Origin of the sequence: Staphylococcus durrellii (genome assembly GCF_015594545.1) — a bacterium.
Lineage (GTDB): Bacteria > Bacillota > Bacilli > Staphylococcales > Staphylococcaceae > Staphylococcus > Staphylococcus durrellii.
In genome coordinates this window covers 1038087-1153429 of record NZ_JADIIO010000001.1, presented here as the reverse complement: position 1 = coordinate 1153429, position 115343 = coordinate 1038087, and the positions used below count along the sequence as shown (strand labels likewise).

Sequence of the window (115343 nt, the reverse complement as noted above, 5' to 3'; positions counted from 1 at the left end):
TTTTTTTGTTGCACGATAGCGTAAATAATAATTTAATAGCGGCGCAATTAAAAAGAGAATGAAGAAAATTCTGAAGATGTGATAACTTGAAATCATTGGCACATCTGCACCAGTTTCAATAGCTACTAGAACAATTTGATTCATTCCTCCTGGTGCAGCACCTAGAAATAAATCATTAATTGTATTATTAGTAAATAGTGAAATAACGTAAACCATTACTAGTGCTAACAGAATGAGCAAGACATTTTGTACAGCTATTGCGACAGCAATTCTACCTTTCATTTGATCTAATAATCTTGATATTTGACTACCGATTCTAATCATATATATTATTTGTGCACCAGCTATAATGTAATTATCTAAAGTAAATGTTAAACCAGTGATTAAATTCCATACTATTAATACAACTATTGGTGCCAACATCTGCTTCGTTGGAAAATTAATTTTACCCATAACAAAATAAACTAAAATAATTAAAATAATGAGCGTTAATATATTGGGTAACGACAATGCTTGTGTTAAATTATGATGCGCTTCTGTACTACTAGAATGACTACTACTTGGTGCTTTAAAGAAATAAGAGATAAACGGTACTAATACTACTACGAATATAATGCGTGATGTCTGAGTTAAACTCACTACCATAATATTTGCATTTTTATCTTCTTCTGCCATAACTAACATTTGGCTTAATGCCCCTGGAACGACACTTAAAATAGCTGTTTCGGTATTAACTTGTGCTATTCTTTTAAATAACAAAGCAATGATTAATGATAAGATTAATAATAATATGGTTACAAGTACTATTGAAAACCAATCGTCTTTAATATCATAAATGACATTTTTAGTAAAAGTTGACCCTATTTGCACCCCTAATAATATTAATCCTAACTCACTAAGCCAAGATGGCCATTTTATTTCTAAATGTAATACTTTAGTAGCTATAATAGTTGCTATAATTGGTCCAAACATAAAAGGTAGTAAAATATGTGCTGCCTGTAATAACAAACTAATTAAAATAGCTAAAATCAAAACAATGATATTATTACGAAAATACTTTGTCATATCTAAACTCAACTTTCATTATAATAGCTTTACTTTAGCTGAAATTCACACTATTTAAATTGATTGTATCATATTATTATTAACGTTTTATAACTCATTACAATTAATTTTTATATGATAAAAGCATCTTCTAAACGAAAACTAAAGATAAGTTTTTATTTTTTGTTTGAGATACATGTGTGTTGTTATTATTAAACATTACACTTAAATAGTTCAATTAGTCCATTTTGTGATGATGAGCCTAAACATAATTTAAACAACTCATGAGCTTCAGCCGCATCAACGGCATCTAACATAGCTAAATTCGTTCCTTATTTAATTTTATATAATGCAATTAAATATATGTTTAATTTGTATAATAAAAAAGTAGTTACATTAAGTAACTACTTTTTAAACTAACAAAATTTATTTATGATTAAACAATTCTACTTAATGCAGTATCGAATGCTTGTATTGTTTTATTAATATCTTCTTCAGTATGCGCAAGAGATAAGAATGTTCCTTCAAACTGTGAAGGCGGTAAGAATACACCTTCTTTAGCCATTTCTCTATACATTTCACCAAATAAATTTAAATCACTTGTATTAGCTTCGTCAAAATTAGTAACAGGGCCTTCATTTAGGAAGTAACCTATCATAGAACCTGCACGGTTTATTGTAATCGGAACATTGTGTTTCGCAAAGACTTCTTTAAGACCATTTTCTAATATATCACCTAGATGATTAAAATAATCATAAGATTCTGGAGTTAACTGACTAAGCGTTTCATAGCCACTTGTCATCGCTAACGGGTTACCAGATAATGTACCGGCTTGATAAATATCGCCTGCAGGAGCAATTTGATCCATAATTTCTTTTTTACCACCAAATGCTCCAACTGGTAGGCCCCCACCAATAACTTTACCTAGACACGTTAAATCAGGCGTTACATTAAAGTAGCCTTGGGCACAGTTATAACCAACTCTGAAACCAGTCATGACTTCATCAAAAATTAACAGCGAACTATATTCAGTGGTAATGTCTCTTAAACCTTGTAAAAAGCCATTTTTTGGAGGCACTACACCCATGTTACCTGCGACGGGTTCTACAATAACACCTGCAATATCATCACCAAATTGTTCGAAAGCTGTACGAATTGCATCTAAATCATTATAAGGTACAGTAATTGTATTTTTAGCGATGCCTTCTGGTACTCCTGGTGAATCTGGTAGACCTAAAGTAGCAACACCAGAACCAGCTTTTATAAGTAAGGAATCACTGTGCCCATGATAACAGCCTTCAAATTTAACTATTTTATTACGACCTGTATAGCCACGCGCTAATCTTAAAGTATCCAATGTCGCTTCAGTTCCTGAAGATACCATTCTAACTTTTTCAATAGAAGGAACTCTATCGATTACAATTTGCGCTAAATCATTTTCTTTAATCGTTGATGCACCAAAGCTCGTACCATTATCTACGGCTTCATGTAATTTTTCGATAACTTGCTTATTTTTATGACCTAAAATTAAAGGTCCCCAGCTTAATACGTAATCAATATATTCATTACCATCTATATCGTAGATTTTTGAGCCTTCACCATGGTCCATAAAGATGGCAGGTGTATCTACAGATTTAAATGCTCTAACTGGACTGTTTACTCCACCTGGCATTAAATCTTTGGCGACTTCCATCTGTTGTACTGATTTTTCGTAACGCATTAAAAATTCCTCCTTATTGTTCGTCTAAATAACGACAAATATCTTTTGCAAAATAAGTGACGATTAGGTCAGCACCAGCACGTTTCATAGAAATCATTTGTTCCATTACGACTGCTTTTTCATCAATCCAACCATTTAGAGCAGCAGCTTTTGTCATACTATACTCACCACTTACGTTGTAGGCAACAACTGGTACATTTGTAGTGTTACGTACATCACGAATAATATCTAAAAAGCTTAACGCAGGTTTCACTATCATCATGTCAGCACCTTCAGCTAGATCACTATCTAGTTCTCTTAGGGCTTCCCGTCTGTTAGCTGGGTCCATTTGATAAGTTTTACGATCACCGAATTGTGGTGTAGATTCTGCAGCATCACGGAATGGTCCGAAAAAGCTTGAAGCATATTTAATACCATAACTCATAATCGGTACATTTTCATAACCAGCATCATCAAGACCGTGTCTAATCGCAGTAACAAAACCATCCATCATATTGCTTGGTGCAATAATGTCAGCACCAGCTTCTACTTGTGAAATTGCTGTTTTGACAAGTAAAGGAAGTGATTGATCGTTATCAACATCGTGTGTATGTTCATTTATAACACCGCAATGACCGTGATCAGTATATTCACATAAACAAGTATCAGCAACAATTAATAAGTCGCTATAAAGTGCTTTAGCTTTTCTAGTAGCCTGCTGCACTATACCGTTATGGTCATATGCTCCTGTGCCTTCTGCATCTTTTTCGTCAGGGACACCGAAAAACATAATTGCTCTGACACCTAAGTCATAAGCTTCTTTAATTTCTTCATCTAAAATGTTCAAACTAAGTTGGTAAACGCCTGGCATTGATTTAATTTCTTCTTTAACGTTATCACGTTCAACGACGAATATCGGGTAAATTAAATCTTCTTTGTGTACATGTGTCTCACTAACTAAATTTCTTAATGTTTTTGATGTGCGTAATCTTCTATGTCTATCAAATTCCATTTTACTCCCTACTTTCTAATACTTTTTCTACTAATGCATCTAATGTCTGTATGTCTGCTATGGGCGCGTTGATATCAAACTGTTTAATGGTGTTAAATGTTTGTTGACCTATAACGTAACATTTAATTTGTTCTTTATTAACATTTGCTTCATTAAAAAAATACCTTATTGCAGAGGAACTCGCAAATGTTACGCCATCAATTTGGTTATCATTAACTAACTGTTGTAATTTATATATGTTTTCATTAAATGGCACTGGTTGATATAAATCAATTTTAACAACATTCGCCCCTCTATGACTTAGTTCATCTTGCAAATTAGGTCGTGCTTGGGCGCTTGAAGGTATTAAGATAGATTGGTTAGTTATATTTTGAAAATAATTTAGTAACCCTTCTTGTGAATAATCACTGGGACAATAATCTACTTTAATACCTAAGTAATTGCAATAAGCTTTTGTTTTTTCTCCAATTACTGCAATATTTTCAACATGTACATCCTTTAAATACATATAAAAATTAGCCACAGCATTTTTGGACGAAAAAATAAGCCAGTCAAAATGTGATTCAAGTAATGATTTATCAAAAGATAATGGTTCAATTTTAATCATTGGTAAATGAATAATCGTCACCTTATCATTTGTATAATTACTCGTTTGCGTCATCACAATAACTGGTTTCATTTTTTCACCTCAAACGGTTAGTTTTCTTCATTTAGTGCTTTAATAATTTCATATGCCCCTTGTTCATTAAGCACGTCACTTACTTTTTTACCTAAGGCGACAGGATCTTTACCATGCACTGTATGTTCATATCTTTCAGAGCCATCTGGACTCATGATTAACCCAGTAAATTCAATAGTGCCCTCATTATCAATAGTAGCATAACCACCGATAGGTACTTGGCAACTGCCATTCATCTCTTTTAAGAAGGTGCGTTCTGCTGCTACGCAATGAGCTACTTCTTCGTTATGAACTTGAGATAATAAATCTAGCAATTCAGTATCATCTGCACGACATTCGATACCTAAAGCGCCCTGACCAATCGCTGGAACTAAAGTATCTTTATCTAAATAAGTAGTTACAATATCGTCAGACCAACCCATACGTTTGAGCCCTGCAGCTGCCAAAATTATAGCGTCATAATCTTCATTGTATAATTTATTTAAGCGGGTATCTATGTTGCCTCTAATCCATTTTATCTCTAAATTAGGGTGTTTAGCCAAAATTTGAGCTCCACGTCTTAATGAACTCGTTCCAATAATGCTACCATCTGGCAAATCTTCTAAAGTAACATGATTTTTGGCAATATAAGCATCAAATGGAATTTCTCTATCAGGGATACAACCTAGCGTTAATCCATCTGGTATTACGCTAGGCACATCTTTTAATGAATGAATTGCCATATCTATGTCATGATTAAATAATTCTTGTTGAATCTCTTTAACAAATAATCCTTTGCCGCCAACTTTCGAAAGCTGTCTATCGACAATTTGATCGCCTTTTGTAACTATCTCTTTAATCTCAATTTCTAAGTCAGGATTTACCGATTTAAGTTTATCTATAAATTGCTGACTTTGTGTTAAAGCCAATTTACTTCTACGTGAACCGACGACTAATTTTCGCATTTTTTATTTGTTCCACCTTTTCTTTACAAACATGTAATCTTCAATGTATTTATTAGTGAAAACTTGAAATACTTGAACCGAATAATAGATTTATCATGCATAAACAGAATAAGATAATATTGAAATATATAAGTTTATGTTTTGTTTGGTATTGTTTAACTCTAAATAGTATATATACTGCATATAGTATGGCGATAATAAATGAAAAAATAACTTTTTTGTCAACTAAGGTAGTAATACCTATTGTATTCATTCCCCATTGAGCGCCTAAAATCAGACTTAAGATTAATAAAATAAAGCCTACTAAAGAACTATAAAAAACAATTTGTTCTAATGTAGCGACACTACCTAATCTAAAATATTTTTGAGTAAATCGCTTTTGTTTCAAATTATTATACTGTATTAAATATAATATACAATTCACGAAAGCTAAAGTGAAGAGCGCATAACTCATTGTTGCAAAACTAATATGAACAATCAGTAGTTCATTAATAACTGTTACCTGTTGACCTTTTTCAAAATAATTCATAGGTTGGAAAGTGTTTAATGCAATTAACACAAAGCCGACCAAATTCAACAAAAATATAGAAAAATCGATAGGTTTAATCACACTAATGACTATTGAAATCGAAATAATCAACCAAGTTATTATAAATAAGATATCAAAAATATTACTTAGCGGCACAGACCTTGTTTGATTTATAAATAAAGACAAAGAGATTGTTTGTAACACCCAAACAATCCCTAAAGAAATAAACCCTAAACGTCTTATCTTAAAATTTTTCCTGAAAAAATCATAAAAATAACAAGAAATACTAACAAAATAAATAAATAAAATAATTTCATGGAATCTTATAAATAGACCATCTTGCATAGCATCACCATTTAACGGGCTTATTCAAAACTTAAAATGCGACTTAATTTATCCTCAGTTTTAGTTTTTTTACTTTTTTCTGGATATGAATGTTCAGCCTCAATGTCAAAAATATTTTGAAATAGCTCTAATTTTTCGTTACTTCTTTTATCATTACTTAACTCTTTCGCTTGTTTAATTGGATCTTTTAACATTTGATTAATTATGCTTTTCGTATGCTTGGACACGATTTTTCGCTCATGTTCAGTTAAATTTGGTAGTTTTCTATCAATACTATCCATAGTATCTGATTGAATCGTCATTGCTTTTTCTCTTAAAGCTCTAATGACTGGTACAACTCCTAACATATTAACCCATTCATTGTGACTAGCAATTTCATTTGGAATATTTTGTGCAATTGAATCTGCAGCCATTTGTCTTTCTTTTAAGTTTGCATCTACTAAACCTTTTAAATCATCTACATCATAACTAAATACATCTGTAAAATGACCGACCTCAGGATCAATGTCTCTAGGAACTGCAATATCAATCAATACGAGTGAGTCAACCTTTCTGTGTCCAGTTATGCGAGTCATCATATCGTTAGTAATCATATACTCTTCGGAACTCGTTGAACTAATCACAATATCTGCTTGTGTTAATAATTCTGGTAATTGCTCGACCATAGCATAATTTACATCATGCTTATTTGCTAGTAATTCGGCATTTTTAGTCGTTCTATTAACAATAGTAATATCATTAACATTAGAACCTAATAAATTTAACAGTGACAGTTCGCTCATCTCTCCTGCACCTACAACAACAGCCTTTTTATTAACTAATTTACCAAATACTTTTTTAGCGAGTTCTACAGCAGCGTAAGATACACTAACTGCGTTATCTGCTATATCAGTTTCATTATGTGATTTTTTAGCAAAAGTTATTGCTTGTTTAAATAAATGATTAAATATAGTACCTGTTGTTGCTTCCTGTTGGGCAATAAAGAACGCGTTTCTAACTTGACCAAGAATTTGTGTTTCTCCTAAAACGATAGAGTCTAAACCTGAAGCCACACGCATTAAATGATTAACTGCGTCGTCCCCAATGTGTACTTCAGTCATTTCTTTGATTTCTTCGACATCAAAACCAAATGAACGCGCTAAAAATCTTTGAATATAATAGCGACCAGTGTGTATTTGATCTACAATTGCGTATACTTCTGTACGGTTACATGTGGATACTATTACATTTTCTAAAATAGACTTCGTCTCAAATAAGTCAACATTAGCTACGTGTATGGCATTGTCTTTGAAAGCAACTTTTTCTCTTAATGCTACATCTGCTGTGCGATGATTTATACTAATCGCAATAAAATGCATTTATAACGCCCTCCATACATATTACAATAATTAAATTATAACATAACTGTTTCATGAGTTAAGCAAGTTGCCCATGTAAATTAGAAGAATTATTATTAAATTCAAATATTTGTCAAAATTAAGCATTTTATTCTTATGATTTCGAATAATAATTATTAATTAATAATTATTATAGATAATTTTCTATAGTTTGCCAAATTAATTTTTGCTTATTATTTTTTACTGAAGAATAACTAATTATGTTGTCAGAAGGCTCCATTTGTAATTTTTGTTGGATATTATCAAGGTGTTTTTGAACCTTACCTTTAGCAATTTTGTCTTCTTTTGTTGCAATAACTAGTGTTGGCAATTCATAATACTTTAAAAAATCGTACATTAATATATCGTCTTCTGTGGGATTGTGTCTTAAATCTACAAGTTGTATGACGAGCTTAAGAGAAGATCTTTGCGTAATGTATTGTTCAATCATTTTGCCAAATGCTGCACGTTGTTTTTTACTCACTTTAGCATAACCATAGCCAGGTACATCAACGAACACAAGTTGATTATCAATATTATAAAAATTTAACGTTTGTGTTTTACCAGGTTGTTGAGACGTACGTGCCATATTTTTTCTACCTATCATACTGTTGATAAATGAAGATTTACCTACATTAGAACGCCCACTCAAGGCTACTTCACTTAAACCTGTTTCAGGGTATTGTGATTGGTTAACTGCACTTATTATTATTTCAATTTCATTAGGATTAATATTCATTATTGACCCACTTTCTACTTGTTTAACTCATTCATTATAGTATACAATGCTTTATTTTGCGATGCGTTTAAGTAAATTTAAATATTTATGTAAAAAAAAGCTGAGACAATATCATGTCTCAGCTTGCTAATCTATATAATTACGCAGAAGTTTGTTCATTGTTAACTAAATTGCCATCTTTATCATACAATTCAGGGTTTTTCTCTTCATTAATAGTGTCTTCAGTAATTACTACTTTGACAACACCGTCAGAAGATGGCACGTCGTACATGATATCAATTAGTGCTTCTTCAATAATTGAACGTAAACCACGTGCACCCGTTTTTCTTTCGATTGCTTTATCACTAATCGCTGCTAATGCACCTTCAGTAAACTCTAATTCGACATCGTCTAGTTCTAGCATTTTAACATATTGCTTAACCAACGCATTTTTTGGTTGTGTTAAAATATTTTTTAATGCTTCAACGTCTAATGTTTCTAAGTTAGCTACGATAGGTACACGACCAATAAATTCAGGAATTAAACCATATGATTGTAAATCTTCAGGTCTAATTTGCTCTAAAATAGCATCTTCATCATATTTAGAAGCTTCACTACTAGAGAAACCAATTACTTTTTCACCAAGTCTTCTCTTGATAACCTCATCAATACCGTCAAAGGCACCACCTAAAACGAATAAAATGTTTGAAGTATCAATTTGAATTAATTCTTGGTTCGGATGTTTACGTCCACCTTGAGGAGGTACGCTTGCAGTAGTTCCTTCTAATATTTTAAGCAATGCTTGTTGAACACCTTCACCAGAAACATCTCTAGTAATAGAAGTATTCTCTGATTTACGTGCAATCTTATCGATTTCATCGACATAAATAATACCTTTTTCAGCTTTATCTATATCGAAATCAGCTGCTTGAATTAAACGTAATAAGATGTTTTCTACATCGTCACCTACATAACCAGCTTCGGTCAAGCTAGTTGCGTCTGCAATAGCAAATGGCACATTTAATGTTTTGGCTAATGTTTGTGCTAATAATGTTTTACCACTACCGGTTGGACCGATCAGCGCTATATTACTTTTTTGTAATTCAACTTCATCTTCATTAGGTCCCAATTGTTGAATACGTTTGTAATGATTATATACAGCCACAGCTAAAGATTTTTTAGCTTTTTCTTGTCCAATAACATAATCGTTTAATTGATCCATAATTTCTCTTGGTGTAGGTAACTCTGTTAAACCTTCTGGTTCAGCCTGAGCTAATTCTTCTTCGACAATTTCTGAACATAATTCTATACACTCGTTACATATATATACGCCACTACCAGCGACTAATTTCTTTACTTGATCTTGATCTTTACCACAGAAAGAACATTTTAAATTTTCTTCATCTTCATTGAACTTGAACATTCTATTTACACCCCTATTCCATAAAGACTATACTAGATAGCATTTTAATATGCAAATAGTTCATTTTACAAAATATTTGCATAAAAATAGTGAAGCAGATACATCAATGATTAATGCATCTGCCACTCAATATTTTTATATTATACAGCTTTACATTCGAAACCAAAAACAATTTGCTCAGATATTAACCTTATGCTTCTTCGTCTTCTTTAGCAGGTTCTACTAATTTTGCTTCGTCAACAAGTAAGTCGATAACTTTTTGGATACGTACATCATTTTTAACAATGTCAGTGCTTCCTAAAGTTTGTTTAATATCTTCAACTGAGATATTAAATTGACCACTCATTTTTTCTAATTCTTTATCGATATCTTCATCAGAAACTTCAACGTTTTCTGCATCAGCGATAGCAGTTAATGTTAAATTTGTTTTAACACGTTCTTCTGCGTCGTCTTTCATTTGTTCTCTCAATTGAGATTCATCTTGACCAGAAATTTGGTAGTAAGTTTCTAAATTTAAACCTTGTTGTTGCATACGTTGACCAAATTCTTGAACCATACGGTCTAATTCAGTGTTAACCATTGCTTCTGGAATATCGATATTAGCATTGTTAGCAGCTTTGTTGATTGCTTCTTCTTTTTGAGCATTTTCTGCATCAGTTTCTTTTTGTTCAGCTAAACGTTTACGTGTATTCTCTTTAAACTCATCAACTGAGTTTGCTTCTGAATCTAATTCGTTAGCAATTTCGTCAGTTAATTCAGGTACTTCTTTAGCTTTAATTTCGTTTACTTTAGTTTTGAATGTAGCTTCTTTACCAGCTAATTCTTCTGCATGATACTCTTCTGGGAAAGTAACTGTTACGTCTTTCTCCTCCCCAGTCTTGACACCAATTAATTGTTCTTCGAATCCAGGGATAAACGTACCTGAACCAATTTCTAAGTCGTAACCATCAGCTTGGCCACCTTCGAATTGTTCTCCATCAACATAACCATCGAAGTCAATGTTTACTGAATCGCCATCTTCAACAGCACCGTCTTCTTTAACAACCATTTCAGCTAAATGACCTAATTGATGATCGATAGATTCTTGAACTTCTTCATCAGTTAATTCAGCATTTTGTTTTTCGATTTCAAGACCTTTATAGTCTCCTAATTGAACTTCAGGTTCAACTACAACTGTAGCATCAAATTTAAAATCTTTACCTTTTTCAATTTGTTGAACATCGATTTCAGGTTGATCCACTGGTTTAATACCAGTTTCATCTATAGCTTCACCATATGCCTCTGGCAATAAAATATCAGCCGCATCTTGATAAAGTGCTTCTACACCAAAACGTTGTTCGAATATTTGACGTGGTACTTTACCTTTACGGAAACCAGGCACATTAATTTGTTTTACTACTTTTTTGAATGCTTGATCTAATGCTTTGTCTAATTTTTCTGCTGGAACTGTAACGGATAATATTCCTTCGTTACCTTCCTTTTTTTCCCAAGTTGCTGTCATGTATAAAAACCTCCATGATTATCCTATTTTAATTTTTCAACTTCATTAGTATACCATACGACAAGTGGGTACACAAACCCAGATGTTTTATAGGTGAAATAAATGATTACTTATTCATACTATGTTTATTTGTATACCCACATTATAATTTAATAATTATGTTAAATTATCCATTTTTAAAATTAAGTTTTTAATTTCATTATGTTCCTGTCCTTGTGCAATCCCTAGCATCGATTTGAAATAATGTTCATAAGTCATGACCCATTCCTCAGAAGAAGCTATGTCATGAATATCGAGCGGATATAATAGTATCGCGTGATTATTCATAACATGTGCTGCTTCATTTATTAACTGTGTTGCATCTTCTTCCATTAATTGAATCACATTTGGAATAATTTGTTGTTTAAGTTGTGTATGTTCTAGACCAACTAAATTACTTGGTATCACGTTAATATCGTAACCAAATTTAGAAATTTGAATATTAGAGTCGTACTGTGCAAACCTTAAATACTCTAACATGATGCTAACAACATTCGGTTGCAAGTTTAAATTATTTATTAAATTAACGACAGATTCTTTATAATTATATTGGTTATTATCAATTAAACTTAAAATCGTATTAATTTGTTCTCTTAATGATAATTCATCAAATTGCTGTAATTTTTCGCCCGCTACTTTATTATATTGTTCTAGCTGGCTAAGTGCGTATTCTTTTATAGGATAAAGTTCCATTCTTGTTTGATGGTTTTGAACTTCATCTATAATTTGATTAATCACTTCTACAACTTCTATATATTGCTTTAAATTATTTAAGCTTTTTACATAAAACAATACTAATTCATCATAATTGTTAAAACCTTGCTTCAATAAGATGATAGTTTCTTCTCTTAATTCTAAATAATAACCTAACTCATGTAATGTCGCGCATTTCAATAATGACAAAGTTTCATCCATTTCGAATTGTTGTTCAAAAATATCGAAAAGCTCGTATACTTCATCTAAATAGTTTTTATTAAATGCAATTTTGATGTCCCTTATTAACTTGTCACGTGAACGCGGAAAAGGAATGATGTCTGACATATGGCTATTCACCTCTATTGTATAGCTTCTAAAATTAAAGAGCTCCATGTTTCAAAATCATCGTAATTATCAATACTTCCTTGTTCAATCCATTTAATTTTTAAAGTATCTGTCTCTTGTACTTCAATATCATGTGAACTTACTTTTATTTTAAATACGACACCTAAGTGAACTTCTCCAACTTCATTCGTATCATCATTAATAAAACCTATGTATTGTAAATTTTGCGATTTATCTGTGGGTAACCCGACTTCTTCTTCAAGTTCACGTTGCGCATTAGTACGTAATACTTCATTAATCGTATCAGCACCAACAACATCATTCATATGACCACCGACTCCAATTGATGATTGACCGTGCAGTCGATTTTCTCCTCCACCAGAAAGTCTCTCATAAACTAATATTTGCCCGTCTTCATTTTCTAATAAGCAATAAGAGATTAATTGCTTATAACTTGGATCTTCTTCCATATCACCTCTGCGTTTAACCTCATAGTTAGTAAGTACGTTAAAGATATCTTGTCCTTTTGTACTATCATTAGATAAAAATCCATTAAATTGATTCTGCTCTTCATCAAATAATATATTGCGAGGTACTACTATAATGCGTTCGTCGAATTTAGACATATGTATCTCCTTCATGTTTGACTTCGTAGTTATTTTATCAAATCTAGCATATAACTTAAAATAAAAAAGAGATGTAGCAATCGCCACATCTCTTTTTTATTAATTATTTTAAAGCGTCTTTAGCTTTTGTTACTAACTCACCGAATGCTTTGTCGTCTGAAATAGCAATTTCAGATAACATTTTACGGTTAATATCGATTTCAGCTTTTTTCAAGCCGTTCATCAATCTTGAATAGCTGATGTCATGTTGACGTGCAGCTGCATTGATACGTGTAATCCATAATTTACGGAAGTCACGTTTTCTTTGACGACGGTCACGGAAAGCGTATTGACCTGATTTCATAACTTGTTGTTTTGCTACTTTATATAATGTACGTTTCGCACCAAAGTAACCTTTTGCTAATTTGATCGTCTTTTTACGACGAGCTCTTGTTACTGTTCCACCTTTTACTCGTGGCATAATAAATTCCTCCTCAAAATATGTTAATGCTATATAATGTGTATGCTAACTTTATGCTAGATAATTATTTTTTGTAAGCTAATAATTGTTTTACGCGTTTTAAGTCAGATTTATGAACTAACTTAGCTTTACGTAATTGACGTTTTTGTTTAGTGTTTTTATTTGCAAATAAGTGAGATGTGAAAGCTCTTGAACGTTTTAATTGTCCTGAACCAGTTCTTTTAACACGTTTAGCTGCTCCACGGTGTGTTTTCATTTTAGGCATGATAAATTTCCTCCTGTGATTTGAATATTATTTTTCAGCTGTAGGGCTTAGCATAATGAACATTTGACGACCTTCCATTTTAGGTTTTTGTTCAACTGAAGCGATATCTTTACATTCTTCAGCGAATTTTTCTAAAACTCTTTGTCCAATTTCTTTATGTGTAATTGCTCTACCTCTAAAACGAATAGAAACTTTACATTTGTCCCCTTTTGATAAGAACTTACGACCATTTTTAAGTTTTGTTTGGAAGTCATGTTCTTCAATCGTTGGACTTAAACGTATTTCTTTTAAGCTTATAGTTTTTTGTTTCTTCTTCATTTCTTTTTCTTTTTTCTGTTGTTCGAATTTGTATTTACCGTAATCCATAATTCTACCAACAGGTGGTTTAGCGTTTGGCGCAACGACTACAACGTCCAAACCTACACGGTCGGCCATTTCTAATGCTTCACTTTTTGATTTAACACCAATTTGTTCACCATCTTGACCGATTAATCTTAATTCTTTTGCACGAATCTTATCGTTTACTTGAGTTTGATCTTTAGCTATGGTTGACACCTCCATGAAATTTACGAAATTATGCCAAGTAAAAAAAACAGAGCGCGTATAAATTATACCCGCTCTGCTCTACACATGTTATTACATGTATTATTGGACCTGCCAACTGCCTTTGCGTCGCTACAGGTGAGAAGCGGGAGCTTCTACTTGGTTCGTTTCGTATTCAACGTTATTAATCATAGCAACGATTAAGACATAAGTCAATAGCTTTTTATTTATTTATTTATGAGTTTTAATTTCTTCCATATCAACGTCTTGTCTAAGATTAACTTTTTCTAAAGGTATTATCTTAGTTTTATAACGTAATTTATGATAAATGAAAAACGCTAAAAATACTGGAATTCCCATATATGTGACAACAAATCGATTTAGATTAAAATGTCCTGTTTGAATAAAGTCTACGTCCTGCCCAATTATTACGATCACACATAAAATACCTGCAAATATTGGACCAAACGGGAATAATTTAGCTTTATATTTTAATATGGATTTATCATAATGTTGTTTATCAAAAGCTTTTCTAAAACGATAGTGACTAATTGCGATACCAACCCAAGCTATAAATCCAGTCATACCACTAGCGGCTACGATGTATTCATATGCATCTCCACTAATGTGTTGTAAGACAAATATTGCTATTACAATGACTGCAGTCACTAACAGCGAAACATAGGGCACACCACTTTTATTAGTTTTTGCAAAAACTGGAAATGCTAATTTATCTTTACTCATAGAATATAACATACGCGTAGAAGCATACATACCTGAGTTACCTGCCGATAATACAGATGTTAGTATAACTGCATTCATAAATGATGCTGCGAATGCTAAGCCAGCATTTTTAAATACTAAAGTGAATGGTGAAGTTGCAACATCGTCTCCTCCGCCCATTAATGCTGAACTATTATAAGGTATTAGCATACCAATTACGAAAATTGCTAGAATATAAAATAGTAAAATACGCCAGAAAACCTGTTTTATAGCTTTTGGCACTGCTCGTTCAGGGTTTTCAGATTCACCAGCAGTGATACCAATTAATTCTGTACCTTGGAACGAGAATCCTGCCACTAAGAACACACCTAATATAGTTAGCAAGCTGCCGCCTAAACCATTTCCTAGTATTGGCCCTTGAGCTTGGGTAAATGTTTCAAATCCAACAAATTTACCACCCATAATCCCTACTATTGTTAATAATCCAATAATGATAAAAATGATTACTGTAACCACTTTTATTAAAGCAAACCAATATTCACTTTCACCATAAACACGTACAGACAATGCATTCAAACCAAAGATAATTATTAAGAATAAACTGCTCCATCCCCATGCAGGTAGAGCATGCAATGGTGTCCAATACTCAATAACTTGCGCAGCTATTGTTACGTCAGCTGCAACAGTGATTACCCAGTTGAACCAATAATTCCAACCTAAAGCAAATCCTAAAGAAGGATCGACGAATCTTGTAGCATAAGTACTAAATGAGCCTGATACTGGAAGATATGTAGCCATTTCTCCTAGAGAAGTCATTAAGAAAAACACCATTGCTCCGATTATTGCGTAGGCAAGTAACGCTCCCAAAGCACCTGCATCATGTATCGCTCCACCAGATGTCATAAACAAGCCAGTACCGATACATCCCCCAATTGCAATCATTGAAATATGGCGATCTTTCAGTCCTCTTTTAACTCCGCCATCATGTTGATTACCATTTTTTTCCATAGTAGCTTCCTTTCTGTATTGCTTAGAGGTTTACTTTGTAACAGAAATAAATTAAAAATTTCCTAAAGTAAATGTCAACCTATGTAGTTATACTATTAAAAATAAAAAATGGTTGCATACCTTTCGATATGCAACCGTTGTGTTATCAATCAAAATAGGTAGCACATCACATATGTGACAGTCCAGCGCCTTATCGGTGACTGACCCAACACATAATAATAATGGTTATTTTGTGTTTCGGCATTTTTACCTTTTGCTGTTTCAATCTAGGCTCCATTAAGCCATTGAAAAGTTACTCATTAAAAATGCAACCTCTAACTCAAAGTATATTAAATTTTAATTTTTATTATTTCACTAATCATCAATATACATGAATAATTGATTTGTTTCAATACTATCTTTATTTTTTCAAGCGTATCTGATCTACTAAATTCCAGATAAAGTCATCTTTTTCAACAGTTTCTTGATCTTGTGAACCATATTTACGTACATTGACTTCATTGTTTTCCATTTCTTTATCACCAACTACAAGTTGATATGGAATTTTTTGCATCTGAGCTTCACGAATTTTATAACCCATTTTTTCATTACGATCATCAATTTCGACTCTTATACCTTGAGATTTTAACTCATCTTGTAAATTACGTGCATAATCATAGTGTAAATCAACGTTTACTGGAATAATTTCAACCTGCATAGGCGCTAACCATGTTGGGAAAGCACCTTTAGTTTCTTCAGTTAAGAAGGCAACAAATCTTTCCATAGTTGATACGACACCTCTATGGATCACTACTGGGCGGTGTTGTTCTCCATCGTTACCAATATAAGTTAAGTCAAATTTTTGAGGTAGTAAAAAGTCTAATTGAGTTGTACTAAGCGTTTCTTCTTTACCCATAGCAGTTTGTACTTGTACATCTAGTTTTGGACCATAGAATGCTGCTTCACCAATTGCTTCCGTATATTCTAACCCTAATTCGTCCACCGCTTCTTTTAACATGCTTTCAGCTTTTACCCACATGTCGTCATCATCATAATATTTTTCTTTATCTTCAGGATCTCTATAACTTAATCTGAAGTTATAATTTTCGAAACCGAAATCTTCATACACATCGATGATAAGATTAACAACGCGTTTAAATTCTTCTTTAATTTGATCAGGTCGAACGAAGATATGCGCATCATTTAAAGTCATTCCACGTACACGTTGCAGCCCTGAAACTGCACCGCTTGCTTCATAGCGATGCATTGTGCCTAATTCAGCAATACGAATTGGTAGTTCACGATATGAATGCGGTTTATTCGCATATATCATCATATGATGAGGGCAATTCATTGGTCGTAATACCATTTCTTCTTGTTCATCAAGTTTCATTGTAGGGAACATATCTTCATTGTAATGATCCCAGTGGCCTGATTTTTTGTATAAGTCAGTATTTGCCATTACTGGTGTGTATACGTGGTCATAACCCATACTAATCTCTTTATCTACTATATAACGTTCAATTTCACGACGAATTGTCGCGCCATTCGGCAACCATAGTGGTAAACCAGCACCGACCAGCTGATTGTTAGCAAATAATTCTAAATCTTTACCAATACGTCTATGGTCACGTTCTTTACGTTCTTCTAACATTTTTAAATGGGCTTTTAAGTCTTTTTTATCGAAGAAGGCAGTACCATAAATTCGTTGTAACATTTTATTGTTACTATCTCCTCGCCAGTATGCACCAGCAGTAGACAATAATTTGAATTCTTTAATTTTAGATGTAGTCGGCACATGTACACCGCGACATAAATCAGTGAACTCACCTTGTGAATATAATGTAACATTTTCATCAGCAGGAATTGCTTCGATTAATTCTAATTTATAAGGGTCATCACTAAAGAATGCTTTTGCTTCATCTCGGGATACCACTTTACGTACTATTTTGTGATTTTCCTCAACGATTTGTTTCATAGTTTTTTCTATTTTTTCGAAATCATCAGATGAAACGGATTCGTCCATATCAAAGTCATAATAAAATCCACCTTCAATTACAGGACCTACGCCAAATTTCACATCTCCATATAAACGTTTTAAAGCTTGAGCCATTAGATGAGCTGTAGAATGTCTTAACACTTCTAATGCTTCTTCACTACCTGGCGTTACGATTTCGATACTTCCGTCTGATTCAAGTGGTCTAGTTAAATCTACTAATTTGTCATTGAATTTTCCAGCAACTGCTTTTTTTCGTAATCCAGGACTTATAGATTGCGCTATGTCTTCTGTAGTTGTGCCTATATCGAATTCCTTTGGATTACCATCTGGAAATTGAATTTTTATTTGTTCCATAGTTAAACCCTCCTATTAAATCTTGCTCTGAATAAAACGAAATAAAAAGACCCCGTCCCCAAAAAGGGACGAGGTCTTCGTGGTACCACCCTAATAAAATATTAAACGATATATTAATCGTCTAATATAAACTCTACTTAAGATAACGGTCTTGAGCCGAGTGTTCATTACAAACACTGTACTTGAGGGAGTAATAAAGTTAGTGTGATAGTCATATTCTCATCTAGTAATGACTTTCTGGATATCAGTGAATAATTTATCGTGTCCTCAATTTATTTCGCTTTAATTTAGATTTGATTTTATTATACAATATTTATTAAATTTTTCAAACATCGCGATAATTTTTACCTTCTAAATAGTAAGGTGTCGCTAATGTTTTGATACGTTCTAAAATTCTAGCTGCTTTCGTTTTTTCTGTGCCGTCACGCGTGACGGATAAATGATGTTCGAGTTCTTTAAAACTCAAATTTGAACTAAAGAATGTCGGCAACTCTTGGACCATTCTATAATGTAATATTGGACCAATAACTTCGTCTCTAACCCATGGCGTGATTTCTTCTGCACCTATATCATCTAACATTAATATATTCGCTTCACGTACAGTAGCAAGTTTAGATTCAAAACTACCGTCCTTAAATCCACTCTTAAGTGTACGAATAAATTCTGGTAAGTAAATAATGGTAGATGCGATTTTTTTAGTTTTTAGTTGATTCGCTATAGCACCCAATATGAACGATTTACCTGTACCGAATTGTCCGTATAGGTATAGCCCCTTAACACTTGTCTTATTGTTAGCTATTTCATTACATATTTCATCAGCTTTCATCGCAGCTTCTAATCTTTTGCCATCCATATGGATATCTTTTAATTTGGCGTTTAAAGTATCGCGTTGCATATGGTGAGATGTGATTAAATGAGCATTATATTTTTCTTCATCGTGCTTAATTTTACAAGGACATTGTAAATAGCGGATTCTAATATGATTATGCTCAATATAAAGTTCTGGTACATGCCCTTTGACAAAGTTCGGACAATCCTCAAAACGATGACCATCATAATGCTTTTGTTGATCTTTATATTCTTGTAACACATTTAAATCTTCGTCTATCATGGCGTTAGTTAGTTCAGACTGATGTTCTGTCAAAAATGCTTTGACATCTTTGTCACTAACTACTTCTTGTTTGATTTTTGCTATACGTTTAGTTAAGTCATTTGACTCTCCCATAATATTTTCAAAGCTTTTCATTAGTCATCATCCCCCCATCTTTCTTTTAAATGTTCTAAAAAAGCAGCACGTTCTTTTTCATGCTCTGTATCATCTATCATCGTTTGATTATTAGATTCCTTTTGAGATTGGTTAATACTGTCGTCTCTTTCTAGTAACCATTTAGGCGTCATTTCTTTTGATACTAAATTTGCTCGTGGTTGCTTATAGGTGCGTTGAGACTTTTGTTGTTGCTCTTCTTCATTCATTTTTTTAGCGAAAGGTTCTGCTTCTTGTGCAGTCTTTAAACCTTTACGTTTCCAATGTGATGCAATTTTTAATGTGTAATTTTTCGGTAATCGCATGTCTTCTTTTAGCATCACAAATTGTAATAATATATTAATTACACCAAATGATAATTGCTCCCTTTCTACTAACTCTTCTACTAATTTCTTTTCATCTAAGCTAATATCTGAGCCTTTCCAAGAGGTTAACATTTCGATAGGACTTACGCGATTTAACTGCTCCAATCGATCTTCTTCAGCACTGTTTTTATTATTATTGTCAAATTTAGGTGCACTATGCTGTTTTAGTTGTAATGAGGGTAAGTGTTGTTCGTGTTCCATTAGGTAATAAGTTCTTGCGTATTTGCGCATATCTTCAAATGACAGTTGCTGTGCACTTGTTATTGACTTTAAGATAACGCTTTTCATCGCTTCAGGTGTTAAACCATATAAAGTAGCTAGTTGCGTAATTAAAGCCTTAGCATCTGCATTAATAATTTCAGTACTAATAAAATGTGATTGTAATAAATCATATAAAGTTTCAAAATCAAAATCTACTTTAGCCAGATTCAATCCTTCATATGCTTTCTCACGTTTAATACTAGTAACATCATCATTTAATTTTTTATTAGGTACTTTGAAAACGTCAGTGTATTTACGCGTAATTTCTTGATAGTTTTCTACATTAAAACGATTATTTTGTTCAAAATAAGCTTTCAATTGATAATAACGTTCTTTATCCACCTCACTAAATAGAAATATTGAGAGCATTGGATCACTAAAAAATTGGTATGCCGATGGTGGCTGTATGAGTTTGTATACAAAAGATGAATCGTTACTATCATGACGCACATAACTTTTAACTAAACCTATTGCCTCTAATAAATCCATTTGTTTTCTAAATTCATTTAAATTTATTTTTAATTCACTCATTATCACATAATGTGTTGTTACTATTTCAGAATCTTGTATCACAAATTGATCTAAATAGTAATAAAGCCCCATAGCATTAGGACCTATTAAAGGAGTGAAAAGTCTATTTAATATATCTAGATGTTGTTCGTTTATGGAAAAATCGCGGATAACCTTAAAGTTATCTTGAGGTCTCAATCCAAAGTCAGAAGATTGCAAACCCATTATGAATCACTCCGTTTATTTTCTGATAAAATGCCTTGCATTGATTGTAATAGTTGATCCACATCTTTAAATTCTTTATAAACTGATGCAAATCGTACGTATGATACCTGATCTACATGCATTAATAAATTCATTACATACTCGCCAATTTCTCTAGAAGAGATTTCAGCACGCCCTTCGTCTCTAAGACGCCATTCGACTTTATTAGTGATTTCTTCTAATTGTTCATATCTAACTGGTCTCTTTTCACATGAACGAACTAAACCATTTAAAATCTTCTCACTTAAAAATTGTTCACGTGTACCATCCTTTTTCACTACGATAAGTGGTCTTTTCTCTATATGTTCAAATGTTGTAAATCTAGTATTACAAACTTCACATTCTCTACGACGGCGAATCGCGTTAACTTCATCAGCGTGGCGTGAATCTACGACACGTGAATGCGTTGAATTACATTTTGGACATTTCATTGTGCTATCACCCTCTTCAGTTGATTCGTATTAATTATACTATAAATATCTAGACGACAAAAGAATGTCGATAATGGTAACTGTATATCATTATGTTTTCTTTTCGAATAAAATTAGGCATAAATATTTCTACCTTTAGGATATATTCACTTATGAATTTATATTTTTATAGTTATTGCGCTAAAGTGCCTTCCAATTTAAATTTGTATACTATCATTTAATACAACTTCAAGTTATCTACTTAAAATGTATATCATAATTTCATAAAGTAGTAATGCCAGATAGAATTAGAATAAGTATATCTACAAACTTGAGCCAAATTCTAGTCAATTTTACGCGAACAATATCATTAATTCAACATAACACATAACACGCTACTGCAATTGCAGTAGCGTGTTATGTATAATCATTATCTTTAAGTCCTTTTTATAATTAGTAATATAAGCCATATTAACTAATTAGTACATCTGCTTCAGAATTTAATAACTGTCCTATTTGGTCAGCTACTTCAACAACACGATTTGAATAACCCCATTCATTATCATACCAAGCAATTACTTTCACCTTATTATCACCCATAACCATTGTGCTTTGAGTATCTATTATTGCTGAATGTGGATTAGTATTAAAGTCTACAGAAACTAACGGTGCATCTTGAGTGGCTAAAACACCTTCTAAATCATTTTCTCTAAATGCATTATTTACCTCTTCAGCTGTTACATTTTGTTCTAAATCTACGACTAAATCTACTAGTGATACATTTTTGGTAGGTACTCTAAGTGCCATACCATGTAATTTGCCTTCTAATTCCGGCAATACTTCTTTTAATGCTTTCGCGGCACCAGTAGAAGTCGGGATAATGCTCTCGTTACATGAACGTGCACGTCTTAAATCTTTGTGTGGATTATCAATATTATTTTGATCATTTGTAATTGAATGTACAGTAGTCATTAATCCATTGACAATACCAAAGCTGTCATTTAATACTTTGGCAACTGGTCCAATACAGTTTGTAGTACAAGAAGCATTACTAAATACGTCATACTTATTAATATCTAAACTTTCATTATTAACACCTTTAACTATCATTTGGACGTCGCCACCTTTTGATGGCCCCGTTAGTAATACTTTTTTAGCACCTGAATTTATATGACCAATCGCTTTATCTCCATGGTTAAATTTACCAGTCGCTTCTATCACTATATCAATATTTAGTGATTCCCATGGTAGATTTTCAGGATTTCTATCAGATACTAATTTAATTTCATGATCTTCTACTTTAATGCCATTTTCATTATGTTCAACTTTCAAATCATATGTACCATGAGTAGTATCATATTTAATTAAATGAGCTATAGTTTCTGGTGAATAACTAGCATTAATTGCTACTACGTTTAAATTTTCATTTTTAAGTGCGATACGTAAAGCCATTCTTCCTATTCTACCCATTCCATTAATTGCTATATTAGTCGTCATCGAAAGCACCTCTCAAATTTATGTTATACTTTATAGGAAATAGTATAACATATTAAAAAGAAAATGAAAGCGTTTGCTTAAAAATTCTAAAAAATACCACTAGCGTTTATATTTCAAAACCCTAATGGCATATTTATTATAAGTGTTCAGACCCGTCGATATAGCCTTCCTCTACTAAGAAACTTTCTAAATTTTGTTTTAAGTCTAGCTTTGAATCTCTATTATCAATAACATGATCCGCCATTCTCCGTTTTTTATCGATAGAAATTTGACTCAATACACGTGCTTTTGCATCTTCCATTGATAAGTTATTACGTTCCATTAGTCTATCAATTTGTATACTTTCCGAAGTATAAACTAACCACACTTCGTCTACAGTTTCTTGTAATTCATTTTCAAATAATAACGGAATGTCCATAATAACATTATACCCTTTATTCAAATAATCATTTTTTTCTTTTTCCATGATGTCATGAACGATTGGATGAACAATTTGATTTAATTCCATACGCTTTTCTGGTTGGTTAAAAACGACATCCCCTACATATGCACGATTCATTTCTCCATTTTCATCTATAGCTTCATCTCCAAAAACAGCTTTAACTTTTGCTAAGCCTTCACTACCTTTTTCGACTGCTTTACGAGAAGCCACATCTGCATCTACAATTTTAAAGCCGTGTACAGATAAAACTTCTGATACTGTAGATTTTCCGGTAGCAATTCCACCGGTAAGACCTATTACTTTTGGCATAACTTTCACTCTTCCTTTAATTTTGACATGTAGGGCAATAATGACTATTACGCATTGCAATGACTTGCGTTTTAATCTCATCGCCACATACTTTACATGTCTTTTGTTTGTATACATTTAGATGCAGTTGCATCGATCCCGTCTTACCATCGGCATGACGATAATCAGAAACACTTGTTCCACCATATTTTATACCTTCAGATAAAACTTCTCGAACATAATAAAATAACATTTCTCTTTCTTGGTTATTCAGACTTTGTGTTGTTCGATTCGGATGAATGCCTGCCCTAAATAAAGCTTCACATGCATATATATTACCACACCCTGCAATGACTCTATGATCTAATATCATTTGTTTGATTGGCTTTTTATAATAATTTTTACGCTCAAACCATGACAAATAATGGTTTAAAGATTCATCATCAAAAGGCTCTGGTGCTATTTCTAAAAACGAAGGATAGGCTTCAAATGATGGTACGTTTCTTATTTCTCCAAATCTCCTAATATCAGAATAAACGAGTAGCATATCGTTATCTAAATTAAAAATCACATGCCAATGGTTACGATAATTTTTGACCGAGATATCGTCTAGTTCCTTAACAATAAAAAATCCACCTGCCATGCCTAAATGACTAATTAAAATACGTTCTTCATGGCCATTAGATAAGTAAAAGACGATATATTTACTACGTCTTTCTATATGTTCGATAACATAATTCTCAGTAAATGTTCTGAAAGTATCTAATGACATACCTTTTATTATAGTTTCACGCCCGTCTGTTTTACCTTCCTTCACTTTATCTGAAAAGATAACAGAGCTTATTTTTTGACCTTTGGCATATGGCTCAATGCCTCTTTTGACATGTTCAACTTCTGGTAATTCCGGCATGATAATCCAACTTTCTATTTAGCATCGTACCATGTATCGCCATAGTTACATTCAACGAGTAGCGGTACATCTAATGGTAATGCGTTATCCATTATATTTTCTATAAATTCACTAAAATCTTGAACTTCATCTTTTGGTACTTCAAATATTAATTCATCGTGAACTTGAAGTAATAATTTCACATTAAATGATTTACTTTCAACAGCCTTATCAAAATTAACCATCGCAAGTTTAATAATATCTGCAGCACTACCTTGAATTGGTGTGTTCATAGCAGTTCGTTCTGCAAAGCTACGTAAATTAAAGTTACGACTAGTAATGTCTGGAATATAGCGCCGTCTATGCATAAGCGTTTCTACAAATCCTTGTGCTTTTGCATCTTTAACAATATCAGTCATATATTGTTTTACGCCTGGGAAACTATCTAAATAATCGTCAATAAATTGTTTTGCTTGTTTACGGGTAATACCTAAATTTTGACTTAAACCATAATCACTGATTCCATAAACGATACCAAAATTTACAGCTTTTGCTTGTCTACGCATTAGACTATCAACTTCATCTGCATTAACACCAAACACTTTAACCGCTGTTGCAGTATGAATATCTTCATTGTCTTTGAACGCCTGTATCATACTCTCATCTTGTGTGATGTGCGCTAGCACTCGTAATTCGATTTGAGAATAGTCAGCTGAAAATATGACTGTATCCTTTTCAGAAGATTTAAATGCCTTTCTTATTTTACGTCCTTCTTCAAGGCGCACAGGTATATTTTGTAAATTTGGATCAATAGATGATAGTCTCCCTGTCTGAGCCAGTGTTTGATTAAACCTTGAATGAATCCTTTTATCATCACTAATTACTTTTTGAAGACCTTCAACATACGTCGATTGTAACTTGGATAGTTGACGGTATTCTAAAATATAGTCAATTATTGAATGTTCACCTTGTAGTTGCTCCAACACGTCTACTGCAGTTGAATAACCTGTCTTAGTTTTTTTAATGACTGGTAACTGTAATGTTTCAAATAGCACGACACCCAATTGTTTTGGCGAATTAATATTAAATTCTTCGCCCGCAGAATCATAAATGTTTGCTATTAGTTTGTCTAGTTTGTCTTGAATTTCGATTTCCATATCTTTCAATTCACTAGCTTCAGTATATATACCTGTTTCTTCCATTTTGCTTAAAATTTTAGCAAGTGGAAGTTCTAAGTCTTGTAATAGTTCGACTTGATTATATGCTTCTAATTGTTCTTCCATTTTAGACGATGCATTGTATATAGCATGTAAAATACTTGCAACATAATCATTTAATACATCATCTTCTGGTACTTGGCGTTTCTTTCCCTTGCCGAACACGCTAATGTTAGTCTTTACATAAGTTTGCCCATAATAACTCACAACAGAATGAACATCGTCTATCGTTCTTGATGGATCGATGATATAACTAGCTAGCATTGTATCGAAAACAATTTCATTTATATCGATATTTAATCTATGGGCGACAACGTAAGTTTTTTTAGCATCATACACGACTTTCCTAGTATTATTGCTTTCTAACCATTGAACTAAATCACTATTTTTTTCAATATCTTTTGCATCAATTACCACGTGATGTGCTCCATCGAAAAGACCAAATTTTAAAATTTGATCCTTTAAATAATTTGTATCCTCTAATTCGAAATGAATCGTTGCTTGTTGTAAATTAGCAAAATCGATATTTGTAAAATCTTGTTCCACAGTCAAATCAATTGTTTCTTCACTTTCGGTAGTACCATCTATATTCATTTGATCTAATAATTGCTTAAACTCTAGTTTCTTAAACAATTCTATTTTTTCAGTTTCATCATTTTTTAAAGGCATTTCAGTATCTTTTAATGAAACTTCTATTGGACTTTTACAATTTATAGTTGCCAGTTGTTTACTCATTAGTGCATCATTTTTACTGTTTTCTAATTTTTCTTTTAACTTTTTACCAGAAACATTGTCAATATTTTCATAAACATTTTCTACTGTTTTATATTCGTTTAATAATTTAATGGCCGTTTTTTCACCAACACCGGCTACGCCTGGGATATTATCTGAAGCATCGCCCATTAGACCTTTCATATCAACAATTTGACTAGGTGTTAAACCATTATATTTTTCCGCTATGAATTCAGGTGTATAATGATCTACATCAGTCACACCTTTTTTTGTATAATATATCGTTACATTATCGTTAGCAAGTTGGGTTAAGTCTCGGTCACCCGTAACAATTATTGTTTCAAATCCAGCTGAATGCGCTTCGTTACTAAGTGTACCGATGATATCATCAGCTTCATAATTTTCTAATTCATATCTTTTAATACCATATACATCTAATAACTGTCTTACATAAGGCAATTGTTCACTTAATTCTGGAGGCGTTTTTTGACGACCTCCTTTATATTCACTATATGTATTATGTCGGAAAGTTGTTTTACCCGCATCAAATGCTACTAAAAAGTTCGTAGGTTGTTCTTCTTTAATTATTTTTTCTAATAACATTGCAAAACCATACACTGCGTTAGTATGAATACCAGCCTTGTTTTGCAATAACGGTAAAGCATAAAATGCTCTAAAGCTTAAACTGTTACCATCTATTAAAATTAATTTATTCACTTTAATTAACCTCCAGAACTCATTTAGTTACCATTTTATCATAATCTTCTGCTGTACCGTACTTTTTACGTTGAATTTGCTTAGTGAAAAAGCTCCCACAAATTTAATAACTTGTGGGAACTGAGTTATAACGTATCATCGAAAAATATAACTTTGAATATTGAACCTTGATTGGGTTTTGATGAAACACTGATACGACCTTTATGCGCTTCTACTATATGCTTTGCTATTGATAAGCCTAAACCAGTGCCACCAGAATCTCTACTTCTAGCTTTATCAACCCTATAGAAACGTTCAAATATATGCTGTTGATCTTGTTCACTAATACCTATCCCAAAATCTTCTACAACTAATATCGATTTATGCTGTTCTTCGTACACTCTTATTATTATTTCGCTATTTTTAGGTGAATAGTTAATTGCATTAGAAACTAAATTAATTACTACCTGCGAAATTTTACCTTCATTTGCCTCAATATAAACATCAGAATCAAGATTAGCGTTTATGTTGATTGATTTCTTTTCAGCTATTGTTTGTAAACTATCAATATTACTTTGCACGATGTGAGCTAAATTTAAGCGTGTCGTTGCAATTTCACTCTGTTGTTCTACATGTGATAAATCTAATAAATCAAAAACCAATGATTCAATGCGTTCTGATTCTTTCAGAATAATATCTAAAAAGGCATTCAATGATTGCGGATCATCCTTAGCTCCATCTATTAACGTTTCCGCAAAACCTTTTATCGATGTAATGGGTGTTTTTAATTCGTGTGAAACGTTTGCTACAAACTCACGTCTAAGATTTTCCAATTTTTTAAGGTTAGTTATATCATGCAACACGATTACCATACCATATAAATGCTTTTTGGATTTAGATAAAATTGGTACACACGCCGTATCAAAGTATTTCTCATGAACTTGACTAACATTCAGTTTCACTTGATGATATAACGCTTTTTCCATTTTAAAGGCATCGGTTATTAAGTTCTGAACTTTGTCATCTAACATTTCTATATAACTGTGATGCTCAACTGATTTATCAGGTGCAAACACTTCATAATAAGTTCTATTAGCTATTACTATTTCACCGTATTTATCAATCATTAATATCGAACTAGGAATATTCTCCAAGGTAGTCTTTAATCGATTTGATTGTAATTTTTGTTGATTGTTTAACCTCTGAAGCTTTCTAGCTAATTCGTTAGTAGTGACAAACAATTCCTTCGTTTCCTTGACATTACTTTCTGGAACTCTAACATGATAATAGCCTTCCGCAAGAAGTTGTGTAGCGTAAGTCACTTCTTTAATCGGTCTAATATACGTACGATTAATCATTCTAACAACTAAAAACATCACAAGGATTACTACAATGACACTTAGTAAAAAATAGTACCATATTTTTAATTGCAAGGTATGTATATGGTTGTTTACGCCACTAATTATAACTTTATAATTATCTACAGTAGTTTCATATGTATATCTATGCTTTTTATTATATTTATCGTAATTTAATGGTGCAGTATTTGTTACATCTGAGAATTTAGTGCTAATTGGTACGCTACTAGACTCTGTGTAAATTTCTTTATTTTTTTGCTTGATTTTAACAGTTATTTGTTCATTTTTTATTTGTTTTGTTAATTCTTTCCGTTGACCATGATTTAATAAGTTAATAAAATGTGAAGCTCTATTATTAAGATTTTGCTGTTGGTTGTATGAAACAGTAGAATAAATGACATGTGTAACAATGAATCCTAACACAAGGAAACTCACAATTGTTATCGTACATAAAATGATTAATAGTTGTTGATGGAACTTTAACATTAAACTTTCGGTCTTTCTAGTTTATATCCCAATCCGCGTACCGTTTTAATTAATTTGGGTTGCTTTGGATTGTCTTCTAATTTATCCCTCAAGTGGCTAATATGTACATCAACAATTCGAGAATCTCCCGCAAATTCATAATTCCACACTGAATTTAACATGTGTTCACGTGTAATTACTCTACCCTGTCTATCTATTAAGTATAATAATAATTCAAATTCTTTCGGAGTTAATTCTAATAATTCTCCATTGCGATAAACTTCGAAAAAATCAGGTCTTATTTTTATTGAGCCGATGTGAATATCATCAGAACTGTCGGCTGTTTCACTAAGTTCTGTAATCATTGCTGACCGTCTTAATATTGCTTTGACACGGGCTACAACTTCTCTTGGTGAAAATGGTTTCGTCATATAATCATCTGCACCTAATTCCAAACCGAGCACGCGATCAAACTCATCATCTTTAGCAGTTAACATTAATATAGGTACTAAATTCTTATCTGAGCGAATTTGTTTACAAACTTCTATCCCATCTTTTTTAGGTAACATAACATCTAATAAAACTACTTCAGGCTTAAATGCATCAACTTTTTCTAATGCTTCTTCACCATCATAGGCTACTTCTGTAATGTAACCTGCTTGTTCTAAATTATATTTAAGCAACGTTACAATTGATTGTTCATCGTCAACTATAAGCACTGTTTGAGACATAGCGTACCTCCATTAATATATTTACACCGTAATTATAACCTAAATAGTTATAAAAATAACACAATTGACATTGATTTACATAAACTTAACATTACCTTAATTTGGTTAATATAAAAAATACATAATTACAATTACTAATATACTTTTTGTATTGTTAGGTGAAAACGATATAGTAGTTACATTTCTATTATGTCTGTACTGAAGTAATTATATCTAATGCCAACTATTTCATCTACACGTCTCAGTAACTTTAATTACCTTACTACATATTATTTAGCACTAAAAGGTTCAATTTTAATTGCAACAGTACAACAATAAGAACCTAAGCATAGTGTAGGGCTTATCATTCAATTAAAATAAGCACTCCCTTAATAGTAAAGGGGGTGCTTATTTAATAGTAATCGCAAATATAAACATTATCTACAAGTCTATAATTTAACTTAAACAACTATTAGCTTAAATTTTTAATTAACTCATCTGCGAATTGAGAAGTTGAAACTTCTTCAGCACCGTCCATTAAACGTGCGAAGTCGTATGTTACTACTTTAGATGCGATTGTTCTTTCAATTGAATCTGTAATTTTGTCAGCAGCTTCTTGCCATCCTAAATGTTCTAACATTAAAACAGCACTTAAAATTTCTGATGATGGATTAACTTTGTTTTGGTCAGCATACTTAGGAGCAGTACCATGTGTCGCTTCGAAAATTGCATGCCCACTTTCATAGTTAATGTTCGCTCCAGGAGCGATACCAATACCACCAACTTGCGCAGCTAACGCATCTGATACATAGTCACCATTTAAGTTCATTGTAGCAACTACGTCGTGGTCTGCTGGACGAGTAAGAATTTGTTGTAAGAAGATATCAGCAATAGAATCTTTAATAATGATTTTACCTTCTTTTTCAGCTTTATCTTGAACAGCATTAGCTTCATCTTTACCTTTTTCTTCAACTATTTGGTCATATTGTTGCCAAGTGAATACTTTATCAGCAAATTCGTTATGTGCAACGTCGTAACCCCATTGTTTGAAGGCACCTTCTGTAAATTTCATAATGTTACCTTTGTGTACTAACGTAACTGATTTACGATTGTTATCTAAAGCATATTGAATTGCTGCACGTACTAAACGTTCTGTACCTTCTTTAGATACTGGTTTAATACCGATACCTGAAGTTTCAGGGAAACGAATGTTTTTTGCACCCATTTCATTTTGTAAGAAATCAACGACTTTTTTCACTTCTGAAGATCCTTCTTTAAATTCAATACCTGCATAAATATCTTCAGTGTTTTCACGGAAAATAACCATGTCAGTTTCTTCTGGTCTTTTAACAGGAGAAGGTACACCTTTAAACCAACGAACCGGTCTTAAACAAGTAAACAAGTCTAATTCTTGACGTAAAGCTACGTTTAATGAACGAATACCGCCACCGATAGGTGTAGTTAACGGACCTTTGATTGCGATTAAGTATTCATCTATAGCTTCTAAAGTTTCTTTAGGTAACCATTCACCAGTTTCATCATATGCTTTCTGACCAGCTAATACTTCTTTCCAATCAATTTTCTTCTCGCCATTATAGGCTTTTTCTACAGCTGCATCGATAACTCTGCTTGCCGCTTTCCAAATGTCTGGTCCAATTCCATCACCAATAATATATGGAATCGTTGGTTCATTTGGTACTGATAATCCGTCGTTGTTTTTTACTATTTTGTTTACTGCCATTTCTAAAAACCTCCGCATATTTTGTCTATAATAATTATTTTTTATTATCGTTCTTCAATTGGTACATAAGTTCTATTAACTTCACCAACATAATGTGCTCTTGGACGCATAATTCTATTATCTTCATATTGTTCTAGAATATGAGCAATCCATCCTGAAGTTCTACTTACAGCAAAAATTGGAGTGAATAAATCATGTTCTATATTTAAGCTGTGATAAACTGTAGCACTATAAAAGTCTACATTCGCAATTAAACCTTTTTCTTTTTTCATTTTGTCTGCAATTTTCACAGAAATATCAAATAATTGACTTTGACCAGTTTCATTTGTAATTTTTCTGCTCATTTCTTTTAAGAACTTCGCTCTAGGGTCGCCATCTTTATATACGCGGTGTCCAAAGCCCATTATTTTTTCTTTATTTTTGATTTTTTGGTCGATATATTCATCAACTTCATCTTCTGATTTAACTTCAGCTAACATGCTCATAACACGTTCGTTTGCCCCGCCGTGTAAAGGACCTTTTAATGAACCAACCGCAGCAACGATACCTGAATACATGTCAGATAATGATGATACAGCACATCTAGCTGTAAATGTTGAAGCATTGAATTCATGGTCAGCATGCAATACTAATGCTTTGTTAAAGGCTTCTACTTCAATGTCTGTAGGTAATTCGCCTCTTAACATATACAAGAAGTTGCCTGCATAATTTAAGTCTTTGTTCGGTTTTACCGGTTCTTTATCTTCTCTTACACGAGCAAAAGCAGTTACTAATGAAGCAATTTTTGCTTGAATACGAATACCTCGCTCTAAAGTTTCTGTATCGTTCTCAGCTTCGGCATTTGGATCAAAGTGAGCAATATAAGATACTGAAGTTCTTAAAGCAGTCATAGGGTGTACATTATCTGTAGCATATTCTTTGAAGTGGCTATACACTCTAGGATTTAACTCCATATAACTTAATAGTTTTTCTTTTAAAGTTTTAAGTTCTTCAGCACTTGGTAATCTATAATGCCATAATAAAAAGATAATTTCTTCAAATTCAGCATTATTTGCTAAATCATCTATGTCATAGCCCGCATATGTTAATTGACTGTCGATGATTGAACTAACTTTAGTTTCGGCAGCTAGAACCCCTTCTAAGCCTTTTTGTACGTTTGCCATATTTAATTCCCCTTTTCTATTTCGTTATGAAATGGCTTACAAAAACTATTATATCCAATCAAAGATGATTTGTGAATATATAAAGCCATAATTCTTATTAGCCTTATAAGAAATTATTAAACTATATACTACTTTAAATAATTCACAAATAATATTGTTTGTTATATCTACATTCTAATATTTATAGAAGATTACTTCAATTTTTCTTAGAATTTAATTTTTTATCATATACGATAACTAAATATAAATTAAAACCTGTAAAATTACTTATTAAATTTTAAAAATAGTTGTAATATTTTTATTTGGATAGCATAATTGATACTAAATAAACAAAGGAGAAATGCAAATGAGCAAACAAGTATTAGAGAGAGAACTTAGTAATCGTCATGTTCAACTAATTGCTATCGGGGGAGCAATTGGTACTGGGTTATTTTTGGGAGCAGGACAAACGATTGCGTTAACAGGTCCTTCCATATTACTTACCTACATTATCATAGGTTTTATGTTATTTATGTTTATGAGGGGTTTAGGCGAGATTCTGGTTTCAAATACTGGTTTTAAATCTTTTGCCGATGTAACTAACGAATATATAGGACCATTCGCGGGATTCGTTACCGGTTGGACTTATTGGTTATGCTGGATTATTACGGGTATGGCAGAAGTTACAGCCGTGGCAAAATACATAAGTTTTTGGTTTCCACAAATACCAAACTGGATAAGTGCTTTATTTTGTGTACTGATCTTAATGTCATTTAATTTATTAAGTGCAAAGCTATTTGGGGAGTTAGAATTTTGGTTTGCAATTATTAAAATTGTTACAATTGTCGCTTTAATTATCGTTGGTGCAATTATGATAATTATGGCCTATAAAACACAATTTGGTCATGCATCACTTTCTAATTTATATAATAATGGTATCTTCCCTAAAGGCGTAAGCGGCTTTATGATGTCATTCCAAATGGCATTGTTCTCGTTCGTAGGTATCGAGTTAATTGGTGTTACTGCTGGAGAAACAAAAAATCCAAAAGTAACTATCCCAAAAGCTATTAATAGCGTCCCTATTCGTATAATTATATTCTATGTAGGTTCATTAGCAGTTATCATGTCTATTGTTCCTTGGGCACAAGTTAACCCAGATGAGAGTCCGTTCGTTAGATTGTTCGCGCTAATCGGTATACCATTTGCTGCAGGCATTATAAATTTTGTTGTATTAACTGCTGCAGCATCATCATGTAATAGTGGTATCTTTTCAAATAGTAGGATGCTTTTTGGTTTATCTAATCAAGAGCAAGCACCTCCTATTTTCAAAAGTACAAATAAAAATGGTGTACCACACATAGCTATTATTCTCTCATCCTTTTTATTGCTAATAGCAGCATTACTTAATTATATTATTCCAAATGCAACTCAAGTATTTACGTATGTTACTACGCTATCTACAGTATTATTCCTAGTTGTTTGGGCATTGATTACAGTTGCTTATATTAATTATCACAAACGTAATCCTGAGAATCACAAGCATACAAATTATAAATTATTTGGCGGTAAATATATGGCGTACATTATTTTAGTATTTTTCTTCTTAGTATTTTGTTTATTATTTGTAAATGTTGATACAAGAAGAGCTGTGTATATTACACCTATTTGGCTTGTTATTTTAGGACTTATGTATCTTAGATACAAAAATGCTATTAAAAAACCTCAAAAATAAAGTTTATTAAAGCCCATTCAATCCTTGAATGGGCTTTATACTGTTGACAATTCCTTTACCTTTGTTAGCATTTTTATACATGCTTCCGTGTGCACTGCCTTCGTCTAAGATCTTCGTCTAGTGCTTTTCCACTAGAATTCGACATAAATGACTAGCAATATTAAACTAAACTTTTTTAATATATAAACAAACCTTAGGTAAATATCACCTAAGGTTTGTTTGCTTTCTGAGAAGAGTATAAATAATTGTGCTCTTCTGATATTATACTGTATTTAAAAAATTTAAAGCACGTTAGCATAGCCTTCGAATACTTTTCCTTGATTAGCATCTACTGTTACTAAGTTATCACTTTGTAATTCAGTAGTAGCATTTTCAACACCAACTATTGTTGGAATACCTTTTTCTAAACCTACGATAGCACTTGGTGATGTGATACCATTTTCTTCTGTAATTAAGCCTAATGCTTGCTCAATATAAGGTACCAAAGTTTCATCTACTGATGAAGTAACGATAACTTTGTCAGATAGATCAACGCCTTCAAGTTCGTTAGCAGCATTAGCTACTAAAATTTTACCAACTACCGAATTACGACCTACACCTTGTCCACTGGCAATTTCATCGCCTACTAGATGTAATTTCATCATGTTAGTAGTGCCTTTTTCTCCAGTAGGTACGCCAGCAGTGATAATAATTAAATCACCATTTTGTACTCTTTCAGTTTCAACTGCAGTTGCTACAGCATTATTTAATAATGCATCTGTTGTTTTACGGCCTTGTTTAATCACTGGATAAACGCCCCATACTAATGCACATTGGCGAGCTGTTTCACCACTTGGAGTTACTGCAATAATATCTGATTTAGGTCTATATTTTGAAATCGTACGCGCCGTTGAACCACTTTCAGTAGCAGCAACAATAGCTTTAACATTTAAATTTAATGCTGTATGTGCAACAGACACACCTATAGCATTAACTAGGGAAGTTTCAACTAATTTAGTACGGTCTGATAATAATTTTTTGTAATCTTGAGCAGCTTCAGCTGAGACTGCAATATTTCTCATTGTTTTTACAGCTTCTTCTGGATAAGAACCAGCTGCAGTCTCACCAGATAACATAACAGCATCTGTGCCATCATAGATAGCGTTGGCAACGTCACTTGCTTCTGCACGTGTCGCACGAGGGTTACGTTGCATTGAATCTAACATTTGTGTTGCAGTAATAACTGGTTTACCTAATTTATTACATTTTCTAATTAAATCCTTTTGCACCATAGGTACTGATTCTGGTGGAATTTCAACACCCATATCACCACGAGCAACCATTAAGCCATCGGAAACTTCTAAAATTTCTTCAATGTTATCGATACCTTCTTGGTTTTCAATCTTAGGTATTATACTAATATTTTCGTTTTTATTTTCTTCTAATAATTTACGGATATCTAAAACATCACTTGGACGACGCACGAAACTAGCAGCGATAAAGTCTACGCCCTGTCTAATACCAAATTTAATGTCTTCAGCATCTTTGTCAGTAATACCAGGTAAGTTTACTTTTACTCCAGGTAAATTAACACCTTTTTTATTTTTAAGTTCTCCAGTATTTAAGACATCGCATAATACTTCACCTTTATCTTTATCAATTTGTTTAACTTGTAATTCAATTAAACCGTCATCTAATAAGATGTATGAGCCTTCGTCAACATCATTAATAAGATTATCATAAGTAACTGAGAATTTTTCAGGTGTGCCCTCAACTTCAGTCATGCTTACAGTAACTTCTGTACCTTTTTCTAATTCTATGACACCATCTTTCATATTATGAGTACGAATTTCTGGCCCTTTAGTATCAAGTAAAATCGCTACAGTTTTACCTAAACGTTCAGAAACTTTTCTTATAGAATCAATTCTTGCTTGGTGTTCGTCAAAGTCCCCATGTGAAAAGTTTAATCTGGCAACGTTCATACCAGCTTTTATTAGTTTTTCTAGCATCTCTTCAGATTCTGATGCTGGTCCAATCGTACATACAATTTTTGTTTTTCTCATTGTAAATGCCTCCCGAGTAATTAAATAGATAGTTCTTTAGTTAAATTGTAAATATTATGATCAAATTTATGCGATTCTGCGATAAAAATATCATCAAACGGTGTGCTAGTTAATTCGTTGTTTTTAATACCTACACCTCTTGCTGTTTCTCCATTCATCAATAATTCAACAGCAAAACCTCCTAAACGCGATGCTAATACTCTATCCGCTCCAGTTGGACTTCCACCACGCTGAATATGACCTAATACCGAAACACGTGCATCCACGTTGATGTATTGAGCTAATTGTTGTGCACATAATTCACCAGACATTACTCCTTCTGCAACCATAACGATAGAGTGTTTTTTTCCACGCCTAATTCCATGATCAATGCGCTCTGCAACTTCTTTTATTTCAGTTTTAACTTCAGGAATAATGATGGTTTCAGCACCAACAGACATACCTGCCCATAAAGCTAAATCTCCACAATCGCGACCCATAACTTCAATAATAAATGTCCTAGCATGACTTGAAGCAGTATCTCTAATTTTATCAACTGATTCGATGATTGTATTTAAAGCTGTATCGAATCCAATTGTAAAGTCTGTACCGTTTATGTCATTGTCGATTGTGCCAGGAACGCCAATAGTTTGAATTTCAGAGCATTCCTCACTTATGCGTTGTGCTCCTCTGTAACTACCATCTCCACCAATTACTACAAGGCCTTCAATGCCTCTTTTACGTAAGTTTTCTATTCCAGTTTTACGTACATCTGCTTCTTTAAATTCTGGACATCTTGCAGAATATAAAAATGTACCCCCACGTTGAATCGTGTCACCAACTGAACCTAGTTCAAGTTTCTTAATATCATCATTTAATAGTCCCTGATACCCTTGGTAAACGCCGTAAACTTCAATGTTATTATATATCGCTTTACGAACAACAGCTCTTACTGCTGCATTCATGCCAGGTGAGTCTCCACCACTAGTTAAAACCGCAATTTTTTTCATGACGACATACCTTTCTGCCTTTGTATTTCTTACTTTAAAAATACCATAAATTCACTTATGGTGCCATAAATATAAGGTTTAATAATCCATGTAAACGTTTTAATTATAAATGAGATTATTTAATCTATTAAGAAAGCGTTTTAATTTTTAAATAATATATTCATCAATTTAAAAACTATAATCATACAGTAAACCTCAAAAAACCCCTCTATTTTTAGAGAGGTTAAATTATAAATTTATTCATGATATGACCCAATATTTCTGAATTTTTCATAACGATTTTCAATTAATTCATCGCCACTCATTTTGTTTAATTCGGTTAAATATTGTTCAAATTTCGCTTTGATGTTTTTAGCCTGTAATTCAACATCATGATGTGCGCCACCTAATGGCTCTTCAACAACATCATCAGCTACATTAAGTTCTTTCAAGTCTTTAGCAGTAATCTTCATTGTTTCTGCTGCTATTTTAGCTAAGTTACTATCTTTCCATAATAAAGCTGATGCACCTTCTGGTGAAATAACAGAATATGTACTATTTTCTAGCATTAAAATTTTATTAGTAATGCCTAGTCCAAGTGCACCGCCACTTCCACCTTCACCGATAACGATTGAAATAACCGGTACAGATAATGATGCCATTTCAACTAAATTTCTCGCAATTGATTCACTTTGACCTCGTTCTTCGGCAGCTTTACCTGGATACGCCCCTTTGGTATCAATAAAAGTGAAGATGGGTCTATTAAACTTTTCCGCCTGCTTCATTAATCGAAGCGCTTTTCTATATCCTTCAGGATGAGCCATACCAAAGTTGCGGTATATATTATCTTTTGTGTCTTTCCCTCTTTGTTGTCCTACAACAGTGACAGCCTGACCATTTAGATAACCTATGCCAGCAATCATAGCAGGATCGTCTCTAAAATTACGATCTCCATGTAATTCAATAAATGAATCAAAAATTAATGGAATGTAATCTAACGAAGTTGGTCTCTCTTGTAACCTAGCTAATTGTACACGGTCCCAAGGTTTCAAATTAGTATAAACTTTATGAGTTTCTCTATCTAATGACGCTTCCAACATGTCAATTTCTTCTTGTAAGTCAACATCATTTTTTTCTTGAGATTCTTTTAAAGATTCAATTTTGTTTTTTATTTCATAAAGCGGCTTCTCGAAATCAAGCATTATTTTTCACCTCTTGGTGCATTTTTAAGATATTAGCTAAAGTTTCTTTCATTTCTTTTCTGTGTACAACTTTGTCTAATTGACCATGCTCAAGTAAAAACTCAGCAGTTTGGAAATCATCTGGTAATTTTTCATTAATCGTTTGTTCAATAACTCTTCTACCAGCAAAACCAATCAATGCTTTAGGTTCACTAATATTAATATCACCAACTGAAGCAAAACTTGCTGATACACCACCAGTAGTAGGGTTAGTTAAATATGATATATAGAGTAATCCAGCATTAGCATGTTTTTTTAATGACACACTTGTCTTACCCATTTGCATTAATGAGATAATACCTTCTTGCATTCTTGCTCCACCACTGGCAGAAAATAGAATAAATGGTAAACGATGTTCCGTACAGTGTTCAATAATACGGCAAATTTTTTCACCGACTACTGCACCCATACTACCCATTCTAAATCTAGCGTCCATAACTGCTACGCCGAATTCAATGCCTTCTAATTTAGCGGTACCTGTAACTACTGCTTCATTAAGTTCAGTTTTTTGCTGATCTTTTTGAATTTTTTCTTCATAACTAGGAAAATCTAATGGATTTGCAGAAGTCATACCTTTGTCAAATTCTTCAAATGTATTTTCATCTGATATAGCTTCGATTCTTTTATAAGCAGTAAGTGCAATATGGTGGTCACAATTGAAACATACATTTAAATTCTCGGATAACTCTTTTGTATACATTATTTTTTTACATTTTGGGCACTTCGTCATGATACCTGCTGGTACATCACTCTGTTTCGAATCCGATACAGTTACATACTTTTTCTTTTTACTACTACGATTAAAAAAATCTTTAAACATGAGTAAACCTCCACTTAACCACCGACAATGATTATATAATCATACCTTTATAGCATATATTATTTTGAGTTTATTTCGGTTAATTTTATTGTTTTATTATAAATTTGTTCAGGGTCAACTTCAGTTCTAGCAACGCCTGATTCCATCGCAGCTTTTGCTACTTCTCTAGCTACAGATGGTGCAACTCGACTATCAAAAGGTGCCGGGATACAATAATCTGGATTTAACTCGTCTGGTTTAATTAAATCAGCTATTGCTTCAACAGCAGCTCTCTTCATTTGTTCATTTATATGCGTTGCTTCTACATCTAATGCACCTCTGAAAATGCCAGGGAAAGCTAACACATTATTAATTTGATTAGGAAAATCTGAGCGGCCCGTACCAATAACTTTTGCCCCTGCCTCTTTAGCATCATCAGGATTTATTTCTGGATTTGGATTAGCCATTGCAAAAATAATTGGGTCATCAGCCATGGATTTGACCATTTCTTTGGATAGTAAGTCAGCTACAGAAACACCGATGAACACATCTGCATCTTTAATAACATCCTCTAATGTACCATCAATTTTATCTCTATTAGTCCACTTAGCGACGTATTCTTTCGTATCATTCATACCGGCAGGACGACCTTCATAAATCGCTCCTCTAGAGTCACACATAACCATTTCATGTACGCCATATGAATAGAGTAATTTAACTATCGCTATTCCTGCTGCACCGGCACCATTTAATACAACTTTAATATCTGATAATTCTTTATCGACAATTCTAAGCGCATTGATTAACCCAGCAACTGTAACGATAGCAGTTCCGTGTTGATCATCATGGAATACAGGTATTTTAGTTTCTTTTTTTAAGCGTTCTTCTATTTCAAAACAACGTGGTGCGGAGATATCTTCTAAATTAATACCACCGTAGTTTGGTTCGATAAGTTTTACAGTTCTAATAATTTCTTCAGTATCTTTTGTATTTAATGCTATAGGGATGCCATCTATTCCTGAAAAACTTTTGAATAGTACAGCTTTACCTTCCATTACAGGAATGCTTGCTTCAGCACCAATATCGCCTAAACCTAAGACAGCAGAACCATCTGTAACTACTGCAACTGTATTACTTTTCATAGTATAATCAAATACTTTACGTTTATCTTCATGTATTTCTTTACAAGGTTCGGCTACACCTGGTGAATAAGCTAAACTTAATTCCTCTTTATTTGTAACTTTAACTTTAGCATTCACTTCAAGTTTACCTTTATTTTTTCTGTGCATTTCTAATGCTTCATCTCTTAATGTCATGCTCGCGTCGCCCCCAGACAAATATATCTTATTTATATATATTTTTATTACACCATTAACTATATAACAATTATTTAATGAGATAAATATATGTTTATAAGAAATCTCTAATTAGAATAGCTTAATAAAAATATACACTAAATTTCAAAACAAAACTGATGGTAAATTCTCATTAACCATCAGTTAACTATATCATAATTTATAATAGTGTAAAAGTTATATAATTCGAATATCCGCTGGGTCAAAATGCAAAATAAAATGCTTAATATCTTCATTATTTATATAACCAATTAAATTCATGGCATTTGAAGTTTCGTCATAAAATTCGACAGGTAAACTATCGGCGTTACTTTCTACTGATAATTGAGCTATATCATCAATATTTTTATTTTTACGAATAATTATTTGGCGCGCATTTTGAATTGCTGCGAGTTCAAAATCATCTATATTACTCATATGAGCAATAATAAGTTGTAATTTATTGTTTCTACGTTCGAATTTCCCTCTTACTGTCAACATGGTTTCCTCAAGTAATAGCTGTTCGTATTTTTTATATACATCAGGAAATACGACACCGTCCATCGTATTATTACCATCATTGATAGTGACAAACGCCATATTTTGACCATTTTTAGTTCTTATTTTTTTTATGTTATCAATTTGTATAAAGATTGGCTTGTTATTTACAGCATTACTTAACTTATAAATACCTAAATATTGTTTTTTATTAAAAGCTTTTTCTACAGGATGTGTAGAGATATAAAAACCTAAATATTCTTTTTCATAATCACTAAGCACCTTATCAGGTAATTCTTCTTTATCTTCATATGCTGTTTTCGGTGTTAATACATCGAAAATGAGATCGTCTTGCTCAATACTAGAAATATCGTCTAAAACTTGATCGATTGACTGTAATAACGTAGCACGATTTTGCCCTAATTGATCAAAAGCTCCCACTAAAATTAATGCTTCTAATAATTTGCGTGTTTTGATTCGTTTAGGTATGCGACGTGCAAAATCGAAAAAGTCTTTGAAATTCCCACCAGATTGACGAGTTTCAATAATTAATTTAACGCTTTGATAACCGACACCTTTAATTGCACCTAATGATAAATAAATACCTTTTGCCGTCGCTTTATAAAACCAATGACTGTAATTAATGTGTGGTGCTAGTATCGAAATATGTTGATGCTTTGCTTCATCAATAATAGAGGCAGTTTTTTGCTCGCTACCGATAATATTACTTAAAATATTGGCATAAAAATAGTTTGGATAGTGCACTTTTAAGTAAGTCATGATATACGCTATCTTTGAATAGCTTACCGCATGAGCTCTAGCAAAACCATAGTCAGCAAATTTTAATATCAAATCAAATATTTGTTTACTTAATTGTTCATCATAGCCATTATTGACTGAACCTTTAACAAAATGTTGACGTTCATTTTCAAGAACTGCCCTATTCTTTTTACTCATGGCACGTCTCAAAATATCCGATTCACCATAACTAAAACCAGCGAATTTACTAGCAATTTGCATAATTTGTTCTTGATAGATAATAACGCCATATGTTTTCTTCAAAATTGGTGCTAAATCAGAATGTAAGTATTCTACTTTAGAAGGTTCATGTCTACGCTTAATATATGTTGGTATTTCTTCCATAGGTCCAGGTCTATATAACGAAGTGACGGCAACGATATCTTCAAAATGTTCTGGCTGTAATTTTTTTAACACATTACGAATGCCATCACTTTCTAATTGGAATATACCAGTCGTGTCACCTGACGATAGCAAACGAAATACATCTTTATCATCAAAAGGTATTTGTTCAATATCTATTAGCGTATTTAAATCATATTTAACTTGTTTCACGATTTGATGAATAATAGATAAATTTCTAAGTCCTAAAAAGTCTATTTTTAATAAACCAATTCTTTCCGCTTCGGTCATTGTCCATTGCGTTAAAATACCATTATCGCCAAGTGTCAGTGGCGCATAATCATATATTGGTTGATCATTGATAATAATACCTGCCGCGTGTGTAGAAGTATGACGTGGGAGTCCTTCCAACTTTTTACAAATTTCAAACCATTTCTCGTTACGATGATTACGATGAACAAAATCTTTAAATGCTTCATCTTTATAAGCTTCATCAAGCGTAATCCCTAATTTATGCGGAATTAATTTTGACACTTCGTTTAAAGTAACGTCATCAAATCCAATAATGCGTCCAACGTCTCGCGCAACTGCTCTAGCAAGTAAGTGTCCGAAAGTGACAATACCTGCTACATGATTGTCACCATATTTCTCTTGAACATATTGAATAACCTTATCACGTTTAGTATCTTCAAAGTCTATATCAATATCCGGCATCGTTACACGTTCTGGATTTAAAAAACGTTCGAATAGCAAGTCATATTTAATAGGATCAATCGTAGTAATATCTAAAAGATAACTTACAAGTGATCCTGCAGATGAGCCCCTACCCGGTCCTACTAACACATCATTAGTTTTGGCATAATGAATCAAATCACTAACTATTAAAAAATAATCCTCGAAGCCCATATCAGTTATAATTTTAAATTCATAATTTAAACGTTGCCGATATTTATTATTTTGGTCCAATTGCCTTTCTTCTAACTTCTCTTTAAGTATTTGCATCAAATACGTTTTAGACGCTAAATCATTTGGTGTAGGAAATTTTGGCAATAAATTTTGATGATAATTTAATTCCGCAGTACATAGACAAGCTATTTGTTCTGTGTTTTCTAATGCTTCCTTGGATACATTAAGATCAAATAACTCGTCTTCACCCAACACGTGAGCATGGTAATCAATTGGATCATTGACTAAATCCAATTTTTTATTATCTCGGATAGCATTTAATGCAGTAATTGTATTCGCATCTTCCCTATCAAGATAGTTAGCGCTTTGCAACCATACCATAGGAGCATCAATCACAGCTTCACTTAGATGGTTAATATAAAGTCCATTATGATTTTTAAACTGATCAACTATATTTTGATGTTCTACAGTTACATTTTTAAAAATAATTATTAAATGTTCCGCATATTTTTGTAACCATTCAAAGCTCGTCTCTATCCTATCTTTCATTTTAATTGCCGATGATAATTTAATTAAATCTGTTAAGCCTTCGTTATTTTTAGCTAAAACTACAGTTTCTAACGATGTTAATCCATCAGTTAGCCATATCGTCATACCGAAGATAGGTTTAATATTGGCGCCGACACATGCATCATAAAATTGAGGATAACTATACAGTACATTTGTATCTGTTATGGCTAAAGCCGTATAGCCTTCATTAGTTGCTTTAGTAACGACATCATGGATTTTTAAACTTGAATTAAGTAAATCATATGCCGAATGAATATTTAAATGTGCAACCAATGTAATCACCTCTTATCCTTACAATTTATTATTTAGAGCTGTAGCTAATGTTTCAAATGTTTCCCAACTATCTACAGACACACCCGAAGCATTTGGATGGCCACCACCGCCAAAATCACTTGCGACGTCATTAATTACAATGCCTTTAGAACGAATGCGACATCTAATCTCATTGCCTTCATCTACTGCAAACAACCAAATTTTCAAACCTTTAATATCAGCTATCGTATTCACAAACAGAGATGCTTCATTTGCTGCGATATTAAATTGTTCTAACACATCAGTAGTTATAATAACCTTACAAAAACCTTTGTCATTTAAGTCAAAATTTTGTAATACATAACCTTGGAACGGTAGCAATTCAGGGTCTTTTTCTGCTAAATTATTAAGCTCTTCATTGTGATTAAATTCAAATGTTAATAACTGACCAGCAACTTCCATTGTGTGTGGTGTCGTATTATTGAATAAAAATCTTCCAGTGTCACCTACAATACCAATATAAAGTAATCTAGCAACTGACTCATCAATAATTGAGAAATCATTGAAATAATTGATGAAGTCACTAATTATTTCACTCGTTGAAGAAGCTTCAGTATTTACATAATTAATATCACCGTATTGGTCTACCGCTGGATGATGGTCGATTTTAATTAGCTTTTGACCTTGGCTATATCTCTCGTCGCTAATACGTGGAGAATTAGCCGTGTCACAGACTATTACAAGTGCATAATTATAAGTATCATCTTTTATATCATCAAACGTTCCAATAAAATCAAGTGATGGTTCACGTTCTCCTACCGCGTATATGTGTTTGTTTGGAAATTTAACCTTTAAATATTCTGCCAACCCCAACTGTGAACCATAGGCGTCCGGATCTGGACGCACATGTCTATGTATAATTATCGTGTCGTATTTTTCTATTTCTTCCATAATTTCATTAAATATCTCTGACATCTATCATCGTTTCCTTTCGATTTAACATTATAAGTTACAAACTATTTCTAATTCAAAATTTGGCACATTATCATAGCTTTAGCCACGTTTTGAGCCCCCGTTTTCATTGTTACTTCTAATTTTGCAAAATTTCTACCTACATTTAACATATCATAATAGACATCTATTTCTGATTCAATTTGTACGGTATTTAAATAAAAAATATTTAGGTTTTCTATCATAACTTCTATTTTCTTATATCTACGCATTTCATAACGTACTGTTTCTTCGATAATTGCAACAAAAACCGCTTTACTTAACATACCGAATTGATCAGTAAGCAATGGTGTTGTTTGTACTTGGATTATATCATTAGTAATGTGAATGTGTTTGGCTATTTGATCATTAATCGTGTCACCTACTTGAGGTTGACGCCCTATTAATTGCATTGACTTTAATACATCTTCTCTAGAAATAACTCCAATAAGTTTTTTGCTTAGATTTGTTACTGGTAATAACTCTATGCCTTCCCAAATCATAATATGAGCACAATTTGCTATCGTAGTTGAAAGTTGTACATCTATCGGTGAACGCGTCATGACTTGTGCTATCATTTCATTGTCGTGCATATTAATTATCTCTTTACTTGTTACGATACCGACTAGTTTCCAATTGTCATCAATTACTGGAAATCTTGAATGCCCAGTCGTTTTTGCCTTTTCCTTGTAATCATTAAGCTTCATGTCTTCAAAAACAACTGTTGATTCATCTATGGGTTTAACAATATCTTCGACGATTAATATCTCTTTTCTTATCATTTGATTATACATGGCCCTATTAATTATATTAGCCACTAAATACGTATCATAATTTGATGATATAATGGGCAAATCATGCTCGTCTGCATATTTAATAATTTCATCAGAAGTAGAAAAACCACCCGTTATTAAGACGGCACTCCCACGCTTTAACGCTTCTAATTGAACATCTTTTCGATTACCGACTATTAATAAAGTATGTGCACTTAAATATTTAACTAAATCATTAAGTTCCATGGCTCCAATAGCAAACTTAGTTAATGTCTTTATTAAACCATTACGCCCACCTAATACTTGGCCGTCTATGATTTTAACTATTTCATTAAATGTTAACTGTTCTATTTGTTCACGCGTCTTTTTCTCTATTCTAACTGTACCCACACGATCAATCGTCGCCACTAGCCCTATTTGTCCAGCGTCTTTGATGGCGCGGTAGGCTGTTCCTTCTGAAACTTCTAATACTTTGGCAATTTTTCTAACTGATATTTTTTGACCCACAGATAATGATTCGATATATGATAATATTTGTTCATGTTTTGTCATATAATGGACCTCGTTTAATTTGTTAGTTTCAAACATATTATAACTTTTTATAACTTAAAATGCGATGCAGCAACAAAAAAATGTGCTTTGTATCCATTATTGAATGTTATTAACATAATTATTTCAAAATATTTCAAAAAAAATAATTTATTTTATTGTACTAATTCATATATATTTATTAAAATAAAAATTAAGGAGGGATAAACTATGTATAAAAATATATTATTAGGTGTGGATACTACACTTAAAAATGAAGAAGCTTTAAAGCAAGTTGCTAATATAGCTGGTAAAGATACTGTTGTAACTATTTTCAATTCTATTAATGAACAAGATGCACAAATGTCTATCAAAGCTGGTGTTCATTTAGATAAACTAATCGAAAAACGTAGCCAAGGCTTAGAACCAACACGTCAAGCTTTAGATGAGTATGGAATCAAACACGACGAAGTTATCGTACGTGGCCGCGCAAAAATTGAACTAGTTAAATATGCTAACAATGGCGATTATGAGATTGTAGTATTAAGTAATAGAAAAGCCGACGACAAGAAGAAAATAGTTTTAGGTAGCGTAAGTCATAAAGTGGCTAAACGTGCGAAAATTCCTGTATTAATCGTTAAGTAAAACAGTTAAAAAGAGCACGCATAATCATACAAAAACGTTATCAACACTATTTGATGATAACGTTTATTTTTTATTTAAATATTAACTGATTCACCAGGTTTTAATATTTGAACTTCTCCTGTATTAACAGCTTGTTTAAATTCTTCTGGATTTTGCTTTATTAAATCAAACGTATTGTAATGGATTGGAACAGTTATTTTTGGTTTAATAAATTCATTAATTGCATAACTTGCGTCATCAATACCCATAGTAAAATTATCACCAATAGGTACGAAGCAAATATCTATTGGATGTCTATCGGCAATTAACTTCATATCACTAAACAAACCAGTATCACCAGTGTGGTAAATTGTTTTGCCTTCTAATTCTAGAACTACGCCCATTGGCATACCTAGGTAAACTGGAATACCGTTATCATCAGTTAAGCTTGAACTGTGAAACGCTTGAACAAATTTTAATGATCCAAAATCAAAGTCTACTTTACCACCAATATTCATTGGACGTACATTATCATAATCTTTATTTGTAGTTAAATAATCTCCTAGTTCAGCTGAACCAATAACAGTTGCATTATTATTCTTTGCAATTTCAATCGTGTCTCCAAAATGATCACCATGACCATGCGTTAAAATCACATAATCTACTTCTAAATTATTTGGATCTAAATCAGATAATTCATTTCCACTGATAAATGGGTCTATAATACCCTTTTTACCGTTAGCCTCAAAATAAACAGTTGATTGTCCATGAAAAGATAATTTCATTTTGTTGTTCCTCCCATTTATAGTATTTACTTTATTTGTATACCACGTATGTATAGTTTATAACAAAATATTAATACATAACTGTCGAATGCACATATATAATTTACTAGAATTATTTACTTTTTAATAGCTTATTTTTGAATTACTTCACTATCTAACATAAAATTAACAAGAAGAGCAAAAATAGGAGGAACTTACATATGAAAATAGAACAAATCAATGATGAAATCAACAAACAACAAGCGGACGCTGCATGGATTACTACTCCATTAAATATTTTTTATTTCACTGGATATTTAAGTGAACCACATGAAAGATTATTTGCTTTATTAGTTACATCCAAAGGGGAACAAGTTTTGTTTTGCCCACAACTAGAAGTTGATGAAGTTAAAGCCTCTCCTTTTAATGGTACTGTAATTGGCTATTTAGACACTGAAAACCCATTCTCAAAATATAGTTTCTCAGCACAAAAATTATTAGTCGAAGCTGAACATTTAACATTGAAACGCCAACGTGAATTAATACAAGCGTTTGGTGTAGAAACATTTGGCGACATCGATTATACAATTAAAGCGCTACGTAACGTGAAATCAAATGATGAAATTGCTAAAATTCAAGAAGCGTGTAAACTCGCTGATAAATGTATCGAAATCGGGGTAAACTTTTTAGCTGTTGGAGTCACAGAACGTGAAGTCGTTAATCACATTGAAAATGAAATTAAAAAATATGGCGTTAACGAAATGAGCTTTGACACAATGGTACTATTCGGTGATCATGCTGCTTCGCCACACGGTACTCCAGGAGACCGTAAATTACAAAATAATGAGTTTGTCTTATTTGACTTAGGTGTTATCTACGAAAGCTATTGCAGCGATATGACACGTACTGTTAAATTCGGGACACCTAGCGAGGATGCACAAGAAATTTACGACATAGTGTTGAAAGCTGAAACTGAAGCAATTGCAGCCATTAAACCTGGAGTTAAGATTAAAGAGATTGATAACATTGCTAGAGGTATTATCAATGATGCAGGTTATGGCAATTACTTCCCGCATAGACTCGGTCATGGTTTAGGACTTGAAGAACATGAATATCAAGACGTATCAAGTACCAACGACAATGTTTTTGAAGCGGGTATGGTCGTAACTGTCGAGCCAGGCATATATGTACCAGGCGTAGCTGGAGTGCGTATAGAAGATGATATTCTTGTTACTAATGAAGGTGCAACTATTTTGACAGGGTATAAAAAATGATTAAAGAAGCTGTAGTAGAAACGATTCAAGAAGTCGAATATGCAATCGATAATGGAGCTAATAGATTAGAACTTTGTGCTAATTTAACTGTTGGTGGAACAACGCCTAGCTATGGTATGACTGCAATCGTTGCTGAAATGTGTGCAGCGAACAACGTAGAACTTGCCGTAATGATTAGACCACGAGGCGGAAATTTTATCTATGAACTTTACGATTTTGAAATTATGCAAAAAGATATTCAAACTTTTAAAAGCCTTAACATAGACTATTTCGTTTTTGGATGTCTAACGACTGATAATATTTTAAATGAATGGCAAATGAAAACTTTACATCGCTTAGCTTATCCAACAAAAGTTGTTTGCCACATGGCTTTTGACCAAATACACATCCATGGCCAAATAAAAGCATTACATCAGTTAATTGATATAGGTTTCAGTCGCTTATTAACACATGGCGGGCCATCTGATACTAATATATTCGATAATTTAAATCATCTAGGTAAACTTGTAGTGAACTCCGGTGGTAAGATAGAAATTATGCCTGGGGGTGGGTTAACGAAAGATAATTTATCTGAATTACTTTCTGCATTTCCCTTCCAAGAAGTTCATGGTACAAAAATTGTCTAATTGCATACATTACAATGGTAGCTCAATGAGCTACCATTTTTAGTTGCGCTCACACTTATAATTATAAGGCTAATAATTGATAAAAATTGACGGCAAAGCCTAGGCTTTGCCGTCAATGATAAAGCAATATCACTTTATTTATTATAAATTCAGTGACCACCATTAAAATCTATCACTTAAGTGCTTCTGAAATGGCAGCTGAAGAAATATTTAATGCTTCTCCAACACTACTATTTGTTAATTGTCCATTAATTGTATTTAAACCTAGCGATAAAGGCTCATTGTCTTGTAATGCTTGTAAGTAACCTTTATTAGCCAATTGTAATGCATATGGTAATGTCGCATTGTTAAGTGCAATAGTTGAAGTTCTTGGTACAGCACCTGGCATATTTGCTACAGCATAATGTACTACACCATGTTTTTTATAAGTTGGATCATCATGAGTAGAAATTCTATCCGTAGTTTCAAAAATACCGCCTTGGTCTATTGCTATATCAACGATAACCGCACCACTTCTCATTTGCTTGACTACTTCTTCCGAAACTAAGTTTGGAGCTTTTGCACCTGGGATAAGTACGGCACCGATAACTAGATCACTTTCTTTTACGGCTGTTTCAATATTTAATGGGTTAGACATAATCGTATGAACACGACCGCCAAATAAATCGTCTAACTGTTGTAAACGACGAGGATTCACATCTAATATTGTAACGTCAGCTCCTAATCCAAGCGCGATCTTGGCTGCATTAGTCCCAGCTTGGCCTCCACCAATAATTGTAACTTGGCCTTTAGATACACCAGGTACACCACCTAGTAAAATACCCATTCCGCCTTTATATTTTTGTAAAAACTCTGCCCCAATCTGAGTAGCCATACGTCCGGCAACTTCACTCATTGGTGTTAATAATGGTAAAGAACGATCAGGTAATTGTACCGTTTCATATGCAATACTAATTACTTTCTTTTCCATTAATGCTTCAGTTAATTTACGTTCATTTGCTAAATGTAGGTAAGTAAATAAGATAAGTCCTTCATTAAAGAATTTAAATTCTTCTTCAAGTGGCTCTTTTACTTTCATTACCATGTCAACACCCCATACTTCGTCCTGTGTCATGACTATTTTAGCGCCTGCTTGCTCATAGTCTACATCTTCAAAATATGAGCCTAGTCCTGCAGAAGTCTCTACAAAAACTTCATGTCCTTGTTCTACTAAAGCATGCACACCACTTGGTGATGAACTTACTCGATTTTCGTTATTTTTTATCTCTTTTGGGATACCTATATTCAATTTGCCCACCTCCATAAATATGGTAACGTGAAAGATTTGAAAGCGCAATCATTAAATTTAAAAATTTTGTTATTTAAATTGATTTAAAATTCTGACAATGTGGTATACTATAAATAAGAAAACGAAGGAGGTAATTGCGATGCTAACATATAAAAACATTTTAATCGCAGTTGATGGATCACTTGAAGCTGAATGGGCATTCAACAAAGCCGTTGATGTGGCTAAACGTAACGAAGCCCAATTGACTGTTGTTAACGTCATTGACTCAAGAACATATTCTTCATATGAAGTCTATGATGCACAGTTTACAGAGAAATCTAAGAACTTCTCTGAAGATCTACTTAATGGTTATAAAGAAGTAGCTACTAATTCAGGCGTTTCAGATGTTGTAACACGACTTGAATTTGGTTCGCCTAAAGCTATTATCCCCAAAAAATTAGCTACTGATGTTGGAGCGGATTTAATTATGTGTGGTACTTCAGGTTTAAATGCGGTAGAACGTTTTATCGTAGGTTCTGTGTCAGAAGCTATTGTTCGCCATTCACCATGTGATGTCTTAGTTGTTCGTACAGAAGAATTACCAGAAGATTTCCAACCTCAAGTTGCTACAGATGAATTTAGATCTCAATATCAAACTCATTAATAATTTTTTAAGAGTGTTTAGGATATATTTTCAAAATTAATAGCCCTTAAAAGATTTCATATCAGAAATCTTTTAAGGGCTATTTTAGTTAGAGATTTTAAGTTCTATACTCTAATTAATCTAAATCACCAAAAATTACAACATCTCGCGCAATCATTACTTCTTCATTTGTAGGGATAACTAATACTTTTACTGGTGAATGTGGGTAGCTGATAAATCCTTCTTCACCATGTATATTTTCGTTCTTTTTAGCTTCCCAATATACGCCCATAAATTCTAAACCTTCAAGAACTTTAGCACGTACAGGGTCAGAATTTTCCCCAACACCAGCAGTAAAGACAATTACATCTACGCCGTGCATACGCGTTGCGTAAGAACCAATGTATTTGTGAATTCTAGACGCGAATACGTCTAATGCAAGCTGTGCTCTTTCTTTCCCCTCTTTACTATCTTCAATAATATCTCTTAAGTCACTTGAACTACCAGAGATACCTAATAAGCCTGATTCTTTATTTAATGTATCTAATACCTCTTCAGCTGTTTTATGCGTTTTTTCCATTAGGAACGGTATTAAAGCTGGGTCAATATTCCCTGAACGCGTTCCCATTGTTACACCTGCTAATGGTGTGAACCCCATTGATGTATCAACTGATTCACCACCGTCAATAGCTGCGATTGAAGCTCCATTACCAATATGACAAGAGATGATTCTCAACTCTTCAATTGGTTTACCTAATATTTCAGCAGCACGTTGCGATACATATTTATGACTTGTACCATGGAAGCCATATTTACGAATACCATAATCTTCATAATATTGATATGGCAAACTATATAAGAATGACTTTTCAGGCATTGTTTGATGGAATGATGTATCGAATACAGCAACATGAGGAATCTCAGGTAATAATTTACGGAAAGCGCGTATACCCATTAAGTTTGCAGGATTGTGTAAAGGTGCTAATTCACTTAAACTTTCAATTTGTTTTTCTACTTCATCAGTAACATATACTGAGCTCGGGAAGATTTCTCCCCCGTGTACTACACGGTGACCAGTACCTTCGATATCATAAATACTTTCGATAATACCGTGTTTTTTAAAACTATCCAACATTATATTAACAGCATCTTCATGATTTTTGATGTCGGTTACATTTTTTATTTTTTCATCATTTACTTCGATAGTAAATATAGAATCATTTAAACCAATTCTTTCTATTAAACCTTTTGTTACGATTTTTTCTTCGGGCATTTCAATAAGTTGAAATTTCAAAGAAGAACTACCAGCGTTTATCGCCAAAATTAACTTTGACATGAGCATAATGCCTCCATTTTCAATTAAGTTATAATATCCATATTAATTTAACCATTAATACAGTTGAAATTCAAGAGTGTTACAGTTTATTTTTCAGGATGATTTGCTTTCATCCATTCAGTTAAATCAGCTAAAAAGCCTTGGAATTGTTGTGGATTTTTAAAATCAGGAATATTGGCTAACAAGACCTCAACCGGCTTTGTAACATTAGTCTCTTTCTTTTGTAGAATTAAAATAGATTTGCGTGCATTTTCATTTTTAAACAATGTAGCTGGTAAATTTAAAAAGGCTTGCATTTCTGATTCTGTAGCAATGAAATTTTGTAACTGTTTTACATTGTCACCTTCAAAGATATTACTAGGCACTACTAAAAATGCATAACCAGAAGGCTCTAAAGCAGATATGGCTTGTTCAATAAGTAAATAATGTGAATAACTGTGTCCCTCTTTAAACCCTAATTCCATTTCATGACTACGTTCATCAGCAGGATAATAACCGATTGGTAAGTCACCAATAACTGCATTCGCATCTTCAAAAGTAAGCGGCATTATCGCATCCTGTGGATATACATCAAAAGGAATTTCTAAAAAGTTTGCTAAATGAACGCTAACTCTAGATAATACGGGATCAACTTCGACTAAGTGATGCATCAAGTTAACATCAGTCATTACTTCATGTACAGAAGCACTTAGATGACCAGCGCCACTTGCTAAGTCAGCAATATGCAATGTTTCACTATCTGACATAAATTGTTTTACTAGAAATCCTAAAATTAACCCAATTGAATCTGGCGTAATCTGGTGATTTGCTTGAATTTCTTCATTTTGTAATAAGCTTAAATACGCAAATTGAAATGCTTTTCTTCTATCTTGAAAAGTTGCTTGTTCTAATAAATCTCTTTCATTTTTATAAACATCTTCCATTGCTAAACCTAGATTTTCAATGAAACTTTGTCCATTTTCTTCATTTAAGTTTTTAGCTTTGCTATCCAACGTTTGAAATAGTCTCTCCATAATTGTTTGTTCTTCGGCCATGATATATAGTCCTTTCTAAAAAAACTGCCCATAATTTTTGTCTTAAGATACTACGTTATCTTAGATTACCAAATAATTATGGACAGTATAGTTTGTAATGTCAATAAAACTGATTAATAACTAACTTAGTTAAGAAGTATAGTTAAATATTACGATATGCTTCTAACGCACTATCGAAATCTGGGAAGTCAGTACCTTCAGAAACGATTTCAGAATAAACTACTTTATTATTTTGGTCCAATACAAATACTGAACGCGCTAATAAACGCAATTCTTCCATAATAACACCGTAATTTTTACCAAATGATAAATCTTTATGGTCACTTAATGTCAATACATTATCTAAACCGTTAGCAGCACACCATCTCTTTTGAGCAAATGGTAAATCAACAGAAATAGTTAATACTACACCGTTTTCTTGAGCAGCTTCTTCATTAAATTTACGTGTTTGTTGATCACAAACACCAGTATCAATAGATGGAACTACACTTATTAATTTCTTTTGACCTTCATAATTAGCTAACGTTACTTCGTTTAGGCCGTTATCTAATACTGAAAAGTCTGGTGCCGTTTGTCCTACTTTAACTTGTTCACCAGCTAAAGTAATTGGTTCTTGCTTAAATGTAATTTGTGTCATGTAAGGTTCCTCCTTATTATCTAGCTTACGATAAAATTATAACTGTTTATTTAAAATAAATAAACAGTTACAACTTAAGATGACATAAAAATCATTTCAAATAAAATAATTTTTCAAATTTATTTCTAATGACAACAGTTCCAGCAAAGTAATCGTGGATACCTTTATGTTTTTTAGTGAAAATAGTTACTAAATATAATAAGTTGAAGATAATACCACACACAATTCGGCCAATCCATTCTCTAAATAAAATATCTGTCCATGTGAGTTGTTTTCGGTCTTCACGTTCAACACGTATGTTACAAATCATTTTACCTAATGTTTGTTTAAAATATTTCGTTAATAAGACGAAGTATAAATAAAAGACTACTGCATCGAGCATATGACCAACACTAAAATAATCTATCCATAATTTAATATTATCAATTTTAGTCAAGTAATATATTGGCTTTAAAATAATGCTATGAATTCCAAATATAATTAATAAATCGATAATAAAACTCCAAAAGCGAATACCAAAGCCTGCATATATTGAATTTATCATTTGTTCATGTATTAATTCATTAGACACAGGTTCATTGGTGGCAGATTGCGATGCAGCTGTTTCTTGGTTGTCGTTAACATTATATTGTGTAGACAATTTACCCACCTACCCTTCATATAAATACATTGGTTTAGCTTTAGTATCATTCGTAATTACTGATTTAATATCATTGATATCATTTTTGAATTGTTTCACACTTGATTGAGCATTGAAAAATGTAGAGAAAATGCCTTCACTCTCACTATATTCAAATACTTCCGCATTGTTAGCATGTATATCTTTTTTTAGTGATTTCAACGCTTCATTTTTATAGCCTATTTTATCAATCAAGCCATTTTTCTCCGCTTGTTGTGCACTGTAAACTCGCCCGTCGGCTAATTTTCTTACTTTTTTCTCAGACATGTGACGTCCATTTTTTACAATATTAACAAAACGATCAAAGCTATCATTTAACATTGATTGAAGTATATTCTTTTCATCACTTGTCATAGGCCTTGAACTACTTAATATATCTTTATGTGCGCCTGACTTAACAACATTTTCCTTGATTCCTAGTTTCTCTTGCAAACCTGAATAATCTACATTAGACATGATTACTCCAATTGAACCCACCATAGATTGAGGGCCCGCATAAATTTTATCTGCAGGTGCTGAAATATAATAACCACCAGAAGCAGCTAAACTTTCCATATATACGTAAACTTTTTTACCCTTTTTCTTTATCTGTTTAATTTTATTATAAATTTCATCACTTGGATAGGTACCACCACCTGGTGAATTAACAGTTAGCAAGACACCTTTAACCGAATTATCTTTTTTGACATTATCCAATTGCTTCATAAAAGCTTCATGATCGTAACCACTTCCCCCAAACAAACCACCGCCAGAACCTTCAGAAATTTCACCGTTTAGCGTTAAATGTGCAATTCTTTTAGATGAACTCCCTTGTTGTTCTGTTTTTTCTGTGAATGGGTCGACGTTACTAGAACTGCTATTTGAAATAAATGAACTCACTATAGCACTAATAGAACTTACAGTAATCCCACCTAATATCACAACAACAGCTAGAATGATGGCAATCACTCTTTTTTTAGACATTACTATACACCTCTAAATTAAATTTTGTTAGCTATTTACTCACATATACTTACTATATCAGACTATAGACTAAAAAAAAGGATAAAAAAAACTTATTAAAAAACAGTTTCTTCTCATATTAATAAGTTTTTTTCGATTCGAGTTCTTGGTTACTTATTTCCTATACTAATGTATATCTATTTGCATCAAACTCTACCTTTGAATCATCAAAAATCACCTCTATTCTCTGTAAGCGCTTATTCAAACATTATCTATGAATTTTAAAATTGATAAAGCGTCAGTTTTAACAGGTAATTTAAGTTTGGGTATGCGCAAGTTATTCTTAATGCAAGAGAACCAATAAAGAATGAATTTAATAATGATGATAAGGTACAGGAACGGCTTAAGACCGCAGGCTAAAGCAGTCACACAGGAAAACAAACTATGTAAAGAAATAATAAAATAAAATAGCCCCTAAGTGATTTCAAATTGGAAACCATTTAAGGGCTATTAATTCAGTTTTTTTCTTTCAAACTTATTTCATATGTAATTAAAATGTCTGACTTATATAATCATAAGCATTTTTCAAAATTAGTATTGCCGTTACAATAACAAATAATACTTTAACATATCCAACACCTTTGTTTATTGCAAACATTGCACCAACGTATGATCCGGCTATCATACTAAGTGCCATGATAATACCTATAAAGTAGTCAACATGTCCTAAACAAATAAACAACAATAAAGCACCTAAGTTAGAACCAAAATTTAAGACCTTCGCATTTCCAGCTGCACTTAAAAAATCAAAGCCGAACATAAGTAAAATAAATAGTAAAAAGGACCCCGTACCACCACCTAAGAAACCATCATAAAATCCAATAATACTAATTAAAGAAGTAAAAAGAATTGCTTTTGCTGCTGTTAATTTATTAAATGTACGTATGCTACCCCAATCTTTACGTATCAAAGTATATATAAGTACAGCAGTAAGTATTATAATTACGATTGGTTTTAATAAATCTGCAGGTAAAAAAGTTGCGAGACTGGAGCCGATTATTGAAAAAATAAACACAAATGGCAATAACTTCCCAACTAAAGATAAATCTACTTTTCTTGACCTAATAAACCTCATTGCGCTAGTCATTGTACCAAAAACACTAGCTAGTTTGTTGGTACCTAGTGCGATTGAAGGTGGTAAGCCAATCGCTAATAAAGTTGGGATTGAAATTAATCCACCGCCACCTACGACTGCATCAATAAATGCCGCTAAAAATCCTAACGCTATTACAATTAATATAATTGATAAATCCCAATCCATAGTTGTATCCCCTTTATCTATAATCTATTTGTAATATGGTTAAAATAAATCTTCTATTATTGCGTTAGTCTCAGCTTCTTTTTCGCTTTTATAATCTTTAGTTATAATTATGGTCTCAATATTTTCTACTGCTCGGTTTATCATATCTTCAAAATCATAGACACTTTCATATTTTAAGACTTTAGCAAAATCTGGCTCTGTCACAGGATTTTTAGGTGTGAAAATAGTACAGCAATCTTCATAAGGTTGAATTGAGACATCAAACGTGCCATAAAGCTTAGCCTTTTTCACTATTTCTTCCTTATCTAATGTTAATAAAGGTCGTAATATAGGTGTTGAAGTTACATTATTTATAGCATACATACTTTTAAGTGTTTGACTTGCCACTTGACCTAAATTTTCACCATTAACAATCGCATGACCGCCAATTTTATGGACTAATTTATCAGCTACTTGCATCATCATACGACGTGTAGACGTCATAGTATAACGTTCATGAACGACTTTATTAATTTGTTTTTGCAACTCAGTAAATGGCACGATGTGTAATTTTATCGGTCCCACATGTTGAGCTAATATACGTGTTAGCTCAATTACTTTATCTTTTGCTTTTTCACTAGTAAAAGGCGGACTATGGAAATGAATTGCTTCTATAGTAACACCACGACGCATAACTTCCATACCAGCCACAGGCGAGTCAATTCCACCAGATAGCATTAATAGTGTTTTACCACTAGTACCAACAGGTAGTCCTCCAACACCTTCAATAGTTTGATCATAGATATAAATTGCATCTATTCTAACTTCAACTTTAATCTCATGATCTGGTTGCTTCACATTAACACTAATATGGTCATTCTCTTTTAACACAGCACCGCCGACTTGGCGTTGTAAATCATAAGTGTCATAAGGGAAATTTTTATCAGCGCGTTTTACATCAATTTTAAATGTGTCACCATTATTATAATTACTAGCAAACTCATTTGCTTGTTGTTCTACCGCTTCGACTGACTTTTCTACTTTCATAACCGGACTGATTGAATAAATGCCAAATATTTTTGACAAACGTTCAATGATTTCATCAATTTCAGCTTGCTCTTCTAGTTCTATATACATTCTATCTCTATTGGCTTTAATTTTTATTCCATCTAATGAACGTAACGCGTTTTGTACGTTTGTGCGCAATTGATTAACGAACATTTTACGATTACCGCCTTTAAGCGTTAACTCACCATATCTAACTAATAAATGGTCATAAGTCATTTTAACAACTCCTTAACTTCTTCATATACTTTCATAAATATTTCTTTAAATGTAGCAATATCATTGGATGTTGTATTTACACCTAATGACAGTCTTATGCTTCCTTCAATATTACTCTTAGGAATATTCATACCTAAAAGTACTTCGTTTAGTTCGGCTTTTTTCGACGCACATGCGCTTGTAGTTGATAACATGACATCAAATTTTGAAAATGCATTTACCAACACTTCACCTTTAACGCCTGAAAAAGCAATATTTAATATGTGAGGGGCAGCATCATCAGGTGAGTTGATATAAACACCTTTATATTCATCTACAAATTTTCTTAAATCACTATTAAATGAACGCAATTTCTGGTGCAATTGTGGTTGGTTTTGTACAGCATATTTAATTGCTTTCACTATACTTATATTAATAGGTAAATTAATCGTACCGCTTCTTATACCTAATTCTTGTCCCCCGCCTTGCATAATGGGCTCAATTTGATGTACGTTTTTGACTAATAACACACCTTGACCTTTCAAACCATTAAATTTGTGTCCGCTCATGCTCATACTATGAACACCTTTAAGGCATAAAGGAATCTTGCCAATAGCTTGAACAGCGTCTACATGAAAGTGCGCTTTAGGGTATTCATTAACGATACGTCCTATTTCAGCTATGGGTTGTACTTGTCCCATAATATTATTAACGTGCATACATGTCACTAGCCCTACTTTATCAGACATTAAACTTTTGAGTTGCTCTAAATCTATCCTGCCGTCTGATTGAATACCAACATACTTAATTACAAACCCTTGATTTCCTAATTCACGCACAACTTCTAAAACTGATGGATGTTCTAGCACAGAAGTAATGATTTCAGGAGCGAACATTTTTTTCTTTTTAGCAATACCTTGAAGTGCAATATTATTAGATTCAGTAGCACCACTCGTAAATACAATGTCATAATTATTATTTAACGATAACAGCGTGTTAATTTGATACTTAGCCTGTATTAAAAGTTGCTCTGCTTGTACGCCTGCTTTATGGGGACTACTAGGGTTAAAATATAATGTTTGATTCACCTTTAAAAAAGTATCCAAAACGTCTTGATTTGGTTTAGTCGTAGCAGCATTATCGAGGTAAATCATTTTGTTCACTCCCTTGAAAGTTATTATTACTTATTTATTTTAACTAATTGTTTTACATTTGTTATCACTTGCCGGGCATTCGTAAAATTAGAATTTAGCTTACCATATAAAAAGTCTACTCAAGCATTATACTATTTTTTGGAAAAATTAAAAGACACGAAATCGAAGTTTTCGATTCGTGTCTTTTATATAAAAATTTTATTTATTAAGCATTTTCTTTAGCAACCTGATCTTCAATTTGTTTAGCAATTCCAGGTTCAACATTTTCTAGCGCTTGTTCTGCAATTTCGATAGAACGTTTGTAACGATTGTTTTTAAATAAACGTTCCGCTTCATTTAAGCTTTTATCTACGCTAGCGTTATCTTTTCTATAGCGGTTACCATATTGAATCAATTTTTCAGCATGAACAGCATTCACTAGCACATCATTAGCTTCATCTTCAAATTTATTCATCTGTAATACCACTTTAGAGACTTTATCTTTTAAATGTTTCACATGAATTGGACGCACGCTGAACTTTTTATTAACTTCACGTACTTCATTGTCTATTTCGTTTTTCATTATAATAAAGCGTTCCGGTACGCTTGGTAAGTTAGAAGCTAGTAAACGTCGATAAACTTCTTCTTTTTTACCTTGTACACGTAAAATATTATCTTCTGCCTCAGCTTCGTCTTCACGCAATTGAATCAGATGATTTTGTAATTTCTCCTGCTTTTCATTAATAACATCAACGTGCTTTTCAATATATTTTAAATTATCTTCTACTTCGCTATAACGCACGGCAGATTTAGAAGTTTCACGTAAAATATCGTCATAAACCGCAATTAAATTTTGAATTTCATTTTCAAATTGTCTTACGTTTTGTACGTCTGTTTCATTAATGTAATAATTTTCTCTTACATATTCAATTTCAGTTTGTAATGTATAGTTCATATCTTTCGCTTTAAATAAATTATCGGTAATAATTTCTTTTGTTTCCTCGACGTTGTTTTTAGATTTAACTTCGTGTTCGATCAAATCATACATTTCATCTAAACGATCGTTTATATTTACTAACTTATCATTAGCTTCTTCAAGTTGCAATTTGCTAATTAGTGGTTCAACGAAACTTAGTTCTGTTTTAAGCGTTTGCAATGTGCTATCAATTTTGACATGGTCTAAATCATAACCTTCAACTTTTAAATCTCGACAACCATATTTCAAATCTTGGAATTGTCCAGGCAATTCTTTTTGCGCTTCTCTTATTAAATCAGGAATTTCGGCCATGTCCTTTTTAAGGTAATTCATATCTTCATTTAATGTTTTGATATGTTCATGAGCTTGTTTGTAATTACCTTCTTCTTTTAATGACTCATATGTTTTAATTTCAGGCTCGAAAGATTCGATTTCACTTTCTAATGGACCCGCAGCTTCACCAAATTGGTGACGATTAGCAAGTACATCTCTTTTCATTTCGCGAGAATCGTTTTTACATTCGTCATATAGTTTATGGCTATATTTATGCAATTCGACTATTTCGTCAACTTGCCCATCTGTTGTTTTGTATTGTTCCTCATACTGATCCATTAATTCATGTGATTCATCTACTTCATTTTGAGCTTGAGAAAATTTAAATTTCTCTAGCATACCTTCCGCATTATGAAGTTTTTCATCAACTGGTGCTAAATATTGTTCATGGCTGTCGTTCGCTTGTTTTTTTAGTTTATCGTATGTATCTTTTGTTTCGCCAGCGAATTTTAATTCTGTTAATTTAGACAAGCTTTCTTCATAAGGTAGCTGTTCGACCTTTAGTCTTCTTTCTTCAGCTTGTTCAACAACGCGACTCTTATTTGAGCGCATATAAAACAATATACCAACTATAATCAGTATAATGACAATAATTGCTAAAATAATATATAGTACCATATATTTTCTCCTCCTATTTTATCATTTTCAATTATAACGTAAGTTACCCATTCATTAAAATAGAAAATAGATGAAATCTACAGAATATTTTATATTTGTTACAAATGCTTCAGCTTACTTTACAATTTAAGGCTAACTTCTTGAATCATTTAACTATATACTATACCATTTGAAACGATATTCAACACTATAAGTAAAGCGAGGTCTCCTTTTATGACTGAAATAAAAACAACCAACTATAGTATGTTACACAAACAACTTAAAGCCTTAATTGAAGATGAATCAAATCTCATAGCTATATTAAGTAATACTTCAGCTTTATTAAATGATAATCTAGACCAGATTAATTGGGTAGGATTTTATTTACTTGAAAATAATGAGCTTGTTCTTGGTCCTTTTCAAGGGCATCCCGCATGCGTCCATATAGCAATAGGTAGCGGAGTTTGTGGCGCTGCAGTTGAACAAGATCAAACTCAAGTCGTTGCAGACGTAAATGCTTTTCCTGGCCATATAGCTTGTGATGCAAATAGTAAATCAGAAATTGTAATCCCTATTCATGACAATAAGAATGAAATTATTGGTGTGTTAGATATTGATGCACCGATTCAAAGTCGTTTCGATGACAATGATCAACAACAATTAGAACAAATCGTTAATATTATTGAACATCAATTAAAATAAGAAATAACTTACGAATCATTATTTTATATTGACACTTTGTGACAAACTGGTACAATATACTTTGTGTGAAATAACGAAACTAGCAGTTGTATATTATTTGGCTCTATGTTGTTCCCGATGTGGACGTATCATGTAACCATAGCTATGAGGTGAAGATACATAAAACAATATATCTAAATAAGCATGCAACACTCTTTTTTGTTCTTTCATAACTACAAAAAAGAAGGAGGAGTCTTATTATGGCTCGATTTAGAGGTTCAAATTGGAAAAAATCTCGTCGCTTAGGTATCTCTTTAAGTGGCACAGGTAAAGAATTAGAAAAACGTCCTTACGCTCCAGGACAACACGGTCCTAACCAACGTAAGAAATTATCAGAATATGGTTTACAATTACGTGAAAAACAAAAATTACGTTACTTATATGGAATTACTGAAAGACAATTCCGTAACACTTTTGATACTGCTGCAAAGCAACACGGCGTACATGGTGAAAACTTCATGCAATTACTTGCTTCTCGTTTAGATGCAGTTGTTTATTCATTAGGTTTAGCTCGTACTCGTCGTCAAGCACGTCAATTGGTTGGACATGGTCACATTGAAGTAGATGGTAAACATGTTGATATCCCATCATACACTTTAAAACCAGGTCAAACAATTACTGTCCGTGAAAAATCACAAAACTTAAACATCATTGCTGAATCAGTAGAAATCAATAACTTCGTACCAGATTACTTAGAATTTGATGCTGACAATTTACAAGGTAAATATATCCGCGTTCCTGAACGTAGTGAATTACCTGCTGAAATCAATGAACAACTTATCGTTGAGTACTACTCAAGATAATGAGTTAAACTTTAAAGCCAAGAAAATCTTAAAGAAGATTTTCTTGGCTTTTTACATATCGACATAAATTGATTATGCTAGTTATAAAGGAGTGTAATTAAATGATTATTAGAGCATTAGAAGAAACAGATTTACAATTCGTCCATCACTTAAATAATGAATACTCAATAATGTCCTATTGGTTTGAAGAACCCTATCAATCTTTAAGTGAACTACAAACATTATATAAAAAACATATTTTAGATGAATCTGAGAGACGCTTTATCATTGAAGAAAATAATATTCGTTTTGGTGTTGTTGAACTTGTAGAGATTAATTTTGTACATCGTAATTGTGAAATTCAAATTATTATTGATCCACAATATAGCGGTAAAGGCCATGCAAAAAGTGCATTTAAAATGGCTATTGATTATGCTTTCCTTGTTTTAAATTTACACAAAATTTACTTATTCGTTGATGTAAATAATAGTAAAGCAGTACATATCTATGAAAGTAATAATTTTAAAATTGAAGGCACATTAAAAGAGCACTTTTATACGAGAGGGTCTTATAGTGATTGCCATGTGATGGGTTTATTAAAAAAGAATTGGCAAGAATCGGATAATGACTTATCACATATTAAATAAACACACTTTAATATTTACTTATTTGCACCAAATACAACGCTGCCTCGTTTAAGATCAGTAAATGTATTTGGCGCATCTGTTATTAAGCCATCAATATTTGTTTCAATCAGCCTAGTATACGTAGTTAAATCATTAACAGTATAGGGCATTACTATTAAATTGTGCCGATGTGCTTTTGAAACAAATCTTGCTGATACGAGTTTATAGTTCGGATTTATAAAGTGTGCAAAAGTCGCTATTTTTTTGAAATTAGGCAAGCGATACCAATATTTTTTGGCACTTATTAGAACACCAAGTTTATAACCTAAATCAGCTTTTTTTATTTTTTTTATACTGTCCATGTTAAACGACTGTATCACGATATTTTCGGCTTCCACTTGAGACTCTGCTAATTGTTGTAATAATAATTTTTCAATTCCAGGATATTGTTCGGGCTTTTTGATTTCAATTAATAACTTTTTATTATATTTATTCACGAGCTTTAAAACTTCCCGCAGTTCCATAATATTTTGGCCTTTAAATTCCCCTCCTTTCCAACTGCCATAATCTAAATTATACAATTGTTGCAAAGTATAATTTTTCACCTTACCTACTCCATTAGATGTACGATCAACCGTTTCGTCATGTATAACTACAAGTTTATTATCTTGTGTTTTATGTATATCAGTTTCTAAAAAATCAATACTTAATGCTAAAGCAGCTTCAAAAGCAATCAACGTGTTTTCAGGAAATTCGGCTGATAATCCTCTATGTGCTACAACTTTAAAATTACCATTCGTCATTTTTTCAGGCCTCTCTTCTTTCATTCTCACAGTGTATACTCTAAAATAAGATAACATATCTTTTTAAAGAGGAGCTATTATTATGGTTAAGCATGATTTCAAAGTAACTACACAATGGCAAGGTGGGCGCGAAGCAATTGGTAACGTTAAAGGTGACGTTATAAGCGAACAAATTTCGATACCTGCTGAATTAGGCGGCAATGGTCAAGGTACAAACCCAGATGAATTGTTAGTCAGTGCTGCTTCATCTTGTTATATTATTTCTCTAGCAGCAGTATTAGAGCGCTCAGGATTTGAAAACATTAATATTACACAACAATCAATAGGAAGAGCTATTTTCGAAAACAGTAAGTTTAAAATGGAATCTATTAATCATTATCCCCAAATAAATGTTACCGATCCTGAACAATTAAAAAGTAAATTACCAAAATTATTAAAAATTGCAGATAGTAATTGCATGATTTCCAATTCTATTCGTGGCAATGTAGAAATAAATATCCAACCAACTATACTTAAAAATTAAAAATATTTTATAAATTCATTTAATTTAAAAAAGACCTATTTCATAATAATGTAAACACTTTCAAAACCGAAATTAATTACTTTATTTGCATTTAATATTCGATTTTCACTTTTATATTGTCAGAAAATTTGCTAAACTAAGAAAATCTTGAGTATCGGGGGGAAATGTAATGAAGTATTATCATCCTTTATTGTTAACACCAGGTCCAACACCTGTACCTGACGAAATTTTACATGCTACACAACAACCAATGGTTGGCCATCGTTCGAGCGATTTTGAAGATATTGCAAAAGAGGCATTTCAAGCTATTAAGCCTGTGTTTGGTACAGAAAATGAAGTCATAATTTTAACTTCTAGTGGCACAAGTGCCTTAGAAGCTAGTATGTTAAATATTGCAAACACTGACGATCACATAGTAATTATCGTTTCTGGTGCATTTGGTAATCGTTTTAAACAAATTGCAGAAACTTATTATAACAATGTACATATTTTTGAAGTTGAATGGGGTAAAGCAGTCAATGTACCAGATTTTATCGATTATTTAAAATCAATCAATGGCAACATTACAGCAGTTTACTGTCAATATTGTGAAACTTCGACTGCCGTCGTTCACCCAGTTGGCGAACTCGGTTCAGCGTTAAAACAATTTAATGACGAAATTTATTTTGTTGTTGATGGCGTAAGTTGTATTGGTGCCGTTGATGCAAATATGCAGCGAGACAAAATTGATGTCTTAATTTCTGGTAGCCAAAAAGCTATTATGTTGCCACCTGGATTAGCGTTTGTAGCATATAATCAACGCGCAAAAGAAAGATTCAGCACTGTATCTACACCTAGATTTTACTTAGATTTAAATAAATACTTGAAATCAGTTGCTGAAAATTCCACACCGTTCACACCTAATGTAGCATTGTTTAGAGGTGTAAATGCTTACGCTAAATTAGTTAATGAAGAAGGATTTGACAACGTTATTAAACGCCATTATGCGATTAGAGATGGTTTAAGAAAAGCTTTAGAAGCATTAAATTTAAACTTATTAGTTGAAGAACAATACGCTTCACCTACTGTTACAGCCTTTGTACCAAAAGACAAAGAAGAATTAGATTTTATTAAAAATCAATTAAAACAACGTTTTAGCATTACTATCGCCGGTGGTCAAGGCCATTTAAAAGGCCAAATTTTACGCATTGGACATATGGGACAAATTTCGCCATTTGATATTTTACAAGTCGTCTCAGCTTTAGAAATTATCCTGACTGAACATCGTGGTGAATCATTCGTTGGTAAAGCAATTAGTCAATATATGGAGGTAGTAAAAGCATATGTATAAAATTTTAGTTTCAGACCCAATTTCTGCAGAAGGTTTATCAAGTCTTTATGAACATTCAAACTTCGAAGTGACTAACAATACCGATTTATCAGAATCTCAATTAATAGATGAAATAGCCAACTACGAAGGTCTTATCGTACGTAGCCAAACACAAGTTACTGAAGATATCATTAAAGCTGCTACAAAATTAAAAGTAATTGCGCGTGCTGGCGTTGGCGTAGACAATATCGACGTCGATGCAGCAACTAAAAATGGTATTATCGTGATTAATGCCCCTGACGGCAATACTATTTCTGCTACGGAACATTCGATGGCAATGATTTTATCAATGGCAAGAAATATCCCTCAAGCTCACAAATCATTACAAGAAGGAAGATGGGACCGTAAAACATATAGAGGAACAGAATTATATAATAAAACGCTTGGTGTAATAGGTGCAGGCCGAATTGGTTTAGGTGTTGCCAAGAGAGCTCAAAGTTTTGGAATGAAAATTTTAGCTTTTGATCCTTATTTGTCTGAAGATAAAGCCAAAGAACTGGAAGTCACACGTGCCACTGTTGATGAAATTGCTGAACAAGCTGATTTCGTTACGGTACATACTCCACTGACACCTAAGACTAAAGGTATCGTTGGTGCTGAGTTCTTTAGCAAAGCTAAACCAAACCTACAAATCATTAATGTTGCTAGAGGTGGTATTATAGACGAAGAAGCCTTATTAGATGCTTTGAATCACGGTAAAATTCAGAGTGCGGCTATTGATGTATTTGAAACAGAACCTGCAACTGAGTCCCCTCTTGCCAATCATGAGAAAGTCATTGTGACACCTCATTTGGGTGCCTCAACAGTGGAAGCGCAAGAAAAAGTAGCGATTTCAGTATCGAATGAAATCATCGATATTTTTGAGAATGGCAATGTCTTACATGCAGTTAATGCACCTAAGATGAGTTTCGATGATGCTAACGATGAACTTAAACCTTATATTGAATTAAGTAAATTAGCAGGTGAAGTGGGTATTCAATTACTACAAAAAGCTCCACGAGAATTACACATTAAATACGAAGGTGATTTGGCAATTGACGACACTAGTTTAATCACACGTACTTTAGTCAGTGCAGTATTAAGTCAAGACTTAGCTGAGCGAGTGAATTTAATTAATGCACTCGTTTTGTTAAACGAACAAGGTGTTTCATATAATATTGAAAAAAATGCTAAGAATGGCGGTTTTAGTAATTACATCGAATTAACTTTAATCAATAAAGACACACAAATTAAAATTGGCGCCACTGTGTTAAAAGGCTATGGACCTAGAATTGTTAGAATCAATGATTACCCTGTTGATTTCAAACCTGAAAAAAATCAAATAGTTGTTAATCACACAGATAGACCTGGTATCGTTGGTAGAACTGGTCAAATTCTTGGAGAATTTAATATCAATATTGCTTCTATGCATTTAGGACGTACGAATCAAGGCGGTAATGCGTTAATGATTTTATCGGTTGATCATCCGGTAACCGAAGAAATTATAGAAGCTTTATATACCATCGATGGCTTCCATTTAATTAGAAGCGTTCAATTAGATGTACCATCTCAAAAAGAATATGCTATTTAAATTTCGAGCATACAGTATTTATTTACTGTATGCTTTTTCTTATCAAAATGATTTGTAGTTAATTTAGTTACAATATTAAAGATGAACATCACAGACTTAATGCATCTCATAGAAAGCGAGCCCTACTATAGATTAAATATAAATAGCCAGCCAACGTTTTTGAATTAGAATCACGTTGACTGGCTATTAGCTTTATTTTCCCGTAAATCGATTTATAATAATATATTTCTGATTTCACCAACATGATTGACTATATAGTCAGCATCATAAGATTCTAATTCCGCTCTAGCTTGTTGGCCTTTTAAACCAGTTAAAGGACCAATAAACGTAGCGCCAATCGTCTTTGCACTTAACAAGTCAGCTAATGAATCACCTACTACAAACACTTCATCTTTATTGACTCGATTATCTTGATTTGTTGCAAAACTTTTATAGTTTGCTTGTACATTACCATGTAAAGTAGCTAAATAACTAAATGGATTCGGTTTTCCTAAAGGTTTTAAATCTGGATATAAATCTTCAGCAATCAATACTTCACTTGCAGTAACAATATGCTCATCTTGAAATAACTCTTTAATATTAATTGTTTCGAAAGGTACGATTGTTTCCGTTCTAGGACGACCCGTAGCAATTGCAATTTGATAACCAGCATCCTTTAAATCACTTAGCAGCTGTTTTATTTCCTCTACAGGTCTTAATACTACTTCATCATAGATATAACCGTGTTTATAAGTCGCTCTATTTTCTTTTTTCTCAACCTCTTTAAATAATTTACATCCTAAATACCATTCTTGATAGACTTCCTGTGTTAAGGTCCAAAATGGACTCTTCAATGTAAACAACTCAGTATTGGAGTTATTTAATTCATTTTTAGCATAAGTAGTTAGTGCTTGATAAATATAGTCTTTACCAGATTCCATATTATCTAAAAATGTTAAAGGGGATTTAAAATCTAACTTCACGTCCGACACATTTGCGCCAATCTCTTGTAACGTTTGCTGACTAAATGTTTCCACACTTAAAACTTTATCTAATTGAGATGCTGACAACTGTTTACAAACTTCAATAAAATGTAATGCTGTAACAATAAATAACATATCCCAATTTGAATTTAATCCTAACGATTTTAATTTAACTAAAATTTTATCATGGTCAAATACGATATCTCTTATTTCTTGAATGTTGTCATCGTTTAAATTTTGAAAATCAATGGTAGTATCAAGCCCTAGATAAGACTTATCCATTAATATTTCATATGTAGTTAAAGCAGATACATCAAAGCATCTTTCCTCGCTTAAAAAGACACCATCAACATCAAACAATACCGACTTCATTTACTTCCACTCTCCTATTCAGAAAATTCTGATACTATATAATTCTACAATTTCAAGCAAAAAAGAGCAAATGAATATGGCACATTTGCTCTTTAAATAAAAGTTATTGGCTATTCATTTGATTTTCTATTTCATCAGCTACTTGTTGGACATGTGTGCCAATAATAACTTGGGTGTTATGTTTACCACTTTTCGTAACGCCAACAGCCCCAGCGGCTTTAATTTTCGCTTCATCGATAATACTATTATCATCTAATTCCATACGTAATCGAGTCGCACAGTTCGTTAGTGATGTAATATTTTCTTTACCACCTAAACCAGATAATATTTCTGAAGCGCTTTGTGAGTATTTATTACTACCTTTAGATTGATCAGCAGCGTCACCTGTAGTTGCATTTTCTGATGCAGGATCTGGTAATAAGTTATCTCCACGCCCGGGCGTATTTAATTTTAGTACTTTAATTGCTACCCTGAAGACTACATAATAAATTACAAAGAACACAACGCCTTGAACGAGTAACATCAAAGGATGATTGGCGTTTGGATTAATTAACGACAGTAAGTAGTCAATTAAACCTGCACTGAAAGTAAAACCGGCTGTCCAGTGGAATAATGCGGCAATAAATAGCGATAGTCCAGTTAAAAACGCATGAATAACAAATAATACGGGTGCTACAAACATAAATGCGAATTCGATAGGTTCTGTCACACCTACGAAAAATGCTGAAATCGCCCCTGCTAGCATTAAACCATACACACGTTTTTGTTGTTTAGATTCAGCTGTTTGATACATCGCTAACGCAGCCGCTGGTACTCCAAACATCATCACCGGGAAGAAACCAGCCATATATCTCCCTGTAACACCTTTAATTGCATCATGACCCGTTTGGAATTTTGCAATGTCATCAACACCAGCGATGTTAAACCAAAATACTGAATTTAATGCATGATGCAAACCAGTTGGAATTAATAGTCTGTTAAAGAATCCATATAAAAATGCACCAAATGGTCCAAAGTCTATAATCCATTTACCAAATGCTACAATGCCACCGTATACATAAGGCCAAATAAATAGTAACGCCACTGTTAGAAATAAACTAAAGAAAGCAGTTAATATTGGCACTAAACGTTTACCACTAAAGAATGACAGTGCCATTGGTAGTTCTGTATCACTAAACTTATTGTAAGTATAAGCAGCAATCAAACCGATAATCATACCTACAAATACATTGGCGTTATCCATATGTGTAAATGCTTCATTTACACTCGAAGATTTGATACCTAATAACGGTGCTAACTTTTCAGGACTCAGCACACTCGTAGTTAAAAAGAATCCAACTACGGCGGCTAACGCAACTGCACCATCATTCTTTTTAGCCATGCCTAATGCGACCCCAACCGCAAATAAAACGCCAAGTTGATCTAAAATACTCGTACCTGCATTCATGAAAAATGTGGCGACTACGGGCCATAATTTTAATGCATTTAATGCGTTTCCTATCCCAACAATTACTGCTGCTGCAGGAAGAACAGCAATTGGTAACATCAACGATCTCCCTAACCGTTGTAAGAAATTAAACATAAATATTCCCCCTTTTTATAATTGTTCAAAAAAACAACCACGTATACAAAATATACGTGGTTGTCGTCGTTTACAGTACGCCTTTGTACAATTACATAGTAACATAACTTTTTTAAAATTCGTATTATTATTTTAATTTATATTATTTAAAATTTTGAAAGATATTGTTATTTACTATTAACAGTTTCATTTAATTCTACTTGTAATTGTCTAGTACTATTTTCTAGTTGTTTTGTTAAATATTCTAGTCTTTCATTTCTTTTCATATTTTTTGGTAAATCTTTTGTTTCAATAGGTTCACCAAATTTAATGTGCGCATGCCCTGTAATTAGACCTAGTATATTTTTAGGTCCAACGTATGCTGCCGGTAAAATAGGCGCACCGCCCATCATAGCTATAGTTACAGCACCTCTTTTTAGGGGGGCATCTTCAGAAAGTTGTCTGCGTTGTCCTGTTGGAAAAATGCCGACAGTCTTATTTTCTTTTAATAATTTAATTGGTTTTTTTAATGTACTGGGTCCTGGATTTTCTCTATCAACAGGAAACGCATTTAATGATAGAAGAAAGTTACCAAACAGTTTGTTTTTAAATAACTCTTTTTTAGCCATGTAATGTATTTGTGTTGGAAAAATAGACATTCCTAACATAATAACTTCGTTATAACTTTCATGCGTACATGTAGCAACATATTTATTTAATTGTGGAATATTTTCTTTGCCATGTACTGTTAACGATTTACTTAATTTAACTATTATAAAATATAAAATAGAACTTATTACTTTATACATGAGTTCACCTACTTTTTAGCCTTATGTTACCTTTTAGATTTTATCATTTAGTTGGTTATCAAACAAGAAAATAAAGAAATAAGAATCAGTCTAAAGACTGACTACAAGATACTAGCAAATCAACACAAAACATATATAATAAAAGCATAGTTTATAAATTGGGAGGAAAATTATGTCAGAATTTAATAAAGATAACCAACAAACAGATTTATCAAACAACACAGAACAAAATAGTTATAGCTATGAACAACCACGACATAGATATAAACTAAAATTCCCATGGTTCAAAACAATTGTTGTGGCGTTAATAGCAGGTATTATCGGAGCTATGATTGTTCTAGGTGTCGGTAAACTATTAAATAACACCGATTCCGAACGTAGTGGATCATCCGTTCAAGAGGCAACTCACAGCAAAGGTGGTAACACATTAGATGGCAAAAATGATCAACGTACATCTGTTAATAAAATGATTAATGATGTATCACCTTCGATAGTGGGTGTAATTAATATGCAAAAAACTCAAAATTTAAATGATTTACTTGAAGGGAAATCTTCTAAGTCACAACAAGCTGGAGTCGGTTCAGGCGTTATTTATGAAAAAAATAACAATTCTGCATATATTGTTACTAATAACCATGTTATTGATGGAGCAAGTGATATAAAAGTACAGTTACATAATAATAAACAAGTTAATGCAAAGTTAGTCGGCAAAGATGCCTTAACAGATATTGCTGTTTTAAAAATTAATCATACGGAAGGCATAGAGGCTATAAAATTCGCTAATTCATCAAAAGTTAAAACAGGAGATAGTGTATTTGCAATGGGTAATCCATTAGGCTTAGAATTTGCTAATTCTGTAACCTCAGGTATTATATCAGCAAACGAGCGTACAATTGATACACAGACAGCTGCAGGTGCAAACAAAGTAAATGTACTACAAACTGATGCTGCAATTAATCCTGGTAACTCTGGTGGAGCGCTTGTAGATATTAACGGTAACCTCGTAGGTATTAATTCAATGAAAATAGCCAATGAGCAAGTTGAAGGTATTGGATTTGCAATACCAAGTAACGAAGTAAAAGTTACAATTAAATCGCTTGTCGAAAATGGTAAAATTGAACGCCCATCTATTGGCATAGGTTTACTCAATCTCAGTGAAATTCCAGATAATTATAAATCAAAATTAGATACTAATCGTAAAGACGGTGTCTACGTGGCCAAAGTTGATAGCGATAACGGTCTAAAAGAAGGCGATATTATCACGAAAATTGATAACAAAACGGTAAAAGAAGATACTGATTTAAAATCTTATCTGTATCAACATAAAAAACCTGGTGAACAAGCAAAACTAACAATTGAACGTAAAGGTGAAACGAAACAAGTTAACGTCACATTAAAAAAACTTAAAACAACATCTAAATCTACACAATCGACCGATGATGGAAATCATGAAAATTCTTTCGAGTAGATAACACCAATAAAGTAAAAGCACAACATTCATACTGTAACTCAGTTGAATGTTGTGCTTTTTTAGTGTTCCAAATATATTCACTTTTATTTAAAGTTCACCATAAAATATTTCTTTTTACCACGTCGAATAATTGCAAACGCGTTGTCAATTTTATCTTCTGTTGTTAATTCATAATTTACATCTTGTTGACGTTCGCCATTAATATAAATAGCTCCATTGGTTACATCTTCACGTGCTTGACGTTTAGAAGATGAAATACCACTTTCAACGATTGCTTCAACAATATTAGTTGTCGCATGACTAAGCTCTACTTGAGGTACATCTTTAAAGCCTTCTTTTAATTCTTGTGCTGATAAAGCTTTTAAATCACCACTAAATAACGCGATTGAAATACGTTGTGCATCTTCTAATGCAGCTTTACCATGAATAAATTCTGTTACATTTTCAGCTAATGCTTTTTGTGCTTCACGTAAGTGTGGTGCTTCTTCAAGAGATTGCTGTAACTTTTCGATTTCTTCTTTACTTAAGAAAGTGAAGTATTTTAAGAATTTAATAACATCATCGTCTTTTGTATTAATCCAAAATTGGTAAAACTCATACGGGCTAGTCTTTTCTGCATCTAACCATACAGAGCCACCTTCTGATTTACCGAACTTTTTACCGTCAGCTTTAACAACTAATGGAATTGTCAGACCATATGACTCACGATCGCCATACATACGTCGCATTAATTCTATACCACTCGTAATATTACCCCATTGGTCTGAGCCACCAATTTGTAATTTACAGTCGTACGTCTTGTTCAGATGACCGAAATCGATTGCTTGTAGAATTGTGTAAGTAAACTCAGTAAATGAAATACCATTTTCTAATCTTGATTGAATAGAATCTTTACCTAATAAGTAGTTAATACCGACATGTTTACCATAGTCTCTTAAGAAACTTATTAACGATATTTGTTCTAACCAATCTTTGTTATTTACTAGAATTGCACCTTGTTCTGTACCAAATTCAAATAATTTATGCATTTGTTTACTAATACCTTGAACATTTTTTTCTACTTGATCTTCGGTTTGTAGTACACGTTCTTCCGATTTACCTGATGGGTCCCCTACCATTCCTGTACCACCACCAATTAAAACAATAGGACGATGGCCATATTCTTGAAAACGACGTAAAGTTAACATAGGTAATAAATGACCAATGTGTAAACTATCGGCAGTTGGATCTGCGCCACAGTATAATGAAACTTGCTCTTTATTTAATAATGTTTCTAATCCTTCTTCATCTGTCTGTTGATAAATAAGTCCTCTCCATTTTAAATCTTCTAATAATGCACTTGTCATACTATCAACCTCCTATTTTCTGTAGATATTATTTTAGTATTAAATGAAAATCTGTAGATAAAAGAAAAAACGCCCTTACATTAAAATGTAAGGGCGCTCGCGCACGGTACCACCAAACTCTAAGTCTATCAACTTTATTAATGATACGTTCATTAACTTAAACGTTGGATTATGTTTAAAACATTCATAAGGTGTATTCGCTTTAATTTAATTAATAGTTCACACCAACCACTATTTCTCTGAAAATTAAAATTAAAGTTACTTGTCCTTTAACCCAAAATAATATCGAATTGAATATAATTATAATTAAAGCAATTTTAAAAGTCAATATCGAAATATGATATAATGATTTCGTTGACAGGAGGTGTAGCTAATCTTGGAAAGTAATAATAACTTAAATTCCCATAACAAAATTAATCTACTAACTAAAATGGAAAAGATATACAAAAAAATCAAATACATTTTCGTGGCGTTATTTGTTATTGTGGCATCTATATCTTCTATTGTATTGGCTGCATCCATTATTTATTTTAGCCATTTAACTAAAGATGCCGTGCATATGTCAGATAAAGAATTAAAATCTGAGTTATTGGATTTTCCTGGTAGTGACACATTAAAAAATCGGAATCACAATATACTATCATCATTTGATGAATCAAATAATACATTAATCATCGGCCCACACAATGTTAATGATACGGTCGTTAAAGCACTCACGTCATCTGAAGATAGCTTGTATTTTAAACATAATGGTATATTACCTAAAGCTTTGTTAAGAGCAGTATTTCAAGATGTATTCAATACACAAATATCATCAGGTGGAAGTACAATTACACAACAATTGGTTAAAAATCAAATCTTAACAAATAAGAAAACATATTCACGTAAAGCAAATGAATTAGTATTAGCAATGCGCACCGAAAAATTATTTAGCAAAAAAGAAATTTTATATATTTACCTTAATATCGTGCCATTTGGCAGAGATTATAACGGCGCGGACATAACCGGCATTGCTTCAGCTTCTTTTAGTTTATTTGGGAAATCACCTAATAATCTTACAGTCGCTGAGTCTGCATATATCGTAGGACTATTACAAAGCCCCTATTACTATACGCCTTATAATCGAGATGGCTCATTAAAATCGGAATCCCAGTTGACTATAGGTTTAAACCGTCAACACTATGTATTAAAGCGTATGGTCGTAGAAAACAAAATCACGCATAAGCAATTTATAACGGCCGAAAAAGAAAATATTAAAATTAAACTAAGAACTAATAATTAAAGATAAATTTACGTATTTATAACTAAAAGCACACAGTCAATTATCCATTGCGCTGTGTGCCTATTTATATATTAAATTATTTTCTTTTTAGTGGGAGACTTAGAATAAACCTTTAGCATGTCCATCATCTGTGACATCCATATTAAGTGCAGCAGGTTGTTTGGGTAATCCAGGCATAGTCATAATAGTGCCTGTAAGTGCTACTATAAAGCCTGCCCCTGTTTTGGCTTCGAGTTCACGAATTGTTATTTCAAAATCACTTGGTGCACCTAATACAGTTTGATCATCAGCAAACGAATATTGCGTTTTTGCCATACATACTGGAAATTTATCCCAACCATTCTCTTTAAATAAAGCCAATTGTTTTTTTGCTTTATTAGTAAATGTAACTCCTTTACCACCATAGATCTCTTTTACTATCGTTTCGATTTTGTCTTCAATAGATAAATCTAAATCATATAAATGTTTAAATGATTGCGGTTGTTCAATTACTTCTAATACATTTTGTGCTAACGCTTCACCACCAGCGCCACCTTTCTCCCATACTTCCGTAAGCGCAATCCTTACACCTTTTTCTTGTGCCCATTGTTGAACAAATTGTATTTCAGCTTCTGTATCATTAATAAATGCATTTAAAGCTATAACTGGTTCAACACCATATTTTTTCATATTGTCTACATGACGTTCTAAATTTACGATACCAGTTTTAAGTGCTTCAACATCTTCTTCTTTCAAACTATCTTTAGGTACACCGCCATGCATTTTTAAAGCTCTAATGGTTGCAACTACAACGACGGCAGAAGGTTTAAATCCCGCCTCTCGAGCTTTAATATTCATGAATTTTTCCGCGCCCAAATCAGAACCAAATCCTGCTTCAGTAACAACGATATCCGCTAAATCTCTTGCCGTTTCAGTTGCCAATATTGAATTACATCCATGTGCAATATTCGCAAATGGTCCACCATGTACTAAAGCTGGTGTACCCTCTATCGTTTGAACAAGATTAGGTTTGATGGCATCCTTTAAAATCATCGTTAGTGCACCTTCTACTTTTAAGTCGGTCACAGTCACTGGTTTAAGTGACTTTGTATAACCAACCGTAATTTGACTAATCTTAGTCCTTAAATCATTAATCCCTGTGGCTAAACATAAAATAGCCATTATTTCTGAAGCTACAGTAATATTAAATCCATCTTCGCGCGGAATGTCCTGCGTAGGGCCACCTAACCCTACATTAATCTGTCTAAGCGCACGGTCGTTTATATCTAGAACACGTTTCCACTCAATACGACGTTGGTCAATATCTAATTCATTACCATGATGCATATGATTATCTATAAATGCTGATAACGCATTGTTAGCTGTAGTAATTGCATGAAAATCCCCGTTAAAATGTAAATTAATATCTTCCATTGGTAAAACTTGTGCATAGCCCCCACCTGTCGCTCCACCTTTAATACCAAACGTTGGACCAAGCGCAGGTTCACGTAAAGCAACCATTACTTTTTTATTTAATTTATTTAAAGCATCGGATAACCCCACAGTTACAGTTGATTTACCTTCCCCTGCAGGCGTAGGACTCATTGCAGTGACTAATACGACTTTTCCTTTTTCTTTTTGCTTGTTGATTTTATTAATATCAATCTTGGCTTTATATCGTCCATACTGCTCAAGTGCATCTTCTGTTATAGCTACTTTTTGAGCAATTTCAGTAATTGGTGATAACTTAGCTTTATTAGCAATTTCTAAATCTGATAAATGTGTCACATTAAATCCCCCTTAGTGTATTATAGTAATTAAATATTAAAATGATTTAAGTCACTCTTTTATACTTATATTATCGAACTACCTTGACTTTGTCGACGTTTTATATAGCGCTTACATAAATATTTAGTTTTATTATATTGCATCACAGAACAAAAAGAACGTTACCTTTAAAGATAACGTTCTAGATTATAAAAGTATTTCTATATTAGTCTTCCATTGTACTTAAATCGCCTTCTGGTAAATCAAGTTCCCAAGCCTTAAGTACACGTCTCATTATTTTACCTGAACGTGTTTTTGGAAGTTTGTCTTTAAATTCAATTTCTCTAGGCGCAGCATGTGCGGCTAAGCCCTCTTTAACAAAGACACGGATTTCTTCTTTTAAGTCATCAGTAGGTTCATAACCTGGTTTCAATGCTACAAATGCTTTAATGATTTCACCACGTACTGAATCTGGTTTACCAATTACTCCTGCTTCAGCAACTGATTCGTGCTCAACTAATTTAGACTCTACTTCGAAGGGACCTACACGTTCACCAGCTGTCATGATTACATCATCTACACGACCTTGGAACCAGAAATAGCCATCTTCGTCTTTATAAGCTGAGTCACCTGAAACATACCAATCACCTATGAAGTATGAATCATATTTTTCAGGATTTTTCCAAATAGAGTGCATCATGGATGGCCAACCTTTTTTCAATGCTAAGTTTCCCATTCTATTTGGTGGTAATTCATTGCCTTGATCATCAATGATAGAAGCTTCAACCCCTGGTAATGGTTTACCCATTGATCCTAATTTAACATCCATTGATGGATAGTTAACGATCATGTGTCCACCTGTTTCAGTCATCCACCAAGTATCTAACACACGTTTGCCAAATACTTCATAAGCCCATTTAATAACTTCAGGGTTAAGAGGTTCACCTACTGATAAGATACTTTTAAGTGATGATAAATCATATTTATTTACGATATCGTCACCAGCACTCATTAACATACGTAATGCAGTTGGTGCAGTGTACCAAATAGTAACTTTAAATTCTTCTATCATTTTATACCAAGCTTCAGGGGAGAAACGTCCACCTGCGATACAGTTAGTTGCACCATTAAGCCAAGGACTAAATACGCCGTATGAAGTACCTGTTACCCAACCAGGGTCGGCTGTACACCAATAGACATCATCTTCATTTAAATCTAAAACATATTTGCCTGAAATATAATGTACTAGCATTGCTTTTTGTACATGAAGTACACCTTTAGGTTGCCCAGTAGAACCTGATGTATAATGTAAAATTAAACCATCATCTTCATTTAACCATTCAGTTTCAAAATCATTACTAGCTGATTCCATTGCTTCATTAAAATCAATATAATCACTATCTACGTTATCATCGACAACGACGATTTTCTCTAAATTAGGTAATCTATCTTGCGGAATTCTAGGTAATAAATCATTCGTAGTGATAATAACTTTAGCATCACTATTTTCTAATCTATCACCTACTGCTTTTTCCATAAATGCTTCAAATAATGGTCCTACAATTGCACCTATCTTTAATATACCTAAAAAAGCAAAGTATAATTCTGGCGTTCTAGGCATAAAAATAAACACCCTATCGCCTTTTTCTACGCTTGCCTTATCTTTAAGAACGTTAGCCGCTTTATTAGAATAGTCTTTCATATCACTGAAAGTATAACTTTCTTTGCGTTGATCATCTTTATAATATAAAGCGACTTTATTTCCTTTTCCATTTTCAACATGTCGATCAATACATTCATGCGCCATGTTCATTTTGCCTGTTTGATACCAAGAAAATGCTTTCTCTACCTCTTTCCAATCGAAGTTGTTATATACTTCTTCGTAATTTGGTAGATTGAAATTTCCTTGTTCCCCTTTATAAATGTCTACTTTCATTATGAAATCCCCCTTAAAGTGAAATCGCTTTCTTAAAATCGATTATATCTAAAATATACCCAATTTTCAAAAAAATAAAAGTGTATTTTATTGTGTTAATTTACAATTCCAACAATAACAATTATTATTAATAATAATTGTTATCATATATAAAGGTGGTGGATAGAAAAGATGGAGCACAAAAAAACATATGTTACAAAAACTTATGAGATTGATAATGCACATTATGTTATTGAAGGACCCGTTCTAGTACAAGATTTAGAACGCATGACTTTCGATGAAGGTTTGCATTCTTTCAGATATCCTAATGAACAATTTGAGGCTATTAAAGAAATTAGTCAATTACCAGAGGGTAAAATTTTCGTTTTAAAACACGCCCAACATATTATAGGATACGTTACTTATCATTATCCCGATCCGTTGGAGCGATGGTCTAGTGGCCAATTGCCTTATTTGATTGAACTTGGGGCTATCGAAATCAGCTTACCTTATCGTTATTTACATTTAGGTACCGAATTAATTAAGTTAAGTCTATCTCAAGACGAAATTGAAGATTATATTATTATAACTACCGAATATTATTGGCATTGGGACTTAAAAAATTCAGGTCTAGGTGTCTATGAATATAAAAAGCTAATGCAAAAATTAATGGGATATGGGGGTCTTGAAATTTTTGCAACTGATGATCCAGAAATTACAAGTCATCCTGCGAATTGTTTAATGGCTAGAATTGGTTCACGTATTACTATTCAGCAATTGCAAGCGTTTGATGATATTCGCTATATGAATCGCTTTTTCTTTTAAAGGGGAGAAAATTTATGAGTAACATCGAAGCAACGGGCTATGTTTATGCAAATGAATTGTTACAATATCGTTTCACAAATGAACATCCATTCAATCAAATGAGATTGAAACTAACAACTGAATTATTAAAAGAGCTTGGTTATCTTAAGTCAAATCATATAATAAAACCACGTATTGCTACTGAAGAAGAATTATTATTAATCCATTCTTATGATTATATACAAGCAATGAAACATACTTCACATGGTATTTTAAGCGATTCAGAAGCAAAAAAATATGGCATAGACGGAGAAGATACAGTACAGTTCAAACAAATGCACAAGCACAGTGCTAGAATTGTCGGTGGCGCATTAAATTTAGCGGATGCCATTATGACTAACAAAGTAGCAAATGGCTGTCACTTAGGTGGTGGTTTACATCATGCATTACCCGGTCGAGCCAATGGATTTTGTATATATAATGACGTAGCCATTACAATAGCTTATTTGATAAAAAAATATAATTGCAAAGTTTTATGTATCGATACGGATGCGCATCACGGTGATGGTACACAATGGAGCTTTTATACAAATGAAAAGGTGTTATCTTACTCTATCCATGAAACAGGTAAATTTCTATTCCCTGGCTCTGGGCATTATACGGAGCGTGGTGATGAAAAGGGTTATGGTTGTGCCGTTAATATACCTCTTGAACCTTTTACTGAGAACGAATCATACTTAGAATCTTTTAAAAGCACGATCATTCCTATTGTAGAATCATATAAACCTGATATCATCGTTAGTGTACATGGCGTGGATATTCATTATTTAGATCCTTTAACTCATATGAGCTGTACTTTAGATGCACTTTATGAAATACCTTATATCATTAAGTCTTTAGCAGATGAACATACAGATGGTAAAGTGATGATGTTTGGCGGAGGCGGTTATAATATATGGGAAGTCGTTCCTCGTGCTTGGTCACATGTATTTTTAGCACTCATAGGTGAACCAATACAACAAGGTCACTTACCACAAAAATGGTTAGCTAAATGGCAACGATATGCACCTTGCCAACTTTCGACTACTTGGAAAGATGAATTAAAAGATTATCCTTATATACCACGTACTGCAGAAATTGCAGCAAGCAATTTAAAAGTAGCTAATCTAGTCAAATCTTGGTTTTAATTTTTATTAAATATAAATACAGGTGTATAAAAGAAAATTCAAAGATAAAAAATGACAATTTCTATAAGAATATAGAGATTGCCATTTTTTGTAATGCTATTTATCTAATAGTTATTATTAATCATAAGAATTTACTCTTATTTTGTTCCTCAATTATTACAATGTGGAAATTCCATAAATACAAATAGTATTCTATTTATGCTCCCTAAGGGATATAACGATAGCTGCCCATTAAGACAACAACGCATATAAAATATCGTAATAAAAAGCCAAACAATACCATTTGATTTGCACAAGCAATAATTGCTTTTTGTTTAGTTTTATCAATTCAAATCATTATTATTACTTTATATATTACAAGCCTTTATACTACTTTGTAGTACCACGGTACTCAATTCTATGTGGTAGTATAACGTTAGGCTCTTCAATCTCTTCTTCGTTCATATATTTTGTTAATAATCTCATGCCTACAGCACCAATATCATATAACGGTTGAATCACACTAGATAATTGTGGTCTCACCATTTCTACCAATCTTGTATTATTAAAACTTACAATCTGAACATCGTTTGGAATACTAACGCCAGCATCTTGTGCGCTATGTACAAGACCTATTGCTTGTTCATCACTAATGGATAAAATTGCGTCTAAATTCGAATTGTCTAATGATTCAAACGCACGGATACCATCTTTATAAGTTTCATTACCATTAAACACCTTGCTCTCATTTAAAGATAAATTATGTTTAGATAATACAGATTTCAAGCCTATTAACACTTCATCTTGCGCTTTTTTAGAATAATTTCCACCAACAAAACCAAAATCTTTGGCACCATTTTTAATTAATTCTTCAGTTACTTCTTCAGCAGCAGATTCAAAATCAATATTTACAGAAGCAATGCCATCGTCTTTACCGTTTGTACCTGAAACAACGACGGGTACAGAAGATTTATTAATTAATTCTTTAATTTCTTCTGAAATGGTACCACCTAAAAAGATAATCCCATCAACTTGTTTACTTAATAAGTTGTTAAAAATTTCCTTTTCTTTAACAGGATCATTATCTGAATTAGAAATGATTGAATGATACTTGTACATAGTAGCAATATCTTCTAGACCTCTTGCTAGTTGTGAATAATAAACATTAGAAATATCTGGAATTATTACTCCAACTGTTGTTGTTCTTTTACTAGCTAACCCTCTTGCTACAGCATTTGGGCGATAATTTAATTTTTCAATTACTGCATTTACTTTGTCTCTTGTTTCAGGTTTAACATTCTGATTTCCATTAACTACACGAGAAACTGTCGCCATTGAAACTCTAGCTTCGCGCGCTACGTCATAAATTGTAACAGTCATAACTTCCTCCTTGTAAGCGTTTTATTTATTATTATATCCTGTTTTCATCATATTTTCAAAGTTTACCACATTTTATAAACTACGGAAATCATTTTGTTTCAATGTCACAATACTGTCATACCTATAATGACACCTTTAACCATAAAAATACCCTTATTATCATGCCAAAAATATTTGAGCAATCAATAAGGGTAAACATTGAATAATTTAATAAAAATTATTTAATGTTTTTGCTATTATACATGTCTGCTAATGGTTTCATTTCGTTATAGAAGTTATCGAATTCTTTTAAGTCCATTTGTTGACCACTGTCACTTAAAGCAACTGATGGATCTGGGTGTACTTCAGCCATAATACCATCTGCTCCTACAGCTAACCCTGCTTTTGCGGTTGGTAACATAATATCTTTACGTCCTGTACTATGTGTTACGTCAACCATTACTGGTAAGTGTGTACCTTGTTTTAAAACTGGTACAGCAGAAATATCTAATGTATTTCTAGTTGCTTTTTCGTAAGTACGAATACCACGCTCACATAAAATAATGTTGTTATTACCTTGCGCTGCAATGTACTCAGCTGCAAAGATAAATTCTTCAACTGTAGCTGACATACCACGCTTTAATAGAATAGGTTTATTTGTACGTCCTGCTTCTTTAAGTAATTCAAAGTTTTGCATGTTACGTGCACCAATTTGGAATACATCTAAATACTCATCTGCAACTTCAAAATCAGCTGGATTTACAATTTCACTAACTACATTTAAATCATATTTGTCTTTTGTATTTTTAAGAATTTTTAGTCCTTCAACACCTAAACCTTGGAAGTCGTATGGAGAAGTACGTGGTTTAAATGCACCACCTCTAATGAACTTCTCTCCTTTTGCATGTAAATCAGCTGCTACAGCATCAACTTGTTCTTGGGACTCGACTGAACATGGCCCAAATACAAAAGATTTATTACCGTCACCGATAATACCACCATTATCAAATTGAACGATAGTATCTTCAGGTTTTAATTTTCTTGATACATATAAATGCTTTTCATTCTCTGATTTTTGTAAATCAGTAGAGGCTTTAAAAATTTCTTTAAATAATTGTTTAATAACATTATCATTAAACGGTCCCTCATTATTATCTAACAACACATTTATCATTTCTTTTTCACGTTGAGGGTCATATACAAGTGTGCCTTGTTTACGTTTTTCTTCCCCAATCTTTTGAGCTATTTTCCCTCTTTTAGATAATAGTTTTAGAATTTCATCGTTGATTTCAACAATTTCATCTCTGTATTCTTTTAATTTATCTGACATTTTATTCACCTCTATGAAAATATTTAAACTGTATACATTATTCTGCTTTAAAGCAGTAAAATATATATTGGAAATTATTGTAACAATATCTTATCGGAAGTTCAAGTGTAGATTTTTATTTTTGACTTCTACAATAGAATAACTACTATGATAACTGAATTTTCAGTCATTTACTAGAGATAATAATGCAACTTATGCAACATTTTATTATTTTAATTCTTTGATCATGTTTTTAGCAAAGATAATTACCTTCTCTAACTATATAACTTACGTTCGTAATCACACTTTTAATAATAAAAAAGACAAACCCAACTTAACTTCTAGGTTAGGCTTGTCTTTAATATCACCATTTATTATACAACAAGTTTATATTAATAATATATATTTACCTTAATCATTAAATGTTTTCTTGTCTATTTTACTTGAAGCTTTTTCGCCCGCACTTCTTTGAGTTGATCTATTTTTTTTATAATTTGTTTCTTTGGAAGATTCAACGTTATTTACATTGCTCTTTAGATTATTAGATGCCTTATCATGCACAATATGTCCATTTTTGAAGACTACTGTTTCATGTGTTTGATCTACGCGTTTTTCTGCAGCATCAGACGCTGAAGTACCTGACTTATCATCATCTTTATTATCTTTGTTTGCATTGTTTGATTGTTTTTCTTTATCCGATGATACCGATGCTGCACCAACTGCGCCACCCGCTGTTGCAGTACCAGCCGCTGCAGCTGCGGCAGCTTTCGAGTCAGTTAATTTAAAGTCGTTATCATTAACATTATCGTCTTTAGTCACTAGTTGCGGTACTGCACCTTCAAATTTACTACTTGATAAAGATTGTTCAGATTGTGATAATTTTTTAGTGTTTTGTGCAACCACACTATCATTATATAAAGCTTTGTGCTTTTCTTTTGCCGCACGAGCTAATCTATCTGCACTCACTTTGTTAATATCTTCATCGCTATATGATTTAGCTGCTACTGAATCATCACCCTGTTCTGAACTATCAACAGACGTATTATCTTGATCAGCATTACTAGCTACTGCACCTGCACTTACACCAGCAGTGCCACTAGCACCAATATTGTTACTATTTGTATCCTCATTTGATACTGAAGGGTCAGATAAATCATTTTCTGCTGATTCTTTTTGTATTGCCTTTTGTTGTGCAGACAATTCTTCATTAGAAGGCGTTCCTTCATTTGTTTGCTGTTGCTCACTAGAATCTTCTTTATTTGCAGCTAATCCTGCTGTAGTACCAGCACTTGCACCAACAGCAACACCACCTACAGTAGCTGTAGTATTAGATGTTAAACCTGTAGCATCACTTTTCGTTGGATCAGACAAATTATTTTCCGAAGCTTCTTCTTGAATAGCAGCTTTTTGAGCTGTAACTTCAGAATCACTTACTGAATCTTTAATATTATCGACTTCATTTTGAGCTTGCTGACGTTGTTCTTCAGATTGTTTAATAATACTCGATCTAAATTCACTCGTGCTTTGCTCATAAGCTTTATTACGTTTTGATTTAGTTGTAACTAACCCAATCGCTGTACCAATAACCGCACCAATTACAAATCCATAGACAAAGTTGCTTCTATCTTCATTATTATACTCTTCAGGAACTTCATAACGCTCAAGATTTCTTTCATAGTTATCACGATTATAATATGTCATAATGATTTCCTCCTATAGCAAATGCACTTAAATAAAGTAACAACCTCATTTAAGTGCATTTGTTTGTGTAAGTATATAAATTATTTATTCTCTACTCGAGTAGTATAGCTATGGTTTGCATTGTTTGCATTGTTTGCATCGTTTGCTACGCTACCAGTTTTGTAGTTTGCACTTTCTCTACGATTTCTTCTATTTTGCCATTTGTCAGCAATTTCCATTGCAACGTTTGACCATTGAACAACTTGAGAAATTTTGTCTTCATTTTGAGAGATATTGTGCGTAATAGAATTAGTTACGCGGTCAACTGAACCGTTTAATGTTTGAACTGAATCACCGATACCTTTAACAGCATCAACTACTGAGTTCAATCTTTCTGATTTACCTTGAATATCTTCAGTTAAACGATTAGCTTTATGAAGTAAATCAGTTGATTCACGTGTAATACCTTGAACTTGACCTTCCACTCCGTCAAGCGTCTTAGCTACGTGATCTAAGTTTTTCTTAACTGAAATTAAAACTACGACAATTCCAATTACTAAAATTAGAAATGCTACTGCCGCGATTATTCCAGCAATGGGTAAAATCCATTCCATCAAAAACGCCTCCTAATAAACATATGTTGTTATTTTATTTTAATACCCAACTTATTTTAACATAAACATATTAAAATTCGTTAACAACATCGAGATTTTCCATATATGCACGCTGAATTTTTTGTATATCACCAGCACCCATAAATAATACCACAGCATCACTATATTGTTCTAATAAATTAACACTTTCTTCGTCGATTAATTGTGCGCCATCTATACGTTTGAGCAAATCTTGTATAGTTAAATTACCAGAATTTTCTCTGATTGAACCAAATATTTCACATAAGAAAGTTTGGTCAGCTTTACTTAAACAATCAGCAAACTCCTGTAAAAAGGCTTTGGTTCTACTGAAAGTGTGTGGTTGGAAAACTGCGATGACCTCTTTATTTGGATATTTTTTTCTTGCTGTCTCAATTGTAGCACTAATTTCTCTTGGATGATGTGCATAATCATCAACAAGTACTTGATTTACTACTTTTGTTTCATTAAATCTTCTTTTCACTCCGCCAAATGTTTCTAAAGCTTCTTTAATGTTATTTATATCAAGTTTTTCTAAATAAGCGATAGTAATAACTGACAATGCATTTAGAATATTATGATCACCGTACTGTGGCGATAAGAACGTATCAAAAAACTTGTCATTAATATATACGTCAAATTTAGTACCCTGTTCACTAATTTGAATGTTATCAGCAAATACATCATCGTTTTTAGAAAAACCATAATAATAAATAGGTACATCTGCTTTAATACCACGTAAATGTGGGTCGTCTCCCCATGCAATAATCGCTTTTTTCACATTATGGGACATCTCTTGAAACGCGCTTACAACGTCATCAATGTCCTTAAAATAATCTGGATGATCAAAATCAATATTTGTCATAATTGCATAGTCTGGGTGATAACTTAAAAAATGTCGCTTATATTCACAAGCTTCAAAAGCAAAGTATTCACTCGCAGGAATACCTAATCCTGTACCGTCACCAATCAAGAATGAAGTCTTCTTATCTCCATTCATAACATGAGATAACAAACCTGTAGTTGATGTTTTACCATGAGCACCCGTCACTGCTACTGAAGTATATTGGTCTATAACATGGCCTAAGAAATCATGGTAACGAATAACTTCTAATTTTAATTCATGTGACTTAACAATTTCTTCGTGCGTATCAGGGAATGCATTGCCTTGGACTACTACCATGTCTTCTTTAATATTGTTCGCATCAAAAGGTAAAATTGAAATACCTTTATTTTTCAGTGCTACTTCTGTAAAAACATAGCTTTCAATGTCAGAACCTTGTACTTCATTTCCAAGATCGTGCATTATTTGTGCTAGCGAACTCATCCCAGCACCTTTTATACCGACAAAATGATAATGTGTCATATAAACACTCCCTTTTTATTTATTTAATTCATTTAAATCAGTTTCGGTTAGATAAACATCTCTAGGTTTAGAACCATTAGATTCTGAAATATAACCGAGTTGTTCTAATTGATCAACGATTCTTGCTGCACGATTATACCCTATTTGGAAATGTCTTTGTATTAATGAAGTTGAAATATGACCTTCTTGGACCATAAATACACATACATCATTAAATAAATCATCTTGTGGTGCGTTTTCTGTTTTTTTAATTAATTCTTGTTCCTCAAAAAGGTATTCAGGATCTCTTTGTTGTTTAACAAAGTCAACAACGTCATCTATTTCTTCATCAGAGACAAATGTACCTTGTACTCGAATTGGTTTATTCATACCACTTCCTAAGTACAACATATCGCCATAACCTAGTAATCGTTCTGCACCACCACTATCTAAAATTGTTCTTGAATCCACGCTAGATGATACCATAAATGCGATTCTAGTTGGGATATTGGCCTTAATAAGTCCAGTAATAACATTCACCGATGGTCGTTGAGTAGCTACTAACATATGAATACCACATGCACGTGCTTTTTGCGCAATACGAGCTATAGATTGTTCGACATCTTGTGGTGCCATCATCATTAGATCAGCTAATTCATCAATAACTATAACAATTTTAGGCATTCTATCCTCATAATTTGCTTTTTTATTGAAAGCTGTAATATTACGTACATGATATTTGGCAAATAATTTATAGCGTCGTTCCATTTCATCTACTGCCCATTTTAAACTTTGCGTTGCCGCTTTAACGTCAGTAATTACTGGGGAAACTAGATGAGGTAAATCATTATATGGTGCTAATTCTACCATTTTAGGATCGATAAGTAATAATTTTAACTCTTCTGGATGATTTTTATAGATAAGAGATAATAAAATACTATTAATACAAACTGATTTACCAGAACCAGTAGCTCCAGCAATAAGTGCATGAGGGGTTTTCGCAATATCCATTAATAACGGCTTGTTATTAATTCGATACCCCATAGCAACGGTTAATTTAGATTCGGTATTTTTAAATTCTTCCGTATCAATAATTGACCTAATATTTACTTTTGTAGACGATTGGTTAGGTACTTCTATACCCACTAAACTGGTTCCAGGTATTGGTGCTTCGATACGTATATCTTTGGCTGCTAAAGCCATTTTTATATCATCTTGTAGGGCAGTAATCCTAGATACTTTGACACCTTTTTCTACTGACAACTCGAAACGTGTAACGCTTGGCCCTTCAGTAACAGATTGAACTTCTGCAGGTACATTAAAATAATAAAATGCATCATTTAATTCCTGTTTCTTTTCATCAATCCAACTATCATCAATTTCATGTTCTTCAGGTGCATCTAATAAAGAAACATCCGGTAATTTCAGACTTGGACCTCTTCGTATTGTTCTTGTTTCATTAATTTGAGACTCATTTGTACTATTAATTTCATTATTAATATGATTGTTAAACGTAGTCTCATTATGATCTGTCTGTAATTCGTTTGTCCCCTTAACAATATTGTCAGAATTTGTTTCTACATCACTATTATTTAATGAATCTAATGATTCATTAGTGTCCTCAGTCGCTGTAATATGAGTATTAATTTCGTCATTATTTGAAACATCACGGTATTCTGGCGCTTGTATATCCTTACTAGTAGTTGTATGAGCTACTTCTGGTTCTATATTAGACATGTTCATATTTTTAGACTTACGTGTATCCATCATACGTTTTTTGTCTGATGGAGTCATAACAACATTAAAAGGTTTCGCATTTTTTTTAATTGAAGGTTTATTCACTTTATTAGTAGAGTTATTATTTATTTGCGCATCACTCTGACGTTTTTCACTTTCAGTGTGCGTTTCAGACACACTCGTGTCGTTAGAATAAGTATCAGATGTCTCATTTTTACTATTATTCTCTTCAGTCACATCAGATCGAGCACCTTGTACTGTGCCATTGTCAAAATCCTGCTTATTATTGCCTTCAGATAAATCATCATCAAAAGTATTATCCTCTGCAACATTACTTAGTTCAGTTAATTCACGATATTGCGCATCGTCTATTCCCGATTCTTCTGAACTATCTATGCTATTATCAGTTTGACTCGTAGTGTCTTCATTATTTTGTTCTGTTACATCTGGCACATCAATCGTGTTAAGTGATTCAGTTTCGTCTGTACTTACTTCTACATCTTCATCTTGTACAGTATGTACATCACTAACATTATTTAAATCGACTTCTTCATATTTAAAGTGATTACTGTCTTCGTTTTTATTAAGCGATACATTTGCTTCCTCATTTTGGTTATCATGATCTTCTACTGTATCATCATTTGATGTCTGTTTATAATTATCACTCAGTGAACTATCTCCAATGTATTGTTGTGCTTGTTTAGCATACATTTCATCGATTGCCTTTTGAATATTATCTTTTTCAACGTCATCTTGATCTTTTCTTTTTTCTTGCAATGCTTTTTTAAATTGACGTTTTTTTAATACTTTACGTTCTCTTTCTCTTCTTATTTCTTCAACGATTTGAGAAGCATAAAAATTATTAATATTAATAGTATTGTCTTTTTTTGCTGCTTTTGGCATTTCATTATCTATATGAACGTCATTTTCTGTATTAGTAGCATTTATACCATCATCTTTTTTTTCTGAAGCAATATCAGTTTTAGTTTCTTCTAAGTCTGATGCGTATTTAAAATTATCAGCTGTCGCTTCTTGTTGCGTTGTATTTTGTTGATGGTCATCATCGATAGGGTCCGCTTCATCATTTGTTGGTATTACACCATTCTTTAACTGCCGTCTCTTTTTAGTACCAAATATCGCAGAAGGTATTTGTGTTGCTTTAAAATCAGAATTTTGTAGCGTATTTTCACTTTTATTAGCAGCAGATTGAGTTTTTAATACCTCAGTCTGTATTCTAACGCGTGATTTTTTAGTATGGGATGGCTCCTCATACTGTGATGAATTACTATTTTTAGTTTGATGTTGCTTACTTTGACGAACATCCTCGCGACGTCTTCTGTGACGCTTATTATCCACCTGCTTATATACTTGAGATTCATCTCTATAACCATAAGTATCATCATTTGAATGATTGTCGTTTTGATCTACATTGTTATCATGTTGTTTAGATTCTTCAATCACATGCATTGGAAATCTGAATTTACCTCTAGGGCGATCATATACATCATTATTCTGAGGAAGTAATGTGTCTTGCTCATCACTTTGGTTAGCTTTTTGACGACGTTTATTTCTGTTATTTAGATAGTCTTCATTTGAGTCTTTCTCTTCTCCAAATAATTTGTCGAACCAGCTCATATTGACATTACCTCCTAATTTTATTCAAAAAACGGTTGCCCTATTTCGTACTCATCTGACAATACCATAATACCTTTTTCTTGTGGCGCATTGGGTAAATTAAGTTCTTTCATTGAACATACCATACCACTAGATGCAACGCCTCTTAATGCTGCATCTTTAATGACCATACCACTAGGCATCACGGCACCAACTTTAGCTATAACAACTTTTTGTCCGGCTTCTACATTTGGGGCACCACAAACAATTTGTAAAGTGTCCTTACCTATATCAACAGATAATACACTTAATTTATCAGCATCGGGATGCTTATCTTTAGTCTTGACATAGCCTACGACAAATTTGGGTGATAAATCAGCATCTAATTCATGTGCAAATCCTGCTTTGTTTATCGCCTGATTGAGTTTGTTAACAACTTCATCTGTTAATTTAACGTGCCCATTGCCGTCAATATTAACAATACTAGACGCATTAAAGATGTTGTAGCCCACTACTTCATCATCAGTAGTAATTTGTACAATATCGCCTCTAATTTCATAATTGAAAGGCCCCTCTTGAGGAACAATTTGTAAAAAGGCAACGTCACCTACTTTTTCTTTATTATAAAATAGATTCATAAAATTAATTCTCCTTATTCTTTATCTTTATTTTCATATTCTTTACGTGTCGCTTCTAATCTTTGAATAACATTTGGGTCTCTTTTTTGTTTATTATTTTTACCTAATATAAATATAGGTTCTAAGTGACCACTTTCATATCCAAATGATAATGATGTTATCGGTACTAGACCTTTAGTAAAGAATTCCATTGTTAAATGTGCCATCACATCATAACCCGTTTTGTTTCTTATATCCGCAATAATTAAGACGTCTTGGTGTGGTATAGCCACTAACATTTCGCCTTCACATTGTTTTTCAAATTCATTTAAATAACTTGTATTTAATATTCTACTGGCATCATAACCATCATTTGAATTTATAAAGTAAAAGATATTACCTTTAACTTCATCAGTAGTATATGAATTCGTTAGCTTTCTAACGTTAAATAATGCCATTTCTTTCAATTGTTGTTGCGTAACATTAAGCTGTTCTAACATAGTTTCATCAATTAAGCGATACGATTTGCCTAAATCTAGCGCATAATAAATATTAGTTTCTGCAGTGTGTGGTTCAATAACAAATGGATTACCCTCTTTGTCTTCTTTGTCGAAACTAGGAGAACGTAATACGGGCATCACTTGAATATCTTCTAATTCAGATACAGAGGTATCTTTCATCTGCCCTATTGCTTCTTCTACGTAGTATACGATTTCTTCTATTATTTTATCATTTTGTTGTTTGTATTTAGCTACAATTGAATTAAGTTTAATCGTAACGCCTTTACCATTGTCTGTTCTATATATCCGTAAAGTCTCATCTTCACGATTAAAATTAAATTTAACATCTAAATGTTCTAAACGTGATTTTAACTTATCTCTCATTAGAAATACATTCATAAGTTAACACTCCTAATTTAATGCCTTCATATATTTTACAATAAATATACCCTTAGGAACAGAAAAAATATGTGTTCTAAGGGTATAGTTTTATAACTTTTATAGTCTAACATACAACTACTACATTTTATAATGAAGCTAAGAAATCATCTATTTGTTCTATTGATTTTCGTTCTTTACCTATATAGCTACCTAGTTGATCGCCATTTTTGTATACTAAGAAACTAGGAATACCCATTATTCCATGATCAATACAAATATCCAAAAACTGATCTCTATCAACAGATATAAATTGATAGTTTGCATATTTCTCTTCTAACTGTGGTAAGTCCGGTTCAATCACTTTACAGTCTGGACACCAATCCGCAGTAAATAAAAATACTGTTTGTTGTTTTTTTAAATCTTCAAATTGTTGTTCATTAGTTAATTTTTCCATTATTCCACCTCATTCATTATTGATATTGTAGTTGTTCAATTTTATGATTATTTATATTTTCGATACATTTTGATAATAATGTCCGTGCCGCTTCGTAATCTCGATAATCAAAAATAGTGTTTGTACTATGGATATATCTTGCACAAACACCTATAACGGCAGTTGGCACACCTTCGTTAGCTTTGTGGATTTCTCCCCCATCAGTGCCGCCTGGGGAGATATAGTATTGATGATTTATATCATAATTTGTAGCTATATCTAACAAGTAGTCTCTAAATGTTGGCTTTAAAATCATCGTACCGTCTTTAATTCTAATTAAAGTCCCCTGGCCTAATGCGCCAGATAATTCATTCTTACCTTTCATATCATTAGCAGGAGAACAATCCACTACGAAAGCTACATCAGGTTTAATTAATTCTGTAGCAGCTTTAGCACCTCTCAAACCAACTTCTTCTTGAACATTAGCACCAACGTATAAATCGACATCTAATTCTACATCTTTTAATAATTCTAATAATTCTATGCCAATTAAACAACCATATCGATTATCCCATGCTTTACTACCATATCTATACTCTGATAGTTGAGTAAAAGGTGTATCAGGAACGATAGAATCACCTATTTCGATATTTTTAGCTCTCACTTCTTCAGCAGATTCGCAACCGATATCTAATAGCAAATCCTCTATTTTAGGTGCACCTTCTGCACCTGTTCTAAAGTGTTTAGGGATATTCGATACTATTCCCGTAATTTCTTCACCCGATCTTGATTTAACTTTTAACCGTTGTGCTTGCCATATATCAGAAGCTACACCGCCCAAATTGGTAAACTTGAGCATGCCATTGTCGGTAATACTTGTTATCATAAAGCCAACTTCATCCATATGAGCAGCCACCATCACACGTTTACTATTACTTTTTTTAGATTTTTTCACGCCATAAATACCGCCCATACGATCAAATACAAAATCATCTACATAAGGCGTAAGTTGTTCTTTGATATAATTTTTAACATCACTTTCAAAACCTGGCGCGCCATGTAATTCAGTTAAAGTTTTCATTCGTTCTAAAGTCTTATTTTTGTCAATTTGCACTTTCATTCACTCCTTAATAGTTATTATATCATTCGCATTGTGATAAACTAATATTATGATTATTTGGGGGTATTTAAATATGATAAACAAAAAATCATGGCTTATTTTTATATCTGTTATCGCTATTTTACTTATAAGTTGTCTTTTTGTAGTCAATAAATTATTAACACAGAAATTTATTAACCCTAATAAAGTTTTGAATGAAGTTAAGACGTACTTTATGCATGTAGTCGGTTCTTATATACTAGAAGAACCAATGACTCATCAAAAAGACAATACAATTTATAATGTTTATCGTGGAGGCATCACTACTTTTAATAATGATCGTTTTACGTATTATGATTTTTACGTCGATGCCAAAACAGGTGCGGTTATAGATATCATCGAAAATGAATTTGAGGTAACGACATAGTCATTACCTCTTTTTATTTGCGTTTAATTGAGTCAACAATGCTTTGCGTATCATGTGTATCATATTTAACCGCGAAATAATTCTCGTCATGGTAGAATAAAAACCAATAACCATGATGAATAAAGTATGGCGTTAATCTTTCTTTTTCTCGAATAGATTGCATTGGATAATCATCATAAGCTGTTACCCATAATGGATTAGTATGTGCATTTGTCGGCATGATATCACCCATATGCACAGCTTTCTCATCGTCACTCTCGATCGTGACAATAGCATGCCCAAAACTATGTCCTCCGGTGTGGTAAACTTTTATTCCAGGATAGACTTCAATTTCTTTGTCAAATAAAATCAAGTTTTTTTGGAAACTACCATTGTTTTTCGCCCAATAAGTTGATTTACTTCTAATATTTGGACTTTGAAACTCATGCCATTCATCTTGCTGTATATAATGCGTAGCATTTTTAAATACGACATCACCATCTTTTGTAGTCAAACCACAAGCGTGATCAAAATGCATGTGAGTCATAACCACTGCATCAATATCATCCAATGTAAAGTTTAAATCTGCTAAATCTGAAGTGATATCACTTTCATAATCTACGCCAAAATTTCTTTTTTGTTTTTCTGTTAATTTATCTTTCCCCATACCAGTATCAATGAGAATAAGTGAATCCTTAGTTTGAATTAAAATAGGATATGTAGGTAAAGCGATTTGATTTTTATTATTCACATTGTATTTTTTGGTCCATAAAGGTTTGGGTACTACACCGAACATAGCACCACCATCTATATTGGTAATACCCCCGTTTAATTGGTGAATATTAAAATGACCTAATTTCATATTTAGCCTCCTATTATAAATTTCTATATAATTACATTATACGCATTTATATATATAATTTACATTTTTAGATATTGAAGCGTCTGAGTTGATGATTCAAATTAAAGCCATAAAATTAGTTTGAATTCTTTTAGGAACTACATTCCTAATTAACAACTAGTATGATTGATCTCATTTTCCTAAAGGAGCATATAGCTCGTTTCCCTCATAATATAACGGCTGTTTTAAATTTCACTTGAAGTCCTATTCAATGAATAAACAGAGACAAATCTAGCATTAATTTTGACTCATTGCCATTACTCATAAGAAAGTGTGTAACATAACGAGCTATACATTTCATAAAAACAAAGAAAACGTCAATTGCTAAATTATTTCATTAGCAATTGACGTTTACGGTTTAGCCAAAAATATTTATGTCTCTGACTCGTGCTTATTTATGAAATCTAGCTTCCATTCTATATATACGGGAGCCTTTATCAGAAAATTTTCTTTCATACTCAGTTTCGATATTACCTTCTTGGTCCTCTTGGTGTAAATTTAAATTAATTTTAGTGAAGTACATACCAAATTGAGACATGCTCTCTAAACTGTATGCAAACAAGCCTCTATTATCTGTTTTAAAATGGATTTCTCCATCTTCTATTAAAATTGTCTTATACAAACTTAAGAAAGTAGAATAAGTTAATCTTCTTTTTGTATGTCTTCTTTTAGGCCAAGGGTCTGAAAAGTTTAAAAAGATACGCGTTACTTCACTAGACTTAAAGAAGTCTGTTAATTCTCCTGCATCGTTACATATCAATTTTATATTTTTAAGTTCTTGCTGTAGCACTTTGTCTAAAATTTTAACCATCACATTTTTTTCTCGTTCGATTGCAACAAAATTTATGTCAGGGTTGTTTTTTGCCATAGTTGTTATAAATTGTCCCATACCTGAACCTACTTCGATGTAAATAGGTTGTTCATTATCAAACCATTGCGTAATTTTACCGTTATGACTTCCGTCTATATCAACTATATTGGGATAAGATTTCAGGTAATCTTCTGCCCAAGGCTTATATCGCATTCTCATTATTTTACTCCTTAAATAAACGCGTTGTGTTCCATTACTTCGTTTAAAAACTTAAGCCACGTATTCATATCTTTATATCTCTTTTGCTCTTCATACCATTGAATCATACCGATTGATTGGATCACGGTATACCATTTCATACGTTTCTGTAAGTTAAATGTATCTTTAACCCCATATGTTTCTAGCCATTCAGGCCATTGATTTTCAACTACGTAGTTATAGAGCAACATACCTAAATCAATCGCAGGGTCGGCAATCATTGCGCCCTCCCAGTCTACCAAATATAATTCATCATGATCTGATAGCAACCAATTATTATGGTTAACGTCACCATGTACAACAGTAAAGAAACGAGCGTCCAAATTAGGCATATGTTCTTCCAAATAGGTAAGGGCTTTTCTAATTACATGATGTGTTAATACTTCTCTAGATAAGGAAGCATTAATTTTACGAAGCATAATGTCTGGAGTAATAGGCTCCATTTCCATTCTTTTCAACATATTTAGTAAAGTCTTTGAATTATGTATTTTATTTAATAAGTGCGCAACTCTTTTTTGGTGCATCTCTTTAAAAGAAAGCTCTCTTCCATTTTTCCAATGCTGTGCAGTTACTACTTCTCCCGTTTCAATTCGTTTCGTCCATACTAATTTTGGTACGATTCCTTCGGCAGATAATGCTGCTATAAATGGGTTTGAATTACGCTTTAAAAATAACTTTTGCCCATCTTGTTCAGCCATATACGCTTCGCCAGAAGCACCGCCTGCTGAATCAAGCGTCCACCCTAATTGATAAAACTGCTCCACTACGTTCACCTCACTTTCAAAAAAAGAAAAAGGCCTCTAGAAAACCTATTTTTCAAGAGCCATATAATAAATGTGAAACAAAAATATAAGTTTAATAATTGTAATATTAAATCTAAAACTAGATTTAATTGTCCCATCACAATTTTAGTAATTTAAAACATCACAATACTAATATGCTATTAATATGGTGATGTTTTAAATCACTTCACTTAAAAAAGAACGCTACACTTAACTTAATTGGAATTTTCAGCTCATAAAAGATTTTATAATGATTACGGCTTTATTTCAACCAAAAATGATAAACAAATAGTCACATTTTACTTCTGATGTATTAATTGATTCTTAAAATATCGTCAGTTGAAATTATACCACAATTTCAACTGACATTTTATAGTTTTATCTATTTATTTCTTGTGCAATTTCTTCGTTATTTTCAATAAAATTAGTAAAACCTTCTTGTAACTTTTTAGTGATAGGTCCTACTTGGCCATTTCCAACATTTTCACCATTTAACTTTACAACTGGCATAACTTCTATTGAAGTACTAGAAACTATGACTTCATCAGCTTGTTTTAAAAAGTCGATAGTAAACTCTTCTTCTTTAAATGGAATTTGATTTACTTCTGCAATTTCTTTAATAACCTTACGTGTAATACCATTTAAAATTAAGTTATTGATTGGGTGTGTATATATAGCCCCATCCTTAATTGCATAAGCGTTACTAGAAGAGCCTTCAGTAACTATTTCCCCTCTATGTTGAATAGCTTCTTGTGCATTATATTTAGTCGCATATTCTTTAGCTAGTACATTACCTAGTAGATTTAAACTTTTAATATCACATCTCAACCAGCGAATATCTTCAGTCGTAATCGCATTTATACCTTCTTCTAAATTCTTATAGGGTCTATCATATGATTTAGTGAAGCCAGTAATCATTGCCTTTACCGATGGAGTAGGGAAAGCATGATCTCTAGGTGCAACCCCTCTTGTTACTTGGATATAAACGCCGCCAGTCACAACTTTATTTGCTGAAATTAATTCTTGCACAAGTTCTATTAGTCCATCAATAGTATAATTTAATTCTAAACCAATTTCGTTTGCACTTCTTAATAATCTTTCAAAGTGAGAACGTGCTGTGAACAATCTATTGTTGTATACACGCACGTATTCATATATACCGTCTCCAAAATTGTAGCCTCTATCGTTAAATGGTACGTTAGCTTCATTTTCTTCAACAAGTCGTTCACTAATTAATATTTTTGTCATAGTTTATCCCTCCACACATAATGTATATAAGGCTTCTAAATAGATACTAGTAGCATTTAATAATTGCTTTTTGGAAATGTATTCATTTTTCTGATGCATCAGGTCTTCTGAGTCTTCAAACATAGCGCCAAATGCTACACCTTTATCAAGATTTCGGGCATAAGTCCCGCCACCTATAGTATAAGGTTCAGTATTATCGCCCGTTTGGTTTCTATATGCTTGAACTAATTTTTGAACAAATGGGTCGTTTTTATCTACGTAATGAGGAACTTGATTTTTACCTAAATTTAATTTAAAGCCTAGTTCATTAACTTCTTCAGCAAATCTATTCATTGCTTTATCATATTCAAAACCTTCAGGATAACGTAAATTAATACCAAACTTCCCACCGTTTTGATTGTCATATTTAATGACACCCATATTTGTAGTAACGTCACCCATACTATCAGTATGGAATTTCATACCCATTTTTTCGCCAAAGTGTGAATTAAATAAATATTGTTCGCTAAACTTAACAAAATTTGCAGCCGTTTTATCCAACTTAAGTTGAAACAAGAAGTGTAATAAATAAAGGCCTGCATTGATTCCGATAGAAGGATCCATACCATGTACAGCTTTACCTTTTACTCTAAGTTCCAATATGCCACTATCAACAGTACTGCTACCTTCTAAATTGTTATCCACTAAAAATTGTTCGAAATTTTGGATAACATCAGTCATATTTTCTTTAACTAATACTTTAGCTAAAGCATCATCTGGAACCATGTTATATCGTTGGCCAGATTCAAATGAATATAACTCATAATCAGGTTCATCAATGTCCTCTGCTTTTTCTTCTTGAACTACATCAAAGACACTAATTCCTTTTTCACCATGTATTGCTGGGAACTCTGCATCAGGCGCGATACCTAGAGTAGGCATTTCTTCTGTTTTAAAATAACGCTCCGTACATAACCAATCAGATTCTTCATCTGTTCCGACAATAATATGTATTCTTCTTTTCCAATCGACGTTCATATCATTTAAAATTTTAACTGCATAATATGCTGCTATCGTGGGTCCTTTATCATCTAACGTGCCACGAGCAATAATTTTATCTGATGTAACAACTGGATCAAATGGTTTTGAGTCCCAGCCATCTCCTGCTGGTACAACATCGACGTGACATAAGATGCCGAATATTTCGTCACCTTGCCCAGCTTCAATACGTCCGGCTATGTGATCAACATCATGTGTGCTAAAACCATCTCGTTCAGCAATTTCATACATGTAATCTAAAGCTTTTCTTGGACCTGGTCCTACAGGGAAGTCTTCAGAAGCTTTTTCATCATCTCTAACGCTTTCTATTGATAATAATCCTTTCAAATCATCAATGATCTGACTTTCATACTCAAGTACTTTTTCTTTCCACATAAATGATCACTTCTTTCTTTAAAACTAATTAAACTCCATTTTACATGATGTTACCACTAAACTACAGTCAGATGACAGAATTTATCAAAAATTTATCTGTTATAGTTTTTCAAAAAACAGTTGCACAGCTATATTAGTATAAATCTGCTTTCTGTCTTAATTTTGAAATAAAATAGGCTTAATTCGATTATAATCGAATTAAGCCTATGAATAAAAAGCATTATTTATTTTTATTGTTTTTCAATTCTTCTTCAGTTACTACGCGTAAGTTATTATTTGGGTTACTTGGGCCTTCATCATCAAAACGTCCTTCTTGAATTTCTTCTGAAGTTTCACCTTTTTCACCTTTAAAGTGCGCTTTTTGTTCATTTAAAAATCCTTTTGGATCTTCTTTTACCTTATTAGCATAGCCTTTCGGATCTTCTTTCACTTCATTGAAAGTTTCACTAGCTTTACCACTTATTTGGCTAGCAAATTCTTTTGCGTTTTGCTTATATGATTCAGGATTAGACTTATATTTATTATATTCTTTTTTTAGCTTTTCTCTATTATCTTTATTAGATAATACGACAGCTGCTAAAGCTCCACCGATTCCTATAACTGCTTTAAATAATTTTGCCATATCAAATTCACACCTCTTCGTTTATTTTATACCCAATAATTTAAAGTCATTTAGGGTTAATTGACGATAATCACCTGACTCTAAATGGGCATCGAGTTCTAAGTCGCCAATTTTCACACGTTTAAGCGCCAATACTTCATTGTTTATTGCATGAAACATGCGCTTAACTTGATGATACCTTCCTTCATGAATAGTTACAAATGATTTACATTCATCATCTACAACTTCTAATAATGCAGGTTTGGTTAATCCATCATGTAATTCTATACCCTTTTTAAATGAATCTATATCATTTTTTGTAATAGAATTTTTAGAAATCACTTCATAAGTTTTAGGTACATGTTTCGATGGGTTCATTAATTGGTGATTAAAATCTCCATCATTAGTAATCAATAACAGGCCTTCTGTATCTTTGTCCAATCTGCCGACTGGAAAAATATTAATATGATTATAGTCTTTAATCAAATCAATAACTGTTGGGTGTTGGTCGTCTACTGTGGCAGATACGTAGCCTTTTGGCTTATTGAGCATTAAATATATTTTGTCGATATATTCAACCAACTCTCCTTCAAAATAAATTTTATCAATGGCTTCATTAATATCTTTTTTAGGCGACTTTTCAATTTTATCATTGACGGTCACCTTACCTTTTTTTAGGAAAGTTTTCACCTCAGTACGCGAACCAATACCCATGTTTGCTAAAAACTTATCTAATCTCATTTTATAATCCCTAACTTGCGACGAATTTTGTTCGGCAAGTCACCTAAAAATTCATCAGCTAAATGTGTTTTCATTGTAATGACACCATATACTAACATACCTACAACTACACCAATTATTACGATAATAAGTGAACCTAATTTAGATTCTGGTGAGATTACGAGTTGTATTAAATAATAAGAGATTTCAACTGCAATCATCATAATAAAGCCATATAAGAATATTTTACTAAAATGTAACCACGTTTCTGTAAAATTGAAATGTGCATATTTTTTTAAAATGATAAAGTTACAAATAATAGCAAACAATAATGCAATGGCTGTACTTAATATAGCGCCAGCCGTGTGGAATGTATAAATCAATGGCGTATTTAATATAATTTTAATTATTACTGCAATGATAATTACAAAGACAGTTAATTTTTGTTTATCAATACCTTGTAACATAGAAGCCGTTACACTTAATAATGCGATAAGAATTGCTACTGGTGCGTAATAAAACAATAACTGACCGCCATCAGTATTATAGCTATAAAACACATTATATAGAGGCAACGATAATGCCATTATACCTAAACTAGCTGGAACTGTTATAAACATCAACACGCCTAGTGAAGCACGAATTTGTCTGTGCATTTCATTTATTTGACCAGCGGCAAAAGTTTTAGTAATGAATGGAATTAAACTAACAGCAAAACCAGATGCCAATGATGTCGGTATCATAACAATTTTATTCGTTGTCATATTTAATATTGAGAAAAAGTAGTCATGCATTTTTTGCGGCACGCCAGCTATATCTAACGCATTATTGTGAGTAAACTGGTCTACCATATTAAATAATGGAAAATTCAAACTGACAATAACAAAGGGAATACTATAAGATAAAATCTCTTTATACATTTTTCGATATGGTACATCGATATTTGTAGTGTCTGAAGCCACCATTTTATCTATATTTGGTTTTCTTTTAATCCAGTAGTACCAAAGTGTTAAAATACCTACTATTGCACCAACTGCTGCAGCAAAAGTTGCTATACCATTGGCGAATAATACGGATCCATTAAAGACATTTAATACTAGGTAACTACCTACTAAGATAAAGATAACTCTCGCAACTTGTTCAGTAACCTCTGATACTGCCGTTGGTCCCATGGATTTATAACCTTGGAAAACACCTCTCCAAGTCGCTAATAATGGAATGAAAATAACCACGACACTGATAATGCGTATTATCCATGTAATATCTGCTACGGACCATCCACCTTTAACGCCATTTTCTCGTGCTAACGTTATTGATGCTATATTTGGTGCTAAAAAGTATAATATCGCAAAACCTATAACACCCATTATTGTCATAACGATAAAACTCGACTTATATAACTTCTGGCTGACCTTATAAGCACCTAATGCATTATACTTTGATACATACTTAGATGCTGCTAAAGGGACACCTGCTGTTGCTACTGCTATCGCAATATTGTATGGTTGATAAGCGTAGTTAAACGGCGCTAAATTTTCTTCTCCTCCCACAATTGCGTAGAATGGAATGATAAATAGGACACCTAACACTTTAGTAATCAAAATACTAAGAGTAATCAGGAAGGTGCCTCGAACCAATTCTTTACTTTCACTCATTTGTATCTTCCTATCTCGAATTTAATTTAATAATAGTAAACTTTATCATAACGTGCTGTATACATTTTTTCAAAACAATATTAATATAACATAGCTATAAAAATTAGTCTTATAAATATATATTACACTAGTATGCGCTTAGGCACATATTCTAGTTATGTATATTTTAAAATTTACGCGTATTTCTTTATGTACCTTAAAAATTTTAATTAAAAGTTGGCAATAAGTAAAGATATATTATAATTTATATAATGTTACTAATGTAAATTTAAGACTAGACATTAAAATATTTACACAACAAATCAATACAATTAATTTCAAATTTATATTTAAAATTGAAAAAACTAATGGAGGTATAATAATGTACCAAACTATTATTATCGGGGGCGGCCCTAGTGGTTTAATGGCAACAGTAGCAGCCAGTCATGAAAATAACAATGTATTATTAATTGAAAAGAAAAAAGGTTTAGGACGCAAACTAAAAATTTCAGGCGGTGGACGCTGCAACGTTACGAATAGGTTACCTTATGAAGAAATTATTAAAAACATTCCTGGAAATGGAAAATTTTTATATAGTCCCTTTTCAATCTTTGACAATGAGTCTATTATAAACTTCTTCGAAAGTAGAGACGTAAAATTAAAAGAAGAAGATCACGGTAGAATGTTTCCAATTTCTAATAAAGCCCAAGACGTTGTTGATGCTTTAGTAAACACTTTAAAGCAAAACGATGTTCGTGTACTAGAAGAAACAACAGTAACTGCTATAACATTAGAACAAGATAAAACATATACAGTAACTATAGATAATCAACATACATACCAAACACATTCAATCGTTATTGCAACTGGCGGTACGAGCGTGCCACAAACTGGTTCTACAGGTGATGGCTATAAATTCGCAGAAGCATTGGGTCACTCCATTACGGAACTTTTCCCTACTGAAGTACCGATTACTTCACCAGAACCTTTTATCAAGGCAAAAGAATTAAAAGGCTTAAGCCTTAAAGACGTCGCGTTAAGTGTCTTAAAAAAGAATGGCAATACACGCATTACGCATCAAATGGATATGATATTCACTCATTTTGGTGTAAGTGGCCCTGCCGCATTACGATGTAGTCAATTTGTTTATAAAGAACAAAAAAACCAAAAGAAACAAGATATTTATATGCAGTTAGATGTGTTTCCAGAATTAAATCACGATAAAGTTGAACAAAAAATTAGAGCGTTGCTTAAAGATACTCCTCATAAAGTCATTAAAAATAGTTTACATGGGTTAATCGAAGAGCGTTACTTACTATTTATATTAAAACAAGCTGAAATTGATAATGATTTAACTTCGCATCACCTTTCAAACGCTAAAATAAATGAACTAGTAAATTTATTTAAAGGTTTCAAATTTATAGTTAATGGGACTTTACCTATTGATAAAGCGTTCGTTACTGGGGGTGGCGTGTCATTAAAAGAAATACACCCTAAGTCTATGATGTCTAAAGTCAGTAATGGCCTATTTTTATGTGGAGAAGTACTTGATATTCATGGCTATACTGGAGGCTACAATATTACAAGTGCACTCGTTACAGGTCATGTTGCGGGTACATCTGCCGGACAATTTATAAAAGAAAAATCACCCCAATCATAAAACAGAGATACATGTGTCTAAGACATAAAATCTAAATTAATAGCCCTTAAATAATTGCTGATGTGCAATTATTTAAGGGCTATTGTTGTCTCGATGCTTCGTATCGCTTTACTCATTTGTGGCGCGCATGTAATTAATCTTGCTACCTAAAAAGCAAGCCATACAAAAATAAATATCAACACAACGAAACTAGAGTAAAGAAATACATATAAACATTTATGGCAAAACTCTTTAGTTACAGGAAAAGCCAAAGACTACAGGATGAGGCTATTCACTAAGAAAAGAATATTATTTACAAAAAACCGACTAACGCGTTTGATTAGCCGGTCAATGACAAAAAATTCCACTACAATTAAATGCTGTCGACCTCTAAGCCTTCATCACCCCATGCATCCATGCCACCTTCGACGTTAACTACATTGACACCATTTTCTTCTAAATAATGACCTGCTCGCTCACTTCTCATTCCAGCTTTGCATACAAGATAATAAGTTTCATTTTCGTTAAAATAACCAAGATTTGATGGGATTTCATTCATTGGTATCGTTTTAGCACCTGGAATTACTCCCATCGCCGTTTCTTCCTTAGTTCTTACATCAACAATATTAATTGGGTTAGAATCGACAATTTTTTCTTTTAATTCATCTACTGTAATAGACTCCATTAATAAAACTCCAATCTAAATTTATTTAGCTACAATGTTAACTAGTTTTTGCGGTACTGCAATAACCTTTTTAATGTCTTTACCTTCGATTTCGTTCTTAATGCTATCATTATCTAAAGCAATAGCTTCCATATCTTCCTTAGCAGTATCTTTAGGAATGTTAATTTTAGCTCTTACCTTACCATTTACTTGTACAACAATCTCAACTTCGTTATCGACAAGTAAAGTTTCATCATAAGTTGGCCACGGTTGGTAAGTAATTGTAGCTTCGTGACCCAACATACTCCATAACTCTTCACTTATATGCGGAGCTATTGGTGCAAGCATTGTAACAAAGCCTTCAATATAAGAACGGTACAATGTATCTACTTTATAACAGTCATTAATAAATACCATTAACTGACTAATTGCCGTGTTAAAGCTTAGTGTATCGAAGTCTTCTGAAACTTTTTTGACTGTTTGGTGATAAGACTTATCTAATGAACCATCATTATCTTCAACCACACGGTCTGATAAAGTGCCATCTTCATTCACCAACAATCTCCATACCCTATCTAAGAATCTACGAGAACCGTCAAGTCCGTTATCGCTCCATGCAATTGCGGCATCTAATGGCCCCATAAACATTTCGTAAAGTCTTAATGTATCTGCACCATGACTTTTAATAATATCATCAGGATTAATAACATTTCCTTTAGATTTACTCATTTTTTCATTACCTTCACCAAGAATCATGCCTTGATTGTATAATTTTTGGAATGGTTCTTTCGTAGGTACTACACCTAAATCATACAACACTTTATGCCAAAATCTTGCATACAATAAGTGTAACACTGCATGTTCTACGCCGCCAATATATAAATCAACAGGTAACCAATGTTTAAGTTTTTCTGGGTCAGCTAACATTTTATCATTGTTAGGGTCGATATATCTTAAATAATACCAACAGCTTCCTGCCCACTGTGGCATGGTATTAGTCTCACGACGCCCTTTCATGCCAGTTTCTTCATCCACTACATTAACGAACTCAGGAATATTAGCTAATGGTGATTCACCAGTACCTGATGGTTTAATTTCATTAGTCTCAGGAAGTAATACTGGAAGTTCTTCCTCTGGTACAGTTGACATAGTCCCGTCTTCCCAATGTATAACTGGGATTGGTTCGCCCCAATATCTTTGTCTGCTGAATAACCAGTCACGTAATTTATAATTCACTGTGCGTGTACCCGCATTTTTTTCTTCTAATAAATCAATGGCTTTAGTAATTGCACCCTCATTATATAAACCATTTAATTCTCCAGAATTAACATGCGGCCCATCACCTGTATATGCTTCTTTACTTAGGTCTCCACCTTCAATGACTTCTACTATCGGTAGGTCAAAAGCTTGAGCGAATTCATAGTCACGTTGATCTCCACTTGGGACAGCCATTACAGCACCAGTACCATAAGTTGATAATACATAGTCCGCAATCCAAACTGGCACTTCTTCTCCTGAAAGTGGATTTATAGCATATGCACCCGTAAATACACCTGATTTTCCTTTTGATAAACCTGTACGTTCTAAATCAGATTTCTTAGCCGCTTCAACTTGATATGCTTTAACTGCCTCTTGTTTATCTGATGATGTAATTTTATTTACTAATTCATGTTCTGGACTTAGAACTAAGAAAGTTGCACCAAAAATAGTATCTGGTCTAGTTGTATAGACTTTGATATTGTCCTGAGTACTTTCTACATTAAATGTAACGGTTGCACCTTCAGAACGTCCTATCCAGTTACGTTGCATATCTTTAATTGACTCGGGCCAATCCAAATCTTCTAAATCTTCTAATAATCGGTCAGCATAGGCAGTAATTTTAAGTACCCATTGTTTCATAGGTCTTCTGTATACCGTGTGTCCTCCACGTTCAGAAACGCCATCAATTACCTCTTCATTAGATAAAACCGTGCCCAATGCAGGACACCAATTCACAGCAACCTCATCTACATAAGCTAAACCTTTGTTATATAGCTGAATAAAAATCCATTGTGTCCATTTATAATATTCAGGATCAGTCGTATTAATTTCTCTGTCCCAATCATAACTAAAACCTAATTCTTTAATTTGTCTTTTAAATGTATTTACATTTTTTTGTGTGAATGCTCTTGGATTGTTACCAGTATCCAATGCATACTGTTCAGCTGGCAACCCAAATGCATCCCAGCCCATAGGATGTAAAACATTATACCCTTGCATTCTTTTATAACGTGATACGATGTCAGTCGCCGTATAACCTTCTGGGTGTCCTACGTGCAGACCTGCTCCAGATGGATATGGAAACATGTCTAGTGCATAAAATTTCTTTTGTCCGAAATTATCACTAGTTTTAAAAGTTTTGTTGTTCTCCCAGTATTGTTGCCATTTTCTTTCGATATCATTATGATTATAATTCACAATGTTTCCTCCTATTCAATAAAAAGAACACCCCAAACTATTTATCATATGTAAGGGACGACATCAGCCGCGGTACCACCCTCGTTCACTTTAAAAGTGCACTCACTTAATTAAATAGTTAGAGATGTTATTTAAAATCATTTTTACGATTGGTAAGTTCACCTAAAACTTAACGCTAGTTCACACCAACCTAGCTCTCTGCAGAAAAGTTTAATAAGTTACTACTCCTATACTCTATTAATAATATTGTAAAAGCCTATGATTTTCAAGTGGAAAAATTAGTATCATTAGTATTACACTCGTTAAGAGGAGCTATCCTTTTGATGGAAAGTTTTTCCAAATACATAAAGGAATACTAATGCAATAATTAATAAAGCTATCATACTAATAAACATCGCACTTATATTAAATGTATCTACAATGATACCTCCTAATAATGGCCCTAATGCCTTACCTATAGTAGAAGCAGAATTTACATAACCTTGGAACGAGCCTTCTTTACCACGCGGAGCCAACTTATTAGCAATTGTAGGTACCGCAGGCCACACAAACATCTCTCCTAAACTAAGAATTACCATGCCAATCATCATTATAGAAAATTGCTCGGCAAAACTAGTAACGAAAAAGCACAACATAAATATCACTATACCGATAAACATCTGATGTACTAAATTCCCTTTTAATAAGCGAATGATAGGCGCGATAAACGGTTGCGCAACCAGTATTAGGATTCCATTAACTGTCCATAATAAGCTATATTGTCTCATTGATATATTTAAATGCTGCGTAAATGAAGCGATTGTGCTTTCCCATTGAATATATGCAACCCAACAAATAATAAACATCGCACATAATAATACCAATGATATAAACTGAGTCCTATATTGTTTTGAAAATAATTTAAATGTTTCGTTAGATTTCACCTTAACCTCTAATTCAATATTAAAATTAAAGACAGCAACTAAAGCAAATAGTATATACATAATTAAATTTGCTATAAATATATAGTTAAAGCTTATTTCAGCAACGAAACCACCAAGTGCCGCCCCAAGCGCTACACCAATATTTTGTGCTAAATAAATAGCATTAAAGGTCTGTCTACCACCATTAGGCCAAACAGCACCAGCCATAGCGTATATAGCCGGGATGATTAAACCACCACCGAATCCTAAACACACTAACCAAACGGCATACCATGGCCAACCATGAAAGAAATTAAGCAATGTAGTACTTATCAAACAAATGACTGTCCCTGTCATAATTGTTCGATAACCTCCGTATTTATCAAAAAACGTACCACCTAATAAATTACCAATTACCATACCAAATGAATTTATAAGCAACACAAAACCAGCTACGGTTAAACTTTTATGTAATTCATGATTCATGTAAATTGTATTTAATGGCCATAGAAAGCTTGAACCAGTTATGTTTAATGCCATACCAATCACTAACCACCATACTGATTTAGGCATATTCATACCAAAAGCCCCTCTACTTATATTTTTTCTAAAACTACAGTAAACAATATAACACAAAATATGTTAAAATCTTTAACTATAATGATTTTAGAAAGGAAAATGTTAAATGGGTCATTTTTTCCCTTATGCATTCGAAGATAAAAGATATCACACATGGAATTACCACTTAAAAAATAAATTTGGCCAAAAAATATTTAAAGTCGCTATAGATGGTGGCTTTGACTGCCCAAATAGAGATGGCACTGTCGCACATGGTGGATGTACATTTTGTTCAGCCGCTGGCAGTGGTGATTTTGCTGGTAATCGCGTCGATCCAATCGAAGTGCAGTTTAAGCAAATTAAAGATAGAATGCATGAAAAATGGAGTGAAGGTCAGTACATCGCATACTTCCAAGCCTTTACAAATACGCATGCACCAGTTGATGTATTGCGTGAGAAATATGAAGCTGCTTTAAAAGAAGAAGGCGTTGTCGGTTTATCTATTGCCACTAGACCTGACTGTCTACCGGACGATGTAGTAGAATATTTAGCTGAATTAAATGAACGTACTTATTTATGGGTGGAATTAGGTTTACAAACAGTACACCAGGAAACTTCAGACCTCATTAACCGCGCACACGATATGCCAACTTATTATGAAGGCATAGCTAAATTAAGAAAACATAATATTAATATATGTACTCATATTATTAATGGATTACCAGGCGAAGACTATGACATGATGATGGAAACAGCAAGAGAAGTTGCTCAAATGGACGTGCAAGGTATTAAAATTCATTTACTTCACCTATTAAAAGGCACACCTATGGTTAAACAATATGATAAAGGTATGCTTGAGTTTATGTCACAAGAAGAATATACCAATTTAGTATGTGACCAATTAGAATTAATGCCTCCCGAAATGATTGTGCATAGAATCACTGGCGATGGTCCGATAGATTTAATGGTAGGTCCAATGTGGAGCGTTAATAAATGGGAAGTATTAAACGAAATTGATAATGAACTTGCTCGTCGAAACTCTTATCAAGGAAAACACTTTGAAAGTGTACATCACGTATGAAATTAACAAGAATTTTACCTTATGCTAAAACATTACTGTCAGAGCATATAACTGAACATAGTATCGTTATCGATGCTACTTGTGGAAATGGTCATGATACTTTATTTTTAGCTCAACAAGTGACAAGCGGCGTTGTATATGCCTTTGATATACAGCGACAAGCTATAAAATCTACTGAAGACAAAGTGAAGGACTATTCAAATGTTAATCTTATTCATGATAGTCATGCCAATGTAACAAGTTATATCTCCGACTCACATAAAGGACATATAGACGCAGCTATTTTTAATTTAGGCTATCTTCCTAAAGGAGATAAGCAAATAGTGACACAACCAAAAAGTACAATATCAGCTATTGAAAGCATATTTGAGGTGCTAGCTCCAGAAGGCATTATTATTTTAGTTATATATCCTGGACATGATGAAGGGAAAGTTGAAAGTGATAAAGTAGTCAATTTTTTAACTTCAATCGATCAACAAATTGCCCACGTGCTGCAATATCAATTCATCAATCAACAAAACGATCCGCCCTTCATTTGTGCTATAGAAAAGCGTTAACATAAAATAAAAAAGATTGTCCTCACTACTACGTGAAGACAATCTTTTTTTTATGATTTTTAATCATAATTAGCAAGTTCATTAGCAAAGTGCTACAAATTTCCAAATTCCCTATAAGTTTAAGATAGTAGTTAAACTTTCTTGAAAACTTGCTTTTTTTGAATTAATTTCATCAGTAATAAAGTTTAAAAGATGTTCCCTTTCATCTTCAAATTTATCATTGAAATAGATGATTACTGTACGTTCATCATTTTGAGGTCTTTCTTTAATAATCCATTTTTTCTCGACTAAATCATTATACGTACGCGTACGTTTGTATGATTTGATGTGAACGTGTTCATCCATTTGTTTTAGTGTCATTGAGCCTTTTTTCCAAAGCGTAAGTAGAATTAAAACCTCTTCTTTAGACATTTTGTATTCTTTCCTAATGCTTTTGAAAATGTTCTCAATTTCCACTAAAATATGATTCAAATTCAAAACATTTGTAACCTTATTGTCTAACGCCTCTCCCATAATAATTCCCCCATATAAAAAATATATAGTAAAACATGTAAAATTAATTTTAAATCATTTATCATATTTTTAATAGTCGAAAACTTAACGTTTATTAAAAATTACATTTTTTATTAAAATTAATCTTATACACATTTTAAAAGTAATTTAAGGATTATGCAATAAAGTAATTTCTTAATTTTTGTTGATATTCTTTTAAAATATTTATAGAGTCTTCAAATTGTTTTTTTTCTAAACTATTTAATGCAATTTCATATATTTTAACTGCACCATTTCTGTTTAAAAGTGTTGGCACACCAGCATATACATCCTCGTAACCAAATTCATTGTCTAAATAACTAGAAACAGTTAACACAGTATCTTGATTACATAAAATCGCATTTGTAATTTCTGTAAGTGCCATTGCAATACCATAGCAAGTTGCCCCTTTTGCTCGAATAATATGATATGCAGCTTCTTTTGTATTTATAAATGCCTGCTTTAATTCATTTTCTGATAATGTATAGTTTTCTTTAAATTGATGTAGCGGCTGGCCAGCAATTTGCACATTTGACCAAACAGCTAATTCAGAATCTCCATGCTCACCGATTATTTGTGCATTAATGTTAGTTGGCGCAATACCACATAACTCCCCTAACTCATGTCTAAACCTTGCACTATCAAGTACCGTACCTGAACCTATTACTTTTTCCTTAGGGAAACCGGAAATTTTTTTAGTAACATAAGTCATAATATCTACAGGATTAGTTGCCACGACAAATATTCCTGAAAATCGATGTTCAATTACTTGAGTTATAATTGCTTTAAATATTTCTGCGTTTTTCGTTACCAAATCCAATCTTGTTTCATGTGGTTGTTGATTTGCACCAGCAGTAATAACCACTATATCTGCATTAGCACAATCTTCATAACTACCGACTTTTAAATTCGTTCTTTTAGCACTTAATGCGGAAGCATGCGCCAAATCTTTAATATCTCCTGTGACTCTTTCTTCATCAATATCAATAATTACTAGTTCATCTACTATTGCTTGAGATACTAATGCAAAAGCATAACTAGAACCAACTGCACCATCACCGATTAGAACTACTTTATTACTTTTCGTATATTTCATAAGATCACACCTAACTTTTATATTGTGATATTTTTCACAATATAAACTTATCATTTTTTCTGCTAAAATACAACAATTATTTGTGAATAAATTCACATTTACAGTTTAAAAATTGAACACTACCCTGACAGATATTCGTACTACGTCTGAGTAATGTTCAATCTAATTTATTGCTATTTATTTACGTTATTTTCATCATCTATTATAAAACCCATTGCACTAGAACTATTATTTAAAAATGATAATATATAGCGCATCACTTCGTCCCTTTCAGGTTCATTATGGACTTCGTGATATAAACCTTCCCACACTTTGAAATAAAGTTCATCAGTTTTAACTTTATCTTTGATTAAGTCCATAAGTTCAGTATCAGCTACTTTATCTTCAGTACCATACATTAATAATAATGGTATTTTATTAATATCAGTTAAATGTGTTACAGTTTCTTTCATCACTTCAACAACTTGTTTATACCAATGATAAGTAACTTTTGTTAGCATTAATTGATCATCTGATGTTTCTTCAAGCACTTCAGTATTACGAGTTAAATCACGTGCTTCAATACCTACTTTGAAACGTGCATCTTTGGCGACATTGCCTATATTCGCTATTATTTTATCTTTACGTGATTTGCCACTTTTTTTAAATTCTAATATTGGAGAAATAAGTGCTAATCCCTCGATAGGTACTTCCACGCGTTCAAGTAGATTTAACATAATTAATCCACCTAAACCGACGCCTATAACATATGTTGGAATTTTATATTCATTTGCAATTTTAATCCATTCCAATACGTTTTCATGATATACGTCAAAGTTATTTATTTGACCTTTATTAGAACGTGAAGTTTGGCCTTGTCCAGGTAAATCACCCATTATTACGTGATAACCGTTACGACGAAGCATAGTGATTAAATAAGCATATCTTCCGGTATGCTCTAACATATTATGTACAATAACTATTACACCCTTAGCTTCGTTTTCAGTTTCCCACTTCCACATATTATATACTTCTCCTTCTCGTTAAATTTCATTAACTTAATTGTATCAAATAATTAGTCTAATTTACCATTTTTTATCACAGATTAACTATAATATCTCTGTACAAAATAATTCGGCTAATATTGTGTAAAATGTAATATATATAGTATAAAAAATATTTGTGAACGTTTTCATCATAAATAAATTCATGATACACTATTATAGAATAGAGTTATTGTTAGGAGGAATGAATATGCCAATCGTGAAAGATTTCTTTATTGCTTTATCTAATAGTAAATTTTTAAACGCTACTGCGAAAAAATTAGGACCCATGTTTGGTGCAAAAAAAGTGGTAGCCGGCAACACTATTCCAATGTTATTAGAGACGATAGAACGTCTTAACGAAAAGGGAATCGTTGTTACTGTAGATAATTTAGGTGAATATGTTGTTAATGAAGGGGAAGCAATTCAAGCTAAAGATCGAATTCTAGAAGTGATGTACGCTGTTTATGACCATAATTTAGATGCGCATATGTCAATCAAAATAAGTCAATTAGGCGCGGAATTTGATTTAGATCTTGCTTATAAAAACTTGAGAGAAATTTTATTAAAAGCAAATGAATTTAATAATATGCACATTAATATAGATACCGAAAAATATGAATCACTATTTGGAGTAATACAAACTGTTGATCGCTTAAAAGGCGAATTTAAAAACGTAGGAACAGTAATCCAAGCATACCTATTTAAAGCCGAAGCATTGATTGATAAATATCCCGAATTGCGTTTACGTTTAGTTAAAGGCGCTTATAAAGAAAACGAATTTATCGCTTATCAGTCTAAAGAAGAAATAGATAAAAATTACATAGATATAATTGAAAAACGCCTTTTAAATTGTAATCATGTGACTTCGATTGCTACACATGATGACGCAATTATTAATCATGTAAAGCAATTCGCAAAAGATAATCATATCGATAAAGAGCAATATGAATTCCAAATGTTATACGGGTTTAGAACTGAACTCGCTGAAAAAATTGCTAAAGAAGGATACAACTTCTGTATTTATGTACCTTTTGGTGACGATTGGTTTAGTTATTTCATGCGTAGATTAGCAGAAAGACCTCAAAACTTAGTGTTAGCTTATAAGGAATTCACTAGCCCTCAAATGTTGAAAAAATTAGGCATTTTCTTTGGTGCTACCACTGCTTTAATTGCTGGACTTGTCGCATTATTCAAATTGAGCAAAAAATAACAAAAGCTACTTCAGTCTAGCTTGTTAACTAAATAAGAATTTGGGGTATAATTCCCAAACTCATGCCCTTAAGTCAATTCAAGCCAGAATTCATTTAGGGGTAATTTTTATTTCAATAATTCTTATTGATTAGCACTTTTTGGTGTATATGGCTTGAGCCTATCTCATCTTACATTATCTATTGAAACTACCTAAAAGCCCTTCATAATCGTGTCTCAGTTTCAAGACACATGCTATTCCTGGAGGTGTGTCACAATAATACTATAGTTACATAAAGTTGCCATAGAACTTCACTTCAAAAATAAGACACTTTCATATAATTTAATAAATACCACTAAACTAAATTAACGAACTGACTTATGCATAATAATCATGGCATAACTCAACTTACACTATTATATGAAAGTTATTTTAGGTTTTGTGCGAATATCAGTTTGTAAGAATAAATAAAATCAATCGTGAATTTGCCTCTGGTTAAATGTCATTAAACATAATAAGTAGATTAGCTCAATGAACTACCTAAAATTAAAAACGTC

General features: G+C 32.7%; 98 protein-coding genes, 1 riboswitch and 1 other annotated feature (1 of these 100 only partly in view). Of the genes, 20 read left to right on the top strand and 78 right to left on the bottom strand.

Features of this window, described 5'->3' with window-relative positions; translation table 11 throughout:
- The 28 genes from ISP02_RS05575 to ISP02_RS05440 form a co-directional block, all read right to left on the bottom strand.
- Positions 1-1065, bottom strand: the 5' portion of a protein-coding gene (locus ISP02_RS05575) for an AbrB family transcriptional regulator (RefSeq protein ID WP_195720599.1). 9 nt of this gene lie to the left of the window's left edge; the window shows 1065 of its 1074 coding nt (coding positions 1-1065); it begins with the start codon at positions 1063-1065; its stop codon lies off the left edge, out of view.
- 415 nt (positions 1066-1480) lie between these two features.
- Entirely contained in the window at positions 1481-2764 is a 1284-nt protein-coding gene (hemL, locus tag ISP02_RS05570; protein WP_195720598.1) for a glutamate-1-semialdehyde 2,1-aminomutase, read from the bottom strand.
- A 13-nt stretch (positions 2765-2777) separates the two neighbouring features.
- On the bottom strand, positions 2778-3755 hold the full coding sequence (hemB, locus tag ISP02_RS05565; RefSeq protein WP_195720597.1) for a porphobilinogen synthase: 978 nt from the start codon (positions 3753-3755) through the stop codon (positions 2778-2780).
- Between the two features lies 1 nt (position 3756).
- Entirely contained in the window at positions 3757-4434 is a 678-nt protein-coding gene (locus tag ISP02_RS05560) for a uroporphyrinogen-III synthase (protein ID WP_195720596.1), read from the bottom strand.
- A 17-nt stretch (positions 4435-4451) separates the two neighbouring features.
- Positions 4452-5378, bottom strand: coding sequence for a hydroxymethylbilane synthase (gene hemC, locus ISP02_RS05555; RefSeq protein WP_195720595.1), 927 nt, complete (start codon positions 5376-5378; stop codon positions 4452-4454).
- Positions 5379-5430: 52 nt separating this feature from the next.
- Complete coding sequence (locus ISP02_RS05550) at positions 5431-6252, bottom strand: cytochrome C assembly family protein (RefSeq protein WP_195720594.1); 822 nt, start codon at positions 6250-6252, stop codon at positions 5431-5433.
- 20 nt (positions 6253-6272) lie between these two features.
- A complete protein-coding gene (gene hemA / locus ISP02_RS05545) occupies positions 6273-7610 on the bottom strand; it encodes a glutamyl-tRNA reductase (RefSeq protein ID WP_195720593.1) in 1338 nt (445 codons plus the stop codon).
- Between the two features lie 169 nt (positions 7611-7779).
- Complete coding sequence (gene yihA / locus ISP02_RS05540) at positions 7780-8367, bottom strand: ribosome biogenesis GTP-binding protein YihA/YsxC (protein WP_195720592.1); 588 nt, start codon at positions 8365-8367, stop codon at positions 7780-7782.
- A gap of 139 nt (positions 8368-8506) precedes the next feature.
- Positions 8507-9769: an ATP-dependent Clp protease ATP-binding subunit ClpX gene (gene clpX, locus ISP02_RS05535; protein ID WP_195720591.1), complete on the bottom strand. Its 1263-nt coding sequence runs from the start codon at positions 9767-9769 to the stop codon at positions 8507-8509.
- Positions 9770-9959: 190 nt separating this feature from the next.
- Positions 9960-11270, bottom strand: a complete 1311-nt coding sequence (gene tig / locus ISP02_RS05530) for a trigger factor (protein WP_195720590.1) — start codon at positions 11268-11270, stop codon at positions 9960-9962.
- Between the two features lie 156 nt (positions 11271-11426).
- Entirely contained in the window at positions 11427-12350 is a 924-nt protein-coding gene (locus tag ISP02_RS05525) for a hypothetical protein (protein ID WP_195720589.1), read from the bottom strand.
- A 14-nt stretch (positions 12351-12364) separates the two neighbouring features.
- Positions 12365-12976 (bottom strand): NUDIX domain-containing protein, encoded by a 612-nt coding sequence (locus tag ISP02_RS05520; RefSeq protein ID WP_195720588.1) that lies wholly within the window; start codon positions 12974-12976, stop codon positions 12365-12367.
- 103 nt (positions 12977-13079) lie between these two features.
- On the bottom strand, positions 13080-13436 hold the full coding sequence (rplT, locus tag ISP02_RS05515) for a 50S ribosomal protein L20 (RefSeq protein WP_048793476.1): 357 nt from the start codon (positions 13434-13436) through the stop codon (positions 13080-13082).
- Between the two features lie 64 nt (positions 13437-13500).
- Positions 13501-13701 (bottom strand): 50S ribosomal protein L35, encoded by a 201-nt coding sequence (gene rpmI / locus ISP02_RS05510; protein ID WP_061854471.1) that lies wholly within the window; start codon positions 13699-13701, stop codon positions 13501-13503.
- A gap of 27 nt (positions 13702-13728) precedes the next feature.
- Entirely contained in the window at positions 13729-14256 is a 528-nt protein-coding gene (gene infC, locus ISP02_RS05505; RefSeq protein WP_195721835.1) for a translation initiation factor IF-3, read from the bottom strand.
- Positions 14257-14284: 28 nt separating this feature from the next.
- Positions 14285-14411: a sequence feature (ribosomal protein L20 leader region), on the bottom strand.
- Between the two features lie 64 nt (positions 14412-14475).
- Complete coding sequence (locus ISP02_RS05500) at positions 14476-15975, bottom strand: amino acid permease (protein WP_195720587.1); 1500 nt, start codon at positions 15973-15975, stop codon at positions 14476-14478.
- 151 nt (positions 15976-16126) lie between these two features.
- Positions 16127-16300: riboswitch (Lysine riboswitch) on the bottom strand.
- 75 nt (positions 16301-16375) lie between these two features.
- Positions 16376-18307 (bottom strand): threonine--tRNA ligase, encoded by a 1932-nt coding sequence (thrS, locus tag ISP02_RS05495; protein ID WP_195720586.1) that lies wholly within the window; start codon positions 18305-18307, stop codon positions 16376-16378.
- A gap of 325 nt (positions 18308-18632) precedes the next feature.
- Positions 18633-19553 (bottom strand): primosomal protein DnaI, encoded by a 921-nt coding sequence (dnaI, locus tag ISP02_RS05490; RefSeq protein WP_195720585.1) that lies wholly within the window; start codon positions 19551-19553, stop codon positions 18633-18635.
- A complete protein-coding gene (locus ISP02_RS05485; protein ID WP_195720584.1) occupies positions 19553-20932 on the bottom strand; it encodes a replication initiation and membrane attachment family protein in 1380 nt (459 codons plus the stop codon). Before ISP02_RS05485 ends, dnaI begins: the two co-directional genes overlap by 1 nt.
- Positions 20932-21402, bottom strand: a complete 471-nt coding sequence (gene nrdR, locus ISP02_RS05480) for a transcriptional regulator NrdR (protein ID WP_195720583.1) — start codon at positions 21400-21402, stop codon at positions 20932-20934. The genes ISP02_RS05485 and nrdR overlap by 1 nt, the downstream gene beginning before the upstream one ends.
- Positions 21403-21852: 450 nt before the next feature.
- Positions 21853-22878 (bottom strand): type I glyceraldehyde-3-phosphate dehydrogenase, encoded by a 1026-nt coding sequence (gene gap / locus ISP02_RS05475; RefSeq protein WP_195720582.1) that lies wholly within the window; start codon positions 22876-22878, stop codon positions 21853-21855.
- Between the two features lie 136 nt (positions 22879-23014).
- Positions 23015-23629, bottom strand: a complete 615-nt coding sequence (gene coaE / locus ISP02_RS05470) for a dephospho-CoA kinase (RefSeq protein ID WP_195720581.1) — start codon at positions 23627-23629, stop codon at positions 23015-23017.
- A gap of 16 nt (positions 23630-23645) precedes the next feature.
- On the bottom strand, positions 23646-24518 hold the full coding sequence (gene mutM, locus ISP02_RS05465) for a bifunctional DNA-formamidopyrimidine glycosylase/DNA-(apurinic or apyrimidinic site) lyase (protein WP_195720580.1): 873 nt from the start codon (positions 24516-24518) through the stop codon (positions 23646-23648).
- 14 nt (positions 24519-24532) lie between these two features.
- The gene (gene polA / locus ISP02_RS05460) at positions 24533-27163 is read right to left on the bottom strand and encodes a DNA polymerase I (protein WP_195720579.1); all 2631 of its coding nucleotides are present in this window, start codon (positions 27161-27163) and stop codon (positions 24533-24535) included.
- A gap of 125 nt (positions 27164-27288) precedes the next feature.
- The gene (gene pnpS, locus ISP02_RS05455) at positions 27289-28986 is read right to left on the bottom strand and encodes a two-component system histidine kinase PnpS (RefSeq protein ID WP_195720578.1); all 1698 of its coding nucleotides are present in this window, start codon (positions 28984-28986) and stop codon (positions 27289-27291) included.
- A complete protein-coding gene (locus ISP02_RS05450) occupies positions 28986-29696 on the bottom strand; it encodes a response regulator transcription factor (RefSeq protein ID WP_195720577.1) in 711 nt (236 codons plus the stop codon). The genes pnpS and ISP02_RS05450 overlap by 1 nt, the downstream gene beginning before the upstream one ends.
- A gap of 451 nt (positions 29697-30147) precedes the next feature.
- Positions 30148-31416 (bottom strand): NADP-dependent isocitrate dehydrogenase, encoded by a 1269-nt coding sequence (gene icd, locus ISP02_RS05445; protein WP_195720576.1) that lies wholly within the window; start codon positions 31414-31416, stop codon positions 30148-30150.
- A gap of 44 nt (positions 31417-31460) precedes the next feature.
- Complete coding sequence (locus tag ISP02_RS05440) at positions 31461-32579, bottom strand: citrate synthase (protein ID WP_195720575.1); 1119 nt, start codon at positions 32577-32579, stop codon at positions 31461-31463.
- Positions 32580-32925: 346 nt separating this feature from the next.
- On the opposite strand from ISP02_RS05440, the gene ISP02_RS05435 reads away from it, so the two are divergent.
- On the top strand, positions 32926-34290 hold the full coding sequence (locus ISP02_RS05435; protein WP_195720574.1) for an amino acid permease: 1365 nt from the start codon (positions 32926-32928) through the stop codon (positions 34288-34290).
- A 281-nt stretch (positions 34291-34571) separates the two neighbouring features.
- Here ISP02_RS05435 and pyk read toward each other — a convergent pair whose 3' ends face one another.
- The 8 genes from pyk to ISP02_RS05395 all read right to left on the bottom strand — a co-directional run bounded on the left by pyk (position 34572) and on the right by ISP02_RS05395 (position 46355).
- Positions 34572-36332: a pyruvate kinase gene (gene pyk, locus ISP02_RS05430; RefSeq protein WP_195720573.1), complete on the bottom strand. Its 1761-nt coding sequence runs from the start codon at positions 36330-36332 to the stop codon at positions 34572-34574.
- Positions 36333-36352: 20 nt separating this feature from the next.
- On the bottom strand, positions 36353-37321 hold the full coding sequence (gene pfkA, locus ISP02_RS05425; RefSeq protein WP_195720572.1) for a 6-phosphofructokinase: 969 nt from the start codon (positions 37319-37321) through the stop codon (positions 36353-36355).
- Between the two features lie 236 nt (positions 37322-37557).
- Entirely contained in the window at positions 37558-38502 is a 945-nt protein-coding gene (locus ISP02_RS05420) for an acetyl-CoA carboxylase carboxyltransferase subunit alpha (RefSeq protein ID WP_195720571.1), read from the bottom strand.
- The gene (gene accD / locus ISP02_RS05415; RefSeq protein WP_195720570.1) at positions 38495-39361 is read right to left on the bottom strand and encodes an acetyl-CoA carboxylase, carboxyltransferase subunit beta; all 867 of its coding nucleotides are present in this window, start codon (positions 39359-39361) and stop codon (positions 38495-38497) included. The genes ISP02_RS05420 and accD overlap by 8 nt, the downstream gene beginning before the upstream one ends.
- Positions 39362-39420: 59 nt before the next feature.
- The gene (locus tag ISP02_RS05410) at positions 39421-40656 is read right to left on the bottom strand and encodes an NAD(P)-dependent malic enzyme (RefSeq protein ID WP_195720569.1); all 1236 of its coding nucleotides are present in this window, start codon (positions 40654-40656) and stop codon (positions 39421-39423) included.
- A 216-nt stretch (positions 40657-40872) separates the two neighbouring features.
- Positions 40873-44061: a DNA polymerase III subunit alpha gene (locus ISP02_RS05405; RefSeq protein WP_195720568.1), complete on the bottom strand. Its 3189-nt coding sequence runs from the start codon at positions 44059-44061 to the stop codon at positions 40873-40875.
- Between the two features lie 18 nt (positions 44062-44079).
- The gene (locus ISP02_RS05400; protein WP_195720567.1) at positions 44080-45015 is read right to left on the bottom strand and encodes a DHH family phosphoesterase; all 936 of its coding nucleotides are present in this window, start codon (positions 45013-45015) and stop codon (positions 44080-44082) included.
- Positions 45016-45062: 47 nt separating this feature from the next.
- Positions 45063-46355, bottom strand: a complete 1293-nt coding sequence (locus ISP02_RS05395; protein WP_195720566.1) for a DRTGG domain-containing protein — start codon at positions 46353-46355, stop codon at positions 45063-45065.
- Between the two features lie 207 nt (positions 46356-46562).
- Between ISP02_RS05395 and ISP02_RS05390 the strand changes: the two genes are divergently transcribed.
- A complete protein-coding gene (locus ISP02_RS05390) occupies positions 46563-46976 on the top strand; it encodes a universal stress protein (RefSeq protein ID WP_195720565.1) in 414 nt (137 codons plus the stop codon).
- 74 nt (positions 46977-47050) lie between these two features.
- On the opposite strand, the gene ISP02_RS05385 is transcribed toward ISP02_RS05390, so the two are convergent.
- Positions 47051-47740, bottom strand: a complete 690-nt coding sequence (locus tag ISP02_RS05385) for a metal-dependent hydrolase (RefSeq protein WP_195720564.1) — start codon at positions 47738-47740, stop codon at positions 47051-47053.
- A 200-nt stretch (positions 47741-47940) separates the two neighbouring features.
- Here ISP02_RS05385 and ISP02_RS05380 point away from each other — a divergent pair, with 200 nt between their 5' ends.
- Positions 47941-48993, top strand: a complete 1053-nt coding sequence (locus ISP02_RS05380; RefSeq protein WP_195720563.1) for a M24 family metallopeptidase — start codon at positions 47941-47943, stop codon at positions 48991-48993.
- Positions 48990-49619 carry a copper homeostasis protein CutC gene (locus ISP02_RS05375; protein WP_195720562.1) on the top strand — a complete coding sequence of 210 codons (630 nt, stop codon included), beginning with the start codon at positions 48990-48992 and terminating at the stop codon, positions 49617-49619. Before ISP02_RS05380 ends, ISP02_RS05375 begins: the two co-directional genes overlap by 4 nt.
- 172 nt (positions 49620-49791) lie before the next feature.
- Here the strand turns inward: ISP02_RS05375 and ald are convergent, their stop codons facing one another.
- Positions 49792-50907, bottom strand: coding sequence for an alanine dehydrogenase (ald, locus tag ISP02_RS05370; protein ID WP_195720561.1), 1116 nt, complete (start codon positions 50905-50907; stop codon positions 49792-49794).
- A 139-nt stretch (positions 50908-51046) separates the two neighbouring features.
- Here ald and ISP02_RS05365 point away from each other — a divergent pair, with 139 nt between their 5' ends.
- Positions 51047-51550 carry a universal stress protein gene (locus ISP02_RS05365; RefSeq protein ID WP_195720560.1) on the top strand — a complete coding sequence of 168 codons (504 nt, stop codon included), beginning with the start codon at positions 51047-51049 and terminating at the stop codon, positions 51548-51550.
- A 115-nt stretch (positions 51551-51665) separates the two neighbouring features.
- Here the strand turns inward: ISP02_RS05365 and ISP02_RS05360 are convergent, their stop codons facing one another.
- From ISP02_RS05360 to ezrA, 9 genes are all read right to left on the bottom strand, one after another.
- Complete coding sequence (locus ISP02_RS05360; protein ID WP_195720559.1) at positions 51666-52865, bottom strand: acetate kinase; 1200 nt, start codon at positions 52863-52865, stop codon at positions 51666-51668.
- 86 nt (positions 52866-52951) lie between these two features.
- Entirely contained in the window at positions 52952-53899 is a 948-nt protein-coding gene (locus tag ISP02_RS05355) for a class I SAM-dependent methyltransferase (RefSeq protein ID WP_195720558.1), read from the bottom strand.
- 142 nt (positions 53900-54041) lie between these two features.
- Positions 54042-54536 (bottom strand): thiol peroxidase, encoded by a 495-nt coding sequence (gene tpx / locus ISP02_RS05350; RefSeq protein WP_195720557.1) that lies wholly within the window; start codon positions 54534-54536, stop codon positions 54042-54044.
- Between the two features lie 91 nt (positions 54537-54627).
- A complete protein-coding gene (locus ISP02_RS05345; protein ID WP_235980495.1) occupies positions 54628-55176 on the bottom strand; it encodes an RDD family protein in 549 nt (182 codons plus the stop codon).
- A 9-nt stretch (positions 55177-55185) separates the two neighbouring features.
- A complete protein-coding gene (sppA, locus tag ISP02_RS05340) occupies positions 55186-56178 on the bottom strand; it encodes a signal peptide peptidase SppA (protein ID WP_195720556.1) in 993 nt (330 codons plus the stop codon).
- A gap of 529 nt (positions 56179-56707) precedes the next feature.
- A complete protein-coding gene (locus ISP02_RS05335; protein WP_195720555.1) occupies positions 56708-57478 on the bottom strand; it encodes a TSUP family transporter in 771 nt (256 codons plus the stop codon).
- A 39-nt stretch (positions 57479-57517) separates the two neighbouring features.
- Complete coding sequence (gene thiI / locus ISP02_RS05330) at positions 57518-58741, bottom strand: tRNA uracil 4-sulfurtransferase ThiI (RefSeq protein WP_195720554.1); 1224 nt, start codon at positions 58739-58741, stop codon at positions 57518-57520.
- Positions 58738-59874: a cysteine desulfurase family protein gene (locus ISP02_RS05325; RefSeq protein WP_195720553.1), complete on the bottom strand. Its 1137-nt coding sequence runs from the start codon at positions 59872-59874 to the stop codon at positions 58738-58740. The genes thiI and ISP02_RS05325 overlap by 4 nt, the downstream gene beginning before the upstream one ends.
- A gap of 205 nt (positions 59875-60079) precedes the next feature.
- A complete protein-coding gene (gene ezrA / locus ISP02_RS05320) occupies positions 60080-61780 on the bottom strand; it encodes a septation ring formation regulator EzrA (protein WP_195720552.1) in 1701 nt (566 codons plus the stop codon).
- A gap of 213 nt (positions 61781-61993) precedes the next feature.
- Here ezrA and ISP02_RS05315 point away from each other — a divergent pair, with 213 nt between their 5' ends.
- The 3 genes from ISP02_RS05315 (at position 61994) to ISP02_RS05305 (ending at position 63929) form a co-directional block, all read left to right on the top strand.
- Complete coding sequence (locus ISP02_RS05315; protein WP_195720551.1) at positions 61994-62461, top strand: GAF domain-containing protein; 468 nt, start codon at positions 61994-61996, stop codon at positions 62459-62461.
- Positions 62462-62700: 239 nt separating this feature from the next.
- Entirely contained in the window at positions 62701-63303 is a 603-nt protein-coding gene (gene rpsD, locus ISP02_RS05310) for a 30S ribosomal protein S4 (protein WP_195720550.1), read from the top strand.
- A 101-nt stretch (positions 63304-63404) separates the two neighbouring features.
- Positions 63405-63929 (top strand): GNAT family N-acetyltransferase, encoded by a 525-nt coding sequence (locus tag ISP02_RS05305; protein WP_195720549.1) that lies wholly within the window; start codon positions 63405-63407, stop codon positions 63927-63929.
- A gap of 14 nt (positions 63930-63943) precedes the next feature.
- Here ISP02_RS05305 and ISP02_RS05300 read toward each other — a convergent pair whose 3' ends face one another.
- Complete coding sequence (locus tag ISP02_RS05300; protein WP_195721833.1) at positions 63944-64735, bottom strand: glycerophosphodiester phosphodiesterase; 792 nt, start codon at positions 64733-64735, stop codon at positions 63944-63946.
- A gap of 58 nt (positions 64736-64793) precedes the next feature.
- Between ISP02_RS05300 and ISP02_RS05295 the strand changes: the two genes are divergently transcribed.
- The 3 genes from ISP02_RS05295 to serA all read left to right on the top strand — a co-directional run bounded on the left by ISP02_RS05295 (position 64794) and on the right by serA (position 68173).
- Positions 64794-65234, top strand: a complete 441-nt coding sequence (locus ISP02_RS05295; protein ID WP_195720548.1) for an SACOL1771 family peroxiredoxin — start codon at positions 64794-64796, stop codon at positions 65232-65234.
- Between the two features lie 169 nt (positions 65235-65403).
- Positions 65404-66564, top strand: a complete 1161-nt coding sequence (locus ISP02_RS05290) for a pyridoxal-phosphate-dependent aminotransferase family protein (protein ID WP_195720547.1) — start codon at positions 65404-65406, stop codon at positions 66562-66564.
- Complete coding sequence (gene serA, locus ISP02_RS05285) at positions 66557-68173, top strand: phosphoglycerate dehydrogenase (RefSeq protein ID WP_195720546.1); 1617 nt, start codon at positions 66557-66559, stop codon at positions 68171-68173. The genes ISP02_RS05290 and serA overlap by 8 nt, the downstream gene beginning before the upstream one ends.
- A gap of 212 nt (positions 68174-68385) precedes the next feature.
- Here the strand turns inward: serA and ISP02_RS05280 are convergent, their stop codons facing one another.
- The 3 genes from ISP02_RS05280 to ISP02_RS05270 form a co-directional block, all read right to left on the bottom strand.
- Entirely contained in the window at positions 68386-69507 is a 1122-nt protein-coding gene (locus ISP02_RS05280; RefSeq protein ID WP_195720545.1) for an HAD family hydrolase, read from the bottom strand.
- A gap of 103 nt (positions 69508-69610) precedes the next feature.
- Entirely contained in the window at positions 69611-71089 is a 1479-nt protein-coding gene (gene nagE, locus ISP02_RS05275) for an N-acetylglucosamine-specific PTS transporter subunit IIBC (RefSeq protein WP_195720544.1), read from the bottom strand.
- Between the two features lie 167 nt (positions 71090-71256).
- Positions 71257-71877, bottom strand: a complete 621-nt coding sequence (locus ISP02_RS05270; RefSeq protein WP_195720543.1) for a lysophospholipid acyltransferase family protein — start codon at positions 71875-71877, stop codon at positions 71257-71259.
- A 172-nt stretch (positions 71878-72049) separates the two neighbouring features.
- Here ISP02_RS05270 and ISP02_RS05265 point away from each other — a divergent pair, with 172 nt between their 5' ends.
- Positions 72050-73345 (top strand): S1C family serine protease, encoded by a 1296-nt coding sequence (locus ISP02_RS05265; protein WP_195720542.1) that lies wholly within the window; start codon positions 72050-72052, stop codon positions 73343-73345.
- A gap of 86 nt (positions 73346-73431) precedes the next feature.
- Here ISP02_RS05265 and tyrS read toward each other — a convergent pair whose 3' ends face one another.
- Complete coding sequence (tyrS, locus tag ISP02_RS05260) at positions 73432-74694, bottom strand: tyrosine--tRNA ligase (RefSeq protein ID WP_195720541.1); 1263 nt, start codon at positions 74692-74694, stop codon at positions 73432-73434.
- Between the two features lie 430 nt (positions 74695-75124).
- On the opposite strand from tyrS, the gene ISP02_RS05255 reads away from it, so the two are divergent.
- Positions 75125-75976, top strand: a complete 852-nt coding sequence (locus tag ISP02_RS05255) for a biosynthetic peptidoglycan transglycosylase (protein WP_195721832.1) — start codon at positions 75125-75127, stop codon at positions 75974-75976.
- A gap of 99 nt (positions 75977-76075) precedes the next feature.
- On the opposite strand, the gene ISP02_RS05250 is transcribed toward ISP02_RS05255, so the two are convergent.
- Together ISP02_RS05250 and acsA are read right to left on the bottom strand one after the other, a co-directional pair.
- Complete coding sequence (locus ISP02_RS05250) at positions 76076-77743, bottom strand: formate--tetrahydrofolate ligase (RefSeq protein WP_195720540.1); 1668 nt, start codon at positions 77741-77743, stop codon at positions 76076-76078.
- Between the two features lie 205 nt (positions 77744-77948).
- Positions 77949-79658, bottom strand: coding sequence for an acetate--CoA ligase (gene acsA / locus ISP02_RS05245; RefSeq protein ID WP_195720539.1), 1710 nt, complete (start codon positions 79656-79658; stop codon positions 77949-77951).
- 171 nt (positions 79659-79829) lie between these two features.
- Here acsA and ISP02_RS05240 point away from each other — a divergent pair, with 171 nt between their 5' ends.
- Both ISP02_RS05240 and ISP02_RS05235 read left to right on the top strand, forming a co-directional pair.
- On the top strand, positions 79830-80462 hold the full coding sequence (locus ISP02_RS05240) for an N-acetyltransferase (protein ID WP_195720538.1): 633 nt from the start codon (positions 79830-79832) through the stop codon (positions 80460-80462).
- A 14-nt stretch (positions 80463-80476) separates the two neighbouring features.
- Positions 80477-81628: an acetoin utilization protein AcuC gene (locus tag ISP02_RS05235; protein ID WP_195720537.1), complete on the top strand. Its 1152-nt coding sequence runs from the start codon at positions 80477-80479 to the stop codon at positions 81626-81628.
- 369 nt (positions 81629-81997) lie between these two features.
- Here ISP02_RS05235 and ccpA read toward each other — a convergent pair whose 3' ends face one another.
- The 10 genes from ccpA to ISP02_RS05185 all read right to left on the bottom strand — a co-directional run bounded on the left by ccpA (position 81998) and on the right by ISP02_RS05185 (position 94328).
- Positions 81998-82987, bottom strand: a complete 990-nt coding sequence (gene ccpA, locus ISP02_RS05230; protein WP_195720536.1) for a catabolite control protein A — start codon at positions 82985-82987, stop codon at positions 81998-82000.
- Between the two features lie 217 nt (positions 82988-83204).
- Positions 83205-84296 (bottom strand): bifunctional 3-deoxy-7-phosphoheptulonate synthase/chorismate mutase, encoded by a 1092-nt coding sequence (locus ISP02_RS05225; protein ID WP_195720535.1) that lies wholly within the window; start codon positions 84294-84296, stop codon positions 83205-83207.
- A gap of 390 nt (positions 84297-84686) precedes the next feature.
- Entirely contained in the window at positions 84687-85976 is a 1290-nt protein-coding gene (locus ISP02_RS05220; protein WP_195720534.1) for a YtxH domain-containing protein, read from the bottom strand.
- Between the two features lie 80 nt (positions 85977-86056).
- A complete protein-coding gene (locus tag ISP02_RS05215; protein ID WP_195720533.1) occupies positions 86057-86569 on the bottom strand; it encodes a DUF948 domain-containing protein in 513 nt (170 codons plus the stop codon).
- Between the two features lie 70 nt (positions 86570-86639).
- Positions 86640-87953 carry a UDP-N-acetylmuramate--L-alanine ligase gene (gene murC / locus ISP02_RS05210; protein WP_195720532.1) on the bottom strand — a complete coding sequence of 438 codons (1314 nt, stop codon included), beginning with the start codon at positions 87951-87953 and terminating at the stop codon, positions 86640-86642.
- Positions 87954-87968: 15 nt separating this feature from the next.
- A complete protein-coding gene (locus ISP02_RS05205; RefSeq protein ID WP_195720531.1) occupies positions 87969-91304 on the bottom strand; it encodes a DNA translocase FtsK in 3336 nt (1111 codons plus the stop codon).
- Positions 91305-91324: 20 nt separating this feature from the next.
- Entirely contained in the window at positions 91325-91921 is a 597-nt protein-coding gene (gene ytpR, locus ISP02_RS05200; protein ID WP_195720530.1) for a YtpR family tRNA-binding protein, read from the bottom strand.
- A 14-nt stretch (positions 91922-91935) separates the two neighbouring features.
- Complete coding sequence (locus ISP02_RS05195) at positions 91936-92799, bottom strand: DUF1444 domain-containing protein (RefSeq protein WP_195720529.1); 864 nt, start codon at positions 92797-92799, stop codon at positions 91936-91938.
- A gap of 127 nt (positions 92800-92926) precedes the next feature.
- Positions 92927-93235, bottom strand: a complete 309-nt coding sequence (locus ISP02_RS05190; protein ID WP_195720528.1) for a thioredoxin family protein — start codon at positions 93233-93235, stop codon at positions 92927-92929.
- A 16-nt stretch (positions 93236-93251) separates the two neighbouring features.
- Entirely contained in the window at positions 93252-94328 is a 1077-nt protein-coding gene (locus ISP02_RS05185; RefSeq protein WP_195720527.1) for a M42 family metallopeptidase, read from the bottom strand.
- Positions 94329-94407: 79 nt separating this feature from the next.
- On the opposite strand from ISP02_RS05185, the gene ISP02_RS05180 reads away from it, so the two are divergent.
- On the top strand, positions 94408-94740 hold the full coding sequence (locus tag ISP02_RS05180) for a PepSY domain-containing protein (RefSeq protein WP_195720526.1): 333 nt from the start codon (positions 94408-94410) through the stop codon (positions 94738-94740).
- 13 nt (positions 94741-94753) lie between these two features.
- On the opposite strand, the gene ISP02_RS05175 is transcribed toward ISP02_RS05180, so the two are convergent.
- The 8 genes from ISP02_RS05175 to ISP02_RS05140 form a co-directional block, all read right to left on the bottom strand.
- Positions 94754-95581, bottom strand: a complete 828-nt coding sequence (locus ISP02_RS05175; protein ID WP_195720525.1) for a YtnP family quorum-quenching lactonase — start codon at positions 95579-95581, stop codon at positions 94754-94756.
- A gap of 430 nt (positions 95582-96011) precedes the next feature.
- The gene (gene trmB, locus ISP02_RS05170; RefSeq protein WP_195720524.1) at positions 96012-96650 is read right to left on the bottom strand and encodes a tRNA (guanosine(46)-N7)-methyltransferase TrmB; all 639 of its coding nucleotides are present in this window, start codon (positions 96648-96650) and stop codon (positions 96012-96014) included.
- A gap of 11 nt (positions 96651-96661) precedes the next feature.
- On the bottom strand, positions 96662-97453 hold the full coding sequence (locus ISP02_RS05165; RefSeq protein WP_195720523.1) for a phosphotransferase family protein: 792 nt from the start codon (positions 97451-97453) through the stop codon (positions 96662-96664).
- Positions 97454-97849: 396 nt separating this feature from the next.
- Positions 97850-98719 carry a D-amino-acid transaminase gene (gene dat, locus ISP02_RS05160; RefSeq protein WP_195720522.1) on the bottom strand — a complete coding sequence of 290 codons (870 nt, stop codon included), beginning with the start codon at positions 98717-98719 and terminating at the stop codon, positions 97850-97852.
- A gap of 3 nt (positions 98720-98722) precedes the next feature.
- Positions 98723-100132 (bottom strand): dipeptidase PepV, encoded by a 1410-nt coding sequence (pepV, locus tag ISP02_RS05155; protein ID WP_195720521.1) that lies wholly within the window; start codon positions 100130-100132, stop codon positions 98723-98725.
- 220 nt (positions 100133-100352) lie between these two features.
- On the bottom strand, positions 100353-100754 hold the full coding sequence (locus ISP02_RS05150; protein ID WP_195720520.1) for a YtxH domain-containing protein: 402 nt from the start codon (positions 100752-100754) through the stop codon (positions 100353-100355).
- A gap of 21 nt (positions 100755-100775) precedes the next feature.
- On the bottom strand, positions 100776-101474 hold the full coding sequence (locus tag ISP02_RS05145) for a pseudouridine synthase (protein ID WP_195720519.1): 699 nt from the start codon (positions 101472-101474) through the stop codon (positions 100776-100778).
- Positions 101471-103108, bottom strand: a complete 1638-nt coding sequence (locus ISP02_RS05140; protein ID WP_195720518.1) for a putative polysaccharide biosynthesis protein — start codon at positions 103106-103108, stop codon at positions 101471-101473. The genes ISP02_RS05145 and ISP02_RS05140 overlap by 4 nt, the downstream gene beginning before the upstream one ends.
- Positions 103109-103469: 361 nt before the next feature.
- Between ISP02_RS05140 and ISP02_RS05135 the strand changes: the two genes are divergently transcribed.
- A complete protein-coding gene (locus ISP02_RS05135) occupies positions 103470-104747 on the top strand; it encodes a BaiN/RdsA family NAD(P)/FAD-dependent oxidoreductase (RefSeq protein ID WP_195720517.1) in 1278 nt (425 codons plus the stop codon).
- Positions 104748-105099: 352 nt separating this feature from the next.
- On the opposite strand, the gene ISP02_RS05130 is transcribed toward ISP02_RS05135, so the two are convergent.
- The 3 genes from ISP02_RS05130 to ISP02_RS05120 form a co-directional block, all read right to left on the bottom strand.
- The gene (locus ISP02_RS05130; protein ID WP_195720516.1) at positions 105100-105411 is read right to left on the bottom strand and encodes a rhodanese-like domain-containing protein; all 312 of its coding nucleotides are present in this window, start codon (positions 105409-105411) and stop codon (positions 105100-105102) included.
- Positions 105412-105432: 21 nt separating this feature from the next.
- On the bottom strand, positions 105433-107850 hold the full coding sequence (leuS, locus tag ISP02_RS05125; protein WP_195721831.1) for a leucine--tRNA ligase: 2418 nt from the start codon (positions 107848-107850) through the stop codon (positions 105433-105435).
- A gap of 299 nt (positions 107851-108149) precedes the next feature.
- The gene (locus ISP02_RS05120) at positions 108150-109328 is read right to left on the bottom strand and encodes an MDR family MFS transporter (RefSeq protein WP_195720515.1); all 1179 of its coding nucleotides are present in this window, start codon (positions 109326-109328) and stop codon (positions 108150-108152) included.
- Positions 109329-109434: 106 nt separating this feature from the next.
- Here ISP02_RS05120 and ISP02_RS05115 point away from each other — a divergent pair, with 106 nt between their 5' ends.
- Entirely contained in the window at positions 109435-110388 is a 954-nt protein-coding gene (locus ISP02_RS05115) for a TIGR01212 family radical SAM protein (RefSeq protein ID WP_195720514.1), read from the top strand.
- On the top strand, positions 110385-110945 hold the full coding sequence (locus ISP02_RS05110) for a tRNA (mnm(5)s(2)U34)-methyltransferase (protein ID WP_195720513.1): 561 nt from the start codon (positions 110385-110387) through the stop codon (positions 110943-110945). The genes ISP02_RS05115 and ISP02_RS05110 overlap by 4 nt, the downstream gene beginning before the upstream one ends.
- Before the next feature lie 111 nt (positions 110946-111056).
- Here ISP02_RS05110 and ISP02_RS05105 read toward each other — a convergent pair whose 3' ends face one another.
- The 3 genes from ISP02_RS05105 to ISP02_RS05095 form a co-directional block, all read right to left on the bottom strand.
- Positions 111057-111458, bottom strand: a complete 402-nt coding sequence (locus ISP02_RS05105) for a transcriptional regulator, SarA/Rot family (protein WP_195720512.1) — start codon at positions 111456-111458, stop codon at positions 111057-111059.
- A gap of 154 nt (positions 111459-111612) precedes the next feature.
- Entirely contained in the window at positions 111613-112572 is a 960-nt protein-coding gene (locus tag ISP02_RS05100; protein WP_195720511.1) for an L-lactate dehydrogenase, read from the bottom strand.
- A 173-nt stretch (positions 112573-112745) separates the two neighbouring features.
- Entirely contained in the window at positions 112746-113573 is an 828-nt protein-coding gene (locus tag ISP02_RS05095) for an alpha/beta fold hydrolase (RefSeq protein ID WP_195720510.1), read from the bottom strand.
- Positions 113574-113805: 232 nt separating this feature from the next.
- Between ISP02_RS05095 and ISP02_RS05090 the strand changes: the two genes are divergently transcribed.
- On the top strand, positions 113806-114807 hold the full coding sequence (locus ISP02_RS05090) for a proline dehydrogenase family protein (RefSeq protein WP_195720509.1): 1002 nt from the start codon (positions 113806-113808) through the stop codon (positions 114805-114807).
- Positions 114808-115343 lie beyond the last annotated feature (536 nt).

Excerpts from the sequence above, each read along its gene's own strand:
- ISP02_RS05140 (WP_195720518.1), bottom strand. The coding sequence starts at position 103,108 with ATGAGTGAAAGTAAAGAATTGGTTCGAGGCACCTTCCTGATTACTCTT.
- hemC (WP_195720595.1), bottom strand. The coding sequence starts at position 5,378 with ATGCGAAAATTAGTCGTCGGTTCACGTAGAAGTAAATTGGCTTTAACA.
- pfkA (WP_195720572.1), bottom strand. The coding sequence starts at position 37,321 with ATGAAAAAAATTGCGGTTTTAACTAGTGGTGGAGACTCACCTGGCATG.
- ISP02_RS05255 (WP_195721832.1), top strand. The coding sequence starts at position 75,125 with ATGGAAAAGATATACAAAAAAATCAAATACATTTTCGTGGCGTTATTT.
- ISP02_RS05560 (WP_195720596.1), bottom strand. The coding sequence starts at position 4,434 with ATGAAACCAGTTATTGTGATGACGCAAACGAGTAATTATACAAATGAT.
- ISP02_RS05120 (WP_195720515.1), bottom strand. The coding sequence starts at position 109,328 with ATGAATATGCCTAAATCAGTATGGTGGTTAGTGATTGGTATGGCATTA.
- ISP02_RS05375 (WP_195720562.1), top strand. The coding sequence starts at position 48,990 with ATGATTAAAGAAGCTGTAGTAGAAACGATTCAAGAAGTCGAATATGCA.
- ISP02_RS05385 (WP_195720564.1), bottom strand. The coding sequence starts at position 47,740 with ATGAAATTATCTTTTCATGGACAATCAACTGTTTATTTTGAGGCTAAC.
- ISP02_RS05145 (WP_195720519.1), bottom strand. The coding sequence starts at position 101,474 with ATGAGATTAGATAAGTTTTTAGCAAACATGGGTATTGGTTCGCGTACT.
- thrS (WP_195720586.1), bottom strand. The coding sequence starts at position 18,307 with ATGGAACAAATAAAAATTCAATTTCCAGATGGTAATCCAAAGGAATTC.
- ISP02_RS05365 (WP_195720560.1), top strand. The coding sequence starts at position 51,047 with ATGCTAACATATAAAAACATTTTAATCGCAGTTGATGGATCACTTGAA.
- ISP02_RS05420 (WP_195720571.1), bottom strand. The coding sequence starts at position 38,502 with ATGCTTGATTTCGAGAAGCCGCTTTATGAAATAAAAAACAAAATTGAA.
- nrdR (WP_195720583.1), bottom strand. The coding sequence starts at position 21,402 with ATGAAATGTCCAAAATGTAATTCAACGCATTCACGTGTCGTAGATTCA.
- ezrA (WP_195720552.1), bottom strand. The coding sequence starts at position 61,780 with ATGGTACTATATATTATTTTAGCAATTATTGTCATTATACTGATTATA.
- ISP02_RS05520 (WP_195720588.1), bottom strand. The coding sequence starts at position 12,976 with ATGTCTAAATTCGACGAACGCATTATAGTAGTACCTCGCAATATATTA.
- ISP02_RS05215 (WP_195720533.1), bottom strand. The coding sequence starts at position 86,569 with ATGGAATGGATTTTACCCATTGCTGGAATAATCGCGGCAGTAGCATTT.
- ISP02_RS05265 (WP_195720542.1), top strand. The coding sequence starts at position 72,050 with ATGTCAGAATTTAATAAAGATAACCAACAAACAGATTTATCAAACAAC.
- pyk (WP_195720573.1), bottom strand. The coding sequence starts at position 36,332 with ATGAGAAAAACAAAAATTGTATGTACGATTGGACCAGCATCAGAATCT.
- ISP02_RS05300 (WP_195721833.1), bottom strand. The coding sequence starts at position 64,735 with ATGAAAGAAGAGAGGCCTGAAAAAATGACGAATGGTAATTTTAAAGTT.
- sppA (WP_195720556.1), bottom strand. The coding sequence starts at position 56,178 with ATGTCTAAAAAAAGAGTGATTGCCATCATTCTAGCTGTTGTTGTGATA.
- ISP02_RS05395 (WP_195720566.1), bottom strand. The coding sequence starts at position 46,355 with ATGACAAAACATGAACAAATATTATCATATATCGAATCATTATCTGTG.
- ISP02_RS05105 (WP_195720512.1), bottom strand. The coding sequence starts at position 111,458 with ATGGGAGAGGCGTTAGACAATAAGGTTACAAATGTTTTGAATTTGAAT.
- ISP02_RS05235 (WP_195720537.1), top strand. The coding sequence starts at position 80,477 with ATGAGTAACATCGAAGCAACGGGCTATGTTTATGCAAATGAATTGTTA.
- ISP02_RS05380 (WP_195720563.1), top strand. The coding sequence starts at position 47,941 with ATGAAAATAGAACAAATCAATGATGAAATCAACAAACAACAAGCGGAC.
- ISP02_RS05485 (WP_195720584.1), bottom strand. The coding sequence starts at position 20,932 with ATGGGTTTGCAATCTTCTGACTTTGGATTGAGACCTCAAGATAACTTT.
- pnpS (WP_195720578.1), bottom strand. The coding sequence starts at position 28,986 with ATGTTAAAGTTCCATCAACAACTATTAATCATTTTATGTACGATAACA.
- ISP02_RS05295 (WP_195720548.1), top strand. The coding sequence starts at position 64,794 with ATGGTTAAGCATGATTTCAAAGTAACTACACAATGGCAAGGTGGGCGC.
- clpX (WP_195720591.1), bottom strand. The coding sequence starts at position 9,769 with ATGTTCAAGTTCAATGAAGATGAAGAAAATTTAAAATGTTCTTTCTGT.
- ISP02_RS05450 (WP_195720577.1), bottom strand. The coding sequence starts at position 29,696 with ATGTCTCAAACAGTGCTTATAGTTGACGATGAACAATCAATTGTAACG.
- ISP02_RS05360 (WP_195720559.1), bottom strand. The coding sequence starts at position 52,865 with ATGTCAAAGTTAATTTTGGCGATAAACGCTGGTAGTTCTTCTTTGAAA.
- ISP02_RS05090 (WP_195720509.1), top strand. The coding sequence starts at position 113,806 with ATGCCAATCGTGAAAGATTTCTTTATTGCTTTATCTAATAGTAAATTT.
- ISP02_RS05130 (WP_195720516.1), bottom strand. The coding sequence starts at position 105,411 with ATGGAGTCTATTACAGTAGATGAATTAAAAGAAAAAATTGTCGATTCT.
- ISP02_RS05190 (WP_195720528.1), bottom strand. The coding sequence starts at position 93,235 with ATGGAAAAATTAACTAATGAACAACAATTTGAAGATTTAAAAAAACAA.
- ISP02_RS05390 (WP_195720565.1), top strand. The coding sequence starts at position 46,563 with ATGTATAAAAATATATTATTAGGTGTGGATACTACACTTAAAAATGAA.
- gap (WP_195720582.1), bottom strand. The coding sequence starts at position 22,878 with ATGACGACTAATATAGCAATTAATGGAATGGGTAGAATAGGAAGAATG.
- hemA (WP_195720593.1), bottom strand. The coding sequence starts at position 7,610 with ATGCATTTTATTGCGATTAGTATAAATCATCGCACAGCAGATGTAGCA.
- ISP02_RS05325 (WP_195720553.1), bottom strand. The coding sequence starts at position 59,874 with ATGATTTACCTCGATAATGCTGCTACGACTAAACCAAATCAAGACGTT.
- murC (WP_195720532.1), bottom strand. The coding sequence starts at position 87,953 with ATGACACATTATCATTTTGTCGGTATAAAAGGTGCTGGGATGAGTTCG.
- ISP02_RS05205 (WP_195720531.1), bottom strand. The coding sequence starts at position 91,304 with ATGAGCTGGTTCGACAAATTATTTGGAGAAGAGAAAGACTCAAATGAA.
- ISP02_RS05150 (WP_195720520.1), bottom strand. The coding sequence starts at position 100,754 with ATGGCAAAATTATTTAAAGCAGTTATAGGAATCGGTGGAGCTTTAGCA.
- ISP02_RS05440 (WP_195720575.1), bottom strand. The coding sequence starts at position 32,579 with ATGGCAAACGTACAAAAAGGCTTAGAAGGGGTTCTAGCTGCCGAAACT.
- rpsD (WP_195720550.1), top strand. The coding sequence starts at position 62,701 with ATGGCTCGATTTAGAGGTTCAAATTGGAAAAAATCTCGTCGCTTAGGT.
- acsA (WP_195720539.1), bottom strand. The coding sequence starts at position 79,658 with ATGAAAGTAGACATTTATAAAGGGGAACAAGGAAATTTCAATCTACCA.
- tig (WP_195720590.1), bottom strand. The coding sequence starts at position 11,270 with ATGACAGCAACTTGGGAAAAAAAGGAAGGTAACGAAGGAATATTATCC.
- dat (WP_195720522.1), bottom strand. The coding sequence starts at position 98,719 with ATGACAAAAATATTAATTAGTGAACGACTTGTTGAAGAAAATGAAGCT.
- ytpR (WP_195720530.1), bottom strand. The coding sequence starts at position 91,921 with ATGAATCTATTTTATAATAAAGAAAAAGTAGGTGACGTTGCCTTTTTA.
- ISP02_RS05355 (WP_195720558.1), bottom strand. The coding sequence starts at position 53,899 with ATGGCCGAAGAACAAACAATTATGGAGAGACTATTTCAAACGTTGGAT.
- ISP02_RS05100 (WP_195720511.1), bottom strand. The coding sequence starts at position 112,572 with ATGAAATATACGAAAAGTAATAAAGTAGTTCTAATCGGTGATGGTGCA.
- ISP02_RS05175 (WP_195720525.1), bottom strand. The coding sequence starts at position 95,581 with ATGAAATTAGGTCATTTTAATATTCACCAATTAAACGGGGGTATTACC.
- ISP02_RS05410 (WP_195720569.1), bottom strand. The coding sequence starts at position 40,656 with ATGACATTAAGAGATGAAGCATTAGAAATGCACAGAAAAAATAAAGGT.
- mutM (WP_195720580.1), bottom strand. The coding sequence starts at position 24,518 with ATGCCGGAATTACCAGAAGTTGAACATGTCAAAAGAGGCATTGAGCCA.
- trmB (WP_195720524.1), bottom strand. The coding sequence starts at position 96,650 with ATGAGAATGCGATATAAGCCTTGGGCAGAAGATTACCTGAAATCTTAT.
- ISP02_RS05335 (WP_195720555.1), bottom strand. The coding sequence starts at position 57,478 with ATGGATTGGGATTTATCAATTATATTAATTGTAATAGCGTTAGGATTT.
- tyrS (WP_195720541.1), bottom strand. The coding sequence starts at position 74,694 with ATGACAAGTGCATTATTAGAAGATTTAAAATGGAGAGGACTTATTTAT.
- rplT (WP_048793476.1), bottom strand. The coding sequence starts at position 13,436 with ATGCCACGAGTAAAAGGTGGAACAGTAACAAGAGCTCGTCGTAAAAAG.
- rpmI (WP_061854471.1), bottom strand. The coding sequence starts at position 13,701 with ATGCCTAAAATGAAAACACACCGTGGAGCAGCTAAACGTGTTAAAAGA.
- hemL (WP_195720598.1), bottom strand. The coding sequence starts at position 2,764 with ATGCGTTACGAAAAATCAGTACAACAGATGGAAGTCGCCAAAGATTTA.
- ISP02_RS05115 (WP_195720514.1), top strand. The coding sequence starts at position 109,435 with ATGGGTCATTTTTTCCCTTATGCATTCGAAGATAAAAGATATCACACA.
- serA (WP_195720546.1), top strand. The coding sequence starts at position 66,557 with ATGTATAAAATTTTAGTTTCAGACCCAATTTCTGCAGAAGGTTTATCA.
- ISP02_RS05500 (WP_195720587.1), bottom strand. The coding sequence starts at position 15,975 with ATGGAAAAAAATGGTAATCAACATGATGGCGGAGTTAAAAGAGGACTG.
- ISP02_RS05110 (WP_195720513.1), top strand. The coding sequence starts at position 110,385 with ATGAAATTAACAAGAATTTTACCTTATGCTAAAACATTACTGTCAGAG.
- ISP02_RS05550 (WP_195720594.1), bottom strand. The coding sequence starts at position 6,252 with ATGCAAGATGGTCTATTTATAAGATTCCATGAAATTATTTTATTTATT.
- ISP02_RS05240 (WP_195720538.1), top strand. The coding sequence starts at position 79,830 with ATGGAGCACAAAAAAACATATGTTACAAAAACTTATGAGATTGATAAT.
- ISP02_RS05280 (WP_195720545.1), bottom strand. The coding sequence starts at position 69,507 with ATGAAGTCGGTATTGTTTGATGTTGATGGTGTCTTTTTAAGCGAGGAA.
- ISP02_RS05315 (WP_195720551.1), top strand. The coding sequence starts at position 61,994 with ATGACTGAAATAAAAACAACCAACTATAGTATGTTACACAAACAACTT.
- icd (WP_195720576.1), bottom strand. The coding sequence starts at position 31,416 with ATGGCAGTAAACAAAATAGTAAAAAACAACGACGGATTATCAGTACCA.
- accD (WP_195720570.1), bottom strand. The coding sequence starts at position 39,361 with ATGTTTAAAGATTTTTTTAATCGTAGTAGTAAAAAGAAAAAGTATGTA.
- pepV (WP_195720521.1), bottom strand. The coding sequence starts at position 100,132 with ATGTGGAAAGAAAAAGTACTTGAGTATGAAAGTCAGATCATTGATGAT.
- nagE (WP_195720544.1), bottom strand. The coding sequence starts at position 71,089 with ATGTTTAATTTCTTACAACGGTTAGGGAGATCGTTGATGTTACCAATT.
- ISP02_RS05095 (WP_195720510.1), bottom strand. The coding sequence starts at position 113,573 with ATGTGGAAGTGGGAAACTGAAAACGAAGCTAAGGGTGTAATAGTTATT.
- ccpA (WP_195720536.1), bottom strand. The coding sequence starts at position 82,987 with ATGACTGTTACAATTTATGACGTAGCGCGCGAAGCTAGAGTTTCAATG.
- ISP02_RS05400 (WP_195720567.1), bottom strand. The coding sequence starts at position 45,015 with ATGTCAGAGATATTTAATGAAATTATGGAAGAAATAGAAAAATACGAC.
- ISP02_RS05435 (WP_195720574.1), top strand. The coding sequence starts at position 32,926 with ATGAGCAAACAAGTATTAGAGAGAGAACTTAGTAATCGTCATGTTCAA.
- ISP02_RS05180 (WP_195720526.1), top strand. The coding sequence starts at position 94,408 with ATGATAAACAAAAAATCATGGCTTATTTTTATATCTGTTATCGCTATT.
- ISP02_RS05525 (WP_195720589.1), bottom strand. The coding sequence starts at position 12,350 with ATGTCAGACATCATTCCTTTTCCGCGTTCACGTGACAAGTTAATAAGG.
- thiI (WP_195720554.1), bottom strand. The coding sequence starts at position 58,741 with ATGACTTATGACCATTTATTAGTTAGATATGGTGAGTTAACGCTTAAA.
- ISP02_RS05220 (WP_195720534.1), bottom strand. The coding sequence starts at position 85,976 with ATGACATATTATAATCGTGATAACTATGAAAGAAATCTTGAGCGTTAT.
- hemB (WP_195720597.1), bottom strand. The coding sequence starts at position 3,755 with ATGGAATTTGATAGACATAGAAGATTACGCACATCAAAAACATTAAGA.
- ISP02_RS05225 (WP_195720535.1), bottom strand. The coding sequence starts at position 84,296 with ATGTCAGATAAATTAAAAGAATACAGAGATGAAATTGTTGAAATCAAC.
- yihA (WP_195720592.1), bottom strand. The coding sequence starts at position 8,367 with ATGAATATTAATCCTAATGAAATTGAAATAATAATAAGTGCAGTTAAC.
- ISP02_RS05195 (WP_195720529.1), bottom strand. The coding sequence starts at position 92,799 with ATGAATGTATTTCTAATGAGAGATAAGTTAAAATCACGTTTAGAACAT.
- ISP02_RS05305 (WP_195720549.1), top strand. The coding sequence starts at position 63,405 with ATGATTATTAGAGCATTAGAAGAAACAGATTTACAATTCGTCCATCAC.
- tpx (WP_195720557.1), bottom strand. The coding sequence starts at position 54,536 with ATGACACAAATTACATTTAAGCAAGAACCAATTACTTTAGCTGGTGAA.
- ISP02_RS05290 (WP_195720547.1), top strand. The coding sequence starts at position 65,404 with ATGAAGTATTATCATCCTTTATTGTTAACACCAGGTCCAACACCTGTA.
- ISP02_RS05270 (WP_195720543.1), bottom strand. The coding sequence starts at position 71,877 with ATGTATAAAGTAATAAGTTCTATTTTATATTTTATAATAGTTAAATTA.
- ISP02_RS05135 (WP_195720517.1), top strand. The coding sequence starts at position 103,470 with ATGTACCAAACTATTATTATCGGGGGCGGCCCTAGTGGTTTAATGGCA.
- dnaI (WP_195720585.1), bottom strand. The coding sequence starts at position 19,553 with ATGAAAAGCTTTGAAAATATTATGGGAGAGTCAAATGACTTAACTAAA.
- coaE (WP_195720581.1), bottom strand. The coding sequence starts at position 23,629 with ATGCCAAAAGTAATAGGTCTTACCGGTGGAATTGCTACCGGAAAATCT.